The organism is Leptospira bouyouniensis (genome assembly GCF_004769525.1).
GTDB lineage: Bacteria > Spirochaetota > Leptospiria > Leptospirales > Leptospiraceae > Leptospira_A > Leptospira_A bouyouniensis.
In genome coordinates, this window is record NZ_RQFT01000003.1 from 1 (window position 1) to 115,343 (window position 115,343).

The following is a 115,343-nucleotide window of genomic DNA, read 5'->3' on the forward strand; positions in this document are numbered from 1 at the left end:
ATAGCATCTGTTACTTCGATTGGATTTGTTTCCATACAATTGGAAAGATGATATGGCTTTAAACTTGGACAAACACCTGTTAAATGGATTGATGGACTGATATAATCCAACCCATTGTCAGAAGAATAATTGATCCGAAAAACTTCCTTTGTTTCTGTTTGTACAAGTGCTGATCCTTCCAATTGTGCCAAGTGGAGATCCGTCAAACGAAGGAAAACAAGTGCTTGCGAATGGGATTTCCAATGGGATTCATCTTTCCAATATTCACGAGGAAAGGAGACAACATTTGCGTCGACTCTGCCTCGTTTGGGTGGAACAAGTGCCGGAAATGTATATTTTCCCTCTGGTTTGGTTTTTCCTTGGATCCGCACTTCATAATAACCGGTGATCAGTGGGAGATCATTCCCTGTTTTTAATTCCACTTCTTGGAAAAGTTTTCTCATTTCTGTGAGGAGTTTCTCCGTTTCATAGAGGTGGATTTGTTTTTGAATCTTTTGCAGAGGGAGTAAAATTTCATTTGGTGAATATGTTTCCCCATGGATCAAAAACTTTGTATCTTGTGGGAGTTTTTGTAAGTAGTGGATGGACTCTTGGATGGCGATTTGTAAGCTGAAAAGCTTTGGATCCCGCAATTTTTGAGACGGTATGATTTTGTTTGGGTTAGCGCCTATAGATTGGGAGTAAAACAATAGGCCAGGGAAAATCCAAAACAAACCAATCAACAACTGTTTCATTACATCCCCTACCTATGATAAGATCGACAAGGGAAGATGGGAATGCGAGAAGAGTTTTTATCTGAAAGACACGATCAAAAGGGTCTTATGTCACATAAGATCTCTGCTGTCCAATCATTTTTCCCAATTCCCCTTGACTTCCATGGGGGTACCAAAAACCTTTCAAAAGACCTCATATTTTTGCGATCATATATAGATAAATTAGGTGTTTCATGAAACGTACATTCCAACCGAGTAAAATTAAACGCGTGAGAACTCACGGATTCCGAGCCAGAATGGCCACCCCAGGCGGAAGAAATGTGATAGCCTCTAGAAGAAGAAAGGGACGTTATAAATTGACAGTTTCCGACGAAAAAATCGGGAGAAAGTTCTAATTTAGGAGCTTCCTTCGGAGACCCTTCGCGACCAAACTAGGATCCAGGAACTCTTTCGTCAGAATCGAAAAATGGGCAAGCCTCCACTTCGTTGGCTTGTTCGGAAAAACGGCCTACCTTTTGCCAGTTTTTTATTTTGCCCCGATAAAACTCACAAAACTGCCGTTTTACGCAATCGTTCGAAACGAATTCTAAGAGAGTTGGTTCGGAAAAATCTTTCTCTGATCCCAGTAGGATACGATTGTGCGCTACTTGTGCAGGTTGGATTTGCGAAATTATCTAAGGAAGACCGAGAGGTTTTGTTCCTTTCGGCACTAAAACAAATCCCATGAATCGGCTGTTTTTGTTTCTTATTTTCCTCTACAAAAAACTGCTCTCTCCACTATTACCACCATCATGCCGATTCACTCCAAGCTGTTCTGAATACGCCAAACAAGCGTTTGAAACCTATCCATGGTACAAAGCGTTTGTTCTTAGCATCATTCGAATTTCTAAATGCCACCCTTATCATGAAGGTGGACATGATCCTTTACCGAAATCTTATAACAAGAGTTAAACTATGCAAAACGATACCAACAACAGACAAGGTCGCTTATTCCTCGCTTTATTTTTAAGTTTAGCAGTATGGATGGGAATCAATTATATCTTTTTTCCACCACAAACTCCGAAACCAAAAACTGTAACCGAAACTGCAAAAACAGATGGTGCTGATAAAGAAAAAACAGCTACAACTGATCCAAAAGCAGAAATCAAAAAAGCCACAACGGAATCTCCCAAACTAAAACCAGTCAAACCTGAAGAGGAAAAAACATTCTCTCTCAAAACTGATTCCTTCTTGGTTCGTTTCTCAAGTTTAGGCGGACGGATCACAGAATACTATATCAAAGATCATAAAGAACCAGATGGTTCTGAATTTGTGATCGCAAAAGACCCAAAGTTCCAAATTGATTTTGAAGGCCAAACAGAAAAAGCAGTAGAACTCACGAGAGGACAAGGCTTTGACTTTAACATCATTGAAGACAAAGACACCATTCCATTTTCTGCATATAATTTAGTTAACTTTAGCTCTAGTTACAATGCAGAGACAAAAACTATTGTCTTCGAAGCACCTTCGCTCGATGGTAAATTTACAATCCAGAAAAAATTCCAATTTTTCCCTTCTGAAAACTACTTTAAGTTCAACTTAACATTAAAAAATAGAACTTCTGAAACCATTCACATTTCTCCATCGAAATCCGATGTATACTTTCGATCCTTTAGTTCCCTCGGTCCTATCTTAAAGAAAAAAGAAGATTTTAATGACCGCGACAATGCTCATTACTTTCGTTACTACTATTTGGATGGAAGTTTTAAAGACCATGTGGATGGAACAAGCACACAAGGATTCTTTGATAATTTATTTGGATCTAACGAAGGAAAAGACACTCGTTACGAAATCAAAAAAGGTTCTAACGACAAAGTTGACTTTGTAGGGACAGGAAGTCGTTATTTTATCGGCGTGATCGATCCACTAAATGACAAACCAGCAGGTGTTTTACTAGATAATCGAAAAGGAAACGAAACTGGTGTCCTACTTGTATATGACAATTGGAAACTTGGTCCTGGTGAAGAAGTAAACTTAGATTATGCGGCTTATGTAGGTGTTCGTGAGTTAGATGGAACTGCATTCCGTGATAGCAAACTCGATCCAAAAATCAATAAAGACTCAACATTTGCGGGACTTAGTGAATCTCTAGACAAATCTTTCAACCAAGGGATCACCACTCCTCTTCGCAATGGTATTGTTTGGATTTTAAAGAAAATTTATTTAGTAATACCTAACTATGGTTGGGCAATTGTCATCTTTGCAATTTTATTCAAATTAGCATTTTATCCGTTGAACAAAAAACAAGCGGAGTCGATGAAAAAAATGCAAGAGTTATCTCCGCAAATCAAACTCATCAATGAGAAATATGCAGAAGATCCAAAACTCAAACAAGAAAAAACGATCGAACTCTATAAAAAGAATGGAACCAATCCGATGGCAGGATGCCTTCCAATGCTCATCCAAATTCCGATCTTTATCGCGCTTTATACTGCATTTTCAGATACGGTAGACCTTTGGAATTCGCCATTCCTTTGGATCAAAGATTTGAGCGAACCAGACACTGTATTCACAACTCCAAAGTTAGCGTTTATTGGCACTTTAGCTATCAACATACTCCCACTCATCATGGTAGCAACACAAGTGGTCCAATCCAAAATGACAACGGTTTCCACAGATCCAAACCAAAAGATGATGATGTATATGATGCCTGTCATCATGTTATATTTCTTTTGGTCGATGCCAGCAGGAGTAACGATGTATTGGACGATGCAAAACATTTTGTCTATTGCACAACAAGTGTATACAAACAAGTTTGGAAAGTCTGAGGACAAAAAACCAACCAATGGTGGACCCGCACCTGCTAACAACTCCCAAGCGATAGCAAGACCTGGTTTTAGAAACCAGAATAAAAAGAAGAAATGAAATCATTGTTTAACAAGGAAGATCACAGATGAATAATTACATTTTCGAAGCCGAAGGAAAAACGAAAGGGGAAGCAGAAGATTATACTCTCGAAACCCTTCGTCTCCAAACAGGCGATTTACGTTTCGAAGTAGTTGATTCCGGAAAGTCAGGCTTTTTGGGAATCACTCAAAAAAAACCTGCCGTTGTACGCGCGTTTGTTGCAAACAACGATATCCCATCAGAAAAAATCATCCATGGGGTGATCATCACTATTTTGAAAAAGATGGGAATCCCAGCAGAAGTAGTGGGAATGGGTGATGTAGACGGAAAAATTTATGTGGAATTAACTAGTAAAGAATCTGGTCTCATCATTGGAAAACGTGGAGGCACTTTGGATTCACTTCAGTTCCTTCTCAATCTTATGGTGGATCCTAAAATCCGACACAATCGTAAAATTGTATTGGATATTGAATCTTACCGTGACAAACGCGAGTTATCACTTATCCGATTGGCAAAATCCGTAGCTGCTTCAGTGATTAAATCAGGAAGGTCAAAACTACTCGATCCAATGAATCCTTTTGAAAGAAGAATTGTCCATATGGCAATCCAAGAAGATGAAAGAGTGTTCACCAGATCAGAAGGAAACGGAACATTTAAACGTGTTCGCGTGATCTCCGCCAAAGAAAAACATAAATACAAAGACTTAGAAGATCCTTCAAAAAAAGGTCTACCAGTAGAAGACTTTGCCGATGGAGTAGACCAAGAAGATCTTGATTGATACCATTGCGGCATTGTCCACAGCCCAAGGTCCCGGAGCGATTGGTATCCTCCGGGTCTCTGGTTCTTTGGTTTTACCGATCTCCCTTTCTGTTTTAGAAAAAAACAGAACTCCACTTACTGAACCATTCATACAAAACCAAAAACGATCTGCGATTTTCTGCGACTTTGTGGAAAATGGAAAACCTCTCGACCAAATTGTATTTTTTTATTTTCCAGCACCTAACTCATATACAGGTGAAGATCTAGCCGAATTCCATTTACATGGAAATCCTATTTTATTAAAACGAGCACTACATATCCTATTTGAAAAAGGAGCTCGACCTGCGCAGAAAGGTGAGTTTACCAAACGAGCTTATCTCAATGGAAAAATCAATTTGTCTGGGGCTGAAGCTATCAGTCGATTGATTGAAGCAAGGTCCAAATACGAATTGGAACTTGCTCAAAAAAATGTATTTGGTGAAATCACAAAGTTAAGTTCAAAAATCAGAAGTGATTTGATTTCACTCAAAGCGGAATGCGAAGCTGAAATTGATTTTTCCACTGAAGACCTTACTTTTGAGAGTTTAGAGCAAAGAAAACAAAGAATGATTTCTCTTAAAATTTTATGTTCTAAACTTATCAAAGATTCTGAAAGAGCAGAATCATTAATCCTTCAATCCACTGTTGTTCTGTTTGGTGAACCGAATACAGGTAAGTCAAGCCTTATGAATTTACTGATTGGTAAAGATCGTTCGATCATATCAGATGTCCCAGGTACAACAAGAGATTATATCGCAGAAGAATTGAGTTTGGATGGAATTCCAATCCGACTCATTGACACAGCTGGGATCAGAGATACAACTGATTCTATTGAACAAATGGGAATTGAAAGAAGTAAAAGAGAAGCAGATAGTGCGAATGTAAAATTACTTCTTATTGATACATCGCTTCCCTTCGATAAACAATTATTTTTAGAAAAACATAAAGAACGACTCTTTGGTTCTCTCATCGTAGCCAACAAAATCGATGCAAAACATCCTTCTTGGCAAATCGAATCTATCCATGATTTTAAAGAGGAATTCCAACTCACGATTTCAGAAATTTCTTGTAAAACAAAACAAGGTATACCCGAATTATTAGAATTATTAAAATCTAAACTGACTTCCAAAGATAATACAGAAGATTTGGTATTACTCGAAGACCGCCAACGTTATCACATTCAAAAAATTGAATCTTCTTTAGCTGAGGCAATCCAACTGATGGAAGTTGATACCCCCGCCGAAATTTACATCCAAGAAATCAATACAGCTCTAAGCGAAATTGGGCAAGTGAATGGAATTGTAGAAAATGAGGAAATTTTGGGGAGAATTTTTAGCAAATTTTGCGTAGGGAAATAATTCCCTAACTCAAAAAATTTAAGATTGTCTATTCGTCAAAATAGTATCTAATTGGTCGCACATTCGATACGAGGTAAAAAATGAAAAAATTTCTTGTGATTCTAACTCTTTTCTCTTTTAGCAGTTTTGGTTTGTTTGCGCAAACAGAAGCAGACGAAGAACCAACGATGCAAACTGAAGAAGCGTCTGAAACCGTTAAACCTAAAAAAGATAAAATGAACAACAAAGACGGTGAGAAAAAAGAGAAAAAGAATAACAAAAAGGCTAAAAAAGCTAAGAAAGCAAAAAAAGAGAAAAAAGCAAAAAAAGACGCTGAGTAATTCGTTTTCTCTACAATTCCAAAAACCCCTGGTTCCAGGGGTTTTTTTATTCCAAATTTTATTCCACCATCCATTATGAAATCCAATCTATTATTCAAATCGATCTTATTTTATTTAATACTCCTTCTTGATTTTCAATGTAAATCGACTTCGCTTGAAAATTATCCAACCAATCTTCCCTCAAATACTTCCTTTCAATTAAAACTAACATCCATCCCACAAGAGTTAAATGGTGAAATACTATCTTATTCAATACAATTCTATCGTTGTTTCAACCAATCAACAAAGGAATGTTATGTTCCTATTTTAGAAAATACTTATGAATTTGGTAAAATCAAATCAAATGTTGCCAGTTTCAAGATAAACCAAACTCTTCCAAAAGATTGGACTCATCTTTCAATTCGAATCAAAGGTATTGAAAAGGTTCATGGAAAGTTCTCACCTGGTCACAATCCATTTTGGTATTCACCAACTGATATAGCAAAATTAGGTCCAAATATAACAAAAGAATTCCGGTTTGTAAGCCAAGAAAACAAAATACCAAATCGAATCCAAGAAGACATCGCCAAAAAATTCGCACCAATCCTTGTTTTTCACAAAGACAAAAAACATTTACCATCTAATATTGAAAAGTTTGCAGATCATTTTATTACAAAGGAATACCCTCTTCCTGAAAAAGATCTTAGAAGAAAAACAAAGAACCAAACAACTTGGAATTATGTAGAATTTCCAGATTTAAATATCAAAGAAAATCCAACCCATTTATACTATCATGTTCGGTATGCAGAAACAACTGTATCGGGAACACAAAATGAAGCACTACCTGGTTTTCGCGATGATTTTAACTATTGGTATGAAGTTGGGAATGGAGATATTGTAGTATCATATTGGATTTGGTATGATTGGAATGAGGGTCCAACTAAATTCGGAAATATCCACCAAGGAGATTTAGAATCTTATGCGCTTCTCATTTCAAAAGATGGCAAACCGAAACGTATTTTACTAACAGGTCACAACCATATCCTACTTGATACAAAATTTCAAAATATAAATTCAATTAAAAATCATCCCATTTTGTATGTTGCGAAAGGGAATATGGGAGCAGACGGTGGAAACCCAACTTCAGCTTATGGTGGTTATACGGTAAAACTTAATGCAGGAAATTTTATATTCAATTATATATCTGATCCATGGGATGTATTCCCTACATTTGATCCCAAAGAATCCATCTTGATAATTCCAACAGATTTATCGGAAAAAGATTTAATCTCAGTAAAAATTGGTCCTGGAACCATCACTACCGATGGTCACAAACAAACTAGTAATCCAAATGAATCAAATCATTCAGAAATAGAACAAGAACATATGAATCAAAGTCCTACTCTATATGTGGATGCACGTTCAATGGTAAAACAAAAGATTCAAAAACTTGTGATGTGGGAAGAACCTGGTTGGGTGAATCAAAAATCATTCCAGGACCCTGATGGGCATCACAAAGTAGACAAATCAGTTGCCTCTTTTTTCCAATTCCAAGGCAGGCTTGGAAAACACCCAAGGACTGTTTTAAAGACTTCAGAACTCAAACAGTATGGAGAATCACCTGAAAATGCACCGTTCAAAACTAATATCGAACAACACTTTACATTTGAACGCCCACGTAGTGAACGAAATCATACTGACAGAGAAGGGAATTATGGTCCAAAATTTTTTGGGGACATTTCTACACCTCAAAAATAGAAAGTATTGAGTTAAATTAATTCAAATCAAATCAATTAACTTTGCTTTGGCGAGCTCTTCTGGTTTAAAAGGTTTTTCTAATTTGATGTATTGGATCATTTCATTTCTTAGGGGATAAATATCTCCTAAGATTGCTTTTTGGATAACAAAATCCTTCCAAGTTTTGAGGCAATGTCCAAATTTTTCTCGATCAAGTAATCTTGTGATGGATTCTTCATTTTCTCCCCAAACAAAAGGGTTTGCACCTGCATACAGAAGTTCTTTCATGGATTCGACTCCATCAGCATATGCTGACAAAAATAAAGCCGTATTACCAAAGTTATCATTTGACTCTAATTGGAAAATATCATCTTCGAGTAAGATCGAACAAACTTCATCTAAATTTCTCTCTGAAGCCAAGTGTAGTGCATTCTTTCCTTCACTATCAATTTGATCTTTGGCTTTAGTGAAGGTTTTCAATAAAAACGAAAGTATTTCAATTCGATTCTCGACAACAGCTTCTAAAAAAACTGTTCTTCCACTTTCATTTCGTAAAGAAAAAATTTCGTCGTTGATCCATTCATGGATTACTTCCCAGAGAGGTTCGTTGGATTCCATCACTGACAAATGGAAAATTGTATTTCCTTCTTTGTCTCGTGTCAGTAAGTTAGGTGAATTTTTCCAAATAGAAGCTGTTTGGATGATTACTTCTATAAATGGAGTTCTGTTTTGACTGAACGCATCAAAGATTACATTGCCAGGAGTACGGTATGGAGAAGTTGGATCCGCACCAGATTGGATCGCATGTTGGAATAAACCAACATGGTCCATCTTTAACATCCAAGAGAGTGCATTGGTGCCGTAGGAATCCAATTCATTGGGATCGGCCCCTTCCTTTAGAATTTCATCCCACTCTTGTAAACTTCCCAATTTCGCAACTTCAATCAAACCCATTCCTGTTACGATAATTGTTTTTGCTTTGTTGTCGATTTTTTAACAGCACGTTTTGCTTGTTTGTACCCAATTGTTTTATCAAATCCACGCTTCACTTCAAACTTTAAAAATTGTATTTGTGAACTTCCTTTCGGAGGGATTAGGCTCATGGCTCGTTCCGACAATGCAGTGATGGTAAGACTTGGATTTACACCTAAATTCACGGTTAACATCGATGCATCACATACTCGCAAATTCTCATATCCAAATACTTTGTTTTCTAAATCGATAACTCCTTTTTCAGGGGATTCAGCCACAATACAACCACCCATGATATGACCTGTGACAGGCGCTGATAACAATGTTTCATTTAAGGAACTACGTGGGATTCCACCAACAATTTCTGCCAATTTACGCGTGAAAGCATTAGCAATCGGAATGTATGTAGGAGTTGGTTCTCCAGTGGAAAGTGTCGATGTTAATGACCTTTGGAAAGGCCAAATGAATCGCCTCTTTCGAACCAGTCTTACACTATTATCTACAGTTTGCATCACAAGTAAGATGATCGAATTTTTTGCGAACCCAACTGGATTGTGAGCTTTTAAAAAATAAAGAGGGTGGCGTACCATTGTCCAAAAGTATTTTAGAGGTCTTGGAAATTTCCCTCCACCATCTGTCATCACACTTGCCATCACTCCAAAAAAATCTGAACCTTTAGAGTATCTCACTGGTTCAATATGAGTGTTTTCATCTGGGTGTACTGAAGATGTGATCGCAATCCCTCTAGAATAATCTGCATTATGACTTGCAGGAACTGTGACTGGTAAAACAGTTTCGCTATTGGTGCGAACTGTATCACCTAACTTCTCTGACAATCGAATCATTTTATTTTCTTGTTGCATCTTAAGAAGTAAACCAACAGTTCCCATGACCCCAGCCGAAAGTACAACTTGGTTTGATCGAAACTTTTGTTTTGGATATCCGAACCATCCAGTTGTACTCTTTGTTTCTAATTCATATCCAAATTCGCCACTCGCTTCTGGATCAGGAATTCCTTTTGCATTGAGTGGAATGAGTGATGTTACCTTTGTTTCTGGTAAAATTACAGCACCTAACTTTTCTGCTAAGTATAAATAGTTTTTATCCAATGTATTTTTTGCATTGTGGCGGCAACCAACCATACAACCTCCGCAGAAATTGCAAGGATCACGGTCTGGTCCATCTCCTTCAAAAAATGGATCCTTTGGATCTTTTTTATTTCCAAAATAAATGCCAACGGGAGTTCTTCGGAATGTATCTTCTTTACCAAATGTTTTTGCTGTTTCTAATAATAAATGGTCAGGTTCCCATAATTGTGGATTTTCAGTTACACCTAACATATGCTTTGCTACTTCGTAAAATGGTAACAACGCTTTTTCCCCACCCATCTTGGAATACAATGGTGAGTTTAAAACTTTAGAAGTAGGAACATACAATGTACAAGCATATACGAGTGATCCACCACCAACTCCAGATCCGCTCACAAGTAAAAAATCGTTGAGTAAGTTGATCCTTTGGATTCCGTAAAAACCAAGTTTTGGCATCCATAAATACTTACGCAAACTCCAATTGGTTTTGGGAAAGTCAGTAGCTTTCCAACGTTTGCCAGATTCGATGACTAAAACTTTATATCCTTTCTGAGAAAGTCGATAGGCGGATACTGAACCACCAAATCCTGACCCAACGATGATCACGTCGAAATCAAATTTTTGTTCTTTTGGAAAGGTTTGTTCCATGGTTCGTTTTTCCTTGTTTGTGGAGAATTAGCGAATCCGATTCTTGGATTGAATTCATTTTCTGTCAATTCGCTCTTAGGAATTCTGAAAAAACTTCTGGTCGAAAGTTATGATTGGTTTTGAATCGGTTCATGCCTGAGATCAAAAAACAAATCCCATTATTAAACCCAGATGGAACCATTACAGAAGAAGGTTGGGCACGTTCACCGCTTTGGACTTATAACCGAGAAAATATTGCCGCATCGAAACTTCGGATCAAAGAATGGGATTATTATTCAATTCTCTCACCTACAAAAGAATTTGGAATCACATTAACTGCGTCTGACTTGGGTTATGCGGGTCTATTTGCGATTTGTTTTTTGGATTTTAAAAAAGGAATCTTCCAACAAATTGATACTTTATCTGTCTTTCCCTTGGGAAAAACTGGATTTCCAAAAGTGAATGATCTTGGTGTAGTCTCTTTCCAAGACAAAAAATTACACTTACGTTTTGAAACAAAAGATGGTAAACGTACGTTAGAATTCGGATCAGACCAATTCTTAGCACCCGATGGTTCCAAAGGAATCCAAGGAAAAATTGAACTCTGGGAACCGAAAATGGATACGATGAACATCGCAACCTCTTGGAAAGAAAATCGAAAGGCCTTTTATTATAATACCAAAATCAATTGTATGCCTGCCGGGGGCCAAGTTAGCGTTGGAAATACTAAGTACCAGTTCGATGCAAAGACCGACTTTGGTGCGTTAGATTGGGGAAGGGGGGTTTGGACATACAAAAATCGTTGGTATTGGGGTTCTGTATCTGCATGGATTGGCGAAAAACCTTTTGGACTCAACTTGGGGTATGGGTTTTCAGATCGAACACCTGCTTCTGAAAATGTGATTTTATATGATGGAAAAATCCACAAACTCGATGAAGTAAAATTTATCATTAATACAAACGATTATATGGCACCTTGGAAATTCCAATCGAATGACAATCGTTTGGATTTGGATTTTAAACCAATCGTGGATCGAAACTCGTATATGAATTTTCTCATCATTAAAACTATCCAACACCAAGTGTTTGGAACATTTAATGGAACAGTCGTTTTGGATGATGGGAAAAAAATCAAACTTGAGAACGTACTTGGGTTTGCCGAAGACGTCCTCAATCATTATTAGTGCAAATCAATGTCTTTGGATGTATGTTTAGATCCAAAGACATTTAAATCCAAAGAAACTGAATTAAAAATTTAAGCTCTTTTTTTAAGTTTGTAATACGCAGAAAAACTAGCTGGAATAAAGATCAATGACCCAAAGGTTCCAAATCCAAGTCCCCAAGCGAGGGACAATGTCATTGGAATGAGTAGTGGGTCCGAACCTCCAATGGCATATGCCGTTGGAATCATCCCTGCCATAGTTGTCATCGTAGTCACGAGGATGGGACGAAAGCGTTCTGATGAAGCAGTAATGAGAGATTCCAAGAGACCTTCTCCCCTTGATTGGAATTCTTCAATTGTATCAACTAACACAATTGAGGCGTTCACGATCACACCTGCGAGTCCTATGATTCCAATCATTGCAAGAAAACTAAGTGCTTTTCCTGAGATCAAAAATCCAAAAACCACACCAACAAATCCCAATGGAATCGAAAGTAATATCAAAACAGGTTTTTTGATACTGTTAAAGATAATCGCAAGGATGGCAAAAATTCCAAAAAATGCTAATACGCCGGCAACTAACAAAGAAACCATTGATTTTGCTGTTTCTTCTTGTTCCCCACGAAATTTGATTTTGTAACCTGGGTATTTTTTACCAATATTGCCAAACTCATCCACGATTTTTCCATTTACGATGGAAGAACTTGTGATGGCTTCATTCACATCGGCAAGGACTGTGATGGCTTTTTCGTAATCGTTATGGTATAGAGCTTCGATTCCCTGTACTGTTGTTTTTGTTGTGACTGCTGTAATCGGAGTTAGGAGACCAAATTTATTGGAGATCCGAATGGAATCTAAATCTTCAATCCCATCTCGGAATCGATCATCATTTTGGATGATGATCCTAACTTCATCTTTTCCTTTTCGAAGGTTGGATGCTTCCAGTCCTTCCATTGCTGTTCTCACATAATACGCTGTAATTTCTGTATCAATGCCTGTGATAGCAGAAGCAGTATCTTTCACTCGGATTTGGATTTCTTCTCTACCAGGTTTGTAATCATCATTGATATTGATGACACCTTCTTGTTTTCGTAAGAAATCCTGCATTTCATTGGATATTTGTTTTAACGTTTTATAATCACGACCTTCGATGGCAACGGTCACTGCGGCTCCAATCGGAGGACCGTTCACAACCAAATCCACCATAACAGAGATGGCATTTGGCAATTTTTTAAGATCTGGCTCAAGTTCTCCAAAGATTTCTTGGGCCGTTCTTTTTCGTTCCGTTTCAGGTACTAAAATAATCTGAGCCATTCCTAACTGTTCCCCAATCCTTGTGAGTGGATCAGTTGGGTCTGTTTGTTGGATTCCAATTTTTAGAATTACGCTTTGTACTTCAGATTTTGGAATCTTATTCAGAATCGGTTGGAAGTATTGCAGCTGTTTTGCGGTCTCTTGGGCTGAAAAGTCAGGAGGAAATTCAGCTCTCACTAAAACATAATCAATCCCTTCTTTCGGAAACAGATTAAAATTCATGAGCCCAACGAGTCCACAGGAAGATAAAAAGACAATCAGGATACAACCTAGGGCAAGAAAAGGTCTTGCTACCACTTTTGTGATGAAGTTTGTAAATTTTGTTTTTAAAGATTCAAACCCATTTTCTAAGGCAGAACGAAATCGTTCTCTCTGTTTGGATCTTTTTTTAGGTTCATTAGATGTAAACTGAGCATATCTTACTGGTAACAATAAAAAGGATTCAAATAGAGATAATGTGAGTGCCACGATCACCATAAAAGGAATTTGCCAAATGAATTTCCCCATGATTCCAGACATAAATGCCATTGGCAAAAATGCAGCAACAGTTGTTAAATAAGAGCCTATGATAGGAACAAACAGTTCACTCGCACCGAGAACGGCTGCTTCTCTAGAATCATAATTTTTGGACCTATACTTATAGATATTTTCCGATATGATGATACTATTATCAACGAGCATCCCGAGTGAAATGATGATCCCAAGCATTGAAACTAAGTTAAAAGATACATCAAAGATTGGAAATGCAATCGTTGCAGCAAATAAGGTGAGTGGCAAAGAGATACTTGTTAAAAGTGAATCTTTAAAACTAAAAAATAGAATCAAAACCACTACTACCAAAAACAAACCTTGTAATGAGTTCGTGATCACTACATCCAATCGTTTTAGTGCTCGCGCCCCTTCGTTGTTTAGTTCCGTAAATTGAATGTTAGCTGGAATTTGTTTTTTTAATTCTGCAATTCTACCCTGTACAGCTTCCACTGTACGAATGATGTCAGCACTATCTTTTTTGATGATTTGAAGCACATAGGCTGGTTCCCCATTGACGACCGCAAGTACTCTAGGTCTTTCATAGGTATCTTTTACGTTTGCAACTTGGGATAATAATATGGTATTCCCCGTTTCATTCGAACGGATCGGGATATTTTTGATATCATTGATTTCATTGATCTCCCCTGTCACACGAATGTCTTGTGTGATAGGTCTTAAAAATGATCCAGCGGGTACACTAATATTTCGTTTGGAGATGGCATTGATGATATCTGCAAATCCAATGGTGTATCTTTTTTTAAGGTCGGGATCAACACGGATACGCCATTCTTCTTTCCGTTTCCCGAAAGCATCAACACGCGAAACTCCAGAAACCTTGCGCATTTCATCTTCGATGAATCGACCCATCTCTTGTAATTCCATCTCATCCATCGCACCATGGATTGCGATTTCCAAAACAGGGAAGTTGGAACTTTTTTGTTCCGTTACAATAGGTCTGTCTTTTACCTGAGTTGGTAAATTTGTCACTCGGTCTACCGCACGACGGATATCATTCACAACTCCATCGGGATTATTGTGTTCCAAATCAATTTTGATACTGATATCGGATTCCGAGTTTCGAGAAATCGAACGAACAGAATCGAGTCCCTCTACTTCGCGTAACTTCTCTTCAATGGGAATCGTAACTTTTTTTTCCACATCCACAGGACTTGCACCCGGGTAAACCGTGAGAACTCTCACTTGTCGAAAATTCACACGGGGGAAAGCTTCTCGTTTCATCGAAAGCACGGAGATAATGCCGGCGAGAAATAAAAAGATAAAGACTAGGTTTGCAACTAGTGGTTTATAAACAAAAAAATGGATGACTTTTCTCATATTATGACTTCGGTTTTTTAGAATTTAACATCTTGACTAGTGAGTCAAGATGATTCGGAAACTTATTGACCCTTATTTTCGGATTCACGTTCTTTTATGACAGTTTCGATGACTTCTACAAAGACAGAAATCTCCTGCGCACCACTCACAGCATATTTGCCACCAATGATGAAATAAGGAACCCCACTAATTCCATTTTGATGGTAGTATTGGATTTCTTGTTGGATTTCTTTTTTTAAATTGGTATCGGAATATACGGCTTCAAACTTATTTCTATCTTTATAAACAGGTTCTGTTACTCCCCAAACCACTTCCTTATCTGAAAGGTCTAATGCACCTTCAAAATTGGCAGCAAAAAATCTCTCTACTAAGTTTTGTTGTTCTTCCAATGAAGGTAGGGCTGCAACTAGTGCATGTAATACCAAGGTATTGGTAGCTTTTGGAATGTTTTGGAACTGAAAGTTGATTCCAACTTCTTTCCCAATATCACCTAAACGTTTCCAAGCGCCATCCAATCGATCCAAACTTCCAAATTTTTGTGTTAGGTGTAATTTGTAATCAATTCCTTCCTCTGGAATTTCAGGTGAAAGTTGGAATGGTCGCCAACGGACTTCGGGAGTGATGGTATTCCCTACCTGCTCGAGTGCCTTTTCTAATTTTTTTTTGCCAACATAACACCAGGGACAGGCTACATCGGAAACGATATCGATTGGAAAAACTTCAGAGTTGGTTGACATTTTAATTTAGACTCCGATTCATTAGGGGAGTGATTCAATATCCAGGAAAAAGATGAAACTTAACAGAGAAAGTTTTTTAAAAAAAAGTTTGGCATTTGGTAGCCTGATTTCATTCACTTCGATACAAAAAAATCTCTATGCTTTTGGCAGCGAAGAGAACAAAAAGCACAGGGAAAACCCAATCGCTTATGCAGAATCACTGGGTTATAAAAACCCAATCGATCAAATTTTACTCACAGCCATCCTTGCGCCTAATTCACACAATTCACAACCCTGGAAATTCAAAAAAATATCTGATTTTGAGTTTTATCTTTTTGGAGATGAAAAAAAACAATTACCTGAGATTGATCCAATCAATCGTCAATTTTACCATACCCAAGGTTGTTTTTTAGAATTATGCCACCTAACAGCGGATTCACTTATGTTTGATACAATCATCAAACTATTCCCAAATGGGAAACCTTCTCCAAAAACTTTTTCAAAACTACCAATAGCAAAAGTAACCATCCAACCCAAGACTAAATGTGTTCACGATTTTATATTTTCAGGTGTGAGCCAAAGAAGGATGAATCGGTCTGTTTATACAGGTGAACTTTTAACAAATGAAGAATTAGAAAGTTTACATTCCTTTGCAAAACCTTTTAGAAGCCAAATCCAATGGACAAATGATCCAATTAAACTTAGCACCATATTGCCAGTATTAGAAAATGCATTTGCCATGGAAACTAATCGATATGTCTCCAACGAACTCAATCGAAAATGGTTTCGTTTGAGTGAAACATCGATGATAGAGAACCGAGATGGATTGACATTAGAGGCTAATGGACTGTCTGGAATCAAACTTTGGTTTGCAAAAAAGTTTTTTGTGGATCTATCGAAAGAAGTTTGGCATTCGGATGATTCGAAACAGGCAGCGATTGGTATGTTTTCATCGCAAGTACATTCAGCGAAAGCTTTAGTCTTTTTTATCTCAGAAGGAAAGGATGAGGAAACCACTTGGATAGAGACAGGCCGAGACTTCATGCGCTACACTCTTTCCTGTGCAGTGAAACAAATTGCCTTTCATACCATGAACCAAGCTGTTGAAGATTATCAAGAGAGTCGTGTTTTTACAAAACAACTAAAACAAATTTTACAACTGAAACCAAACCAAGAAATCCAATTGATCGCAAGGCTTGGTAGAAGTTCCTACCGATTTGATTCATACAGAAGGGATCTAAAAAGTTTTTTGATTTAGATTCTTTAAAGTTTGTTTAGATTGAAAGGGATTGATTATTTTTTTGAAAGATCAGGAAACTGAAGTTCACCGACGGATTCAAAAGCTGGTTTTGAAAACAAATAACCTTGGTACAAATTGATTCCCATATCGACTAAAACTTTTAGTTCCTCGATAGTTTCTACACCTTCTGCAATGACAGAGATACCAATCTCTCGACAAACACCTGCTATTGCTTTTGTCAACTTTTGTGCCACAGAGTTAATATGTATATTACGTATGAGTTCCATATCCAATTTGATGATATCAGGTTGGAACTTTGCAAGTAAATTGAGTCCTGAATACCCAGATCCAAAATCATCAATCGCTGTTAAAAAACCGTACTTTTGGTAAGCTTTAAATATATTGATAATATGGTTGTGGTCTTGGACTTCTTCACCTTCTGTTAATTCAAAAACCAAGCGGTTCAAAGGAAAATTGTATTCTCTACTTGCTTCCAATGTCGTGCGGATGCATGTTTCTGGTTGGTACACAGCATTTGGTAAAAAGTTAATATTAAGTAAGGCTGGAATTTGGATTTGGCTTGCGAGTTGGATTGCTTTGATCCGACAAGACTGATCAAATTGGTATCGGTTGGTTTGGTTTACCTTTGAAAGAATGGAATACGCCGATTCTCCTTTGGTCCCACGAACCAAAGCTTCATGTGAGTAAATTTTCTTTTGGTTCCAATCAACAATGGGTTGGAACGCCATTGAAAATGAAAAATCCAAACCTGCCCCACTACGGCATTCGGCACAACTATACAACTTTGGTACTTTTCCATTGGGTGTATCTACTAATTGTGCTTCAGGAAAACTTGGCTTCATGTTTTTCGGTTACCCAATTTAGACGATCGGTCAAAGATTGCAACTTAGTTTTCAGAATTAAAATTTTGGTAGTTTAGCGACTAAATACCATACCACAACTAAAAATTGAAAGAAAGAAGTAACAAGTAAAATGGTATATGGTTTTGCTTTCACTGCCTTAAGAGAACCAATCCTTGCACCAAAAATTCCTCCGAAACTTCCAATGAGAGCAAGTTCCCAATGTAATTTTCCTAACAATAGAAATTGAACCGTGGTTCCAAAAGAAGTTAAGAAGATTCCTAAAAACGATGTAGCAACTGCCTCTACAGGACTCATACGAAAATAATAAACAAATAATGGAACTGCTAAAAATCCACCACCGATTCCAAATAGAGAAGAAAACATCCCAAAAAAAACTCCAACGAGTAAAACGATGGAGATAGATTTTTTAGAAAAACGAAACTGATCGTCATGGTTTTTGTCATTTATGATTGATTCATTCGGATTTGGACCAACCAAATTGGTTCGTTTTTCAGAGTTCTGTAGTTTTGTATTCGGTTCTGAATTGAGGATAGGCAATGATTCGTAATATCGTTTGCGTTTTTTTAGTGAGGTGATCAAATTATAAGTCGCAAGGATTCCCAAAAAAATCGTAAACACAAACATATAAACAAATTCAGAAAGTGGAATCCCATAATACAGTTGTTTACCGAGAGCTGTATCTTCAAACCTCCCAAAAGCAAACGCAGTATATTGGGCTGTAGGAATGGAAGTAAGGAGTAAAACAAACCCTTTTTTCCATCGGATTTTGTTGTTCTTATAATACACATAGAGTCCGGACAAAGCTGATACAGGCATTTGAGCGAGTGAGACAGCTACGGCTTGCACTGCAGTTAAATGGAAAAAACTATGAAAGAAGGGAGTATAAATAAAACCTCCCCCGAGGCCGAGGAAGGAAGCTAGATAACCAACAAAAAAACCCACTCCAAAAACAACGAATATGCCGGGCCAAAAACCCCAAACAAATTCATGGAAGATTTGAAAATGCAGATCCAAGGGAATTAAAAATGTTCTTTTGCATCCTCAAAGAATTTTAACGTCATACGCTCAAATACTTCTTTTTCGGTCGCTGTTTCAAAATTATACCATGAAATAGGAATGAACAAAATCCATTGGGCATAATTACGGAAGATATGGTAGTCATAAGTTCCTACTTTTTTTCCGTCTTTGTAAAGTATGTATTGAACATCATACCCATCTTGAGTGGACCAAGCAGGGAGGAAAGTTGCCGTTAGTGTTGATGCTCCTAAAAAGGCAGTGGCAATGGGAGATGGAGATCGGTAGTTTACTTTTACATTCACTAAATAACCAACCTTTGGTACATCAATCCCTTCCATCGTTTTTTTGAATCTGGTTTTAGTATCAAAATAGTTTTTTAAGGCTTCTCTCCCACCTAAATTCAATTGTGGAAAAGTGGGGAGCACATATACAAATGGTGTGTCTAGAGTTTTTTCTTCGGATGGAAGTGGCAAAATCTTTGGATAATCTTTGTAACTAATGATACAATTTGACAACATAAACAATATCAATAGTAAAGTTGCTATAAATGTTAAGTTTGATTTAGTTTTGGCTATGGTCATGTAACCCCTCTTCGTCGTGTCTTCTTTCCAATTCTTCATATAATTCTTCTTGGTCTTCCGTAAAAAATAATTCATATCCAATTCGTAAACACACAGGATCATCTTCGATGGAGACATTACTTGGTAAGATGAGATTCATCACATAAAATGTATTGGATTCTGCTTCTTCCAAAAAACTTTCGGTTGCATCCCATTCATCGAATTCCTCAACTTCTGGCTTTCGAAATTCTTTCAAAATTTCATCAAAGGATTCTGTGATATAATTGAATTCACCAGACTCACTATCAATGATGAATTGAATGTGATGGCAACCAGGTCCCTCTTCTTCCAAAGGACTGAGCACCATACTCCCGCAGGCGGGGCAATGGATAGTAGGGTCGATGGCACCACTTGGCCAATTGATGTTGATGGTTTCGATCATAACTTACGAACCTCGAGTTCCCATCATAATGACTTCGCTTGTTTAGGAAACCGGAATTTGTTTTCATTTGGCTAAAAATGAATCTTCCAAAACCAATCTGGAACAAAAAAAAAGAGATAGAGTTTGCCTAAAATACAGGATTCTAAAATGAATTCAAATTACGAATGGGAATTACCGCCGAATACCAATCTGCTTTCACTTCCAGTTTCCAAGAATTTTTTGGAAACGCAAAAGACATTGGATGGGAATTATACCATTTAAGTTCTGAGCCAGACAATGATTTTCCATCTTGGCTGACTTTCACCATCAGGAATCCGTTAGGTGGTCGCGCATTAGTCTTTCGTTACCATCATTTAGAGCATAAATTTTATGCACATCTAAAGGTCCAAGTAATCCCAGGAGAAGAAAATTGGAGCCTTGACCAATTGTTCCACAAAAAAGGTTACACTGATTTAGATTCCGATGATATCCTTTCCTCAGGTGGAGAATGGTTATTCCATTCTTTAGCGAGACATTATTTTGGAATCATCATCTCGTTTTGTCCAAGGATCTTAGAACCAGATTATTTCTTAGATTGAGATTTTTTTCCTCGGTCATCTGCAAGCACTTGGTTCCACAAAAAACCCCAGATAAAAAATGTGGAGTTGATGTAAGTATACAACATTAACACTACCATTTTCGAAATCAAATCATAGGCTAAAGAATAATTCACACCAACGTTTTTCATCTTTAGATAAAGCTGAAACCCAAAACTCATACCTAAAACCAGAATTGATGCAAATATAGCACCTGGTAAATTTTCTTTCAGAGTTGTTTTGGCTTTGGTAATGTATGCATAATAAAAAGTAAATAATCCTATGCTATATGGTAAAATGATGAGTGATACAGATAGGTATGGGTTGTTACGGAAAAAAGAAAACCGAAACAATTTAAATAACATTCGTTCAATGGAAACGATTCCATATGTTAAATAAAAATATAAAATCAACAACACAAGGGAGATGACAAGCAAACGAAAATTAATCCACTGTGATGCAATGAAACCAACTTTCGTTTCGTCCCTCGAAATGAACCGAAGAGCTTTGGAGATGGTTCCAAAAATGGTTAAACTTGAAAAGAAGGAAATGGCAATGCTTATCGCAATGACATTATAACTTTTTACCTTTGTTAGGTTTTCTACACTTTTGTCGATGGGTTGGAAAATTGGTGCTGGCAAAAATTTGCCAATTTGGTCCGTCATCAAATTGATCGTCCTTGGGTCTTGTAAAAGCCCAAGGAGTGTCACAAACACAACGAGTAAAGGAAATAGGGTCAAAAGGAAAGTAAACGAAAGTTCAGAGGCAAGGCCATGGACATCGTACAAATACACTTCACTGAAAAATCGACGGATCCGTTTCATGCGGTCAATTTGCCACTTGTCCGTATTTTTGTCTTATTTTTCTTGCCGTCTCGCTTCGAGAGGAAACCCTGGAAGAATCTCAGTGACGTACCTAAAAGGGGAAAACTTCCATGTCAGAAGAAAAAGAAAAGAAGAACAAAAAAATCGCGAAAATGACGGTCGAGGAAATTGACTCTGCCATTAAAAAGTCGGTAGAAACCATGAACGGCGAATCCAGCCTTTATGTGAAACACCTTCGCGAAAGAAAGGCGGAACTCCTAGCCAAGAAATAAGGTTAGTCCCTCCTAATTCCCCGCCGAAACGGCGGGTTTTCGCAAACGCCTTGATCCAATTCATCCAAATCCACCAACACTTCGGCCCCAAAGTCCTCTTTGAGGGATTTAGCTGGCATATCAAACCTGGCTGCCGAGTTGCCCTTGTAGGTCCCAACGGTTCTGGAAAAACCACACTCTTCCAAATGGCCGCCGGCAAACTGAAACCCGAATCGGGAGAAGTGATTCGCTCCAAACACACTGTCCTTTCCCTGTTCCAACAGATTCCAGAATTCAATCCAGAGACTTCGGTGATTGAAACCGTACTCGACGAAAACAAATTGTATGCCGAATACGATTCCAAACGAAAGGAAATCGAATCCAAATTTGAAACGACTGACCACGAAGATCCGGCATTTGAATCTTTGTTACATGAACAAAGTGAATTGGAAGAATTTGCCCACTTACACGACTTACACGGTCTCGAAGCTCGGGCAAAAAAAATCCTTTCCGGTTTAGGTTTTTCCACAGCAGATTTCACACGCAAAACAAAAGAATTTTCACCAGGTTACCATCACAGAATCGGACTAGCGATTGCTCTACTCAATCCACATAATTTATTACTTTTAGATGAACCAACAAACCATTTGGATGATAAAACCAAATCTTGGTTAGCTGACTTTTTGGTTTCTCAAAACCAAGCCTTTGTCCTTGTCACACATGATCCTGAATTTTTAAACCAAACAGTAGATACGATCATTGAAATCAATCCTCATGGAACCTTTGAATTCCAAGGAAGTTTGGAAGAGTTTTTTGAAGCCAAAAACGAAATCCAAGAAAAACTAAAAGTCCAATTTGAAAAAGAAGAAACGTATTTAAAAACAAGAATGGAATGGGTAGAACGTTTCCGAGCCCAAGCCACCAAAGCAAGACAAGTTCAATCTGTGATCAAACGCCTGGAAAAACGGGACAAAGTTGAGAATCCAGAAGATAGTTTTTGGAACCAAAAACCAGACTACCAATTCCAATTTGTCCCTTCCAGTAATATCATCTTACGTTTGGAACATGCCTCTTTTTCATACCCTGATCGTAATACCGGAGAGAAAAAAACCATCTTTGAAAATGCAGAGATTGAAATTTCCGCTGGTGACAAAGTTGCGTTAGTTGGTCCTAATGGAGCTGGTAAATCAACCCTCATGCGTTGTTTGTTAGAACAACACAAACTCGATACGGGAAAATTATATTACGGCCCCAAAACCAAACTAGGTTATTTTTCGCAAACCCATGGGGAAGATTTAGATGAATCCTTCAATCTTGTCGAAACAGTATTAAAAAAATACCCAGAACTCAATGAAGAAAAAGCAAGGACCCTGCTTGGGCATTTTGCCTTCCCCGGTGACGGAGTATTTAAATCCGTAAAACATTTGTCAGGTGGAGAACAAAGTAGACTCCGATTGGCTCTTCTTGTAAACCACCCTTCTAATTGTTTGTTCCTAGACGAACCTACAAATCACTTGGACATTGTGATCCGAGAAGCCATCAAACGTGCCCTGATTGATTTTCCAGGAAGCCTACTCATCATCAGCCACGACCCAGACTTTATGAAGGGACTTTGTAACCGTACCTTCCAACTATCTGGTGGCGAATTAAAAAACCTCAATTGTAGCTTTGACGATTACTTGAAATTCCACAAAGAAGACGAATTAGGGACAAATGCGAAGGATCAAACTGTCGCTAAGACAAAATCGGATGAAAAAAAGCCCAATCCCCAAGCGAGTAAAAACAAACGGAAAAAATTAGAAAAAGAAATTTCTGATTTGGAAGTCCAAATAGAGAGACTGGAAAAAAATAAAAAGGACAAAGAGGAACTTTTACAAGACCCAGAGTTCTTTAAAAACAGAAGTTTTCAGTTGGAAATGGACACTTATAACGATATTAAAAGAGAAATCTCACTCCTGACAAAACGTTGGGAAGATGCAACAATAGAACTAGAGGAAATGGGCGGAGTTACATAATGGTACCGGAAATCGATGTAGTCAGTTTTAAAAAACGTCTGGATGCAAGAGCGGAAGGAAAGGATGATTTTTTTGTTTTGGATGTACGAAATCCAAACGAACAACAAATTGCACTCGTACCTGGTACAGACAAACTTATCCCTGTGAGTGAACTTGCTGCTCGAATTGATGAAATTAAAAGCCAAATTGACAAAGAAATTTTAGTCTATTGTCGGTCCGGTGGAAGGTCTGGGATGGCTTGTGGGATTTTGGCACAAGCTGGATTTAAGTCTTACAAAAATGTCGCTGGTGGAACATTAGCATATTCCGACTTAGTAGACCCAAACATGCAAAAGTATTAATTATGAAACCAACAGCAAATTTAAGAATTTTAGAACAACATAGTCTCATTCCACCTTCTGTCATCATTGAAGAGCTTCCACTCACAGACGAAGCCTCTGATATTGTTGTGAGAACAAGAAGCCAAATTTCTGACATCATTCATGGCAAAGACAACAAGCGCATGTTAGTTGTGGTTGGTCCATGTTCTGTTCACGACATTAGTGCCGTGATGGAATACGCCGAAAAATTAAAACCAAAAATCAAAGAGTTTGAAAAAGAACTTCTCATAGTGATGAGAGTGTATTTTGAAAAACCAAGAACCACAGTTGGTTGGAAAGGACTCATCAACGATCCCGATTTAGATGGCTCATTCCATATCAACAAAGGGTTACAGCTTGCAAGAAAACTATTACTCGATCTCAACAAAATGGGAATCCCATGTGGAACCGAATTTTTAGATGTGATTTCACCACAATACATCGCAGATCTCGTTGCATGGGGAGCGATTGGCGCAAGGACCACTGAAAGCCAAGTCCATCGTGAACTTGCTTCCGGACTTTCTGCTCCGATCGGATTTAAAAATGGTACCGATGGAAACGTACAAATTGCTGTGGATGCGATTCGATCGGCAAGTTCTAGCCATCATTTCCTATCTGTGACAAACCAAGGAAGTAGTGCTATTTTTCGAACTGCAGGTAACAAAGATACACATGTGATCCTTCGAGGTGGGAATAAAGGACCTAACTTTGATGAGGCTTCCGTAAACGAAGTGGGTGTGCAAATTGAAAAAGCGGGCCTTCCTCCAAAAGTGATGGTGGACTGTTCCCATGGCAATAGCCAAAAAGACTTTCGTAAACAACCAGGTGTTGTGGACTCTGTGGCAGAACAATTTGCCAAAGGTAGCAAATACATTCTCGGCGTGATGATTGAAAGCCATCTAAAAGAAGGAAACCAATCGATCGATGCCAAACCTTTGACTTATGGACAATCGATTACCGATGCATGTGTTTCTTGGGAAACAACCGTTCCTATGCTCGAAAAACTCGCAGAGGCCGCAAACAAACGCAAATAAATTGAAACAGACTTTTGAAGTTTATGTATCTAAAAATACATGGGCTTCAGAAGGGTACTCTCTCTTTGTCACTTCTTTGTGATAGGCATTCACTGCCTCTTTCACTGCTCCACTTAAGTTCCCAAATTTCTTCAAAAACTTTGGATGAAAGTCTTCATTGAGACCCAAGAGGTCTTGCATCACAAGGACTTGGCCCGAAGTGTATTTGCCTGCACCAATTCCAATTGTGGGGATGCGAATGGATTCCGTGATTTCTTTACCTAAGGATTCTGGAACCATCTCGAGTAACAAAGCAAACGCACCTGCTTCAGAAATTTCCTTGGATTTACGAATCATTTTGTTCCGAGCAGCTTCCGTTTTTCCTTGGACACGGTGTCCACCAAGTGTATGCACCGATTGAGGAGTGAGACCCAAATGGGCAAACACAGGGATTCCTGATTCCGTCATCCGTTTTGTGAGTTCAATGATAAAGTCAGAGTCCCCTTCCAATTTCACACAGGACGCATTCGTTTCTTTTAAAACGCGCCCAGCTGAACGAATCCCTTCTTCGATGGAGGTTTGGTACGATAAAAAAGGTAAATCAGCGATGATCGTTTTGTCAGGAGCCCCTTTGCAAACGGCCTTTGTATGATAGATGATTTCATCCAATGTCACAGGCAAAGTTGAATGGTTTCCTTGGATGACCATTCCAAGTGAATCTCCAACTAGGAGGCAATCTACTTCTGTGCGATTGAATAAAGTTGCAAAGGTGTAATCATAACAAGTGATGACAGAGATAGGTTCCCCGGCATCGTATTTTTTTTTATACTGTAGAATAATGTTTTTCATGATTAAGTTCCGTATAGAGAGCATATACTCCAATTTCACCCATTTCAGTTAACAACTGCTTGATGAAAGGTCTGGAATACATGGAATGGTGTGGTAAATGTAAAAAATCAGTTTTCATGACCACCGCTTCATAGGTAAGGATATCGATATCAATTTCACGTGGTCCTTTCCAAGACCTACGTTTGCGTCCCAATTTATCTTCTATCCCTTGGAGAGAATCCAAAAGGCATGGGAGTGTGAAAGCAGAAGAAACCATCACCTTTAGAATTTGATTTAGAAAATAAGGTTGGTTGGTATTTTCGAGTGGAGCTGTTTCTAATCGTTCTGATTGTTTTAAAATCTGTAACTCAGGTAAGGTGGAGATTTCCCAAATTGCCTGGTCCATAAAATGGTGTCTGTCACCAATGTTGGATCCTAAAGACAAAAAGGCAATATTGGAATACTTCATACTCTTACCTCTTCACAAACTTCGTACGATAATCAGGACATTTTAATTCGATTTCTTTAGTCATTTCCATGAGTCGTGAATATATCCGACCTTGGCCTCTGTCTCTCCATTCAACGAGTGAGTGATTGGAAGTAAGAAGGGTGAGTTTTTCTTGTTCATAACGACTATCGATAAGGTCGTATAACTTACGATTGTTGAATTCCGATTCTTTTTGGACTCCAAAGTCATCAATCACAAGGACATCTACATTTGCAAATTCTCGTTCAATGGAACGTTCTTGTCCATGGGTTTCACTATCAGATTGGTAAGTATCTCGGATGGCAGATAAAAAGTCTTTGTTTACCTTTGCATACTTACAAGTGATCCCATACCGAAAGATAAGTTCATTTAAGATGACACAGGCGAGCAGCGTTTTTCCAGAACCAGTTCCTCCCCAAAGGTAAAACCCTTGTGGTGTAAAATCTGCATTTTTAAATTTATGAACAAGTTCGTTTGCCCAGTCATGAGCAATAATAAAGGACATATCAGGGTCGTTTGCTGTGTCCCCAATGTCAATTGTGGACAAAAATTGGAAACGGTACCTTGCGGGTATATTCGCTTTTTCGACCAAATTTTCTAGATTCCGAAGGGAAAACCGCGCATTATGACAGACACAAGGGAGCATTTTGTCCAATTTTCTGTCGAAGGTCATAAACGGAGCTTGTCCTTTCGACTCACAAGTGTTACAGTCACTGCCTATGCAGTGGCATAAAACAAGGGCTCCTGAACGAGATCCCCTCACATGTTCTGCTAATGTGATTCCCACGCCTCCACACGTTTTACATTGCGGATTACCATCTCGGATCGAAGTAATTTCGGATAAATTCATCTCCAATGAGCAATCTTCTTTACTTCACCAGGCTGTCAAGGATTGAGATTTTTTAAGGATTATCTGACTTATGTCCCTTTAAATCCAAATGTTTTGAAAGAAAAAGTTCACATTTAGGTTTTTTTCCTCTTTAATTCGTTATTATTGACTCTTGCCATTCCGATACTTTCATTGAAGAAATAGATAAACCTATTTGTTCAAAATATTGAAAGAGACAAAAGGGTCACACGACTATGAAGATTATTAAGTATCTCCTTATTCTCCAACTGGTGTCCGGCTTTAGTGTGCTTTTCGCACAAACTCAGCCTGCGAACGCTCAAGACAGCCAAGCGGCTAAAGACCAAGTCGACGAACTTCTCAAAGGCGAACTCGTTCCTGAGAATGACGATGCGGAACTTACCGAAGACCAGAAGAAAAGAAAGAAAGAAATCATGGAACAGGAATCTCTTTGGAAGAATCCTGATTTCAAAGGGTATAACAAAACTTTCCAAGAGTTACACCAACTTTCTAAAACTTTCGCAAACAACCAATTCCGTTTGGCTCTTTCAAACTACCAATCCGGTGTTAACACTATTATGAAAAATAGAGATTGGGTAGAGCAGTACCGCAAAGAAGAAGCTGAGAAAAAACGCTTAGATGAAAAATGGTACTGGCAAAAAGTTGATCGTAAAGCAAGAGAAGAACGTGTTGTTTACCGCGAAAAAATGAAAGCGAAACAAGATGCACTTAACTACTTCTCTAAAGCGATCAATCACTTAGATGAAATTAAAAACCCTGACTTAAGAGAAAGACCTGAGTTCAAAAGACTTCTTTCTGACGTTTATCGTTCTTGGATTATGGCTGAGTATGACTTACAAAATCTTCCTCAGTGTATCCCAATTCTTGAACTTTACATCGAAATCGATGATAACGAGAAAGAATACCCTGCTCACAAGTATCTTGCAAGTGCATATAGTTTTGAAGAAAACATGATCAAAAAGACAAAAGGTCCAGATGACATGCTCTTCAAGTATCGTTACAAAAAGAACGTTCACTTATTACGTGCCACTGAGTTAAAATATGGAAAGGATTCTCCTGAATACAAACATATTGTTAACGTAATCAACCGAGATGAGGTTATTTCGGTAGCACAATAATCCCGAATAAATCTCTTTCAATGAGAAAGCCCGGTTTAAAACCCCGGGCTTTTTTGTTTTTAGATTATTGGATCACAAATTTTACTATCAGTTAATTAAATTGAAGCGAAACAATTTACATTTCAATCGTATCTATTTTCTTCATTTAATCTCTTTCAGCACAGTTTTTGTCGGCATCTGAAAAAAACTAAAAAGTCCTATTGCATATAAACTCACTGTAACCAAACAAATTCCGAGAAACACAATAGTGAGTTGTCCATAAGGATAAACACTTCGTAACTCAAGCACCGATCGGTTCAATACTTCGTTGGAAACGACAGAATACACGAGTCCTAGTAAAAATGAAATCACAGAAACAAGTAAGGCTTCTCTAAGGAAGTGTTTGCCCATAAAACGACTGTTTGCCCCAATCACTCGTAACAAAGCGAATTCACGTTTCCTCTCAGATTGGCTGGCATAGAGAGTGGTAAATACAAGAACAAAAGAAGCAGCTAAGATAAAAGCTGTCATGAGTGCCATCATCTGTGTCACTTTCTCCAAAATCCCCATAAAGGCTTGGATGGTTTTTTCAGTGTCGATGACGGTGATGTTAGGGAATTGGTTTACGATCACCTTTTGTAATTGGTATCTGTTTTCACTAGAATCAATGAGTAAGGATACAATATAAAAGCGAGGAGCTTTCTCCAAAATCCCTCTGGAAAATAAAACCACAAAGTTTGGTTTCATATCCGCCCAGTTCACCGAACGAAGGTTTGTGATTTTACCAGATACTTCCCTACCTTGTACGTTGAAAGTTAACTCGTCACCCACACTTGCTTGTAAATAGGTGGAAAAATCTCTTTCAACAGAGATTTCATTTTGGCTCGACTGGTTCCACCAGCTTCCCTTTGTCACCTCTTCCGTATCATACATCTCATCACGATAGGATAAAAAATATTCCCTGGTTCTTGCGGTAGCTCGCCAATTACGATCCATAGCGTTTTTGATTGTATCTTCTTTTTTGACCGGTTCTCCATTCACCTTGGACAAACGAGCTCCAATCACAGGTGCTACATATTGTTTTTCTACAGGGAACTTTGTGATCGCTGTTAGCAGTTCATTTTTCTGGGTCTCTCGGATGTCGAGAAGGAACATGTTTGGCCTACGTTCGATCTCTCTTGCACCACTTAACTCGAGTAAACTTTCCTGTAAGATAAGAGAAAGTGTTAGGATGAATAACGCCGATCCTAGGCCAATGATCGAAAGCCGAAGGGCTCCCGATTTACGTGTAACTTTTTTTGTAACAAGGCTCCATTCTTTCGACAACCATCCAAGTTTCGAAATTTTTTGCAGCAAGGATCCAAAGAGTATGTACAATCCGTACACAAGGAGTGGCAAGGTTAAGAGTACAAGTGTAAAAAGAATCCCTTTGAAAAAACTTTCTGTTTCTAATATGGCAAGACTTGTGAAAAGGATATAAATCAATACAAAGGAACCAAATTGCCAATAGGATGTTGATATGTTCCCACTGGTTTGTGATTCAACTTCTTTCAATGCAGCAAGTGGTTTGACCGACCTCGTCTCAAGGACAAGTGGGATCGAAATAAGCAGTGGTAAAACGACACCCAACACAAAACTCCAAAGGAGAGACGATACAGATAATCCAAACACACTAGTTCCCGTACCAACTGCCAAGAGCCCAGTGATATCAGGCAATAAGGATTGGATGGCATACCCAAGTCCCAAACCGAAGGTTGTCCCCAAAAGGGAAAGGATGAGTATTTCTGAAAATACTAATAAAAGGATGACATTGGGTTTTGCACCAAGACACATTAGGATGGCAATTTCATTTCGTTTTTCGAGTAACCTTGTGCGGACTGCAGTATAGACAGAAATAGCTCCGAGAAAAAATCCGGCAAGGGCAAGAAGGGCCATATAATCAAAAGTGTTTTTGATGAACTGCTGCGAGCCTGAATTGACTTCTGTATTATGATAAATGGTTAAGTCTTCTTTGATAAATGATGCGAACTCTTTGTCCTTCCAATCCAAACTATCGATGATTTCTGGGAATTGTAAGTAGATTGTATAACGGATGCGACTTCCCCTTTGCACAAGACCAGTTTGCATGGCAGTCTCTTTCCGAATGACAGATCCAGGAGCAGATCCAACAAAAGAACCAACGGCACCTGGTTCTTTCAATACAACTCCTGCAAGAACAAGAAGACTATCCCCCAAACGGACTCGGTCACCAAGTTTTAATTTGAGATTCTCTACAAGGGTGGCATCGAGTAATACTTGATTGGGTTTCAAATTTCGATACGCATTCTCTGGTTCTGTTTTCATTTCTCCATAAAACGGGTAACTTGTTTCGATCCCTTTGATAAAACTGAGGGAATTTTCAGAGCCAGATTCATTGGAAATCATCGATAAAAATTGGATGGAACTACTTGATTTGGCGCCTTCTGGAAGGTGGGTTTTGAGCAATTCCTTTGCAGAATCGGTGATTTCTTGGGGAGATTGGAGGGCTAAATCCGCTCCCATAATCGATTTTGCCTCTTTTTTAATGGCATTTGCCGTATTATCCTTATAGGAATGGATGCCAATCACTGATCCCACACCAAGGGTGATCGAAACAACAATCAGAAGAGAATAGCGAAAGCGAGAAAACAATTCCCGTTTTAAGTAAAAACGAAAGAGGGATGCCTTCATCGACTCACCTTCTTTGATTGTTTTTTCGTATTTCTTTGTTTGGTGGCAGAAATAGAGGGAAGAATTTTGGTTTTTTTTGTTTTGGAAGGAGTTTGGTTGATCCTTTTTTTAAAACCATTCTTCGAATCCGAAATAATTTCACCATCTTTCATTTCCAACACACGATCGGCAAGTTTTGCCACATCTGGATCGTGAGTGACCACAACAAGAGTGGTGCCTTGTTTTTTATTTCGATACAATAGTAAGTCCAAAATGGTTTTACTATTTTTATAATCTAAGTTTGCAGTTGGTTCATCTGCAAAAATAATTTTGGGATCATTCACAAAACTCCGTGCGATGGCAATCCTTTGTTCTTCTCCACCTGACAGTTGTTTTGGGAAGTGAGTAGCACGGTGTGACATTGCTACTGATTCCAAAATGGATTCCGCTTTTGACAAAATTTCTTTTTCAGAAAGCGAAGATTTTAAGTATAATGGGATTCCAACATTTTCAATTGCATTGAGACCAGGTAATAATTGAAAGTTTTGAAAGATAAATCCGATTTGATCTGCTCGTATATCGGCAAGTTTGGATTCATTTTGTTTGGTTAAATCAATTCCATCAAGGGATACAATACCCGTATCAGGTTTGTCAAGACCCGCTGCAACACCAAGTAAAGTGGATTTACCTGATCCGGAAGGGCCGATAATCGCTACAAATTCACCAGTTTCCATACGAAATGAAATATTTTTCAACACATCAATCGTTTCTTCTTCATTGTGAAATGATTTGAACACATTTTTAAATTCTAACACTAGGTTTTTCCCCCAAACTAAATATCACCTAACACATAACGCATGACTAATAACGGGCATTTATTCAATAAAATGCCACCTAACAACGATTTTTCAATTTTTTTTATAACAGTTATCTTTTTTTTAATTATCATTTTCGTTCCAATTCTATTGCACCTCGGCAAAAAAAAACTTAGAAAAAATTCCTTATCTTTTTGTGTGTACTTCCTAATTTTTTTTGACCCCAAAGGGTGGGTTTCATATAAAGTAACTTCATCGTAGTGTTTCCCCTCTCCCGTTTTTTAGGGAATTTGGGAAGTTATGAACAGCACTGTCGATAAGCGGACTCATACAGGTAAATATAGAATGCTCGAATGCAATACAAAGATAAATACTGCAGACTTTATGAATGTGAAAATTAACAATCTTAAACCTTGTGCGGAATGTGGCTCCGTCACTACCCTTTATCAGTACAATCTTTGCAAAGTTTGTTTGTCCAAGAGTTTCAAAAAGCTTGTAAAAATCATCGACTCCGTGAGAAAGTAGAATTAACTACACTTTCTCTACGTTAGTCGATGAATTATCCTTTCCAAGATATTGAACAAAAATGGCAAAAATACTGGGACGACCACCAGACCTTTCGCACAAACGCACACTCATCCAAACCTAAATACTATTGTTTAGACATGTTTCCTTACCCAAGTGGTGCGGGCCTTCACGTAGGCCACCCAGAAGGATACACTGCCACTGACATCATCTCAAGACTCAAACGTATGGAAGGATACGAGGTTTTGCACCCCATGGGTTGGGATGCTTTTGGGCTCCCTGCAGAACGTTATGCCATGACAACGGGCATTCACCCTCGCACTACCACGAAAAACAACATTGATACCTTTCGCCGCCAAATCAAAAGCCTTGGGCTTTCCTATGATTGGGAAAGGGAAATTTCCACAACACACCCAGACTATTACCGTTGGACCCAGTGGATTTTTTTGCAAATCTACAATTCCTATTTTGATCGAAAGACAAACAAAGCCGTCCCTATCACCCAACTTGTCAAAACATTGGAACAAGAAGGTTCTAGTGCTTTTGAAGGGATAGAACTCCCGAAAGGGGTCCAATTCTCTGCTGCCGATTGGAAATCCAAATCTCGTAAAGAAAAAGAGGACATTTTGTCCCATTTCCGATTGGTGTATGAAGCCAATATCCCTGTGAATTGGTGTGAGGCTCTCGGAACCGTTTTAGCTAACGAAGAAGTGGAAGAATGGACTTCCAAAGGGTATTCTGTCGAACGAAAACCCATGCGCCAGTACATGATGCGCATCACATCATACGCCGAACGATTGCTAAATGATCTTTCGCTTTGTGAATGGCCACCATCCACACTGGAGATGCAACGCAATTGGATTGGCAAGTCGGAAGGATTGGAACTCAACTTCCACGTTCCTTCATTAAACAAAGACATCACAGTTTATACCACTCGACCTGATACAATTTTTGGAGCAACATACCTCGTCCTGGCACCGGAACATCCACTTGTCGCAGAACTGACAACGCCAGAACAAAAGTTAGCTGTGGAAACTTACCAAAAAGATTGTTCCTTAAAAAGTGATTTGGAACGAACCGAACTGAATAAAGACAAAACAGGTGTGTTCACTGGTGCCTATGCTCAGTTACCAACAGATCCATCTGTCAAGGTTCCCATTTATATTTCTGATTATGTATTAATCTCTTATGGAACTGGTGCCATAATGGCGGTTCCTGCTCACGATCAAAGAGACTATGATTTTGCGGTGAAGTTCCAACTTCCTATTAAACAAGTGATCGATGGAAATATGGAACCTAACCTTGCCTTTGATTCCAAAGAATCTGTATGTATCAATTCCTATTCCGCCGAAGTGCAGTTAGATGGCAAATCTTACAAAGATGCCTTCCAAACAATGGTTACTTGGGCAGAAAAAAAAGGAATTGGTCGCAAAAAAATCCAATTCAAACTGAGAGATTGGCTTTTTGCAAGACAAAGGTATTGGGGAGAACCTATCCCTCTCGTTCACTTTGAAGATGGATCACCAAAAGCATTATCCGACGCAGAATTACCTTTAGTCCTTCCTGATCTAGAAGAATTCAAACCTTCAGGAACGGGAGAATCTCCACTTGCTCTCGCCAAAGATTGGTTAGTTTACAAAGACCCCGAAACTGGGGAAATAGGAAAACGAGAAACGAATACCATGCCGCAGTGGGCAGGTTCTTGTTATTATTACCTTCGTTACATTGATCCCAGAAACAATGACAAACTCATTGATCCAGAATTAGAAAAGATGTGGATGCCAGTAGAAGTCTATGTTGGTGGTGCAGAACACGCCGTACTACACTTGTTATACTCTAGGTTTTGGCATAAAATCCTGTTTGATTTAGGTCATGTATCTACACCAGAACCATTCCAAAAATTAGTCCACCAAGGTCTTATCCTAGGTGAAGACAAAGGAAAAATGTCCAAGTCTCGGGGTAATGTTGTCAATCCAGATGATGTGGTTTCTGAATTTGGTGCTGATACCCTCCGTTTATTTGAGATGTTTATGGGTCCATTTGAGATGTCAAAACCATGGAGTAAAAACGGAGTTGATGGTGTTTTCCGATTTTTAAACCGTGTTTGGCGCCTCTTTCATTCGGGTGAAAACGAATCCTTCTTTGTAGAAGACATTGAACCTAACGAAGCAGAACTCAAAACCCTACATCGGACGATCAAAAAAGTAAAAGACGACATTGATGGATTTGCATTCAACACAGCTGTTTCGCAAATGATGATCTTTATCAATGAGTTCACAAGTAATCCAAGAAAACCAAAAAAAGTATTAGAACCATTTGTATTAGCGCTAAGTCCGTTTGCTCCCCATCTAGCAGAAGAATTGTGGGCAAAGCTTGGTCATAAAGAATCACTTGCTTACCATCCTTATCCGAAATGGGAAGAAAAGTATTTAATAGATGCCAATATCACCATTGTTGTCCAAGTGAATGGAAAAATGCGTGGAGAATTTTTAGCACCAAGAGACATCGAAGAAAAAGAAGCCTTGTCACTTGCCAAAGAAGTGGAAAAGGCAAAACCTTTCTGGGTGGGAAAAGAAATCAAAAAAGAAATTTATGTCAAAGGCAAACTCGTTAACATTGTTGTGGCGGGTTAAATTTTAGATTCTTTTGGATTTAAATTAATAGACCATTTTATCTTACAAATAATTTTCATATGACATTCGAAATCATGTCAAATGGATGTGTATTTTTTATTCTTCTTCTCCACTAATTCGATAAATTAATTATACTTAACATCTAACTTCTAACAATTTTATACTTGCATTCACTTAATGACCATTTATAAAAAAAAGCACTTAATCAATAATCTATTGGGAGTCATTCATGTTTTTTCGTTTCACTTGTATCACTATCATGATCCTTTTTCAATTTTACTCATGTAATCCTAACTCGAAAAACAATTCCCGCACCTTTTTGGAAGCCTTACTTTTATTAAACGCAGCAAAAACATGTGAAACAAACTCTGAACTATGCACACTTAGCAATTTTACTTTGGCACAAGCTTCTGAGGCAAATGGATGGGCAGGGATATTGTTTGCCGCCAATCAGTTTGTCGCAGTATCGCAAGACGGAACCAATCGCGTTATGACTTCTTCCGATGGAATCTCTTGGACTGCCAGACCCGCATCTGAAGCAGGCCAATGGTTAAGTGTTGCTTACGGAAACAATACGTACGTTGCGGTTTCCAGCGGTGGTAGTGCAAATCGAATTATGAGTTCCTCTGACGGAATCAATTGGACTTCCCGTACAGGTCCCGCCAGTACTTTTGATTGGGTAACTTATGGAAATGGAATCTTTGTTGCTGCAGCTAGTACTGGAAGCTGGGCAACTTCAACGGACGGAATCAATTGGACAACCCAAACAAACCCAGGTGCTGCTGCCTGGCGCAGTGTAACTTTCGGAAACAATCTATTTGTAGCTGTGGCTGGAAGTGGGACCAACCGAGTTGCTACATCAACAGACGGTATCAATTGGACGCTTCGATCTGCAGCGGAAGCCAATGATTGGCGGTCAGTCACATATGGAAAAGGAAAATTTGTTGCTGTTGCAAGGACAGGTAATAACCGCGTGATGACTTCCACTGATGGAATCAATTGGACAGCTAGTTCAGCTTCCGAACAAAACGAATGGTACGAAGTATATTATGGAAACGGAATGTTTCTTGCAGCATCATTTACGGGAACCAATCGAATCATGACATCCACTGATGGGATTACTTGGACGGCCCGTACCAGTGCTGCCAACAACTCTTGGAAAGGAGTTGCCTTTGGAAAAGATACTTGGGTTGTCGTATCATTTGACGGAACAGGCACCAATCGTGTACAATATGCTACCTGGAGAAAAAATTAATTTCTAAAACGATGCCGATGTCAAACTCGCCAAAATTGTTGTGGCGAGTTAAATTTTTGATTCTTTTTTAATAAACAAAGATGCTTAAAGTATCTTTGGGAATTTTTAATACAAATCAGTTATATGATAGTTACAAATCAAAAACGTTCACAAGACAAGACTGAACTTTATTAAAGCTAACTTTAATTATATACGAAACCTATAAATCTAAGAACGTGACTCAAAATCATAATCCTTTTCAGTTTCGAGATGGATTCAAAACCTATTTTGGAGTATTTGATGTTTCGTTCTTTGAATAACCTTTTATTTCGTATTCCCTCAGCTTTTTTTATCACTTTTTTCCTCTTCTATTCTTGTAATCCAAATTCTGATAACAAGACTTCTTCCTTTTTAGAAGCCTTACTTTTATTAAATGCTGCAAAAACCTGTGAAACAAACCCTGAATTATGCACCCTTAGTGATTTTACTTTGGCACAAGCAACTGAGGCAAATGTATGGGGAGACATTTTGTATGCAGGCAATCAGTTTGTAGCAATTTCGCAGAGCGGAACGAATCAAGTGATGACATCACCGGATGGAATCACTTGGACGACTCGATCTGCCTCCGAACCAGGCCAATGGTATAGTGTCGCTTACGGAAACAAGACATACGTCGCGGTTTCCAATGGTAGTAGTACAAATCGAATCATGAGTTCCTATGACGGAATCAATTGGACTTCCCGCACTTCTCCGACAAGTTCGTTTGCTAGCGTTGCGTACGGCAATGGTCTCTTTGTCGCGATTGAAAACTCAGGAATAGGGGACTGGGCAACCTCACCTGATGGTATCAACTGGACTTCAAGAACACAACCTGCTCTTCGGCCGTGGAGGAGCGTGACTTTCGGAAACAATCTATTTGTCGCAGTTGCATCGGGGGGAACTACTAGCGTCGCGACTTCACCTGACGGTATCAATTGGACACTACAAACGCAAGCCGAATCAAACGATTGGCGCTCTGTCACGTACGGGAAAGGAAAATTTGTAGCTGTTGCAAGGACAGGTACCAATCGTGTGATGACTTCCACAGATGGAATCAATTGGACAGCTCGTTCGGCTTCCGAACAAAACGAATGGTATAAAGTTCATTATGCCAATGGTTTGTTTATGGCTGCATCGTTTTCTGGAACCAATCGTATTATGACATCCACTGATGGGATTACTTGGTCTGCAAAATCTACAGCAGCCAATTCCAACCAATGGTATGGTGTTTCTTTTGGAAAGGATACTTGGGTAGTCGTTTCGATTAATGGAACGGGAACAAATCGTGTACAATATGCTACCTGGAGAAAAAATTAATTTCTAAAACGATACGAAAGGGAATCTTGTAAACATCGAAGTTACTTGTGAAACTTTTGCTTAGCAAACCTTTACCATCTTATTTGCGGCAAAAAAGAAAATAATAATATTACGAGACCTAGAATTGCAGTTGATATCCAACTGCGGTTGTGGTTTGGCAATGTCTTGTTTGTATCTGATTTTTTTAAACGGATCACAATTGCAGACACCATGAAAATTCCACACGTCCATTGTAAATAACTTGGGAAGATAGAATTTGAAAAGAAACCATTTCCTAACCAATATAACATGAGTGCAAATGAACATATATATGTTGAATCAATTGCAGCTAACCAGAATCGAAATGAGATGGTTGATAACCAATAAAGGAAAATAAGACCAATCAAATTGGGAAGGAATGCGACCAGTCCATAATAGGCAAATGGGTTCATACCTAAACCAGAAAAGAAAATCCCCGAAGCAAATACAAAGGCAATCAAAATTGACTGCATTAAAGATTGTACCACGAACCTTTTCTCGATTGGCCTAAAATAACCCATTTCAATTTAAATTCACAATGAAATTAATCTTCTCTCTCCATCCTTGCCAAAATCAATTAACTTTCACAAGATCACGGTTAGAAAACCAATAACCTAACAAATTTTATAATATCACCATCACAAAAATCAATACTCCAATCAGAACAATGGTAACAAAGGCACCCATTAACATAAATAAGTTGGCGCCAGAAGATTTTGAATCTTGGGATTGTGCATTCCCACCTTTTTTCTTTTGTGTTTGGCCGGCACCCGCTTTGTTTCCTGATCCAGCCATAGCAGCTGGTTTCGGAACCGCAACTTTTACTGGATGTTCTTCGATGGAATGGAATAAATATTGATTGGGTCCTTCGGCAAAGATATGGTATTCGGTTTTGTTACTCGCAATACCAAGAAATTTACCCACAATAGGTTCTTTTTTAATTTTTCCTTCTTCATCAATCAGACCGAGGATTTGAGCATTCGTCAATCCTTCTGGAGTTTCAGTAGGAACTCGGAATAAAATTTCCATTCCTTCCATAAGGTTATCAAATTCAACACCATTGATGGGAGAGATGACTGTTTTCATATTCAGTTCTTTTGGAAAACCTGTTCGAAACTGAACAATTTGACGTTCTAAGGGAGAAATTTCACCTTTTGTCGGTTCGGTGGAAACTGATGGAACCGATGTATCTTGTGCTGAGGCAGCTTCATCTTCTGGTTTTGGAATGGGAAGGATGACACCTTTCATTGGATTTTCATATCGAAACTTAGCAGTAGAGATTTTATCAACCTCTGCTTGCAGTTTGATATTTCTCCCTTTGGTTGCCATAAGAATTGGATTTTCTAAAATTTCTGCAATATGGGATGGGTCTTTTTTTTGCCAAAGAGGAAGGAGTTCCTCTAACTTCTCTTTGGTGAAAGCTCTATGCACGGCGCGACCAATATTTTCAGACATTGCTGGATCGTATCCAGCTGTTTTCCCAATATCACCTAAGTCAGTTGAAATTTGTACATGGTCGGCAAATGTACGAATGCGCCGAAAAGTAGGAGAGTTTCCCACAACGGCATAGAGTTCCATAATGTGTTTTCGGATGGATGATACCAAAATGAGGACCATTCCGTTCAAACTATCCAAATCGATTTTTACTTTTACAAGATAACCGTCTGTGATTTTCCCTTGTAAAACTTCTTTCGCTTGTTCATCAGTGAACACAGCTTCTCTTGTCAAACCGAGTAGGTCTGCTTGTCTCTTTAATTGGTCTGCTTTTGAGTTTAATTCTGACATTATTCTACGAACAGTTGTTCAGGAATTCCAATTGATTTAGGAATCTCATCCAATGGAACTTCTATACGCGCAACTGTTTCCTTTTTCCTTTCTGATGAATATATTGAAAATAAACGACGATCAAATCCTGATTGAGACAATAGTATTTCTACCATTGTAATTCCCATACCTGCACCTTCTGTACTGTCGCCGTGTTCCATAAAGAACTCAAATAGATTATCATACTTTTTGGCATTAATAAACTTTTCTTTTACTCTTTCGGCTTCAATTGGCAGTAATGGAAAATTATTTCGGATTTCTAAATCAATTTTATTTTTTTGATAAATACAAGTGATTTTAACAAATAATCCTGATTCGCGCATTTTTCGTTTGTAAGTGGGAAACTTTCTTTCGTTCAAACTAGATTTGAAAAGTTTCATTCCTTCTTCGTAATCCTTTAAACTTTGAATATTCAGTCTGAGTTCTTCGAAGATGATCCGTTTGATTGCCGCTTTTGTCGAATTGACGATTAACTCTTTGGCTGCGGTATAAAAAAGCTCCATTAGGTCTTCACGACCAACAGAGCTCAGTATTTTTAATAAAATGTATTTGAGTTTAGCTTCTCCCATATCACCCATCACATATGTGATCATGGAAATTTTTTTCCCAGCCACTACTGCATCATCGACTGCATGACAAAAATCTGGACTGAGAGAAATCTCTTGGGACATACTGGTAAACTTAAAAAAATTGCCAGCAGAATCCAGTTTTGTCTAGCGATTTATGTTTTCTGCAAATGTTTGCCTAGGATTTCCATCACTCCCGAAAGTGTAGGTTTGCATGGTAAGATCACATTCTTCAGAGTTTCATCCACTTTGGGAATCTTACCTTCGTGGAATGCAAGTTTGAATTCAGTAAACTTGAGTCCATTCGCAGTGGAAATGACAACCACCGATTCATTTTGTTGGACCACTCCCGATTGGATCGATTTTAAAAGTGCTGCCAGAGCAACGCCAGTGTGAGGGTCATTATAAAGTCCGTACAAATCCCCTTTTGCACTTGCGTTTGCTAATTCTTCCTCTGTTGCCACTTCGACAACTCCGTTGAATTTTTTAAGAACGCGGATCGCTTTTTTCACAGAGACTGGGTCTCCAATTTGAATGGCAGAGGCTAAAGTTTTTTCGGCCGTAACCGGAGAGAACTCCGCAAAACCTTTCTTAAACGATTTATACAATGGGCTCGCATTTTTTGCCTGCGCAAGGATGATCCTTGGCAATTTATCGATCAGGCCTAGTTCCAACATCATTTCGAAACCCATCCCAAGTGCCGATACATTCCCTAAATTCCCACCTGGGATCACCACCCAATCTGGGACTTTCCAACCAAGTTGTTGGGTAATTTCAATCGAGATTGATTTTTGCCCTTCTATTCGTAGGGAATTCATAGAATTTGCTAAGTAAATCGACTTTTCTTGTGTGAGTTCTTTCACGACAGCCATACAACCATCAAAGTCAGTTTCTAATGCCAGAACAATCGCACCATTTGAAACAGGTTGGATGAGTTGTGCCGTAGATACTTTGTTAGCTGGAAGTAGAATGATAGCAGGGATTCCTGCTTTTGCCGCATAGGAAGCGAGTGCCGCCGAGGTGTCTCCTGTGGACGCACACGCAACCGCTTTGATAGGAACACCATCCGATATCATTTGGTTCACTTGGCTTACAAGGACTGTCATTCCCAAATCTTTAAAGGAACCTGTGTGGGAAACGCCGCACTGTTTTACATGAAGGCTTTTTAGACCAAGGTCTTTGGCAAATCGAGAAGCATCATATAAGTGGGTCGTCCCTTCCCCTGATGTGATGATATTTTGGTCATTGATTTCGGGGAGGACCCATTCCTTTTTGCCCCAAACTCCCGAAGCATAGGGAAATTGACTCGATCGAAAACGAGATTCAAAAGTAGATTTCCATTCTTCAGCTGGGATTTTTTTTAAGCTGTCCAAATCATGTTCTACGTTTAAAAGTTCTCCACAACTTGAACAGGAATAGATGACTTGGTGGAGTGGGTATGTTTTGCGACAGGAGTCATTGGTACAGCGAAACTGTGCTCGGAATTGATATTTTGTAAGTGACATAGACTTCTCTAGGCTTCAGATTTACGGAAACTTCCTTTTCCATACTGGAGAATGGGGAAAAATGCACGAATGATTTTTATCGTTTTTTGATGGATATGGAAACAGAAACTAAAGGCCCCGGTTGGTGGTTCAAAATCAAACGATACATGAGAAGGAGCCTCTTCGTCTTCTTATTTCTCTGTTTCTTACTCTTTGTCCGGGTATTTTTGTTCCAAATTTACTCAGTCCAAGGAAATTCCATGTATCCGACCCTCGAACACGGATCCGTCGTTTTTGTTTGGAAAGGTGGGTATGCCATCTCCGCCAAATTTTTTGGAACAGAACTTTTGTATACAGATCCAAATATCAACAAATTAGACCTTGTGTTATTTGTGAGTCAAGAAGACGAACTAGTCGTCAAACGCGTGATTGGTTTGCCTGGCGAATTTTATTCAATTGAAGCAGGAAGAGTTCTCATCGATTCAATGGAACTTTTGGAAAATTATTTACCAAAAGGATCTTATACAAGTGAACCTTCCACATCAGTTTTCTTAAATCGCCATCATTCCCCATTCCTTGCCATGGACAAACAAGGAAGGATTCCTCCTGGCTATTATTTATTACTCGGTGACAATCGCCAGTATTCAACAGATTCCAGATCTTTTGGCCTTGTCCCTGTAGAAAAAATTAAAGGAAAGGTAATCTTTTATTTTTAACAATGACAGAATACAAACTTCGATTTAAGTACATTTTTTATTTTATCTTATCACTATTTGCAGTTTTGTTTTTTCGCGTGGTGTATCTTACCTACTTCAATGAAAACATCATCAATCTAAAAGCCAATAAATATGTCCAAAGAGGTACGATTTACGATCGCCGAGGCATAGAACTTGCGATCTCAAGAGAATCAGCCACAGTGGGGATCGATCCATCTAATATCTACGATCCAGAACTCACCGCACAAGAGTTAGGTCCTGTTCTTGGAATTCCAACAAACAAACTAATCGAAACCATTCGTGAAAAACAAAACTATTTTTTATTAAAACGAGAAATTGAATTATCCAAATCAGAGAAAATCAAAGCTTTATCATTACCTGGAGTGCGTGTAGAAAAGGAATATAAACGCATTTACCCACAAGGAAGTTTAGCTGCTAGTTTACTTGGTTTCACTGGATATGATGATGACAAAGCTTTGTCTGGAATTGAGATGTTGTATAATTTAGAACTTCTTTCTACTCCTGATGCAGAATCTTCAAAAGGAAATAATGTTCATCTAACAATAGATAGTATAATTCAATATCGATTAGAAAAATCCTTACAAAAAGCTTTCCTTCAAACAGCATCTAAACGTGGGATAGGAATGATCATGGACACGGAAACCGGTAGAATTCTAGCGATGGCATCCTTTCCAAGTTTTGATCCAAACAATTTTCAAAATTTTCCCGTAGAATCACATACCAATTGGTCCATCCGCCATGTGTATGAACCTGGATCCACAATGAAAATTTTCATCGCACTTATGCTCTTAAACGAAGGAAAAATTTTACCAGGAGAACGATTCCATTGTCCAGGTTACATTGAAATTGGTAAAACCATCATCCGTTGCACAGATAATCATGGCCATGTGAATTTGGATGAAATTTTGCAGTATTCTTGTAATGTTGGGATCATCAAAGCTGCACAAAAAATCGACGAGGCAACTTACTATCGTTATCTGGACAATTTTAAATTTGGAAAACGAACAAATTTTTCAATTCATGAAGCAAAAGGATACTTACCACCACAAAACAAGTGGAACAAAAGTACACCCTACTTTATGTCAATTGGACAAGGAGTTTCAGTAACACCTATCCAACTCATAACTGCCGCTGCTGCCGTTGTCAATGGTGGGATTTTATTTGAACCTTCGGTTGTATCTCAAATCACAAATTCGTATGGTGAATTGGTGCATGAATTTTCCATCAAATCGGAGTTACTTGGTATTAAGCCTGGAGCTGCATCAAAAACTTTAAATGCAATGGGAAAGGCTGTTTCGCAAGGAACCGGTAAAAAAGCCTATTTAGAAAACTATTTCATTGCAGGGAAAACAGGTACATCCCAAAAAGCAAAAGCTGGAGCAGGATACCAAGAAGGATTGTTTACAGCTAGTTTTCTTGGTTTTTTTCCTGCCGAAAAACCCAAGTATGTTGGTCTTATTGTGTTTGATGAACCTGGAGGAGAAGCTCATACAGGAGGAGGGATTGCAGCTCCAGTTTTTCGTGAAGTGGTTGAAAGTATCATTCCAATTGTTGAAAGAAGTGAAAAGGCGTTGGTTTATCGTTTACAAAATCAAAAGAACAAATTGTTCAAAGTAGATCCTAAACAGATGCCAGATCTAACAGGTTTAACGGCATCTGAAGTTCTCCAAGTCTTAAAACAGTTAAAAGTAAAATACACACTCGAAGGATCTGGGTTTGTGAAAACACAAGATCCAAAACCAAATACTTCACTGACTCCAATTGTGAATGTAAAAATTATCTTGGAACCTTAAGTGAACGATTCATTCCTTGCCAAAAATTTAGCGAGTTTACCCTCTCATTTATCGTTATTTTTACAGAACGAATCATCGAGTGCAGAAGGGTACAAATACAATCGTGTTTTATCAAAATCAGGTGATGATACTTTAGAAATTGATGGTGTTTGGATTCACAGCCAGTTTGATCCGAAAAAAGAAGCAATTCGATTTGTCGCAGAACTGCCACATGATGGAACCGAGCGTATCTATTTACTGTTTGGTGCCGGTATTGGTTACATCATTCCCTATTTATTAAAACGTAATAAAGTAACAATTCTTTGGATGGAACCTTTTCCTTTTTTAATTCGAGAAGCATTGAGCAAATTTGATTTTTCAGAATTTTTTTTATCGGGTAAACTTGTACTCATCACTGGGGAAAATTTAGAAGACCAACTTTCCGATGCTGTCAAAGGAAAGGGAACCCATCCCATCAGTTTTGTACCACACCGAGGGTCTTGGCAATGGAAAGAATCAGAGTATGTAAGGCTAAAACATATCGCCGAACAAATGTTTCACAAAAAAGATGTGAACCTTGCTACATTAACTCGTTTTGAAAAAATTTGGGCAAAAAACATTTGTTATAATTTGCCAGAACTTTCTCAGTTTCGTCCAGTTTCTGATTTGTTTGGGATAGCCAATGGTATGAAAATTGTCATAGCTTGCGCAGGTCCAAGTTTATCAGAATCAATTCCAGAACTGATTGAATACCGAAACCAATACCTTTTACTTGCTGTCGACACTGCTGTTCCGATATTAACTTCTTTTGGAGTGGACCCTGATTTGATTTATTCAGTAGATCCTCAAGCATTGAACAGCCAATACTTAGAAGATTATAACGGAGAAGGAATCTTAATCTTTGATCCAACTTCTACTTACATCAGTTTACGATTGGAAAAAGGACCAAACAAAGGTTTTGTGACGTCATCTCCCTTTCCTCTCATCCAATTATTAGAAAAAACTTCGTCCGGAGAGATCGGCTCTGTACCATTTGGAGGTTCTGTTTCCACAAATGCCGCTAGCCTTGCAACTCTTATGGGGGCCAAGAAAGTCTATCTAGTAGGACAAGATTTAAGTTTTACAAAGGGTCTTGCACATTCAAAAGGTGCCGTCTTAGAAGAAAGACTCAATTATTTAGAATCAAGAAAGTTTCGGAGAGAAAAACATAACTATAAACAATTGTTTGCCCTACCCCAAAAACAAGTCCTTGGAAATCAGAACGAAACTTACATTACTAATGAAAAAATGTTAATCTTCAAAAAATGGTTTGAGGATCATACAAAAGAAAATCCTTGGATCAATTTAACTAAGTTTGGTGCCAAACTTGAAGGGATGGAATATTCCAACTTTGAAAAAGAATTTTCTTTCGATCAAAATGGTTCACATAATCAAAATGAATTAGTCAACACAACCAAACGATTAATCCATTCGAAGCTCAAAGAAAAGCCAAATTTTTTTGACAAAACACTTCTTACAAAAGACATTCAAAATACAATTTCATCATTAAAAGATTTTGCGATCCTCGTTAAACAAGGATCCACTGTTTCCAAAAGAATTTACCAACAAATCCAAAAGAATCAAATCAATCCAAAAACCTTTTCGGAAGACATCAAACAAATGGATGGAATCGATGAACAGGTATCTCAAAAAAAAGGACTCAATGAAATATTGAGTTTGGGGATTCAAAGGGTGATCTTAACCATTACGGAAGGATATGATGACCATTTGAGTTTAGAAGAAAAAGAAAATGTCCAGTTAGGCGTGGCTAAGAAGTCTTTGTTATTATATGAAGGATTATATGAATCCGTTCAGAGTACCAAACGGATGCTCACAAAATCTTTGTATCGATTACAATCGATTAATTAGGATTCACTGAAAGGACTGTAAAATCAACTCTTCGGTTTTTAATTCGACCTGATTCAGTTTGATTTGAATCTATTTCGGCAGTTTCACCAAACCCTCTGTAGTCGAGTTGATTAACATTCACACCATTTTTAATGAGTTCGTCATAAATAAATTTGGCTCGTTCATCAGACAATATTTTATTTTCATCCATCTCACCAATGAAACAAGTATGGCCTTTAACGCGTACTTTGATCCCTGGATAAGTTTTGAGAGCTTCCGCTAAAGTCACAATTTTGTCTGCAGCTGTATCTTCTGTAGCCATACTTTGTTTGATGAATCGAATTTGTAAGTCATTGATATATCGAATCGCCTTTGCCTGTGAATCAAATTGATTGGAAACTTTCCCTTCTTGTAAAGGAACTCTATCCAATGACCTTTGGTTTGATGTTTGTGTTAGTGAAGATTCAGAGTTGCTTGTAGATACATTGGTTTTTGAATTGCGATTACAACTTCTCACTCCAAAAACTAACAAAAGAATCAAAAAGATTCCAAGAATTCCGTAAATCAAATATTTTCCTAACTGGCTTTGTTTAGGAGTGATTTGAAATTTATTTAGTGCTACTAATTCGTTGTATTCCGGAGTCGGAGCAATTTCATAACTTGATTCTTCTCTAGCATCATAAATCTCCATATAAGAGGATTCAGACTCATCAACAGTGATAGAAGTTTTTTTCGAGCGAGATGACTTTGTTTTAGAAGATGATTCTTTTGAGTTAGAAGATTTGGATTGTGATTTTTTCTTGGCGGCAGGCACGGAAATTTTTGCTGCCCACTTTCTTACTTCGGAACGAAGGTATTCGTCTGCTTCTGGTGAAAATTTAAAGTTATCTCGGATGTATTTGACAGTGCGTTTTTCAACATCAGTGTAATCGCCACCATCTTTGATGGCATCAAATAATGTTTTAGCTACGTTTTTACCAATAGGAGCTTTGCTGCGTTTGGTGGCCTTCTCTGCGATATCTAACAATTCATTGTCATATTGTTTACCACTTATGGTACGGTAATAACTTTCTGCCACTTCGAAGCTCCTTTGTAATACTATCGACCAACCTGGCCGTTCCATCCATTCTTTTCTTGTGATTAGTTGCTGAATCCGTCCAGAAATTGGTTATTTTTGATCTTATATTGTAAGGAACCGCGGCTGATACCAAGGAGTTTTGCGGCTTCCTCTTGGGTACTTGCTCTTTGAAAGGCTTCTCTGATCCAAATTGCTTCTAGCTTTTCGATGGCTAAGTTTAGGGATAAATTATCACTAGGGGAAAGGTTTTCCGTTCCCACACCCACTGCTGTGAGTTTACCACGTGACTCTTCTTCCCGTTTTCCATCTTGCTGGAAAGAATATGGTTCAAGTACTGTTTCTTGCGGAACTATAACAGCATATTGGATGACACTTTGGAGTTGGCGAACATTTCCACTCCATGGCATTCCAGTAAGTGCTTTTAGTGCCTCTGAGGAGAACGATTTGTTTTTCCCATATTGTTTATTATATTGGTATAAATAATGATGGGCGAGTAAAGGGATGTCTCCTCTCCTTTCTCTTAAGGGTGGAGTTCTGAGTGGAACTTCCGCTAGGCGGTAGTATAAATCCATGGAGAAAGTTTCTTTTTGAATGTCTTCCAAAAGATCTCGTTTACTACCCGAAAAAATTCTAATATTTAAAACATCTTCTTTTTTTTTCGTATTTGGATTTGGTATTGTTTTATCACGAAGTGTTTGGAAGAGTTTGGTTTGTAAATTGCTTGGTAAATCTCCAATAGATTCTATGTATAAGGATCCACCATTACTTTGTTCCAATTTTCCAGGATTAAATATTTTACCACTATAACTTCCAAAAAGTTCTGCTTCCAATAATTCATAACTCAAACCAGAGCAATCAACAGTCGAAAATGGACCATTTTTCCTTTGGGAAATATAATGTAATGCCTTTGCTACTAACTTTTTTCCAGAACCTTCTTCTCCAATGATCATGACGGAAATATCAGAGGGGCCCACTTGTCGAATTCTATGTTTTAAAAAAAGAATACTTGGATCATATCCTAAAATTTCTTCGACAGGATCTTCTTCCCGTTTAGATTTTTCAAAAGCTTCTTTTGCAATCCTTTCTTCTAAAATAACAATGGTTAACTGGGAAGCAAAAAGTGTTGCCTGGTTGATGATGTCAGGTGAAAAAAAGTTTACTTTGTCTGATTCTAAATTGAGAACTCCAACGGTAGAATCTCTTGTTAATAATGGAATCGCAAGTTCAGAACGAACTGTTTCAATTAGTTTGACATAGTCTTTATCTAAAGTTACATCGGGAACATAAATGATTTCTCGAGAGGATGCGGCACGGCCTGTCACACCTAAGTTTAACGGAAGTTTGGCTGCGATTTTTTTCTCCCAGTCCATACCTTTGGCCGCAACAATGGTAAGCACCTTTTCCTCTTGGTCCATAATGGAGATACTCCCAGTCGAGGCACCAAATAGAGTCAGTGTCATATCCAAAATGAAATTTAAACGATCCGTAATATTCGGAAGTTGTTGGATTTCCTTTTGGATTTTCCTTAAAGTGCCGGAAATATCCTGTTTTACAGACATCGGATTATACTTTAGCGTTTGCCTTTTGATTTGTCAGGTATTTTAAATATGCAATAATAAAATCTTCGAGGTCACCGTCCATCACTGCGTGTACATTTCCTGTTTCAAAATCAGTGCGATGGTCTTTTACTAAATTGTAAGGATGGAACACATAACTGCGAATCTGTGAACCCCAAGCTATATCTCTTTTTTCCCCGGCTTTTTTAGCATTTTCTTCTTCAGCTTTTTGTTTTTCCATTTCATAAAGCCTTGCTTTTAGCATTTTCATCGCCGTGTCACGGTTTTTGATTTGGGACCTTTCCATCTGACAAGAAACTACGATACCTGTTGGAATGTGTGTGATCCGAACTGCAGAGTCAGTTGTGTTGACATGTTGTCCACCGGCTCCTGACGAACGATATACATCTATACGTAAATCTTTTTCCTCGATGTTCACTTGTATGTCATCATCTACTTCAGGTGTCACATAGACAGATGCAAAAGAAGTATGCCTACGTTTATTTGAATCAAAAGGTGAAATCCTGACAAGTCGGTGAACACCAGATTCACATTTTAAATAACCAAAGGGATGATCGCCTTGGATGTATAAGGTGGCATTTTTAATGCCTGCTGTTTCACCTGGTTGGTAGTCAACAAGTTCAGCACGGTAACCTTTTTGTTCGCAAAACCTTGTGTACATTCGAAGCAACATATCAGCCCAGTCTTGTGATTCCGTTCCGCCAGCTCCTGGGTGGATGTTGATAAAGGCAGCTTTCCCATCATCTTTCCCGGAAAGAGCATCTAACATCTGCAAATTTTCAAATGATTCGAACATACGATCAAAATCATCATTTAACGATTTTAAACCTGCTTCCCCCATCTCTTCGGACGTAAGTTCAATCAAATCAGGAAAATCCAAAAGTTCCTTTTTAAGATCCAACCATGGATCTAATTTTAATTGAAGTTCATTCCTCTTTTGAGTTACATTTTTTGCTTGTTCTGGGGAGTCCCATAATTTGGGATCATTTGCCTTTTCAATCAAAGATAACAATCTATCATAATCTTCTTGGAAATTTTGTGATGTCCAATATGTTTGAAATGATTCTATCATTTCAGTGGTTTGTTTTTTTAATTCTTTAAGTGGTCTATCCATACTATATAAATCCGAAATAACTTTTAAAACAAAGAATCTTTACGCAAACGTTCCACTTCCCATTGGAAAGTAGTTTCACGAAGTTGTGGTGTATTTCCTTCTACCGTTCCAACTAAAGAATAACTGGTTTCTTTTCCATATGTATCAGGTAGTTTTTTTAAGATGAATTTTCCTGATTTGATGAGTTCAATCACATGGAGTAAAAATGGATCTTTTTCTTTTCGACTCATCTCTTCCATTGCATAATAAAAGGTAGATAATCCCTTATAAAACCAATCGATGTATTCATTTTTACCACGTGGCCAAATTTGTTCCAAACGAATCTCTGATTCTTGAACAAGTGATTTACCCAAAAATGGTTTTTGTAATACACGGCATTGGAAATAAATTTCAAAATTTAAATCTCTGTCCCCACCTTTTTCAAAATCCACACCAATCCAACGGATCCATGATTTTTTCTCTTTGATTGGTAAAGCAGGAATAAGGGCAAACAAATACCCTTGGTCTTTAAAGATCCTTTCATGTGCCAAATGTTCTAAAATTTCAAGTGGGATCATATAATGTCCCTTCGACCATTCGATCACATAAGGAATTGATTCCAATTGTAAATACTCTGGTGGTGTTTCCGTACGAGTGATATCACCAAACTGAGTCAAGATGAAGATGAACGATAAAAGTTCTAGGCGACTCAGTCCCGATAAAACACTAACAGATCCACTTAAGTTTTGTAATGATCTTCGAATCATCAAGTGTTGTTGGAGTTGCGTTTGGTTTTCGGATAAAATAATCCCTAGGTGTTTTTCAAAATTGCGAAGTTTGGAACGTTCGCAAGCTTTAAAATTACCCGAGAGACTAAATGGCACTTAAAGAGCTCTCCTACCTATATCTTTTCTGTAAAAAGTATTTGGCGCTTTCAATTTACCTAAGAAAACATAACACTCATCTATTGCTTCTTTCAGACTCTTGCCAAAAGAAGTAATACCAAGGATACGCCCACCATTTGCAAGGGTCGAAGAGTTTACTTTTTTTGTCCCTGCATGATACACTACCACATTCCCTTCGTTTGCTGGTATTTCCAAAACCATTCCCTTCTCAGGAGAATCAGGATACCCTTTTGCGGCAAGTACCACAACAGCAGAAGAACCTTGTTTTAACTTCAGATTCCGTTCCGGTAAACTTCCAGTTGCGGATGCATTGAATATCGGTAAAATATCTTCGTCAATCAGTCGTAACACACATTGTGTTTCAGGATCACCAAACCGACAATTAAATTCAACCACACTAGGTTCCCCTTCCTTGGTGATCATAAGTCCAACATAAAGAAGCCCTTTATAGGGATGCCCAGACCTTCTAAAATCATCTAACATTGGCTCTATGACTTTTGATTTGACTTTTGACAGAACAGAATCAGTTACAATTGGGGCTGGCGCGTAAGCACCCATTCCGCCTGTGTTTGGCCCGATGTCGCCATCGTATGCGCGTTTGTGGTCTTGAGCCGCAGGCAAACACATATATCTTTCACCATCAGTAATGACAAAAAGGGATGCTTCTTCCCCTTCCAAAAATGATTCAATTACAACCTTGTTGCCACTTTGACCAAACTTGGATTCTAAAAAGATTTCATCTAAGGCACGTTTGACTTCTTTTAATTCAAATGCAACGGTAACACCTTTTCCTGCCGCAAGACCATCTGCTTTAACAACTAACGGTAACAGTTCTTTTTGTGCATAACTCCAAGCAGATTCATGATCAGTGAATACCGCAAATGAAGCAGTGGGAACTTTTGCTCGTTTCATCATTTCTTTTGCGAAATGTTTGCTTCCTTCCACTTGCGCACAATAGGCAGAAGGTCCAAAACAAAGGATCCCAATTTCATCACACCAATCTGCAATTCCATTCACAAGAGGATCTTCAGGCCCAACAACCACAAGGTTTGTTTTTGATGTTTTTATATATTCAAAGAACTTTGATTTGTCGGTGATGGAAATCTCATTTGGACTTAATAAAACATCCGAAGAAAATCCTCCATTCCCCGGGAATACTTTAAGAGATTCCAAAACATTTGATTTGGAAATTGCATCCGCTAATGCATGTTCCCTTCCGCCACTTCCTATTAATAAAACTTTATATTTATTTTCCAATTTTTTCCAACGCCCTAACTGTACTTTCTAATTTCTCTTTCCATGTGTTGTATTTTTCTCTTTCTTTTTCTACAACATCTGGTTTTGCTTTTTCTAAAAAGGAAGGATTGTTGATTTTATTTTCTAATTTTTCCATCTCGGATTCGATTTGTTTTTTTTCTTTTTCCAATCTTTGTTTTTCTTTCTCAAAATCAAAAATCCCTTCTAAAGGTAATATAATTTCTCCAATCGAAAACGCTCCAACGGAATCTGTATTTTTTAATTCATACGAATCTAAAAATTCCAATGTTTCAGCTTTGGAAAGTTGGAGGATGGATTTAATCTCCCGTTCCATCATTTCTTTCAAATCTTGATTTGCACACTTCAGAATCACCTTACATTTTTTCTCAGGTTTGACACCGAGTTCTGCGCGCATATTTCGAATTTTCGTGATGATCTCACGAACAAGTTCCATCCGAACGACAGCAGGTGATAACGGAGAAACTCCATAAGCTTTTGGAAATTCTGTTTTTGCTAATTCTTTTGTATCAAGAAGAGAATGGATTTCCTCTGTGATAAATGGCATAAAAGGATGTAAGAGTCCAAGTGATTTTTTTAATACACTTACGAGAACTTGGCGTGCTTTTTCTGCAGACTCTGGTGTGACATTACCATACACTCGAGCTTTTGTTAATTCCAAATACCAATCGCAAAATGATCCCCATACGAAATCGTAAACAGCATTTGCCATTTCAAAAAATAAATAACCAGAGTATGCTTTTTCATACCGTGCAAACATTTGGTCGAATTCATTCAGAATCCAAAGGTCAGTGTCTTCAAGAGAATCTAAATTAAGTTCTTTTGGAGAAAAATCTTCCGGTAAATTCATAAAAATGAAACGACTAGAATTCCAAATTTTATTACAAAAAGACCGATAACCGTCTAACCTAGATTCGTCGAATAGTATATCTTTTCCTTCAGGCAAAACTGCTGCTAAAAAGAATCGAAAGCTATCGGTTCCGTATTTGGACATCATGTCTAATGGATCCACAACGTTACCGAGTGACTTACTGAATTTTTTTCCATCTTTGTCACGAACAAGTCCATGGATGAGAACCTTTTGGAACGGAACATCATCCATAAACTTCAGACCATTCATGATCATCCGAGCGACCCAAAAGAAGATAATATCAAATCCTGTTACTAAGACAGAAGTTGGGTAGTATTGTTTAAGCTCTTCTGTTTTTTCGGGCCAACCAAAAACAGAAAATGGCCAAAGCCCCGAAGAAAACCAAGTATCAAGTACGTCTTCATCTTGTTTGATGGTGTCCTTCGTTATCGAGATTCCTTTTTTCTCAAATAGAGTAATGGCTTCTTCTAATGATTCAGCGACCACCATATCTCCGTTTGGTGCATAATAAGCAGGGATTCGATGCCCCCACCACAATTGACGTGAGATACACCAATCACGGATATTTTCCATCCACTCAAAGTAGGTTTTTTCCCACATTTTTGGTTGGAACTGTACTTTTCCCGATTTCACCACTTCGATCGCAGGTTTGGCAAGGGATTCAATTTTGACAAACCATTGTGTTGATAACAGTGGTTCGATGACAGCTCCACCCCTTTGGTTGTGGCCCACACTATGAATATGGGTTTCAATTTTTTCAATGTAACCTTTGGATTCTAACTCTTCCACAACACGTTTACGCGCTTCAAATCGGTCGAGTCCATTGTATTTCCCTGCAAACGAATTTAGAGTTCCATCCAAATTCATGATGTTGAAAGGAGTTAATTTAAGCCTTAATCCTGCTTCATAGTCATTCGGATCATGAGCTGGAGTGATTTTGACAAGTCCAGATCCAAACTCTTTGTCCACAAAGGAATCAAATAACACAGGAATTTCTTTTTCAGCAATCGGCAAAAATACAAATTTATCTTTTAAACCCGAATAACGTTTGTCATCTGGGTGAGCACAAACGGCAACGTCACCAAACATGGTTTCTGGTCTTGTGGTTGCGACAACGATGTATTCCCCAGGGTTCAATGATTTTGGATCTTTAGATTTAAACTCAGCCTTCGGGTATTTAATATGGTAAAGTTTCCCTTGTTTTTCTTTATACTCCACTTCAATATCGGAAATGGCAGTTTTAGTAACAGGGCACCAATTGATGATTCGTTCCCCACGGTAAATCAAACCTTCATCAAAAAGAGTTCGAAATACTTTGATCACTGCTTTAGAAAGACCTTCATCAAATGTAAATCGTTCTTTAGACCAGTCGACCGATTCACCGAGTAACCGTTGTTGCTTGGCAATCATTCCACCAGAATGTTTTTTCCACTCCCAAACCTTTTCTATGAATTGTTCTCGAGTGAAATCGGTTCTAGATTTACCTTCCTTTGCTAACTCGCGTTCAACGACAACTTGAGTGGCAATTCCGGCATGGTCCATACCTGGAACCCAAACCACATTTTTTCCTTTTTTCCGTTCAATACGAATGATGATATCTTGGATGGTGTGATTGAGTGCGTGCCCAATGTGTAAATTCCCTGTGACATTTGGTGGTGGGATGACAATGGAAAATGTTTCTTTGCGTGAAGTGTCAGGTGCAAAGGATTGTTTTTCTTCCCAGATTTGGTTCCACTTTGGTTCTACAGATTCAGGATCATAACGGTCGGGTAGATGTGATTTCATAGGGTCGATCGATTTCTTGGACTTTACTATGTTTCGCAGAGAGTTTATGGGTCAAGGATGAAACACGATGCTTTAGGTTCGCATTGACAGAAAGCTGGTCTAAAAGAATCTGGTCGGCATGAACGCAAAAACAGCAAAAATCCTCGGCAAATATGCAACCTTCAAAGGTGTTTCAGAGAAACAATTGAAACGTGATTGGTTGTCTCTATCTCACATCGAGAAAGACAAAAAAAGACAAGAAATCCTAAAAGAAATCGCAAAGAAATAATCGAAGCGGAAGGTTCCTTCCGCACTTTTATGGAACGCCGATTCCTATTTTTTCTCTCCTCTCTTTTCTTAAGCTTCTCGCTCATCAGCCTCACACATTGCTCGAAACAAAGTGACATAATTCTATCTCAATACGATGGTTCCCTTTCTCAAGCGAACCAACTCAATCGTAAACTCATCGTGGTCTTTGGAGCGGATTGGTGCCCCGATTGTCGCGCATTAGATGCGATTTTTTCTGAGCCTGAAATCAAATCTATTTTGGAGACACAATTTGTGGTGATGAAAGTAGATGTGGGACAATTTGACAAAAACTTAAGTCTAAACCAAAGATTAGGTGATCCCATTCAAAATGGAATCCCAGCATTGGTTGTTCTATCTCCGAGTGGGGAAATCATCACTTCGACAAAAGGTGGAGAATTTTCTAATGCCAGAAAGATGACAAAAGAACAAGTGTTAGAGTATTTATACAAATTGTGATATCGAAACGCAAATTTTTACGAATTCACCATAACAAATATTTTTACATAAATAAGGACCAAAAATGAATCTTAAAACCAATTCCCTCCTCCGCCCATTGGCTAGTAAACCACAACGATTTGTTTTTCTTTGTTTGGTCTTTTTCGTTTTACTTACCTCTCACCTAACAGCTGAAGAAATCACGCCCCCAACATTGAAAATAGGTGACTTGCTCCCAGAGATCAATTATACCAACCAATGGGAAGAACCAAGTCCCATTCCCACTGATACTAAAAAGGTTTTGTTTATCTCCGATATGGATGCCAGTAAAATCATCCATCCCATCTTGGAGAAAGAAGGAAAAGGGTATTTAGAATCCAAACAAACGGTTCTCATTTCCGACATTCACAGAATGCCTTCCTTGATCACAAAATTTGTGGCACTACCTAAAATGAAATCTTATCCATATACCCTTCGTTTGGTGAGAGAAGAAAAAATAGCTGATTCATTTCCAAGAACAAAAGGATTTGTGACATTAATCCAATTGAAAGAAGGAAAGGTAACAAAAATTATCATTTCTAATCAGGAAGCAGAGGTGAAACAATTTTTGGTAGGGAATGACATAAAGTAATATTTCCGATGGAAAATGTTCGGTATCGAATTGGAAACATACATGATCTTTTCCAACTACAAGAACTATTTATAGAATCCATCACCAATGTTTGTAACAAAGATTATACGGATGCTCAGATAAAAAAATGGGCTTCCGGATCAGAAGATGAAAAACGATGGGAAGAAATTATAAACCAACAATTGGTCATTCTTGCGGAATTCAATCAAACCATCATTGGATTTGGCACATTAGACCGTCAAAACTGTATTGATTTACTCTATGTAAGTTCAAAATACCTTCGATTGGGCATCGCAAAACAAATTTACTACCGATTGGAAGAATTTGCATTGAACAGAAAAGCGAAAAAACTTATCTCCCATGTAAGTATCACAGCAAAACCATTTTTTGAATCCCTTGGCTTTGTTATGATCAGCGAAAATGTAATCAAACGAGATGATGTTAAATTTACGAATTATACAGTTGAAAAGAATATTTAAATTCCTTCTCTTCTCGCTACTAATCCTCTTTTTCAACTCATTCTTTTTCGAGCGTTATTACGTTCGTTTTCCTATCTACGAAATTGAATCCACAAGAATACCAAAGAATTTCGATGGGTATAAAATCGCAGTTGTATCAGACTTACATTATGGTTTTCTAAACCCTGAATTTTGGATTCGGTATGTAATTGGTTCTATCAATGAACAAAATCCTGATCTAATTGTTGGGCTTGGTGACTACGTCAAAAAAAGAAATTTTGTCGAAGAGTTGATTCATGTATGGAAATTACTTCCTCTTCTAAAAGCCAAAGATAGAGAAGTCTTCGTGAATGGAAATCATGATCATTGGGCAAATCATTCGCTTTCTCTTCGTTTATTAGAAGAAAGTAAAAAATCGATACGCAATCGAATTTTTGAAATCAAACTCGGCAATGAGAAAATCATCCTTGGTGGTCTTGGGGATTTTTGGGAAGACCACATTCCAATTGATCAAATCTTCCAACACACAGATCCAAAACAATTTCGAATTGCCATTGCGCACAATCCGGAATCAGCGGATACACCACATACAGTATCGATAGATCTTTTCATTACTGGTCATACCCATGGCGGGCAAGTTCGAATTCCCTTTCTTCAACATTCTCCTATCCTTCCTGTCCAAAATAAAAACTATGATTTAGGGATTCGAAATTCTATTTTCAACGAAATGGTTTTTATTTCTGCTGGGATTGGGTGGTCTATTTTACCTCTTCGATTCAATTGTCCTTCCGAAGTTCCCATCCTTATTTTAAAACACAAAGCAAACTGATGAATCTGATCGATCCAACAACAGACGCAAATTCTAAGTCATAGTGAATGATATTAAGGTAAGGATTCTCCAGGTTGCAACTGGTGCGCTGAGACTAAAGAATAAACAAGAAACAATTGTTTTAAGAGATTTAAGGGTGAATGCGATTTCTCATTTTGTTTCTCCTTTAAGCATCCTAACATCTCATTGAATCAATCAAAAAGAAGACAAAGTATAAACTTTGAAATCGCTACATCGCAAACAACCTTCCAAATCCCAAAAAGGTTAGATATCATACTTTTTTTCAAAATGGTACCAAAATCTACTTGATAACGATGTTCTTTATTTTATAAATCTTTCCCAAACGTTCATCGAATCTTTAGTAAGAGAGAAACCCATTATGGCACTTCCAAAAGTCTGTGTAGTTGGAGCTGGTTCGTCTGGAATCACCGTCATTAAATCCTTAAAAGAACATGGCATCCCCTTTGATTGTTATGAAAAAGGTAGTGATGTTGGTGGCAACTGGCGTTACAAAAATGACAACGGTCTTAGTAATATTTATAAATCCTTACACATCAACACACATAGAGACCGCATGGAATACCGTGACTTTCCCATGCCAACTAACTACCCCGACTACCCTAATCACGAACCAATCCAACAATACTTTCTATCATATGTTGACCACTTTGGACTTCGCAAACACATCCAATTCAAAAACGGAGTGAAAAAAGCAGAACGCACAGAAGATGGACTTTGGAAAATTACTCCAGAAAAAGGACCAACTCAAATTTATGATGTCTTAGTCGTTGCAAATGGCCACCATTGGAGTGAACGATGGCCAGACCCACCATTCCCTGGAAAATTTTCAGGCCAAACCATTCACTCACATTCTTATGTAGACCCAAAAACACCTGTTAACTGTGAAGGGAAAAACGTTGTCATCCTTGGTATGGGAAATAGTGCCATGGATATCTCTGTTGAATTATCAAGACCTGGTGTTGCCAAAAAAGTATTTTTATCGGCAAGGAGAGGTGCATACGTCATCCCCAATTATTTGTTTGGAAAACCATTAGACAAACTCACGGAATACACACCACATTGGGTTCCTTTTTTCATCCAACAAACACTCGCTCACCTACTGATTCGATTCGGTGTGGGAAAAATGGAAGACTTCGGATTACCAAAACCAGATCATAAATTTGGTTCTGCTCATCCCACCATTTCCCAAGACTTACTCGTAAGACTTGGCCGAGGTGATATCAAACCAAAACCCGTGATCACAGAACTCCGTGGCAAAAAAATTGCCTTTGCTGATGGAACAGAGGAAGAGGCAGATGTTCTAATTTATTGCACAGGTTATAATATTAGGTTCCCTTTCTTTGATGAAGATTTTCTCTCAGCACCCAATAATTACATCCCACTTTATTATAAAATGATGAAACCTGGGATCAATAATTTGTTTTTTGTTGGCCTCATGCAACCATTAGGTGCCATTATGCCACTCGCAGAATGCCAAGGCAAATGGATCGCACAGTATTTAACAGGCAATTATGTTCTACCATCTAAGGATGAAATGGAAACCTCCATCCTAAAAGATGAGAAAGCGATGAAAAAACGGTATGTGAGTAGCACAAGGCACACCATCCAAGTGGATTATGATAGCTTTTTGTATGAGATGAAAAAGGAAATGGAACGTGGCAAAAAAAAGGCAATGAAGGAAGGAAACCATTTGCCAATTGAAGCACGCGCGATGTACCATTCAGAGAGCCGTAATGTTTCTCCTTCTCGTAAACAAAAACAATTGGTTTCGAAATAAGACAATTGGATTCTTAATTGCCACAATTTGTCTCCATCTACTCGGAACAGGTTGTGTTTCCAAAGGGTATTCTTACCAAGGGAATCCACTCTTTGGATGGATGGAGTCTTCCGGAGAAGTTCGTATAACAGATCCTTTCCCCATCCTCAAACGTTACCCCTCATTCCATGCGACAGACTTTGAATTTCCTGTTGGCGGGAAATATGCCGATGGATATTACTTAGCCCAAAAATTTGGATCCGAAAATGCAAAGTTTGGTGGTCGAAAACATTTAGGAGAAGACTGGAATGCTCTTACAGGTGGGGACTCAGATTTTGCAGCCCCAGTGTATTCATTTGGGAACGGAGTGGTTTCAGAAATTGCCGATTATGGGGGAGGATGGGGGAAAGTGGTTCGCGTAGTCCACCATCAGAACTTGGCCAATGGGAATTTTTATTATTTAGAAACTGTCTATGCCCACCTCCACACTATCGATGTGGAACCAGGCCAACTGGTCAAAAAAACAGAATGGATTGGAACCATTGGTGATGCGGGAGGAAGTTACCCGGCTCACCTCCACTTTGAACTTAGATCCAAAGTAGGTGCTCCGTTAGGTGGTGGTTATGCACTGACAACAGATGGATTTTTACCTCCAACTCGTTGGCTTATGACATACGGTCCCAAAGAAAAGACCTTTAGTGAAGAAACCTTCCAATGGATTGGCGAAAAAAACGGAACTTTGTAGTTTTTATCTAATCCGTTTCGATACAAAAAGTTGAACCTTTGCGTAACGGGATTTGTGTTTCCCAACACGAAACCAACGTTAAAAACGATTAAAAACTTTTGATAAACTCCAACACTTCGTCTTCTTTTTCAGCATTTGTGTCATAAAAATTACAATGAATTTCGTATAGGTCTTCCTTATCCACCCTATCAGACTTTAATGTCTTCACGAGGAAGTCGATCGATCCTGTCATTGAAATCATTTTTAAAGAAATTTTTAAAATCGAAGGCACTTCAATGTCATAAGGATGGAAAAATTTGATCCCTCTGGCACTGATATGTTTTTTCGAATCATAATCATTCAGTTGTTCCAATTGAACTTCAAAGGTAGCAGGGATTTCGGTATAATGATTTGGTTTCATGGTCTTTGCGTATACTGTTACAAACATAGAATTGAGAATACTCATATTCAATTACTATTTTATTACGGTTGTATAAATCTTTACGCAAAAACGATATTAAAACCTGCAAGTAGGACAATTAAAATCACACCCCAGGCAAGAATCCTTGGATCCCAAAATTCATTGGTCCTGTCTCTATCTTCATACACTAACCCATGTAAGTCTCGATTTGGATCTTCTGATTCTATCAAACTCACTACTACCATCACCAAAAAACAAAACAGACCAGAGTAAATGGCACCGTAAAAATTGGAAACCATATCCGATTTATAATACAAATATCCATTCGCATAAAAAAAATAATGGATTAGGCCACTCGCAGTCCCCACTAACATCCCGTAGAATGCGCTCCACTTCGATGCTTTTTTCCAAAACATACCAAGTAAAAAAATTGAGATTAAGGGTGCATTAAAAAAGGAAAATAGTAACTGGATGTAATTCATAATGTTTTCAAATTGCATCGCAATGTAGGATGCAAAAATCGCAAACACAACTGCTACCATCGTACTTTGTTTTCCAATCTTTAAATAGGTTTTATCATCCTCATTGTGATTGATATAGGTTTGGTAAATATCATAAGTAAATATCGTATTCATAGCTGTGATGGAACTTGACATCCCCGCCATAAAAGCTGCAAGTAAAGCTGTTGTGCCAAGACCTAACATCCCTGATGGATAAAAGTTTTTTAATAAAATCAAAAAGCTTTTGTTATACTCTCCATTCATTTCAGAGGAATACTCAGCCAGTGCAATGAGTCCAGGAATGACAGTGAGGAAAGGCAAAAATAATTTGAACATGGCTCCAATGAGTGGAGTCCTTCTAGCAGCTCGAAAATCTTTGGCTGCCATTGCTCTTTGCACTTCCGCAAATCCACAGGTCCAATACGAAAACGACAAAACAAAACCAAGCCCAACAGTCACACTGAGTACATCCCAACCAAGTTCATTTTGTCCACCTGGAAGTCCCACCCACATATGTTTGTGAGACTCAGGGATTTTTTGCATGAGACCATCCCATCCACCTAACCTAGTTAAGCCGACTATGACCAATGGAAAAAGACCTAGCACTGTCAGAAAAAATTGCATCACTTCCGTATATATGGAAGAACTAAGTCCACCAAAGTAAGTATAAATCAGAACAATGAGTGCACTGAATAGAATGGATAAGTGTGGATTCCAACCAAATAAAGTTTCAAACACAAGGGACAAGGAATACAAATAAATTCCAGAACCAAGGGATAGTGACAACAAGGTGATGAGAGAATTGACTAAATGGGCTTGTCTGTTGAATCGGTACCGCAAATATTCAGGTACACTTCGTATCTTGGAAGAATAATAAAACGGCATCATAAAGATCCCAAGAAAGATCATACCGGGAATGGCACCCAAATAATAAAAATGAAAGGTCAAAAAACCATATTCAGCCCCACTGGCACTCATCCCTAACAATTCTAAGGCGGAAATATTTGCCGAGATAAAGGCAATCCCTGTGATCCAACTGGGGATTTTCCTCCCTACCAGTAAAAAATCAGAAGAATGGTTCATGGATCGTTTCAAAAGCACCCCTATCACCACCATAAAAACGACGAAAACAAGGATGATGAGATAATCAATGGGGCTTAAGGCAACAAACATAGGTTTGTAAGGGAAACCGAGAAAAAAAGTTTGTAAAGTGGAAATCGATGGAGAAGGACCGGTCACCTTGCTTAATATTTTCCTTAAAATTTTTCCAAACTCGCCGACATACTGAGTAACACTTTCTTTGAAAAAGACTTTTCGAATTATGTCGCATTGATAGATTCGGAACCACCAGGAGGATCTATGTTCTACCTTCTCTTAGCCCTTCTCCATGAAGATTATGCTTCTGGGAGAATTGATTTTGCGACCTATTTTGAAAATACGGTCCTCCTTGCCCTCGACCACGAACGCATCAAATCCAATTTAGAACAAAGCAAAGCAGCCTAAACGGTCAGTTTGTTTCCAAATCCTGGGAGGTTTCGCCAGTCCTTCCAGGAATTTTCTCCTTGTTCTGAGAAGTCCTATCTGTACGGTAACAGAAAAATCATTTCTCAGGAAGATATAATGACTTCGGCAAAACTCCTTTCCGGTACCCTCCAAAATTCACAAAAATTTTTCCTTCAATTCGGAGGACAGGGTTCCCCTTACCTCAAAGAACTCGTAAAATTGTATGCAGAACCAGAATTAAAAGAATTTTTCGAAACGAGTTTCAAAACTCTTGGTGAAATCGCGGCTCGTGATGGAAAAAATCCTCTCCTCAGCGAAGGAATCGATTTTAAATCTTGGATTGAAAATCCAGATGCAGCACCAAACGAAGATTATCTAGCCCGTGCACCCATCTCTGTTCCTGGGATTTTTATGACCCAAATGGCAAACTATGTTTTGGTTTCCAAACGTGGTTACCCAACAGCAGAACTCATCAAAGCAACGGGCGCTGTTAGTGGACATAGCCAAGGGGTGATTGCGTCTGCACTTGTCGGTCTTGGAAAAGAAGGCGCAGATTTCTTAAAGGCCTATTCAGACTTTTTAAAATTTATTTTTTATCTTGGGTTTAACGGACAAAAAGTGTACCCGAACTTCCAAGTTTCGGAAGACATCGTCAAAGAAAACGAAGCTAACGGTGACAAAAACCCAGCTCCGATGGTGGCAGTAATCGGTTACTCAAAAGATGAACTCGAAGACCGAGTGAAAAAAACAAACGATTCTCTTGGATTCAAAGGCCAAGACACAGTGTTTATCTCCTTGTACAACACTCCTGATTCGATGATTTTATCTGCTCTTCCTTCTTCCCTATTATCATTCCGTAAACAATGGAAAGCAGAGATGGATGAAAAGAAATTTAAGTTCGTATATTTAAAAACTACAGCTCCTTTCCATTGCCCGTTTATGGAAACTTCTCTTGATCAGTTCATTGCAGAAGATGCTTCAGTGGTTCCATTCCCATATACTGGTGCTGATTTAAAAGTACCTGTATACAGTATCTTTGATGGTCATAACTTACAAAAAGATGGAAACCTTCGTGATATTCTTTTCAAAATGGTCCTCATTGAACCACTTTACTGGGATTTGGCGATTGCTCCTATTTTTAACGACAGTGCCATCACGACAATCATTGACTTTGGACCAAGTGTTGTGAGCCAAAGATTAACCGGTGGCCACCTCAAAGCAAAAAACATCGAAAAACAATCTTTATGCGCATCTAACGCAAAAGAATTAAAGGTGATTCTCGAAGTTTAATGAACCCTTCTACAGCCCGGGCCGCTTCTAAACTCAATTTAATCCGCCTTCTGGCTTCACACCCAGAAGGTTTAACATTAGAAGAAATCCAAGGAGTAACCGGGCACAAATCCATCTCCTCTCTCAAAAAAGACTTGGGAGAGTTGTATATGATTGAGATGTACCCGTATTCTCCGACTGATGCTGTGGATTTAGATTTTGATGGAGATAAGGTAAAAATTAGACTCCCCATTGCAGTTGACTCAGCGTTACCCTTATCTCCCAAAGAATGGGCCGCATTACGTTCGTTATTACTGACAAATCAAAACAAAAAAGAAGATTCTATAAAACAATCCATCTTAAAAAAAATAGATTCTGTTTTGCCTTCAGGGGATTGGTCACCTCACCAAAAAACGAAAGAAATGGTGCAAGAAGCCATTCACTCTAAAAAAATACTAACTATTGTTTATTGGAAACGAAATACAAAGGAAAAAGAAACACGAACTCTTGCCCCTTGGTTATTACTCGAAGAAAATGAATCCTACCTCCTTGCCTATGACGTAATCAAAGAGGGTTTTCGTTCCTTTCGATTGGACTATATCTTAGAGGTCACGATCACTGATATGGATTACCCAAAGATTCCAGAAACAGCTTCTGAGTTTTTGGAAGGGTTCAAACAAAAATTTGAAATCGAATCCAATCCCGAATCCAAAGTAACATTATGGGTAACAGACTCTGCCTCCTACCATTTGGGTTTGAAACTCCCTCTAAAAGAAACTGGAAACGTAAAACAAATCCAAAACACAACTTACCGCGAATTCCAAACTCCCATGCAGGATAAAAATTGGCTCATCCAAACCATACTTGGTTATGGTACTTCCATCCTCGTAGCAGAACCAAAAGAAATCAAAGAATCCATACGACTTCATTTACAATCTATTTCTCTTTCCAAACAAAACCAGTCTTTAGAAACATAAGTTGGTCCCTTTGCAAACAATTGCACACGCAAAGATTAACATTGGTTTAGTGATCCCTTACAAAAGGGATGATGGTTTACATGAAATTAGAAGTGTTTTTGTTCCAATTGACTTTGGTGATCCAATGGAAATCCAAATACATCCCTTACCCCAAGGGAATGAATCCACTTTGGAAATCCATTCTGAAAACCACTTAAAAGGGTACCGCCACTCTTTATTTGAAGCCGTTTCGGAACGAGGGGACCTTACCAAAAACATCCTTACCAAAACATTTGTTTCTTTAAAACCAAACTTACTCAAACCTTTAGAAATCAAAGTCCACCTGAAAAAATTCCTCCCCCCCGAAGGTGGGATTGGAGGGGGGAGTAGCAATGCAGGTGTATTTTTACGACAAATTTTGACGTTCTCGAAATTGACTGGGCCAGAACAGATCCTTTTTGCCAAATCCATTGGTGCCGATGTTCCTTTTTTCCTCCAAGACTCAGCTTGTTTTGTCAGTGGGATTGGAGAAATCTTAGAGCCGATTTCCATTGCCAAAGGATTTGGAATCCTTGCCATCCCTCCATTTGGATTATCCACAGGATCTATGTACGCAGGACTTCAAAAAAGTTTACAAAAACCCTATGGTTCCGAAGTATGGAAATCTCTGGCAGAGGATTTAATTCGAAGTCTTCACGTCGGGGATTGGGCTTACCTGCAAAACAGGTTAGAGAACGAGTTTGAAAAAATCGCTTTCCAGACCCAACCCTTACTAAAGGAATTGAAATTAGGGTTCTTTGAGTCGGGAGCAGATTTTGCTTCTCTTTCAGGTTCTGGTTCTTGTCTTTATGGCATTTATCCGACAGAAGGGAAACGAAACGAGGCCCTTCCCAATGTTTCTCTCAAATTCCCCGAAATGGAATTTCGAACGTTCTCTTTTTAGAAACTGGCCTGTAGCCAAGCGGTAAGGCAGCGGTTTTTGGTATCGCCATTCCCTAGGTTCGAATCCTAGCAGGCCAGCCAGTTTTAAAAGATCCGATAGAACGAACGATGAACCTACATAATACTGTAACTGCTGTTATTTTGGCGGCGGGGAAAGGAACTCGAATGAAGAGTGAGCTTCCCAAGGTTGCGGTTGTACTGAACGAATCCCCACTTTTACTCCACGTTCTTCGTAATATCGAATCAGCCGGCATAACCCGTAAAGTTGTGGTTGTCGGTTACCGCAAAGACATTGTCACAGACATTGCAAAATCCTTTCCTGGTGTTGAGTTTGCCGAGCAAACAGAACAACTGGGAACTGGACATGCAGTGATTTCGGCAGAGAAACAACTCGCACCATACACTGGCTATACGATCGTTGCCTGCGGAGATGCACCTCTAATTTCTCCATCATCATTTTCTAATCTCATCGAACACCATAAATCCAATGGTTATGTGGCAACAGTCCTTTCTGCAAAAATAGAAAATCCTACTGGATATGGACGTATCATTCGTTCTTCTGATGATGGGAGCCTTCTTCGTATTGTGGAAGAAAAAGATGCGAATCCCGAAGAAAAAGCCGTAAACGAAGTGAATACGGGAACCTATTGTTTTAATACGGAAGATCTTTTTGGTGCCCTCAAACAAATTGGCAATAACAACGCACAAAAAGAATATTACCTGACTGATGTGATTAAAATTTTCAGAAATGAAGGGAAAAAGGTTGGAGCACAAACTTTAACCAATGCTTTAGAAAGTCACGGTATCAATTCTCCTGATGATTTGGCGCTTGCGAAACAATATATAGATAACGGGTTGGTTGGAGTATGAATCCTAGTGAAGTCGTAGTATTTTCTGGAAATGCAAATAGACCTTTAGCGGAAGAAATCTGCAAAAATTTAGGCATTCCCAATGGCCAAATCTCAGTCAAAAGATTTTCGGATGGAGAAAGTTCTGTCAAAATCGAAGAGAATGTTCGGGGCCGCGACGTATTTGTTGTCCAATCCATTAGTTACCCTGCTAACGACAGTTTAATGGAACTTCTACTCATCATCGATGCAGCTAGAAGGGCTTCTGCTCGTCGCATTACTGCTGTTATTCCTTATTATGGATATGGTCGCCAAGACAGAAAGGTAGAACCAAGGGTTCCCATTTCTGCTCGTATGGTTGCTGACTTAATTGAAACCGTTGGCCCTGACCGAGTTCTCACAATGGACCTCCATGCGGACCAAATCCAAGGTTTCTTTCGCATTCCTGTGGACCATTTGTATTTTTCACCAGTACTTGCGGAATACATCAATTCACTTGGCATGCAAGACCTAGTCATTGTTTCCCCTGATTCTGGTGGAGCGGAACGCGCTCGAAATTTCGGTAAAAAAGTAAACGGATCCCTTGCTATCATCGACAAACGTAGACCTAAAGCAAACGAGTCAGTTGTCATGCATGTGATCGGTGAGATCAAAGACAAAAACTGTTTATTACTCGATGATATGATTGATACAGGTGGAACGATTGCCAAAGCCGCGATGGCACTGTATGAAAATGGAGCAAAATCAGTTTTATGTTGTGCCTCCCATGGAGTACTTTCCGGGGAAGCACCAGCGAAACTCAATGAGGCAAAATTCAACCAAATTGTCCTCTCTAATTCCATTGCCATTCCCGAGAGCAAAAAAATAAATCACTTGAAAACGCTCTCTATCGCCCCACTCTTTGCTAAAGCCATCGAACGGATTCATAACGAAGAATCAATCTCTAGTCTGTTTTCATAACTTTAAGGAACATAATCATGGAAAAAATCAGTATCAAAGCACAACCAAGAACTTCAACAGGAAAAGGTCCTGCCAGAAGAATGCGTGTGGAAGGTTTAGTACCGGCTAACATCATCGGAAGCGGTGAAGCAAAATCGGCAAGTGTTGTCGAAAAAGAAATCCAAAAACTCATCGACTCTGGAATTCGTAAGGCAACTCTTATTGACCTTGAACTCGACGGTAAATCGGAAAGAGTTTTCGTAAAAGAAATCCAAAGATTTCCTCATACTGGACAAATTCGTCATATCGACTTTTACAAAGTGACTCCAGGGAAAAAGATCCAAACTACAGTTGCCATCAAAACAACTGGTGTAGCAAAAGGATCAAAAGCTGGTGGTCAATTCGAGCACTTAGTTCACGAAATTAAAGTAAAGTCAACTCCTGAAGATCTTACTGACGTCATCACAATTGACGTAACTGGTCTTGATATCGGAATGATGATTAAAGTTTCCGAACTGCCTCACCCTAAATCATGGGAAATCTTAGTGAACGGCGATCCAATTGTTGCATCATGTAACAAAACGAAAGCGATCCTAGCGGCAGAACGTGCTGAAAAAGCAGAAGCTGATGCAGCAAAAGGGAAACCAGCTGCTAAAAAAGCGGCTAAGAAGTAAGAACTACTTTTAAGAACCAATGAAGTTAATTGTAGGGCTAGGAAATCCTGGCGATAGATATAACAACAATCGATCTAACATTGGTTTTAAGATTCTCGATGTCATTGCCAATAACATTGGCATCGAAATCAAAACTAAAAAGAAAAAATCGCTCATCGGGCGTGGTGACTTTGAAGGAGACGAAGTGGTTTTACTCAAACCACAAACCTTCAGCGAACTCTCTGGTGAGTCTGTACTTTACATTGCCTCCTTTCTCAAAATCCAAGTCAAAGACATCGTAGTCATCCATGAAGATGTGGGATTGGAACTTGGCCAAATCGTTGTCACAAAAGGTGGAGAAAATGACACAAATCAAGGGGTAAACTCGATTTCTGTCTCATTACGATCCCCCAACTTCATCCGAATTCGGATCGGAATTCTCAATTCCAGCTACAATCCGAAAAAAAGAGAAGATTTTTTACGTGAAGATTTTGAGCCATTAGAGAATCTGAGTTTGATACAGATCATCAATGACGCCGAAGCGGCGATTCGTTCCATATCCATGGGGGATATTGACGAAGTGATTCAGAAATATCACCTTTGATTTCAGTCTAATCATCGGAAGTCTTACATGAATAAAAACATCAAAACCGTATTTCTATTTTTACTCGTATTCCTTGTCATTTTGGCAACGGTATATAAGGGCCAAGACTTTGCCGGTAAACCCGACGAAATCAGTTATTCCGATTTTTTGAATATGGTAGAACCAATTGAGGGAAAAAAACCCATTGGGAAAATCACTTCTAAAGATGGAAAAGATATTTCTTCTAAACAACAGATCATTATCGATAAAGAACTAATTGAAGGTTGGTACATTCCTGAAAATAGTAAGGACAACAAACCAAAACCTTTCAAAACCAATGTAGCACAAGTTAACGATGATTTGGTGACAAAACTTCGTAAATCACGTCTTAGTTTTACTGCAAAATCCACAGAAGAAAATAAATTCTGGAGTGTCGTTTCTGGCATCATACCTTGGTTATTTGCACTTGGAATCATTTGGTTCATCATGATGCGCCAACTCCAAGCATCTGGAAACAAAGCTTTTACCTTTGGTAAATCACGTGCCAAGATGAATGTTGATCCAAAAGTAAAAGTGACATTTAACGATGTAGCTGGTTGTGAAGAAGCAAAAGTAGAACTTCTTGAAATCATTGAATTTTTAAAAGATCCAAAAAAATTCCAAGCGATCGGAGCAAGGATTCCTAAAGGAGTCCTTCTTGTTGGTCCTCCTGGAACCGGTAAAACCTTACTTGCGAAAGCAGTTGCTGGAGAAGCAGGTGTTCCGTTTTTCTCAATCTCTGGATCAGACTTCGTAGAAATGTTTGTGGGTGTGGGTGCATCTCGTGTCAGAGATCTTTTTGACCAAGGGAAAAAGAATGCACCTTGTATCATCTTCATTGATGAGATTGATGCAGTGGGTCGCCTTCGTGGTGCAGGCCTAGGTGGTGGGCATGACGAAAGGGAACAGACCCTCAATCAGATGTTAGTCGAGATGGACGGATTTGAAATGAACGAAGGTGTCATTGTAATGGCAGCAACAAACCGCGCTGATGTCCTTGACCCTGCCCTGCTCCGACCTGGTCGTTTTGATAGACAAGTGATTGTTGATCTTCCAGACCTAAAGGGACGCGAAGAGATTTTAGCGGTTCATGCCAAAAAAGTTCCTCTCGTGTCTGATATTTCTTTGAACTCGATTGCTCGAGGAACCCCAGGTTTTACAGGTGCTGATCTTGCCAACCTTATCAATGAAGCAGCACTCCTTGCCGCACGTCGTAATAAAAAACGAGTCACCCAAGAAGAACTAGAAGAAGCTCGTGATAAAGTGATGATGGGGCCGGAACGTAAGTCTATGTTTATCTCTGACAAAGAGAAAGAAATGACTGCTTACCATGAAGCTGGCCACGCTCTCCTTGGCACCTTACTGCCGTATACCGAACCAGTTCATAAAGTGACGATTATCCCACGTGGTCGTGCCTTAGGTCTTACCCAATCACTTCCAGTGGAAGACAGACATTCTTACCGTAAAAACTATTGTTTGGATCGGATTGTCATGTCAATGGGTGGGTACATTGCAGAAGAACTCATCTTTGGTGACCCTTCGAACGGATCTTCCAACGATATCCAACAAGCAACGAACATTGCTCGTCGAATGGTCTGTGAATGGGGTATGTCTGAAAAACTCGGAACCATCCACTACGGATCCGGTGAAACTTCGCCTTTTATGGGAAGGGACTATGGCCACACAAGTAAACCTTACTCAGAAGAATTTGCAGCGATGATTGACCAGGAAGTGAAACGCATTATCCAAACTTGTCTCGACAAGGGTCGTGATTTGGTGAAGAAAAACCAGAAGAAATTGGATGCCATTGCAAAAGCGCTTTTAGCAAAGGAAACTATCGATGCACAGGAATTAATGGACATCGTACAACCTTCTTTTGATAAATACTCTGACTCAAAACCAGGAGTTGGTTCCAAAAAAGGAAAAGGTGCTTCTGCAGCGAAACCAGCTTACTCGGCTTAATGAAGTATTGGTTATTTAAAACAGAACCAGATGTATTTTCCATCGATGACCTAATACGAGAAAAACTCTCGTATTGGGAAGGTGTTAGAAATTACCAAGCTCGGAACTACCTTCGTGACGAAGTGAAGTTAGGTGATCTGGTTCTTTTTTACCACAGCCGTTTAGAACCACCAGGTGTTGTGGGCATTGCAGAAATTGCCAAAGAAGCAAGCCCCGATCCCTACCAATTTGATCCTAATCATAAATACTTTGATCCTAAACTCAAAAGTACTGAACCAAGATGGTTTGGTGTCCATCTCAAACCTCATACCAAGTTCAAGGAACTGATTCCACTTGATCTTTTGAAAAAAACGAAAGGATTAGAAACGATGGTGGTGACACAAAAAGGATCGAGGTTATCGATCCAACCGGTCACCAAAAAGGAATTTGAAATTGTGACAAAACTAGCAGGCGTTACAGTAAAGTAAACCGCTTACGGTTTTCCAGTAAACACTTGGACCGCTTTCACTTTGTCGACGTCGAAGAACTTTTTATCTTTATAAAAGAAAGCTCCTGCTCCCATATAATTAAATTCTGGATTGAGAATGTTTTTTCGATGCCCTGGCGAATTGAACCAAACTTCAACCACAGCCTTTGCTAAACTTAAATAGGTATGGTTTGGAATGGGTGTTCCTGCTTTTGTATAACTAAAAAATGGACCACCATTTTGCGCAGGAGTAAATACTGGTTTTCCGCTTTGGTATTGGATTCCAAAAGTATTGATGATGTTTTCAGCAGAATAAGTTTCCGAAATTCCAACTAAATCCAATCGGTCACGGAGAGTTTCCTTTCCATTGACCGTACTGTTATGGGAATAAAAATCATATGTTACCATATCTTGTGCATGTCCAAACGCAGCTTGTTCACAACGCTCCGAATACTTAAAAGGTCTCATGCCCAATTGTTTTCTTTCCTTGGAAGTTACATAGAAGATGGCTGCATTTAACAAAGGATAATCGACCTTATTAAAATCAATGGTAGCATTTGCAGGACCATAAGAAGGAAACGTATCTTCATTAAAGGCCTCGTATTGTTCAACTTTCCATTTATCTGAGTCAGGGAGTTCACGACCGTCTTCTATACTTTCTAAAAAGGCCAAGTTTGGATCTTGTTTTTCGACTACCTGTTCTACTTTTTTAGGTTCTTCAACAACGACGACTGGAGCTTTTTTGACTTCTGGAGTTTTGCAGAGTGTGAACGAAAAAAGAAGCAAGATACTAAGAGCCATCAAAACATTTTTGACACCGTATACATCTGGTGTTTGGTTTCGCTTCGTATTTTGCGTTTGGTTTTGGTTTGTTTTTAAATTCATGGCAACTCCTATAAATAACGGTTATAATCCTGCACAACATTGTGAATTAAATTTTTTTCTTTGTTGTATTGGATGGTTTTCGCTTCTTTGATTCCTGTTTCCCATATGAACATAAAGGGAACTCCGAATAAGGTAGAGTGTTTTTGTCTGTATTTTTCTCGGCCAATTAATTTATCATTCAAATAAAAATCAGCATGTAACACTCGTTCTTTTGAATAAATGGATGGTAACAATCCAGCGGTTCCAATCATAAAAATGGTGGAGATGGAAGATACCCAAAAGTGTTCGTACTCGTTTACTTCACTAGTATAAAAATCTATATGGTGGTTTGCACGAACACCATCTGATAAAACCCTTCCAAAGTATCCTGTCTCCGATAAGTATTTTGTATAAAGAGCAGTAATTTCTCTTTTGTTTTTATTGTTTTCGGGAGTGGAAACTTTGATTGAAAGCAGGGGAATTTGTTGTCTAAATTCGGGTCTTGTGATGATCGGAACATCTTCACTCATATAATTATAACAGGATTGAAGGAAAAAAAAGGAACATAAACAGAAAAGAGAGAATTTTCGAAATCGAATCATAATCCGAGAGAAAGCTATCGGATGAGAAAAGAAGGAAAAGCCTTTTTTTTAAAAGTTAGAAAAATCGACAATCTGCAATTGGTTCAAAATCAGTCCACCGACAACTGTAAAGACAATCCAGGATAAAATGGAAATAGCACCACCAATTTTTACCATTTCAAGACTTCGGATGCCCCCATAACTAAATGCCAACGCATTGGGTGGTGTGGAAACGGGAAGAGGCATCGCAAGGGAAGCGCCGATCGTTGCACCTATTGCGGCTGGTAAAATCAACTCTGCGGGTAAACCCATTGTGATTGGTAAAACCAAATTGGCAACACTGGTATTACTTAGAAAACAAGATAAAACCAAAGATAAAATGGAAAAAAATAAAAACAAACTAAACTGACTCGATTCACCTAACATAAACATCGTTACAAAATGTTTAGCTAGTCCAGTTTCCTCAAAAGCTTTACCAAGAGCAATTCCCCCACCCATTAAAATGAGAACGTCCCAGGACAGATTCCGAAACTCTTTTAAATCCAATAATGAAAAACCAAAAAACACAATGACAGGGAAAAGAGCGACTGTTCCATTCGAAACTCCATGCCAATCGGAGCTAATCCAACCTAAGATGGTGATAAAAATCACAACAATCGATACCATACGTTTTTTGGAAGATACAAATTGTTTTTCTTCTTGGACTTGGAGTAATCGAATCGATTGAATGGACCTTTCTTTTTTTAAGTACACAATGTACAAAATTCCCGCAAGGATCAATACAGAGAATATAAATACGGGAAATGCAAAAGTCATCCAATCCAAAAATCCTATTTGGAATCCTTTTTCCTGTAAATAGGCAATCCCGATCACATTGGGGAGTGTCCCGACTGGTGTTCCAATCCCTCCCAAGTTAGCAGAAAACGGAACCATAAACAAAATCGATTTACGCAGTGGACTCGATTCATCCAATGATTTCATCATAGAGGAAACAAGACCGAGCATCATAGCGGCAGTGGCGGTATTGTTCATAAAACAGGACAAAAAGGCAGTGGCAAATCCCATTGAGAGAACGAGTAAAAATGCTGAACCTTTCGTATTTTTGATCACAAACCGAGCAATGGTTGCATCCAATCCGTAGAATCGAATGGCACTTGAGATAACAAAACCACCTAAGAATAGTAAGATGGTCTCCGAAAAATAACAAGATAAAAAAGTAATCGTTTTTGGAGCTCCTGGACCCCATCCTGGTAGCAGCCAAATGAGCTCTAAAAAGAGAACCAAAAATCCTGTGACATATAAAGGGATGAGTTCCGTTACCCAAAGAAACGAAACGAGGAGAGCGATCGCCAAATTGATCTCCTGGGCAGGAGTTAGTCCAAACCATAGTTGGTACCATCCGAGAAAAGCGGGAAAAATGGAAAGTATTGAAAATAGAAGGCCTGCTCGAATCATTGTGACTTGACGATTTACACTCACCGTATACTTTTTCGATAGACTCAATTCGTTTCAAGCAAACAAATACAATGAGACTTTTCCAATTTTTCTAAATGTTAATTTTTTATGCAAATAACCTATAACGACTTAAAACAAGCAGTTTTGGGTAGTGGCCCAATGGGTATCATTATCGCTTCCTTGCTGGCAGAAAAGTATGATTCGATCACTTTGTGGATCCCCGACAAAGAATTCGTAGAGCTTCTAAAGAAACGTCGCCAAACAGAAATTATGGGAAAGACAATTGAACTTCCCGATCATATTGAAATTGTTTCAAGTTTGGACTCTTTTGGAAGAGACGATTGGGCTTTTCATGTTGCAGTTCCTTCACGATCCTTTTTAGATAGTGTTCACGGATTAATTGATGTTTTAGAACCATTTAACAATTATGTTTTTTCATTTTTGACAAAAGGTATTTTGGATTCCAAAAACCGAAAAAAAACAGGATTTATCACCTACTCACAATACCTTCAAAATTATCTCGCTGAACGAAATTTTAATAATGCTTCTGTTGCAGTAGTCAATGGTCCATCTTTACTCGGTGAAATCTTAGAAGAAAAATTTAGTTTTTTTAATATTGGATCTACTGAAAAAACAACTGCTGAGTATTTATCAGATGTTTATACATCTCATTTCATCAATACCTCAATCACGGATGATGTGATCGGTATGGAAATTGTAGGTGTTGCTAAAAATCCAATGGCAATTGCAAGTGGGATCGTGTCCTTACTACCTAGGTATGGGGCTAATTTACTTGGAGAAATTTTATCAGTAGGTTTTCAGGAAGTTAGAGATCTTTCGATGCGTTATGGTGCAAGGCCTGACACTGTTATGGGTAGGTCTGGACTTGCTGATTTTATCACAACTGCAACCAGTAACAAAAGCAGAAACCGTGGTTTTGGACAAAAGATTGTCGGTGAACTATTGTCAGGTGGAGAAAAATTAAGCATTAAAGACAGAATTGAAATCTTTTTTGCACCACGTTCTTTCATTGAAAGAGAATCTACCAAATGGCATGACAATGTTGAAGGAACTTATGCCCTTAGTATCCTTATTGAACTTGCCAATGAAATTCGTCTCCCTTTTACTTTACACAGAACTTTATTTGATGTACTAACAAGGAAACAACCACCTGGTGCCCTCATCGATCTCATCTGTGGTAAAAAAACCGAATCAAAAAATATACCTCTTGTTGTGCAGAAAAAAGTTGGTCTCAACTTAACATCTGGTATTGATTTTCAAAACTTACTCGTCGATCGAATTTTAAAACAAATCAGTAATGTTCCTGGTACAATCTCTAGAGTCAAAAAACAATCATCAGCAGTTATCGAATCCACACAAAAGAGACTTTCGAAAGCAAAACGAAAAAAACAAAAATTAGAAGAAGCAAAGTTTGAATCGGAAGTGGAAATTTGGCAACGTTTTCATAATTGCCAAAAGGATGACGAACTAACTTCAATCAAAGAATTAGTCCGATTTTATGTGAACGAAATCGCTGACAATTATAGTCCTACTGTTCGTGAGTCTGTGCTACGATTTGTGGCGCCAATCCGTTTGTTTTCAGGTGGATTTTTAAAGGGCTCAATGATTCCTCACATTGGCGGAAAAACGGAAGTAGTCAAAGCTCTGTCTTCGAAATACAATTTATTATATGCACCTACTCACAGATCCCATCTTGATTCAGTGGAAGTCGCTTATTCATTATTCCATTTAGGATTACCTGTGCCTCGTTATGCGGCAGGAATCAATTTAATGTCTAACCCATTTTGGGAATGGATGTTAAAGTCACTAGGTGCGTATGCGGTGGATCGAGAAAGGACTAGGAACAGTTTGTATTTGGAATGCCTCACTTTATACTCACAAGTCATGTTGGAACAAGGTATCCCATCGCTTGTGTATCCAGAAGGTACAAGATCAAGGACTGGTGGCATCGTTCCAGTAAAAACAGGACTTCTCACAACAGCTGTTAATGCATTTCGAAGTTCAGGAACGGAGATTGTGATTGTTCCTATATCTGTCTCTTATGAAACCGTACCCGAAGACAATCAGTTTTGTAATATGCCAGAAGAGTTAGGAATGGCAGGATTTTTAGCAAAACGATCCAATGTATATGTTGAATTTTGTGACCCGATTCCAATATCTGAGTATGCTCATACTGAAGATCCAACTATTGAATTGAGTTACCGGATTACAAAAGGTTGGAAACAATATCATAAAATATTACCAAACCAAATTGTATCAAAAATTTTAGTCGAAAACGATTATTCTATCGAAGTTTCGCAAAGCACTATGTTAGTTGAGGATTTTATTTCTCGCCATGAAGGCAATTATCTCACTCGTGACCCAGAAGAAATTTGGGAAAAGGGAAAGAAGATTTTAGAAAAACGAAAGATGATTGAAGAAGCCAATCGAATGATTCATTCTAAAAATGATGCTTTGATTCTCTATTATGCGAGTATGATCCCTGAGGACGAAGACAAAAAATATTGATAGGAATTTTGTAATTCGATTAGATTCAAAAAATAAGCTTCTAGTAGAAATATCCTATCCGTTTTGTACGGGGAGCCTTCCCCGTTTTCGTATGTAAATCGTTTTGTCTAAGGTAGCCACGATATCATTGGTTTCATCTACAACATTTGTACTGAAATGAAATTCGCCTTTCCGTTTGGATTCAATTTCACTTTTGATCCTTTGAATGTCTTCTAATGGTATCGAAAATTTTGCTGTCACCTTTCCTTTGCCTGGTTTGACAAATACCATCGATCCCACTTTGTCCCAAACAATAAAATCAGATCCTAATTGTTCCAAGAGAATTAACATAAAAAATGGATCACACATAGAATACAAAGATCCACCAAAATGAACACCAACATAGTTTTTGTTATAAAACTTTAGTTTCATTTCCACTTGGAAAAAAGATAAATCTTTTGCAATTTTTTTGATCCGTATTCCAGCACCAATATATGGTGGATAAAAATTATACAACCAAATCTTAAATCGTTTTTTCCAAGAGATGTTTTTCATCAATCCAACTTATCCTTTTTTTTATATTTGGAATTGATAAGATAAACAGCTAACATCGCTAAACTTCCTCCTATGATGACAGGGATTTGGATTACTTCGTCTAATATCAAATAACTACTTAAGTAAGCGGAAAGTGGAACTATAAAGATAAAACTACTTGCGATTTCGGATCCAAGTTTTGTGGCCGCATAAAAATATACCGTTGTTCCAAAGGTAGTGGAAATCACCGATAGATAAAAAATGGCAAACCAAAATTTATACCCAAATTCAGATACCTTCCAAAAACTTGGATCATTCCAACAAAACAAAAGTTCTAAAACAGAACCAATTCCATAAACGTAAAAACTATAAGTGATGGGAGACATCGATTTGCCTGTTTTTTGGCTATTGAGCGAAAGAATTGCCCATACAAAAGAACAGAGAAGAAAAAACAAATTACCAGATAACAATAGATAATTGATACTGATTTTCCAAACTTGTAAGATTACAAGTCCACCAATAAATCCAAAAAATAATCCCAAAACTTGACGTTTGGTAATCGTTTTTTTCTGAACTAAAACAACGATAAAGAAGGTTACAATCGGATTCAAGGTTGTTACCAATACTCCACCAGCACCAGGTAATCCATTCTTTAAACCTAGGAAAAAAAATTGATTATAAAGTGTATATATGATTCCTCCGATCAAAACATTCCAATAATCCTTTCCTGTTTTTAATCTCATCGGTAAACGCATGATGTAGAGAAGAGGAATCACTGAAAAGAAGGTAACAAGGAATCTCCAGAAGACAAGAACTGGGATTGGAATCATTCCTGCGACCATTTTTCCAAATGGCCATGCAATCCCCCAGGAAACCATTGCAAGGATCAAAAGTAATAAAAATTTTAAGTTCAAATGAAGTTTCCTTTAATCAAATAATTCAAACAATAAGTTGTTACAAAAGAAACAGGAATCCCAATTCCTAACATAAGGCTTGCTAGATGAGGAGATATATTTTTTTCAATTGTGATAACCGTCGAAGTAACCATTGGTGCCATTGCCGATTCAAAAAGTATTGTTTGGAAGAGTAATTGGTCTTCTTTAATGGGAGCATAAACAAAATAAACGAGAATTGGAGCTAAAACCAATTTAAATCCCAAACCTAAGAGCAAATACTTTCCATGACCGGCGATGGTTCTCAAATCCAACATAAATCCTACTGAAACTAATGCAAGTGGAGTCAAGGTATCACCTAAACGCAATAATACGATCTTGAATGAGTTGGGATATTCCCATTGTCTTGTAAGAATTGCAAACAACAAAGCATAAATAGGTGCAAATCCAAGAACTCGTTTCACCAAAGTTAAAAAATCCCATTTTCCATCCATGGCAATGGATGCGAGGATGATTCCAGGAAAACTCAATACCATAAAAGTTCCAAGTTGGTCTGAAAGAATTCCATACCCTAGCGATTCCTTTCCTAAGTAAGTTTCTAGTAAGGGGAATCCAACAAATGAAGTATTACCAAGTCCAGCGGTTAACACCAAACAAACCGTTGTTGGGAAGGACATCACTTTGAGTTTGTATAATCCTAAAAAAAACAAAAGTGCAAAACCAAATACCAGCCATGGCATCGATGTTGGTAAAACGGATGATACGCCAATTTTTAATTCATGCACATGGTATAACACAAGTGAAGGTAAGGAGACAAATAAAATAAAACCATTCAGTACTTTCGGAGTTGTCTCTGGAAACTGAGGTAACCTACGAAAGAGTAAACCTAATCCAAAACAGATTCCAAGTAATAAAAAATTTTCCATTTCTAAAAGGACAGGAAGGTCTCAAGTGCCTTAGAATCGAAAAACACGCCATCCTTTTGCCTTGGTGCCTCTAAACCATCACAAACCATTTCAGCATACCCTTTCGCAAAATATAAATACTTGGTTGGAAGTTTTTCCTTGATATCGTGAACTGTTTGTTCAAGAAATTCTGCCAACACCAATACATTGTATGTGACATCGGCGATATAAACTCGATTCATATCTTTCCAGTCTTTAGATTCCTCCTTCAAACACTGTTCCAACTCTTTTCGTTTTAATTGAAAAAGACTATACACATTTTGTAATTCAGTAATGCCACTTACCTCGGAAGTAAGTTGGTCTAATAAAGTTTGGAATGCAGCATAAACCTTTGGTTTTTGTAAGGCATGTAGACAGTGGTCTGTGATGATCAAATGGGTTCCTTCCCAAGTTTCATTGATAATAGAGTCATTGTGTAATCTTGGGAGTGGCGAGAAGTCTCCGATGATCCCATTTCCACCTAACGAAAGAATTGCTTTTTGTGTAATATAACTTGCTTGTGAAGAAGATTTGTATTTTAAAAGTGGAACTGTAATCTCCGCAGCATCATCACCTGTTTCTGCTAGAGCAACTGATCGAAAATTAACAAAACAATTTGCTGTTTGTAAGATTTGCATCTCTGCTAATGTTTTCACGAAGGAAGGGAATTCTAAGATTTTTTTACCATAAGCAGTACGAAACTTTGCATATTCAGAAGCTTCCATCACAGACCTTCTTGCGTTTCCACAAGCCCCAAGGCCAACATGTAACCTTGAAGTTTTGATGATATAACGAATTAAATTCACAAGGCCATGACCGGGGCGACCAAACTCTTCCGCTTCAACTTTGTCATAAATGATCTCAACGGTTATCTTACCACGAGAACCGATGATGTCTTTTTTACGAAGGATGTGGTGGCCATTCAGTTCTCCATTGTCTTTGATCCTTGGAACTAAAAACATCCCCACTGTATTCGTTCCTTCCATTTTCGCTGTGGTTACCCATAAATCACCTGGATTGGAACAAAACCATTTTTCACCAGTTAACTCCCATTTGCCGTTCGGTAGTTTTTTAGCGATGGTTCTATTCGCTGAAACATTACTTCCGCCTACTCGTTCGGTTACATATTGACCTGCCATAAAATGAGAACGACTCCCTTTGCCTGCAACAAGTGGGAGATATTTATTTTTTTGTTCTTCAGTTCCAATTTTTTTTAAGGCAAGGATCATTCCATCTGTCATTGCCAAAGGACAAGCAACTCCACCTTCTCCATTCAAATTCATCAAATACGTAAGTGCATAACGATGGATATGTGTGAATTCAAATTTCCATTCTGGATGGAAATCCAAATTGACCACACCATGATCATAAGAAATTTTTCGTGCCAGTTTTTGTTCTTCTGAATACTTTATAAAATCAATTCGTTTGCCAGTGCGGTCATATTTGACCACTTCGCCGTATTTCCCTTCTTTATGGCACTCTTCAGTGAGTTCATCCAAAATCCCACCCACGAGTTCCCCATACTTTCTGATATGATCAACCATCGCTTGTTTGTGTGTGGGTTCGTATGTTACCGAATAACGATCCACCATTCTCTGTAAGGCAGGATCCATATCGTAAAAATTTTTACCTCGTAAGCCTTTGTATTCGGAAATATCAAACGGTTGTAAAGATGGATGTTCAGAAATATGGTGACTCATATCTCCAGTTCAAAAAATGGAATAGGATTCACTAGCAAAAAAGTCACCCCGATTTGAAATTGGTTTAAGAGATAGTTTATGGTCCAAAAAACGGAAACAAAAAAGGCCAAACAGATTTTGCATGATGTCATTTTTGAACTGCAAAACGTTTCCGAATCCATGCAATGGTTTCTGCCATACGACCGTCTTTCGGAACTTCTAGAAATACGAAAAGAAGAGTGCCTACGTAAAGTTTATCAATTCAAAGCTGCCAAACCACAGATGACATTGTCCGGTGGATTCCATGAAGTTGATGGTGACCTACTTGTAGATTTTTTGGCTTGGATTCTAGAATTAGATGAAGTTGCAGAAGAATTTTTAAAAGGTGGGATATTTTTTAGCGAACGTCCGTTATATGAACTGAGAGAATCCTACAAATCACTTATCCAAAAAACGATCGCTAACCATAAATTGGATCAAGAATTAATCCTCCTCCTGACAGCTGCTACGATTGATTTTGATGATGCTGTGGATTCTTATCTAATGGATAAATTTGAAATCGATTTTTTTGTGAGAAGGTCCATCCACCAATTTTTGGAAAAATTCGATATCCACCCTGAATACGGTGCAGAAGAATTTTTATATGAATATTTAAAAAGTTTAATCCCTACAAAAATACTAAATTTCAGAGACATCACAAGGGAATTTCGAGATCGCACCTATTATGAGTTATATGGTAGATTTAGAGAGGCAAAAAAGAAAAAGAAGAAAAAACTTGTGCAAACTGTCACAGACGAAGTAAAGGACTTACTTGCTTTTTTTGATTTGGAACCAGGTGCTAACATCAGCGATGTTAAAAAGAAATTCAAAGAACTATTGAAAAAATACCATCCTGATATCAATAAAAAAGGGGAAGAGATGACAAAACGTATCATCTTAAAATATAATCGTTTGGTGGAATTGATCGGGACATAAATTCCACCATTCCATTTTTTCACAGAGTATTTAATATATAAAAATTCAAATCATTTCATTCGTAAGTCAAATTGGTATTTCACTTGAATTACATCTTTTGCTTTCATAAATAGCAATGTTGGATTTTCCAATTCAAAATCCGAAAATTTAACACCCAAAGTTCCATTAACATGTAATAAACCAGATTCTAAAACTTGCACGTTGGCATCTGTCACAAACTCTTTACTTTTTCCTCGAATTGTCAATTTCCCTTTGATCGCATAAATTTGAAGATTTGTTTTGGATTGGTTGATCGATTCTACTTTGACGTGTATCACTTGGAACTCTGGTGAACCTAAAATTTCATGCATATGGGAATCACGGCCAGAATCACCAGACGTAATTTTTAAGATTGGGATTTTGATTTCGAAAGGAGATCGTAAACGATACTGTCCGCCAAAGGATTGTAAGTTTGGATTTTCAATTTGAATTTCATTACAAATTCCAGTTACATTTTGAGCTGTATGATCTACAAAAAATTCAATTTGTTTATGGGATACTTCAATTGCCTGTAATTGGATTGCAGACAACAAAATAATGATTGTAATTATAAACTTTTTCATTCTAAAACCATTCCCTTCACATCAAAATTTAATCATAATCAATACAATTAACTTCAATTTCTCGGCCAGTTTATTTCTAATTTCAACGAAATCTTACAAAAAATTGAGAAATTAAATTATATGTCTAAGCAACTCATGACAACTCTTTAAAGTAAATAAATAATCCTTCCATCCCATTTATAAAATAGAGGGTACAAACTGCAAATCAATGGAGAAAGAATCGTCAATAAAATCCAACCACGTTGTATCAGAACAGAAGAGGATTTCCAATTTTCAATTGAAAATAAAATGAGAATAGGTGTAGAAAGTATCGCAAATACACGTCCCGTATCATATGTTAACATCGAAATCAAATAACAAACAAAAAAAACCAATATTGAAATTGGCATTCGAATGAATAAAAGAATCACAACAGGCCATAAACCATGAAATAGACCAAGAGTTCCCAGAGATGGTTCTGAGGTATTCATACGAACAAATTCATTGCCCCACATCTGAGAAAAAGTAGAAACTCGTGAATGATTCCAAATGATCAGTGTGTGATTAAAAATAAAAACCAAGAATAATGCATACAAAATGAAAGCGAAAAAGATAGCTCCGATCAATATCTTTAATTTTTCTTTATAAAAGATTAGAAAAGATACATTCAAAAGGAAAACGATTACTAAGAATTGGAAAAAATGATTTGTCATTCCTAAAAATAAGACTAGTGATAACAATACAACTTTTACTTTGGTTTGCAGTTCACAATATAAAAGAATTAGATATAAGGTGATTAAAAAAAATGTGATTGAATCTGAAAAACCAATCCATGTTTGAAAAATTAAATAAAGTGGAGACGAGGCAAGTAAGAATGAAAGTCCAATCGCAAAAGACCAATGAATACGTTTGGAAAAATAGGCAACATACAAAACACCAGATACAATTGTAATCCAATGTAAGATCATCACTATATCTTCCGGGCTCGTGACAAGACCGGAAATCCAAAGAAACCATGGTGTAAAAAACTGATCTAGAGGAGTATTTTTTGACCAAGGGTTCAGACTCAAATGATAAAATCCAAAATTGAACACCTTAGATTCAACTTTAGAAGAAAACAAAGTTTTAGGAATCCAAACAAAAATTTCCAATGAAACAATACTAATAAAAATGGAAACTATCGAAGAAACATTCCGATGAATGAATACTTTCATTTTGGAATCGTAACAGGAATTGATCCTTTCCAAGTGCTCATCCCACTACCTTCAATCGGATATGGTTTTCCTAAATACTTAGGAGGAGTATCCCATTGGATGTCCCACCAAGCAAGCATCCTTGCAGATAATTCTCGAAATAAATAATAAGTTTCTTTTTTATACGTTCTTAAATTGCATTCGTAACCGTATAACTCTAGTTCAAGTTCCTTTCCTAAATAAATCGCTCTTGGTAAAAAAAAGGATTGGCTAACAAATATTGCTTTTTTTACCAAAAACACTTCTTTTGCGCGAATCAATGTATCCAGTGTTCGAAAACCTGCATGGTCGACAAAGATATCATCTGGTTTTACTTGGTGTGACAACATGTACTCAAGCATAGGACGAAGTTCATTGTAATCGGTTTTCCCATTGTCACCAGAGAGTAAAATCTTTTTGACCTTTCCTTGTTTGTACAATTCCAAACCGCAAACCAATCGGTCCATTAGGATGGGAGATGGAGTTTTTCCATATACTGCGGCACCGGGAACAATAGCAACTTCCGCTTCAGGGATTTCCGAGGAATTGTTAGTGTGAATGGAGTTCTGATAGACAAGCCAAAAACCTAAATTGGAAGCCAATGTGACAAAACCAAGAATTCCAAAAATGATCGCGAAACCCAGAAACAGGGATTTCCACTTGACCCTGGAAAGGAATCGGAGCGTCTTATTTATGTAGGAATCGCGGTTCGTCATGAAGAAAAAAATTAAAGAGATTACGTCTGTTTTTTCACAAGACAATCCGAAAATCAAGAAACAGATTGATAAGGTGAAAGAAAAAGGTCACCAGCGGATGACCATTCTTGTCATACCTCATGGATATGATAGTTCTTTCCACTTTCAAATTTCTCACTTTACCATCCTATTTTTTTTAGGCCTCACTTTAGGTCTATTGAGTTTAGCGATTTTTGGAATTGTTCGCTCCAATAATACGCAAACACAAATTAACCAACTCTCCAAAATTTATGGAACTTATTTTGATACTTATATCACTCATGCCAACCAATTAGAAGAAATGAAAGAAGAGTATTCCAAACTGAATGAAAGTATGTTGGAACTTTTCACTCTGATTGATGGACAAGATGATGAACTTTTAAAAATTCCTGCAGAAGATTTTATCGAAACTGCTGCAATTGAATCACTCCAAAAAGAAGAAAAAGAAGACAAACAATTGGATGTAGGTCGAAAATATCTAAGCGAAATCTATGAACTTAGACAACTAAAACACCGAATGGACAATTACCAACGTTTGGTGGAAACGAATTTTCAATTTTTATACCAACGCTCAGATATTTTATCTAGATCACCATTATTCAACCCTATGTATTCATACAATTTAACTTCTCCATTTGGTATGCGGAAGTCACCTACCACTGGTTATTGGGAATATCATGATGGATTGGATATGGCAAATGCCACAGGGACACCTATTTATGCTGCTGCACCTGGCCGTGTGGTCCGAGTAACCTATTCCAATGTTGGGTACGGACACCATGTAATCATCCAACATGACTTCGGCTTTAGTACGTTATACGGTCATTGTTCTAGAATTTATGTAAGATCAGGCCAAGAAGTAAAAGCTGGAGAACAAATTGCAGAGGTAGGAGCCACTGGAAACGTAACCGGACCTCACTTACACTATGAAATCTTTATTTCGGAAGAAGGAAAAACCGATCCTGAACAGTACATGCAAGCTGGAGTTTACTGATTGCCTAAAAAATCAAAAGCAGATGATCCTAAAAAACGAATTTTAGAACTTCGTAAAGAAATCAATCGTCATAATGATTTGTATTACAAGGATAACTCACCGGTCATCACTGACAAAGAATTTGATTTACTCGTCAAAGAACTACAAAAACTAGAAAAAGAAAATCCAAATCTAACAGATGTATCTTCTCCAACAGCACAAGTAGGATCGGATTTAAGCCCACAATTTAGTAAATTTAAACACAAAGTTCCGGTATTATCCTTAGAAAATACCTATAATGAAACCGAACTCTCCGAATGGTTAGAGAAAACGGGGATCGAGGAAAACTATTCTTTAGAATGGAAAATTGATGGCGCCTCTATCTTGTTATACTACGAAAACGGGAAACTCACCCATTGTGTAACAAGAGGTTCTGGTGGAATTGGAGATATTGTCACAGAAAATGTAAAAACCATTTCTACCATCCCTCATTCTTTATCAGAACCTTTGAACCTAACAGTCCGTGGTGAAATATTTATGACCTTCGCTGATTTTGAAGAATTCAACGAAGAGTATGGTGGAAAGTTTGCCAATCCAAGAAACTTAGCTGCAGGTTCCATCAAACAAAAAGACCCAATGGATGTCGCCAAACGTCCGTTACGAATTTATGTTTATGATGTATATTTTTCAAGTTCTAGAAAAGGAATCAATTCTCATAAAGATATCTTAAGTTTATTAAAAAAAGAAAAGTTTCCACTCGCACCTGATACAACGATTTTGACAGGAGCCAAGTTACTCAAAGAAATCGAATCCTATCGCAAAAAAAAAGACAAAATGCCATTTCCAGTGGATGGACTTGTGATCAAACTGGATTCTTTAAACTTACGAGAAAATTTAGGTGAAACTAGTCATTCCCCACGTTGGGCAAGGGCCTTTAAGTTTGATGCACTCCTCAAAGAAACCACAATTGAAGAAATTGATTTTGCCATTGGACGTACAGGAAAAGTCACACCCCGTGCCAAAGTAACACCCATCTCTCTTGCAGGAACCACTGTCACATATGCCACCTTACACAATCAAGACTACATCAATCAACTTGGTGCAGGCATTGGTGCAAAAGTTTTAATCTCCAAACGTGGGGAAATCATTCCTGCTGTGGAAAAAGTGACCTTCCCTCCAAAATCGATTTTTGTCCTACCGAATCATTGTCCATCGTGTAACACAAAATTAACGAAGGTTGACGATTCTGTCGATTTCTTCTGCACAAATAGGAATTGCCCTGAGCGAAAACTAAACCAACTCATCTTTTTTTGCAGCAAAAAACAGATGAACATTGAAGGTTTAGGTGAACGACAAATTCAGATTTTTTTTGAAAAAGGTTGGGTGAAAGACATACCCGATTTGTATACATTAGAAAAATACAAATCAACCTTAATCGAGTTAGATGGATTTGGTGAAAAATCTGTGAAAATTATCTTTGATGCAATAGCGAAATCTAAAGAAAAAGATTTTCGATTCACACTCCCTTCCATCGGTTTAAATGAAGTGGGTCCAAAGGTCACAGAAATTCTCATCGAAAACGGATATGATTCCTGGGACAAACTCCTCACCCTTTCCAAATCCAAAACAGCTAGTGAAGAATTAAAAGCCATTCATGGTATCGGACCACGAACCATCGATGCATTGCTTGGCCATTTAAAAGACAAAGAAACTCTAAAATTGGTAAGTACCTTAATCAAACTAGGACTTAAGTTCCAAGCAGACGAAACCGAAAAAAGCGATTTACAACCGTTTGTTGGTCAAAGTTGGTGTGTGACAGGTAGTTTTGAAAATTTCCAACCGCGTGACTTAGCGATGGACCTCATCACGAGACACGGCGGAAAAAAAGTAACAGGTGTTTCGTCAAAGACAACACACCTTCTCTATGGACCAGGTGCCGGCTCTAAACTCGACAAGGCCACTGAACTTGGTGTGAAACTTGTTTCCGAATCAGAATTTTTAGATCTTTTGAAAAAAGAAGGGATTCAGATCCAACCATGAGAAATCGAAATTCAGATTGATACATTTTTTTTCGATAGATTATTTTGATCATCAAAACTAACGAAATTTTTTCCAAAATTATCAGCGATACAGTTTGATTGGTTTTCCAGTGATACAGTTAAGATATTGAAAAACTCGATTCAATTTCTTACCACCGATATCATTCGAAACGTAATTCTGAAATTTATTGAAAACCAAAATATGATTTTGGTAATACCAAATACCTGAAATAAATAGGGTTTGTACTAATTGTATTTTTTGGGAAGATTCAGTCTTAAAAATTATATTCTAAATGCAAATCAGGAGATGACACAATCATTGAATTTTGTTCACAAGAAAGAATCATATATTGAGAAAATATTTACTCCAAAGATTTGTTTTTATCCTATTCACTAAAATATTCATTGAAATTTAATGAGTTCAATCCAATCTCAACCGCACTACTTATAGTGACGGTATTAAAATAATGGATAATTCAACAGAAAACGTAACCTTATTGGCAGGTTTTGCTCACGATTTACTTTCTGCTTACAAAGAATATGAATCAGGTCTTGCAAAAGATCTTTTTACCTTAGGAAAAGAATTACCTTCGGATCCCACATCCCTCATTCCAATACAGAAATACAATGAGATGTGCGATTGGATCGAAAAAAAACTTGGTTCAGCGAATTTGAAAAAAGCAGGTAGAACCATTGGCGAACGAGTTTATGGTATCATAAAACAATATGGAATGATTGATGATTCTGCAACTCCTAATAAATGCCTCGAAGCTTTAAAAATTGTTGCTGACCAAGCGATTCAAGATCCCAAAAAAAGAGGTTGGGAGATACTTGTCAATGAAGACAAAAGAGTTGTTATGCGACGTACTCAAACATTTAATAGCATATTACAAGAAGGATTATTAGCTGGACTTGTAGAAAAAGCAGGTGGTGGAATGACAAAGGTTGTATTATTGAAATCAATTGCAAATAAAGATGAGTTCGATGAATACGAAGTGACTTGGAAATAATTACATCAAATTGACTAGTTAATACAATGTTGGGCAATCGTTTAAATACCAATTCATATTTTCATTGAATAAAGTTCATGTAACATTGCCCAGCACTATCACAATATCTAACTGAATAAAAACTATCATAAAATCTTTTATAAATTATCTACGAAATCCCACTTAAATAACGAATCTATCGTAGGATAAAAATCAAATGTACAATATCCAAAATTCATTTTTTTTCTTGACATGCAGGTATTTACCTGCATAATATTTCCAATGCCCAAAGAAGGAAAAGATACAGATCTGGTTTTCAAAGCAATGGCCGACCCAAATCGGCGAAAGGTTCTAGATCTACTCTTTTCTAAAAATGGACAAACACTCAGCCAATTATGTGAAGAACTGGATATGCAAAGACAATCGGCAACCCAACACATTGATATCTTGATCAATGCCAATCTCATTTCCTTTGTTTGGAAAGGGCGTGAAAAACTACATTTCATCAACCCAGTTCCGATTTACGAAGTGTACGAACGTTGGGTACGTAAATTTGAAGAAAATCGATTAAGTTTTTTGCATGATTTAAAAACCCAGCTTGAAGGAGACACTCATGGAGCAACATAACTTTGTTTATGTGACATTTATTCTAAGTACACCTGAGAAGGTTTGGAATGCAATCATCGATCCCGAAGTGACGAAAAAATATTGGTCGGATCCATTGTCAAAAAATCCAGCTCATATCAATGTTTCCGAATGGAAAGTTGGTTCTGAATGGAAACATGTAAAGATGGATGATGATAAAACGGTTGATATTTTAGGAAAAGTTTTGGAAGTGAACCCACCAAACAAACTTGTCATCTCTTGGTCTAGACCTAACGAAATCAAAGATCCTACCAAACATTCTCGTGTTACGTTTGAGATCGTAGACTACGCAAATGGACTTGTTCGTTTGGCTGTCACTCACGAAGACCTAGACTCTCAAATGTATAATGGAATTTCTTCTGGTTGGCCAAGTGTTCTCTCCAATCTAAAAACATATTTAGAATCTGGATTGCCATTAGCAGGTCATATCAACTAATTCAGAGGAAGTTAATTTCAATAGATCACCTTAGTAAGTTGATTCCTTAACCAAAAGAGATAGAGTTATCTTGAATGTTGCATTAAAATTCCATAAAATGGATTCGACGATTCTCTATCATTTTATTTTTATCAGATGACAAATTGAGTATCGATAGTATTGAAATAGATTTCCGATTTACAATAGAATCGATCTGTCGCCATTACAAACACTTAAAATTTGTATTTTTGAACAAATGACTTGGTTTCAATCCGTTTAGACCAAATGAATCAAGTAACGATTTCCTCATTCTGTTTTGAAAAACTAACGTCTGATTCAACAAACGTTAGTTTCATTTTCTAAATTCCTACTTACCTACCTACCAAGGAACAGACACATTATTCCAAGTGGTAAAAGTTCCCGATGGTTCATCTGGTCCATACATAGCAACCCTTATCACCTCCCTTGCACCATCCTCAAGGCTTTCAATCCCTTCAAAATTGGTAAGGACTGATTTAGTAAAACCAGGTGATACTAAGTTTACCTTAATTGCCGTGTCTTTCAATTCCAACATCATTGATAATGTAATCCCATTGAGTGCAGTTTTTGAAGCAGCATATACAGGATTATAAAAGGCACTGGAACTAGAGTTAGAGTCTGAATTCAAAGTGAGTGAACCAAGAGTACTCGATACATTCACAATTCGAGCATCTTTGGATTCTCGTAAAAGTGGAAACATAGCCTGGTAAACAGCAAGGACTCCAAACACGTTGGTATCCCAAACAACACGCATTTCATCAATTGATGCTAAACTCGCGCGAGCAGAGGACATATACTCATACATCGATAAACCTAGTTTTTGCATCCTTGTATTGGAAATTCCTGCATTATTAATGAGTAAATCTAATCGGCCAAATTGTTTTTGAATGGTTTCTTTCGCATCTGCAATCGATTGACGGTCTGTGACATCCAATTGAATGGCAACACATCCATTCTCAATTTCTTTTGCCGCAATTTCCCCTCGTTTTTTGTCTCGTGAACCCAGAAGGACTTTTATCCCATTCCTCGCCAATTCTTTAGCTACCTGAAAACCAATCCCTTGGTTCGCTCCAGTGATAAGAGCAATTCGTTTATTCTCTGATTCCATCTTTCTCTTCTCCTCATCGAATCTAGCCTTTAGCCCCAACTCCGTCTGGTTCACTGTATTTACGGAACCATAGAGTTTCGGAACTTATCAGTATCGTATTTGGACATTGAAAAGATGTAATTCTTCGGTCAATTAAAAATTTTTCTAAAAAGATAGTTCCCTTTCCTTCTGAAATGATTTTGTATGTTATAATCAAATTCGAATGGATAAGAAGAAAAAAGGCCTAATACCAAAAAAATCCTCACCTCCTACTGTCATGGGCAGAAAACGTGACGCTTCCCTTGATATTTCAATTTTAAAAGCTACCTTAGAGATGTTAGCGGAAGAAGGTTTTGATGGAATGACGATGGATCAAATTGCAACCAAGGTTGGTACTGGAAAGGCTGCATGTTACCGCCGTTGGCCATCGAAAGTCAAACTTGTAAAAGATGCATTGATTTGGATGAATCGAAATCAGTTAGAACTCGAAAAAATTCCAGACACAGGTTCTCTCAGAAATGATTTTTTAGCTGTTCTCAAACCACATTCGATGGAAGAGGCAAATGCAAAACTTAGAGTACTTGGAGGGCTCGGCACATTTTGGTTAGATGATGAAATTGAAAAAAAAGGAATCACTGAAATTTTTGGACCATGGACTGAAGTTAACCGAACATTGATCCAAAGAGCCATGGAGCGTGGGGAAATATCAAAAAAAGCAAATGTTGAACTTGTTTGTAAGGTTTTGAATTCTATGGCAACTTACCGTGCTCTAATCGAAAGAAAACCCCCTGATAAAAATCTTTTTATTGCGATGATTGACCAAGTGGTGATGCCTGCTTTAAAGAATCCCGGTTAGATGATTGCATTTCACTCGCCAAGTGGATAATAAAAATGCACCACATCTTCTGCTCTACCACCAGTTGATTTATAAAAATCCAATGCATAATCATCAACCAAATCAGCTTGGACAAACACCTCTTCCATCCCTTTTTCTTTGCAATACGAATTAATTGAAGTGATAAGTGATTTACCAATTCCTTTCCTCTGCAAATGAGTTTGTACAGCCAGATCGTAAATGTACACAAGTGGTCTTTCTGAGTAGTACTGCCGTAAAAGGTAAGAAGTAAGTCCGCCTACTACCTTTCCATCCAAAATGGAAACAAACACGAAAAAATCATCACGTTCTAAAAGGGATTGTAGGTAATTTGGATTTGGCATTTGAAACTGTTTCATCTCAAAAACATCTTCAAAGACTCGAATGAGTTCGATGAATTGTTCCAAATCAGTTGACGACAATTTTTTAATCTCTGTGTTAATCATTTTGATTCCTGAGCCTTGAACTTTTTTAAGCAAAGTTTCTCCAAAGACTGAATGATAAAAATATATGGTATTATTTGATTCGTTCCAAGACACCTTTTCGTTTGACGATATTTTTATAATCCCATTGGATATTCTTCGCTTTCGATAACCAAAGTTTTAAGTCCTTTTTTTTGATTTGTTTTACATCTGTATAACGTACTTCGGCTGCTTTAAAACTACCTTCAGGGACAAGACCTTCTACCCCAAAACTTTGCCCACTCCAAAAAAGAAGTCGAACACTTGCCTTTAACTTACTATAACCCACTATAGGATTTCCATCCAAAAACCAAACAGGATGGGCATGCCAAATTTTTCTCTCTGCTTTCGGCAGATTTTCACAGATCACTTTATACAACAAATTACAGATCTCAAAATCTGCCGGTGATAATGAATCATGATAGTTTTTAATATCTTGTTCCATTTTTAATCTACCGTAAGCAAAAATATAAACTAATCAAAATTAAGTGAATATTCAGTTCTGAACTCTTAGTTTATTTGCAAACTTTTTTTACCGTTGATACAACTTTTACATCAACAGTCGGCCAAAGTTTACTCACACCATCAGCACCTTTGTGTAAGTCATTGCACTCTGCATTCAATTTATTCAAACCTTGTGATAAACCAAGTGTTACCACGTCCACTGTTCCATTCACTTCTACAGTATTTTCTTTCCATACAAAGTTTACGGGAATGATTGTTTTGGATTTTCCAAATTGAAGGTTTAATTTTGCGGTTCCTGTTTCTCCCACTGAAATCTCAGAAAAATTTCCAATTAACTTTTGGTTACCTTTTACCGAACCAAAGAACAACTTTTTAATTTTGGAATCTCGGTCTGGATTTGAGGAATTGACGGACAAACTGTCTATTTGGAATCGAATTTTTTCCGCAACACCAAACTTTGATTTGTCTTTGGTATTACCTATAACACGAATTGTATCAAATTTACCTTTAACACCTGTTTTTTCTGTAAATTTGAACGCTGTCCATTCAAGGTTGGTTTGGGTTGGATCGTATTCATAAACGCAATTTTCTTTTGCATCAATTGACCCCAAGTTGCCGACAAGGAATAGTGCCAAAATAGTATAAAAAATTTTCATAGAAACCTCTGCACAATGATGGAAAATCAAAAACAAAGTTTTGTCAAGAGGAGTCTAAAGCACGAATTGAAATTCACATGTTAAAATTATTACAATCGTTGGTACTCCATTTCCGAAACCAACTCTTCAAAACAAAGGAGACGGAACTCCCCATACGACTTTCAACGGGAGAATCGTTCGCCCAGTCCATTTTGGACTTTTTATCAGAATCGTTAAGCATCCAATCTGTCCCAAGTCAAATTTTGGAAGGATTTCGCTCCCTCCGAAGTAAATTCCCACATGAATCTAAATTAGAATTTCTCGATTATTTAATAGCAGCTTCACACCAATACCAAATCAAACTTAACTTTGTCCAAAAATCCATTTTGGATATTAGAAGTTATATCACCAAAGATGCTCCGTTTTTATTCCAAATCAAAAGCAAAGACCTTGGCCTACCAGATTTTTATGCAGTGGTAGGTTACCATGCTTCCTCTTATCTCATTCGACCACTTCACAATTACATTGGAGAAGAAGAATGGGTTTCGGAAAAGGAGCTTCTCAAATTATTTGGAATCAAATCAACAAAAGATGTTGTCGATTGGATTGTTGCAGAACCAACATTTCCTTTTTCAGCTCCTCAAGTAATTCAATCTTCTACTTCAGCACTAAAGAATGCGATCAAACAAATTTACCATTTGATTCGTATTGAGTCAAAAGATGTTTGGATTGTTTTCATTTATGGAATTGGTATTGGAATACTTTCCCTGGTTGTTCCTGTTGCTACTTCTTCTTTAGTTAATATTGTTGCGTTCGGTGTTTTATTACAACCAGTCATCATATTAACTTTGTTGGTTGTGTTTTTTTTGGGATTTGCTGGTGCCATGCAAACCATTCAGATTTATGTCGTGGAAATTTTGCAACGTAGAGTTTTTGTTCGGATCGCAACCGAATTTGCCGTTCGGTTTCCAAGGATACGTCAAGATGCCCTAGACAAACACCACAACCCAGAACTTGTAAATCGATTCTTTGATACTATGACGATCCAAAAATCCATTCACTCTTTGTTAGTTGATGGATTGGCAGTTGTTTTAACCACTGTTATTGGATTTGTTTTAATTTCATTTTATCATCCAATTTTTATTGTATTCTCTTTGTTTATACTTGTTGTCGGTGGTTACCTCGTGATTTACCAACTCGGTAGACCAGCTTCCGAAAATTATATCAAAATATCAAAAGAAAAATACAAAGTAGCGGCATGGCTTGAAGAAGTTTCTCGCCATTCGGCTTTATTCCACTCAACATTTGGATCGCATTTTGCCATTGAACGAGCAGATTCCCTAATTCGAGATTATCTCTTTGCTCGCAAAAAATATTTTTCAGTTTATATCAAACAAATCATTGGTCTTGTCGGCATACAAGCGTTAGCTAGTGCGATCGTACTTGGGATTGGAGGTTATTTAGTCATCCATAGACAATTAACTATTGGACAGTTGGTAGCCGCAGAGCTTGTTATTGCAAAAGTACTCAATGATATTTCAAAATTTGGAAAACAACTCGATAGTTTTTATAGTTTAATTGCGGCAGTTGATAAAATCAATTCGGTCTTCCATCTACCAACATTAAAAACTAAAACAGTTCCTTTTGAAATTCCAAAAGGACCGATCCAAGTACAACTTTCAGGGATAGATTATTCCCTGACCAATGGACATAAAATTTTTTCACAGTTCAATTTAAAAGTCCAAGCAGGTAAAGCAATCGGTGTTTCATCTAACACACCTTATGACGCACACATCCTACTTGATTTGTTAAGTGGTCTCAGAGAACCAAATTCTGGTATTGTTGAATACAATCACCAAAACATCCACGAAGTTTCCAAAGAACAAATCCAGTCTTATACAGTCCTTGTAAGAGGAAATGAAATCTTTGAGGGGACGATCCTCGAAAACATACGTGTGGGTAGAGAAGAAATTTCACTTATCACAATCCGCGATTTATTAGACCAACTGGGACTTTGGAAAACAATCCAATCGCTACCATATGGAATCCACACACAACTGTTAACCTTTGGACATCCATTTGATAATGTCCAGTCTGCCTTACTTGCTTTGACAAGAGCTCTGATTGGAAATCCAAAACTGATTCTGATAGATGGAATCCTTGACCAACTCCCACCGGTATTGTTAACTTCTTGTTTAAAAGTTTTACTCCAAAAAAATCGGGATTGGACTGTGTTCATTGTGTCCAAATCTCCGACCATCCTTGGACAAATGGACCAAATCCTAAAACTGGAAGATGATTCTCATTCATTAAAGGTTAATTCATAAAAAACTATGAACACGAATATGTCACCAAAATGGAAACTTCGTAAAAACCTACCTTCGTATCGGTTAGTACAAACAGCTCTTCCAGCGCAAAGTTTAGCATACATTCTCACTGTAATTTTTTTCTTAAGTGTACTCATTTTACTCTATGTTCCTTGGCAACAAACCACAATGGGTTTTGGCCGAGTGGTTGCCTACGCTCCACTAGACCGCCAACAAGTCATTGAATCTCCTATTAGTGGAAGGGTTGTGAAATGGCATGTCCATGAAGGTACTCGTGTCAAAAAAGGAGATCCCATCATTGATATCTCCGATAATGATCCGAATTTTATAAGTCGAATTCGAGAAGAAAAAAATGCCCTCTTACAACGATTAGAGGCCGCAAGATCAAGAGAAGACAACATTCGATCTAGGATTTTAAGTTTGCGTTCTTCTATGGGAAGTGCGGTAAATGCTGCTGACTCTCGTAGGATGATGGCAAAAGATCGAGTCCGAGCCAGCGAACAAGCAGTAGATGCTGCAAAGGCTGCATTAAAAACTGCAAATCTCAATTTGGACCGACAAAAACAATTATGGGAAAAAGGACTTACTTCCAAAAGGACTTTAGAACTTGCTGAACTTGACCATACAAACGCAGAAACAGGACTTGACCGAGCAAAGGCAGCTTATGATGCGGCAGTCAAAGAAGAACGTGCATTAAATAGTGATACTGGAAGAGTCCAACAAGATGCAGAAGCGTCGATTAATGATGCGAAAGCATCACTCGCTTCCGCACAATCCGAAGTGGCAAGGGTTTTAGAAGACTTACCTAAATTAGAAGCAAGGTTATCTAGACAAGAAAACCAAGAAATTTTTGCACCAAGAGATGGGATCATCATGCGAATCCTAGTGAACCCTGATACACAACAGGTAAAAGAAGGGGACGGAGTTGCCATCTTAGTGCCAGATGCTGAAGACAAAGCGGTTGAACTTTTTATATCGGGGAACGATATCCCACTTGTTGGGGAAGGGAGAAAGGTCCGATTACAATTCCAAGGATATCCTGTATTACAAATTAGTGGGTGGCCAGAGACTGCTGTAGGAACATTTGGCGGTGTTGTCAAACTTGTTGATATCACTGATAATGGATCGGGAAATTTCCGTGTGCTTGTCATCCCTGACCGAGATGACCGCCAGTGGCCGTCCAGTCGATACTTACGACAAGGAGTTCGCGCCAAAGGTTGGATCTTTCTCAATCGTGTAAGTGTTGGATATGAATTATGGAGAAGGTTCAATGACTTCCCACCAAATTTACCAATGGATGATCCAGAAATGAAATCATTGTTAGATGAGAATGGTGGAGGAGACCAAGGAAAATGAAATCGCATCTAAATTCACTTTTATTTGCATTGATATGCCCTTTTGGTATGTTATTTTCCTTTTTGTTAGAAGCGGATCCTACAAAAGATCCTTTCGAGTCGTTACATGGTCCAAATATTTATTCACAAGACTATATCAACCAACAGCCGGGAGTCCTCACACTCGCGGAACTTTTAAAGTCTGTTGAAAAATCGTATCCGCTTGTCCTTGCTGCCGAAAAACTTTTAACTGAAACAGAATACAATTATTTGGCCGCAGAAGGTGCGTTTGATTTACAATTTAAATCCATGGGAACAACAAAACCCATTGGATACTATACAAATAACGCAGCAGATACAGTGTTTGAAAAACCAACTCCACTTGGAGGTACATCTTTTTTTGCGGGGTATCGTATTGGACGTGGTAAATTTCCAGCCTATGATGGAAGGCGAGAAACAAATGATTATGGGGAAGTAAGAGCTGGTGCCATCGTTCCCCTCATGCGAAACCGTGAGATCGATAAAAACAGAGCCGACCTTCGTAAGGCAGACATTGATCGTAAACTTGCGGAGTTATCCATCCAAAAATTAAAAATTGAAGTCATCAAAGAAGCAACCAAACGGTATTGGAAATGGGTAGCCAGTGGACAGGAGTATCTTGTCAACAAAGACCTGTTAGAGATTGCAAAGAATAGACAACAACAAATCTCACAACGAATCAAATTAGGTGACATTCCCAAAATGGAAGGCACAGAAAATGACCGTGCCATTTTACAAAGAGAATCACAATTTGTGTCAGCTGAACGAGAGATGCAAAAAGCAGCGATTGACTTATCATTATTTTTACGAGCTGCCGATGGTAACTTAATCCTTCCTTCAACAGACAGGTTGCCCATTGGGTTTCCCAAACCAATCGATTACAAAGGTTTGGAATTAGACAAAAGTATCAAAATCGCATGGAAGTTTCGACCTGAAATCCAAGATTATGAATTCAAAAGGGAAAAAGCCCGAGTCGACCAAGATATGGGTTACAACTCTTTGAAACCACAAGTGGATTTGGTAGTTGCTGGTTCACAAGACTTTGGTCCTGGTTCCGTGACGAGGGCAAAACCCGAACTAGAAGCATCCCTTGTTCTCAATGTTCCCATCCAAACAAGGCGTCCTCGAGGGATGATTGGAGCAGCAGAAGCAAAAATCGCTCAACTAGACCAAGAACTCCAATTCTCAAAAGACAAAATCAAAACAGAAGTACAAGATGCTATCTCAGAAGTGATCGCATCTGCAAAACGTGTAACTGTCACTCAAAGTGAAGTCGAACTTGCGCGAAAATTGGAAGAGATGGAAAGAGAGCGATTTGCATTAGGGGATTCTACTCTGTTGTTTGTGAATATTCGGGAACAAACAAGTGCTGAAGCGGCAGTGCGTGAAATTAAGGCATTGTACGATCATCATGTCGCTGTTGCCAACTTCCAAGCATCGACTGCTAGCTTCTTACAAAATTCTCCGACTCCATAGTCGTAATTCTTCTGTAGAAAAAAAAACGACTTTCACATCTCAAGGAATTCCTAAACTTTTCCCTAAAGAAGGTATCTATGCACGGGGAAGAGTCACTTTTACAAGACATTGGTCTGAGTATTATATTTGCTACTGTTTTGAGCCATATTGCAAGGGTTCTCAAACAGCCGTTAATCTTAGGTTATATCATCGGTGGTGCGATGCTTGGTAAAGAAATGGGTTTTGAGCTTGTGACAAATGAAGCAAGTATTGAACTGATTTCAGAAATTGGACTCATCCTTTTACTCTTTATCATTGGACTCGAAATCAATCTCGCAGAACTCGCAAAAATGGGAAAGGCGATGTTCACTCTTGGTATTTTACAATTCACACTTTCCGTAGCATTTGTTTATTCTGTGTTTCCATTTTTTGGACTTTCTATTGGTTCCGAAAAATTTGACTTACTTTATATTGCCGTGGCCTTATCACTTAGTTCCACTTTAATCGTTGTTAAATTATTGCAAGACAAAGTAGAGATCAATACTCTCTCAGGAAAATTAACTGTTGGGGTATTGGTATTTCAAGATATCTGGGCCATTTTGTTTATGGGAGTTCAACCCAACCTAAACAACCCAGAAATCTTAAAAATCCTCAAATCTGTTGGGATTATTGTATTACTCATTGCCTTTAGTTTTAGCGTCAGTCGTTATGTTCTCGCCAAATTATACAAAGCATGCGCAAGTAGTCCTGAACTAATTCTATTAACATCGATTATGTGGTGTTTTTTGGTTTGTGGAATTGCAGGAGAAGCTGGGCTTTCCAAAGAAATGGGTGCTCTCGTTGCCGGTATGAGTATTGCCGCCTTCCCTTATGGTGCTGATGTGATTTCAAAACTGATTGGAATTCGAGACTTCTTTGTCACTCTCTTCTTTGTGGCACTTGGTCTAAAAGTCCCACTCCCTAGTTTGGAGGTTATCGGTCTATCTTCAGCCATCATTGCCCTTATGTTATTTGTGCGGATGATTACAATTGCCCCTGTCATCATCAAATTGAACAAAGGTGTTCGAAATGGATTCCTCACTGCACTAAACCTTGCTCAAATCTCTGAATTTTCTCTCGTTATTCTCGCATTAGGTGCTGGATTTGAACATATCACTCCCAAATTGCAAGCCGTGATCTTAACCTCCACGATCATCGCATCTGTATTATCGACATACATCATTATGTTCAATCATAACATCGCGGCTACATTAGAACGTCTCTTGGCTAAAGTGGGGATCACTGACCAAGCGGAAGAAACAAGTAATGACGAGAAAGGTGGGCATGGAGGCCATGGTGATGGAATGGTGCGAGATATCATCGTGCTTGGTTATTTCCGAATTGCGCGAGCCTTTGTGGAATACTTGGAAGATTTGTCTCCATCTCTTATCAAACGAATCATCATTGCCGATTACAACCCTGCCTTCAAAGAGGAACTTACAAACAAAGGTTTCCAATGGGCCTACGCTGACCTTGCCCACCCAGACTCGCTTTCCCACATTGGTCTTCATGATGCATCGATGGTCATTTGTACGATTTCCGATTCTTTTCTGAAAGGAACCAATAACAACCGTTTGCTTTCCACTCTTAGCAAATTGGCTCCAAATGCAAAAATCATTCTGACAAGTGACGAACCAGGTGAGGCTAAAAAATTAGTAGCAGATGGAGCTCAAAAAGTGATCATCCCAGGTGTTATCACAGGTGAATTTTTATATGAATACATTTCACGTGGTATGAGAAATAACGAAAGGGAAGTTTCGTAATTGAAAGTTATTTTAGAAATGAAACAAAGACAGAATCAAACTATCTAAAACGAATTTGAAATAAAAATACATAGAATTATTGTAACTTTCTTTTAAAAAGCTGGTAACAAATTACTGGCTTGTCTCTTTTTTCAAAACTGGTCAAAAACTATATTTTTTCCAGACCGATCACATACCGGTATCCAATATCTCTTGTGTTTCTTTAATGGAATTGATCACTAATCCCGCAACGGATCCAACATTACAATGATTAGCTTTGAAAAATTAATGAGTAATTTCTTTGTAGTAAAATGATATTTAAGCTTTATTTCATTTTACTACGAATTTCTGTCAAAATTTCAATTTGAATTTCTTGTATTTTCATCATTTTTGACCATTGATCAAGCAAAAGATGATCCACTTTTTCATGTAAGGTCCTAATTTCAATTTCAGATTTTAAATTAATTTTATAATCATTTTCAGATCGAATGCGGTCTTTCACTTCTTGCCTATTTTGACTCATCATGATTATAGGTGCTTGTATCGCTGCAATGCATGATAAAATTAAATTTAATAAAATAAATGGATAAGGATCAAAAGGTATTAAATAAAAATAAAAACTATTGCCAAAAATCCAAAAAAACAAGATTGTAAAAAATACGATTATAAATTTCCAACTTCCTCCAAAAGAAGCAACCTTATCAGAAACTTTATCTCCAAAATTTAATGATTCATTATTTAATGATGTATCAAGAGTCAAAATTTCATTTTCTTTGATACTTTTAATTACTTCTCTTTCTAATTTTTCAATATTCCCTTTTTCTTCTTCCACTAACTTTGTGATATATTTTGTTCGAAAAATGTTAAAATCATTTTTACAAATTTTACTGTCTGCATTCCATCTTGGATAATCAACATTGATCATTTCTGTAATTTCATTCCCAATGCCAAGTGCACTAATTAATTGATCTTCTCGAAACGACTTATTACAAACAAAACATTTGTTATTTTCCATATCATCCTCAAGCAAACTCTATTTTTTGTATAATCTCTTTCGATTTAAATCAGAAAACCAATCTTTGGCTTTGAAATCAATAGGAGTAATGATTCAGAATTAGAGCAAAAATACTTGCTACTCTGATTTCCAAAGTTTAGGAGAGAATGAAAGAGATAAAAATATCTAAATCAAACCCTTCTTTTTAAATTCTGTAATCACCACTTCCAAGTCTGCAGGGGAATCCACACCTAAGTTGGCTTTGTCGGAAAGGAAAACACCAATGGTTGATCCATTTTGAAGTGCACGCAGTTGTTCTAAAGATTCCACTGATTCCCAATCGGAAGCTGGTAGTTGGTTATAAGACATTAAAAAATCCCGTTCATAAGCATAAATGCCAAGATGACGGTGATACTTCGCATCACCTTTAAAGGAAGCCGGAATCATAGAACGAGAAAAATAATTAGCACGACCAGTTCGATCAAAAACCACCTTAACTTTGTTAGGGTCTTTTGGGTCTTCTGAGGGGGAAAAGGGTACTGCAGCCGTTGTCATTTCCCAATTTCGATGTTTTGTTTTTAAACCCACGACTCCATCGATAAGAGAAGTTTCCATGCCAGGTTCGTCGCCTTGGATGTTGACTATGATTCCATAGTTAGGGTACTTGTTTGCGACTTCAATGATACGATCGGTGCCTGTGGGATGGTCGGGGCTTGTGAGAATTGACTCTCCTCCAAAACCTAATACCACATCATGGATTCGTTTGTCATCAGTTGCGACCACCAAACGGTGGAAAGACTTCGAAAGGGAAGCGTGGTGGTAAGTCCACTGGATCATTGGTTTTGTGCCAATGAGGGCCAGTGGTTTTCCAGGAAATCTTGTGCTCGGGTACCGCGCCGGGATTACACCAAGGATTTGGTCGGACATAGTCCTAGTTTACCAAGAACTCGGTAAAGTAAACCTCTTTGATTTTTCCATTTGTCAAAATGTGATTTAAGTGGGCTTTGATTTCCTCACGCAAATCCAATTGGTTGGTAATGGATTTTAGATCATCTTTTGTTTTTCGAGCAATCACCAAGTTAATGATGTTTTGCATTTGAGCGACACGGGCTGCAAGTTCCGCTGAAAGTGCAGGTTGACCCGATTCAAATCCTAAAGACATCTTTAACTTCACAAAGTGTGATTCACCAACATCTGAAGTATTCACTCTAAACTCTTCTTGGAATGTGTAAACTTCCAAAGGAGGTGGAGCTTTCACAAGTGAAATATTCTTTTGTTGTTTGAAAACACTTGTTGCTGTTTTTTGAGCAACAAACATCGATATTACGGTTACAATGATAATTCCAAAAATGGCCGCAGCGATGTACAATAACCATTTGACAATGGGGGACATCCCAGCAGAGGCGGAACTACCTTCGGCTAACCCACCTTCTTCTTCATCTACTTCACGGTCGCCCATGTTAAAATTCTCCTTCTACATTTGTTTCAGTGTTCGGCAAACGAGTGTCAGGTAATCCATATTTACTTTCACCTGGTGCTCGTTTAGTAGACTTCTCTGTTAAAATGATGATATCCACTCTTCTGTTAAAAGCCTTTGCTTCCGGAGTACCTTCATTTTCCAACACAAGAGGTCTGTAGGATCCAAAACTAACCGCTTGGAACCAACTTGGTTCAATTTCTTCTGAGTTGATCATAAATACAGTGGCATTAACTGCCCTTGCTCCCGCCAAATCCCAGTTATTGATATATTCTCTTTCTTCACGTCCAGGACGACTCACTGGATTTACAGCATCATCATCACTATGCCCTTCTACTCTAACAAATCGTTCAAGCCCTTTGATAAGTCCTGCTGCTTTTCGTAGTGTTTCTCGAATAGCAGGTGTTAGGATTGCTGAACCTGGGTAAAAATAGTCTGCTCCTACAAGAGAAATCACAAGACCTCTTTCGTTTTCGGAGATTCTAACTTTCCCTGCTTCTACTTCAGGTTTGAATACTTCCTGGGCATCTTTTTTCGATTTGGATAAGTTACGCCCCACTACTTGGGAAGGAAGAGATTCAATTTGCATCCCCATCTCTTCCAAAGATCCTTTAGAAAGAGTTTGTCCACCAGTGAAAAAACCGGTGGTGGATTTAAATGCCGAGAGAATGATCTGCATCTCTTTTGCATCCGTTTTCCCTGTGGTATACAAAAGGATAAAGAAACAAAGGAGAAGTGTCACCATGTCCCCGTAAGTTGCCATGAACTCAGGAACTTTTTGGATACACTCAGGGCATTTTTCTTTTTTAGACGCCATGATTAAAGATTAATCTCCATCATCCTTCAATGCAACTCGTTCAGCAGGAGTTAAGAAACTCGCCAATTTCTCTTTTACAATCCTTGGGTTATCTCCCGATTGAATTGATAAAGTCCCTTCCACCATCACTTGTTTGATCACAAGTTCATCTTCTGATCTACGTGTTAGTTTTCTTACGACAGGTGCCGCAAATAAGTTCTGGGCAAGTGATCCGTATAATGTGGTAATTAGGGCCGTTGCCATACCTTGTCCAATGGCACTCGCATCCCCACCACCTAAGTTCTTTAACATCCCCACAAGACCCACAAGGGTCCCAAGCATCCCGAAACCTGGCGCAAAACCAGCGTAAGCATCCCACCAACCGCGACCATACGCATGTCGCGCAGCAGTGTTACCAATTTCGGTTTCCATAATGTTACGTACAAGTTCAGGGTCTGTTCCATCCACAACGAGTTGGATTCCCTTCTTTAAAAATTCTTCCGGTAATTCATTAATATCATCTTCTAAGGCAAGTAATCCTTCACGACGTGCTTTTTCAGAGAAACTAACTAAGGTAGTAATCAGTCCTGGTAAATCTGAGGGAGGATTTTGGAATGCTTTTTTTGTAACCGCACCCACGCCGATAGTAGATGTCCATGGGAAAGAGATGATGGTCGCGGCTGCCGCACCACCGAATGTGATCATGACGGATGGAATATCAATGAGGTCAGTGAGCGCAAGACCCCCCGAGACAACCCCAAGTAACATCAAGGCCAATCCTAAGGCCAAACCAATGACTGTAGCTATATCCATTTCTTATGTTTCCTCAGGCCTTTTTTCACCCACTCGAGGTAGGTTGTGGATTCTTGTTTGGTAAGCGATTACCTTTTCCACAACGTCCGTTACCGTCTCTTGTACAATGAATTTCTTCTCATTCACAAGAGTGATGATCGTATCTGGATTTGCTTCGATGGTCTCAATCAAATCTGCATTGAGAACAAATTCCGCACCTTTGAGTCGATGTAAAATGACCAAGAGATCCCCCTTCAGAGATTTCTATTTATGTCTATCGACTACCTTTCGAATTTCGCTTACGAATTTTTCTTCCGTGAATCGATTGATGGAATTTTGGAAATCCCAACGTTTGAATTGGATTTTTTCTGACCGTTTGATGGCATCATTTAAGGATTTTACCGTTTGTTCTTCGAAAAATACCCCTGTTTTGCCCTCTTTTACCGACTCTAAGGCACCACCTTTCCCATATGCGATGACAGGAGTGGCATAGGCTTGGGATTCCACAGGAGTGATCCCAAAGTCTTCCATCCCTGGGAAAATAAACCCACGAGCCTTTTTATACAATTCGATCACTTCGGTGCGGGGAAGTCCTTTTTTCCAAAGGATATTTTTTGGGAGATTTTTGACGAGTTTTCCTTCTTCCTGGCCCCCACCCACAAGGATAAGTGGTTTTCCATTCTCTCGAAAGGCTTCGATGGCAAGGTCAATTTTTTTATAAGGTGCAAAGGCAGATACCATCAAATAATAATCATCTTTTGAGTTATCATGCACACGAAAGTCTTGGGGCAAACATGGTGGATAAATGATTTTATAATCACGGCGGTAGTACTTTTGGATTCGCCTTCCCACAAAATGTGAGTTACATGTAAAATAATCCACACGGTTTGCAGAAGCAGCATCCCAAGTGCGAAGGTAATTGGCAATAGATTGTAAAAGAAAAAATTTAAAACCCTTTCGGTTTGGAAAATAATCATAATACATATCCCAAACATAACGCATTGGGCTATGCACATAACTTAGATGAAATGTATCAGGATGAGGGATGACACCTTTGGCGACACAGTGGGAAGAGCTGATGACAACATCGTATCCTTTAAGATCCAAGGATTCGATTGCCGTAGGGAATAAAGGAAGATAATAACGATAGTATTTCTCTTTAAACGGAAGGTTGTTTGTAAAGGCTGTTGTAATCTTTCTGTTTTCAATTCGTGCGTTTAGTTTCCCTTTTAAATAAAACAAACTAAACAAATCAGCCTCTGGGTATGCTTTTAACATACTATCAAGAACAACTTCTCCACCCCGCATACCGGTGAGCCAATCATGTATAATTGCAACTTTCATTAATTCTGTGGTCCAATCCTTCTTCCAGTTATCGGCGTAGTACGGCCGTAATACGATGCTGTTATTAAAAAAGGAATTGGCATGGTATTTTCTAAATTTCTAGAACTTTCCATATACCTTCTTCCTTCCTTTCCTATGGCTTCTGCGTCTTTGATGGTCGCAAGAAGTTCATCATACATCTCGGTACTCCCTATAATTTTAGGAATCGTACCTTGTGTTTGATTTAATTTATCGGTGATGGAACGAAAATCCAATGTGATTTGTCTTAGATCTGCTCTATTTTCTTCCATGGTTGCAGAAGTAGCTTTAAAAAAATCATCAAAATACCTTGCCGATGGTAAGTAATCTGGAGTTTTTTCCCCTTCTCGAAAGGTAGGTTTGAAAAAGGGTCGTTTTCCATCAGAACTCCCAGGGTTAATATTGATGATCCTACCCGAGAATAAAGTAACGGTTTGAAAATCCACCTCATAATTATCCCATAATGTCAATGGATCTTCCAAAGCAATATGGAGTTCGATCGCATGATCCATGTTATGGTCGAGAAATCTTCGATCTGGGACATCGATAAGTGGTCTGGAATCAATATGAGCTACGTATCCCTTTTGGATTCCAAGGATTCGAACTTCGGTCCCTTCTTTGATCCCATCAATTCGTGAATAAAACAATGAAAGTCGATAAGGATATTTTTTGGTAGGTCTATCTGGTTGGATAACAGTTGTAAAAAATGCAAAAACCAAAATCGAAAAAAAAATGATACCGGTGATGGTTTCGTTGTTTAATTTTTTTGATTTCACAGGGGACTCAAAGTAGTTTCTTTCAAAAGAAAGAGTTGGCAAGCAGATTTTACATGAGTGAATGGAATGAGATGAAAGCAGTCACCATCCTCAAATACGATGAAACCGAACCACAATTGGAACTCCGTGAAAAAGAAATTCCAACACCAAAAGAGAATGAAGTCAGGATCAAAATCCACCTTTCTCCCATCAATCCATCTGATCTGATGTTCATTCGTGGACTGTATGGATTCAAAAAAAAAGCTCCTGTCTCTGCTGGTTTTGAAGCCAGTGGTACTGTCGATGCAGTTGGCAGTGAAATCAAAACCCTGAAAGTAGGAATGTCTGTTTCTTGTGTGGCCCCTCAAAATGATGGGTCTTGGGCAGAGTATATGATCACTACTGAAGACAACTGTTTGCCGTTAGTAGATGGTGTTACACTTGATGAAGGTTCTAGTTTTTTTGTGAATCCGATGACAGCTTGGGCAATGGTCTCACGATGCCAAAAAGAAGGACACCAGGCGATGGTCCAAACAGCAGCTGCCAGTGCCCTTGGTAAAATGGTAGTTCGCCTTTGTAAAGAAAAAGGTATTCCTTTAATCAATGTTGTGCGAAAGAAAGAACAAGAAGATAGTTTAGCAGAAATTGGTGCTGAAAACATTCTCAATTCCACTTCACCCAATTACCAAAAAGAATTATTCAAACTTTCAAAAAAACTAAATGCTACCTATGCAATTGATGCAGTTGCGGGGGATACGGCTCAGTCTCTTGTGGAATGTATGCCTTATGGGTCCAAACTGATTTGTTATGGAGCGCTATCAGAAAAACCATTTGCTGTGAATTCAGGGATCATCCTTTTCCAAAATAAAAAAATCGAAGGATTTTGGTTATCCTCTTGGATTTATGAAATTGGATTGGAAGAATTTCAAAAACAAGCAAAGGAAGCACAAAAATATTTGAAGACAGTTTTCCAAACCAAAATCAATAAACGATTTAAATTTGAGGAATACAAAGAAGGTTTAGAATTTTATAAACAACATATGACGGAAGGGAAGGTCGTTTTTGGTCCGTAATTTAATTTCTACCTTTGGGATTTGTTTGCTGGTAACATTTGTTTTTTCAAATTGTATCAGCGATACAAAAAAAAATCTCGATAGCCTCAAAGCGTGTAAGTTTGATTTGGTGGATGTTCGCGTTGACCTAAAACCAAATCCAAGTTTTCCTCTCATACCTTTACTTGATTTATATCCACAAATTTCTGTCACCAATCCAAATCCTACCAAAGTCAACATTTACCAATTTGATTTGGACATTGAACTTGTTACTTCGCAAGGGAAGGAATACATTGGAAAACTCCAAAACGAGAGCCCCGTTGAAGTAGAACCAAATTCTGAAACTTTAGTTGTATTAAAACTAGTGCCTGAACAAAAGGGATCCATCCTTCCAAAACTTTTAATGTTAGCCAAACAACTTGGTGAAGCAGCGAGAAAAGGGGGAGAAGCAGAATTTGAAATCTACGGAACAGTGCAAGTGGATAGTGTTTTTGGAAAACTTCCAATACCAATCAGGGAAGTTTCTCGGATCAAATTAAAAAAATGAATTCAAATTCTTTGATTCGTTTCCTGCTGATCATTGTTAGTTGCATCGCATTGCAGTGCATACAAAATCGAGATGACTTGTTTTACTCTGCCGTCGAAGGAAACCAAAAAATATTCGAAAATTATGCACTCAAAAACTCAGCATGTGGCTCCAATAAACTACCAGGATCACTTGCCCTTGGAAGAGTCAAAATTGACGACGCAAAACTTTGTTTTAGAGCTATAGAACTCACAAGTTGTCCTGCATGGAATACTGAGGGTTTTATTCCTGATTCTTGTAAAGTGATTGGAACAAGTTTGCGATAGATATGTTGCGTTATTTATTTGATTTATCAAACGCTGAAATTTTTTTATTCGCAGCACTTGGACTCGCCGGTGTATTTTTAATCTTGTTTGGAAAATTACGGAAAAAAGAATCATCATCCAACTCAAAAACCAAACCAAGTTCTAGTGCAGATGATTCGAATCGAAATACGGATGGAAAAACCAAAAAAGATTCTAAATCTTCAAAAGATAATAATCTTAAGGTGATGGAGATATTTGACTATAATGGAACAAAAATCTTACACCAAGACGGAGCATATACGGTAAACGATCAAGGTGTTGTTACCAATTATATGAATTGGAATTTACTTCCAAACAAATACCAAAAAATGGTAAAAGAACTCGATAATCGTTCGTTAGGTGAAAAAGGAGAAGATTATTTTTTAGAAATGATCAATGGTTTTTATTATGTATCTCTGCCAGGTGGAAAAAAAAAGAGATACGATTCTATCCAAAGTATCCCGGCAGACATACGAAAACGACTAGGGGTTTAAAAAGACTAAGTAGATAATACTTCCACTTTCTTTTTAGATTTTACCTCTGATCTGTTCTTCCGATTTTCTAACTTCTCTTGTTTTTTCGCAAGGTCTCGATTAATTCCTTCTTCCAATACTTTTTTAGGAGGTTTTTTTAGATCCCAAACGATACCAAACCAACTGAGAACTTTAAGGATATAATACGTAACATCAATTTCATACCAATAAAAACCCTGGTTTACCGACGAACAGTAGTAATGGTGGTTATTGTGCCATCCTTCTCCCATCGTGAGTAGCGCTAACCAAACATTATTTTTACTTGTATCCCTTGAATCATAACGAACAGAACCATATACATGGGAAAGTGAATTGATGGTCCATGTAGCATGGCCTAAAATAAAAGTTGATACTGCATAACCATACACGAGCCAACCCCACCCACCAACGGCATAAAGTAAAATTGCATACGTTAATGGTGGGATCCAATGGTTCCGATCAAGCCATCTGAGCTCCGGGAATTTGTAAAAGTCAGGTATGAGTTTTGCTTCATAGTCATTATAATCGTCTCGCAAAAACCAAAACATATGCGAATACCAAAATCCTTTTCTACTTGGAGAGTGGATGTCTTTTTCTGTATCCGAATACTTGTGATGGTTTCTATGATGTGCCGCCCACCATAATGCACCCTTTTGCATAGACATCGAACCAATCCATGCCAATACAAATTGGAAGACCCTGGATGTTTTAAAGGAAGCATGAGAAAAATAACGGTGGTAAGCGCCCGTAATTCCAAACATACGGAGGAAATAAGAACCAACTGCAACCCAGACCAAAGTCCAGGAAAAGGGGACAGTAAAAACCGTTAAGACAGTCGCTTGTACAAGGAAAAATAAAACTAAAAAAAGGAGAGGTGCCTGTTCTTTGACAACAGGTTCCACGGAGGAAGATGCAGAATTCATTCAATAACCTATACCTATTGGAGTCTTTCCAACTCGATTGGTTGCAAAAAAATTCATTCTACTTGATTCCCGATTTGCCTCTCCTACCCTGTCCATAAACCCATGTCATCGAAAATCGTTGTCCAAAAATACGGTGGAACCTCAGTTGGTGACACCACCAAAATTAAAAATGTGGCGAAACGTATCAAACGTTACCACGACGAAGGCCAAAAAGTTGCCGTTGTAGTTTCTGCAATGGGACATACTACCGACGAACTTGTCGATCTTGCCGACCAAATTTCTCAAAATCCACCAAAACGTGAAATGGATATGTTACTCTCCACAGGAGAACAAGTTTCCATCGCATTACTCGCAATAGCTCTCAATGAGTTAGGAGTCCCTGCTCAATCTTTTACAGGTTCTCAGTTAAAGATTTTAACAGATGGAAACTTTTCTAATGGAAAAATCGAAATGATCGACAGGTCAAGAATCGACGAAGCCTTTAACAAAGGGAAGGTGGTGATTGTTGCTGGATTCCAAGGAATCGACAAAGATGAAAACATTGTCACATTGGGCAGAGGTGGAAGTGATACTTCTGCTGTGGCTCTTGCGGCGGCACTTGGTGCAGACGAATGTGAAATTTATACAGATGTAGATGGTGTATATACAGCTGACCCAAGAAAAATCCCGACAGCAAAAATGCACAAACAAATCACGTATGAAGAGATGTTAGAACTCGCAAGTCTTGGGGCCGGAGTTCTCCATTCTCGAAGCGTAGAATTAGGAATGAATTACAACGTGGTGATCCACGTGCGATCTAGTTTCCATGATAAACCGGGAACATTAGTTATGAGTGAGGATAAAATAATGGAAAAAATGAAAGTAAGCGGAGTAACAGCAAAAGGGGACCAAGCACGTGTTACCATCGCTGATGTAAAAGACAAACCAGGGATTGCAGCCGATCTTTTCACTCAATTATCCAACAAAGATGTCATTGTTGACGTGATCGTTCAATCTTCTCCAAGGGACGGTATCAATACTATTTCTTTTACCATTGCTAAAAAAGATATCAATGCAGCGAAACCAATTATTGAAGCATATGCAAAGGAACATGGAAATGGAAAAGCAGAAATTGACGAAAACATTTCGATAGTTTCGGCTGTGGGAGTTGGTATGAAATCACATGTTGGTGTGGCGGCAAAAATGTTCCAATCGCTTGCTGAAAAAAATATCAATATCGAGATGATTTCGACATCTGAGATCAAAATTTCTTGTGTCATCAAACAAAACCAAGCGGAAGACGCAGTAAAAGCTTTACATACTACCTTCATCGGGTAGATTTATGACCGTATGCAAAAAAGACCACGACTCCCTCGTCATCTAGTTTTCATTTTTGCTGCGGTTGTTAGTTTTTCACTCACCGTCCCTACCAATCCTCTCGGCTCCTACGAGTCTTTGAATGCGGTCCTTGCGATTGTTGGACCCAAATCTATTTCCACATTGGATTACGAAGAAGGAGTAGAACGGTATAAAAACCTTTCTCGTTTTTTTCCGAACTACCGAAAAAAAGGATCTCTCCATTCGCAAGTCATCGACTTTCTCATTGACAGAGCAGTCGTAGACAATGTTGCCGATGAAGAATCTATCCAAGTCAACGAAAAACGAATCGAAGCCGAAATCCAAAAAAGGATGGAAGCCCAAGGAATCAGTGATTTGGAACAATTTAAAAAATCGGTTCAAAACCAATTTAATCTCCCGTACGATGTTTGGTTAGACGATCTTCCTTACCAAATCAAAAAAGGACAACTTTTACAGATTAAAGTAAGTCCACCTCTTCCTTCAGAACAAGAAGTTCAAGCTTGGTATAACAAAAATAAGGCGAAAGTGGGAAATGAATTTAAATTCCGTGAACTCGTTTTTTCCCCTGCCAATTCGTCTATAGAAGAAGAGTCTCGATTGTTCAATGAACTCACCGAAATCCGAAACAAATCCTTACAAGACCCTTCCTTTTTTAAACTTGTTGCATCTGGACCAAGAAATGAATCTCGTTATCGATTGAATGGTGGACTTGTAAATTATGTTCCTACGTTTGAATTATACAAAACGCAACCCACGACTGCTTCTGTCCTAGCACAGGTTGGAGGTCAGGGAAAATTTTCAGAAGTATTCCGTGACGACAGAAAAAGATATTGTTTGGTATATATTGAAGGTATGAGACCAACCCCACTTGATGCAGTGAGAAAAGGTATCCAAGGATTTTTGTTTCGTGAAAAGGAACAAACTTCCTTTGAGGAATGGGTAGTAACCACACGAAAAAATACATCCATCACGATCTTTGATCCAATATATATCAAAGAACACAATATCAGTAATCCAGAAGAAAAGTACAATTCAGATTAATGATTAATCGTAAGGAATATAACCCTAGCTTTGCGGTTGTTTATTTAGACAACCAATCACTTACCTTTTTAGAATCCAATTTTGATCTAGGTGCCTTCGATTCATTCGTTAAAAAACTTCATAAAGTTTTTCCAAACTTAAACATTCATATGAATGTCTCCAAACTCATTAAAACGAAGTTAGAGAAAGAATCCTTATCAAAATTTTTTGTGTTTTATGAAACAATTCCCTCTGAAATCGATTTTATCAAAGAAATTGGAAGTTTACTTCCAGAATCTCAGTTCAAGGATCCGGAATGGGATGAAGTATGTTTTTTGTATTTCACAGGTATTTCACCGATCCTAAACTCAACACTGACGGAAAAAATTTGGAACCGACATAAAAACTTTTTCAGCCAATATTCCTATTCGGAAAACATTCCTCCTGGTCTCATTCCTACAGTCATTACTCGAGAGTTTTTAAGCTCCATACCAGAGCAACTAACAAGCGATATTCACTCGTTCTTTTTAAAGAACATCAACCAATATGATGTTGATATTTTTTTTCAATCTCCAGATTTACGCCAATTAAGATTGGATTTTCGTTATAACTCTCCTCGCTCAAAAATTCTCATCCAAGGTTTGCAAAAAATCTCTGATGACATTCCATATGAAAATTTACATGTTATCTTAAAACAAAATCCAGAATTGTTCCGAAGTGCTCCATCTTATTTAGAATGGGAAATTTATAAAGGATGTGAACTCTCTTGTATATTTTGTCCACGTGAGTTTACAGACAAAACCAATGATGGTAGTTTTGTTTCATTTGATTCCGTTAAAAAAACAATCAAACAATTTGAGGATCAGTTATTTTCACCAATCACTATCAGTTTGACAGGAAATGGAGAACCTCTTTTACACCCAGAATTTGTTTCAATTGTAAAAGAAATTCTTGGTTTATCCCAACTTAAAGAACTCATCATTGAAACTGCATTGTATAAGAACTTTGACCTTTTACATTCCCTAATCAGTGGATTGGACACGAAATACAAAGAAAAACTTTGTATCATAGCCAATATCACAACACTCAAGGAAGATACTTACCAATCGTTGTATGGTAAAAAAGGTCTATCACAAGTATTAGAATCAATTGACTCATTATCGAAAATACTACCTCAAAACTCACTTTATGTTCAAATGATCAAAATGAAGGAAGTAGAAGAAGAGATTGATCCTTACTTCACTTTTTTTGAAAAAAAAGGAATTCATATCATTTTACAAAAGTATAACAGTTTTGCTAAGCAACTACCAGAACGTAGGGTGAGTGATCTCACACCAATTCATCGAGATTTCTGTTGGCATTTAACTCGCGATATTTACCTTTCTGTCACTGGAGATGTATCTATTTGCAAACAAAACCAAACAAAAATAATTGGAAACATTTTCACCGAATCTTTGTTAGATGTTTGGATGAAAGGTCTTGATTCATTTACTAAAAGTTTTAACGGTGAACATGATAAAATTCCAGCTCCATGTCTGAATTGTGATGAGTGGTATACATTCAACGCATAATAGTTTTGCCTTTATTCAGGCAAGACTAGGCTCAACACGATTTCCAAAAAAAATTTTAAAACAAATTCCCGAAGGATCAGATTCAACTTTTTTGGACCATATACATCGTCGTCTGAAAACTGTTTTTGATTCAAACCAAATCGTATTTTTAATCCCAGAATCTGATATAGAATCCATCCAATATTTAAAAACAAAAGGGTATCTATATTTTTGTGGATCCGAATTAGATGTAAGAGATAGATTTCGGAAGGCGGCAAAACATTTTGGTGCAAAACATATTTTTCGCCTAACAGCTGACAATCCATTCATTGATATTGATTCCATTCGTTATTTATACGAAGCTATATTGGAAATGACGGAGAAATACTATAGTTTGTCTATGGAAGGTTTACCTTTGGGAATGGGAGTCGAATGTTTTTCCACAGATTCATTATTTTACCATTCTGAGGAAACAGAATTAGAAAGACATAAAGAACATGTCTCGTTACATATCAAAGAATTTCCAGAAATACACAGACAATATCGTCTTTCACCTCCTCATTTACAACGCGTAGATGCATTCCAACAATTAAGCAAAAATGAAATTTCAAAACTTAGAATCACTGTGGACGAATGGAAAGATTATGAATTGATATGTGAGATTTGGAAAACTTTGGGCGACAAAAACCCAAATTTTGGTGCTGAAGAAGTACTCCAACTGTACCAAAACAATCCTCATATGTTTTCACTTAATGCTTCAGTTGAACAAATCGTTTTTGAATTGCCCAAAAATGAAAAAACAAAAAAACAAGTGAACATACTGTATGGAAAGCCAGACGAATATGGATATGGACACTTTGAACGATGTAAATCATTATCGATATATTTGCAATTGTATGGATATGATGTAAAACTAACCAGCTCGTTTGACAATTCAGAAATAAATGTTCCTCACATCTTTGATATCCGAGAAAACGAGTTTTCCGTAAGAAATTCTTTTTTTATAGACAATGTAAACCATCCACCTAATAATACTAATGCGTGTTATTTTCTGCCTCATCCCTCCTATCCAATTTTGAATACAACGTTAGAGAAAGACAGTTTCACAAAACTTTCGTATTATAGTTCTCCCATTTCAGAAGTTGATCGAGGGTTGGGAACCAGTCCAGGCAAATTATTAGTGTATGCCGGCCAATTAGATGAAACCCAATCCGAACAAATCGATAATTTTTTATTACAGTTTCATCAATCAAAGATGAATTCACAAACTCCAATCTTTCAATCCATACTTCGTATTGGAGGAACCAAACCGAAAGATAATAATATTCAGTTTGTTCAGAGGATTCCTTATACTGAATTTTTAAAAGAAATGGAATCTTCTGAATGGATCTTTACTTATTTTGGCCAAACGATGATGGAGTGTGTAGCGAAAGGCAAAAAGGTGTGCTTATTTGGAATATCTGAAATCCACGAAACACTTGGTAAATTTGCAGAAAAAGAACTTAATATTCCTTATATTGGAACATTAACAGAGTTATCCAATTTACGCCATTTCCCGAAGAAAACAATACCTAAAAAAATCAAATATGTTCGCGATGCCCATATTCAAATTTTAAACTGGTTAAATTCCATTAATTCAGAAATATATGAAAATTAAAAAAGCTCTACTCCTTTCCATTCTAATCTTTTTTATGTCCTTCCTTTCATTATCGGCTGATGCAGAGGATCAAGAATCAATTGAGCTCAACGCAAAAATCGAAATTGAAAAGGTAAGTCGCAATATTATCAATGCACTTCGTTATGGCCGTTTTGTTTTGGCAGACTCAGAATGGAAAAAAATCCAATCGGACGTGTATAAAACTTTTGCTGAATATGATTATCTTAATGGAAGTTTGTTGTATTCACGAATGGAATGGCAAGAAGCCAAAGAAAGTTTAAATCGAACTTTAAAGAAAGAACCAAATCACGAAGCTGCAAGTTTCCTTCTTGGTATGATTTATGCTCAAGAAGATAGTTGGTCAGAAGCAAAAGAAACTTGGCTGGAAACCAATCAAATCTCTCCTTATAATCCTTTTTACCATTATAATTTAGGACTCGCTTATTATATTTTAAAAGATTATCCAAATGCGATTTCGTCCTTAAACAAATCATTAGAATACAAATCAAATTACAATGAAGCCAAATTGATTTTAGCGAAAACCTATTTGGAACTAAATCAAGTCGATAAAGCAAAAATCGAACTTTTGTCTATTTTGGAACAAGATCCTAAACATATGCAAGCATCTCATTTGATGGGTCGTGTCATTTACCTTATGGACAAAGATCCAAAAAAATCACTTACCTATTTAAAAAATCCAAGAGCGCTCGGTTGGAGAGAAAAGAAAGTATATGCTCGTTGTTATTTTGAAATGAGAAAATGGCGAGAAGCAGAGAATTTATTAAGACCGATCGCCTATTCTCCGTTTGCCGACGAGTACGACCAAAGTTTTTATCTAAACTTACTTCTCAATTTAGGATTTGATGAAAGAGCGAATGACTTTTTTCATTTTATCCAAAAACAATCGCAAAATGAATCAAAAATTGCAGAAGCTTATAGAATGTTACTTTCTTCGCGTGAAGGAAAAGATTTATTATATCACTACTTTAAATTGAGATACTAATGGAAGCCATTTTGCATTGTAAAATGTATGAATGGCCGCAAAAAACTTCTGAATGATAATACATCATTTCACTTCTATTTTAGATTTTAGAGAAATCGGATGCGGAAATAAGATAAACGGTTAAAAAACCAATTTAAAATAGAACATAAGCGATCAAATTTATGTTCTAAATCAAATTGGATTCATTTTACGAAACTACGATATCAGTTTTGGCTTGGGTATACTTCCATTCAACAGCTACACGGATTAATTTTTCGTTTTCTGTGATGCTGAGTTTAGACTTAATACGAGATCTTAAAGTTTCAATGGTAGATGGAGCAAGGCCCATATTGGCTGCGATTTCTTTTACAGGCATCCCTTCT

At 38.0% G+C, this 115,343-nt stretch carries 110 protein-coding genes, 1 tRNA gene and 1 pseudogene (1 of these 112 running past the window's edge); 61 read left to right on the forward strand and 51 right to left on the reverse strand.

From position 1 onward, the window contains the following. Positions 1 to 734, reverse strand: a 734-nt coding sequence (locus tag EHQ43_RS01565; protein ID WP_208730841.1) for an MltA domain-containing protein, incomplete at its 3' end; no start/stop codon positions are given. Between the two features lie 212 nt (positions 735 to 946). On the opposite strand from EHQ43_RS01565, the gene rpmH reads away from it, so the two are divergent. The 8 genes and pseudogenes from rpmH to EHQ43_RS01610 all read left to right on the forward strand — a co-directional run bounded on the left by rpmH (position 947) and on the right by EHQ43_RS01610 (position 7,812). Next, positions 947 to 1,108 carry a 50S ribosomal protein L34 gene (gene rpmH / locus EHQ43_RS01575; protein ID WP_004785725.1) on the forward strand — a complete coding sequence of 54 codons (162 nt, stop codon included), beginning with the start codon at positions 947 to 949 and terminating at the stop codon, positions 1,106 to 1,108. 26 nt (positions 1,109 to 1,134) lie between these two features. Beyond that, a pseudogene (locus tag EHQ43_RS01580) lies at positions 1,135 to 1,440 on the forward strand (ribonuclease P protein component); the annotation flags it as partial. Then, on the forward strand, positions 1,437 to 1,664 hold the full coding sequence (yidD, locus tag EHQ43_RS01585) for a membrane protein insertion efficiency factor YidD (protein WP_015676762.1): 228 nt from the start codon (positions 1,437 to 1,439) through the stop codon (positions 1,662 to 1,664). The pseudogene EHQ43_RS01580 and the gene yidD, both read left to right, overlap by 4 nt. Before the next feature lie 3 nt (positions 1,665 to 1,667). Beyond that, the gene (gene yidC, locus EHQ43_RS01590; protein ID WP_208730843.1) at positions 1,668 to 3,617 is read left to right on the forward strand and encodes a membrane protein insertase YidC; all 1,950 of its coding nucleotides are present in this window, start codon (positions 1,668 to 1,670) and stop codon (positions 3,615 to 3,617) included. 28 nt (positions 3,618 to 3,645) lie between these two features. Continuing rightward, a complete protein-coding gene (gene jag, locus EHQ43_RS01595; RefSeq protein WP_135753618.1) occupies positions 3,646 to 4,377 on the forward strand; it encodes an RNA-binding cell elongation regulator Jag/EloR in 732 nt (243 codons plus the stop codon). Next, entirely contained in the window at positions 4,370 to 5,755 is a 1,386-nt protein-coding gene (mnmE, locus tag EHQ43_RS01600; protein ID WP_135740434.1) for a tRNA uridine-5-carboxymethylaminomethyl(34) synthesis GTPase MnmE, read from the forward strand. The genes jag and mnmE overlap by 8 nt, the downstream gene beginning before the upstream one ends. Before the next feature lie 80 nt (positions 5,756 to 5,835). Continuing rightward, positions 5,836 to 6,075 (forward strand): hypothetical protein, encoded by a 240-nt coding sequence (locus tag EHQ43_RS01605; RefSeq protein WP_135740433.1) that lies wholly within the window; start codon positions 5,836 to 5,838, stop codon positions 6,073 to 6,075. A gap of 75 nt (positions 6,076 to 6,150) precedes the next feature. Beyond that, entirely contained in the window at positions 6,151 to 7,812 is a 1,662-nt protein-coding gene (locus tag EHQ43_RS01610; protein WP_208730845.1) for a hypothetical protein, read from the forward strand. Between the two features lie 21 nt (positions 7,813 to 7,833). On the opposite strand, the gene EHQ43_RS01615 is transcribed toward EHQ43_RS01610, so the two are convergent. Both EHQ43_RS01615 and EHQ43_RS01620 read right to left on the reverse strand, forming a co-directional pair. Further along, on the reverse strand, positions 7,834 to 8,745 hold the full coding sequence (locus EHQ43_RS01615) for an ankyrin repeat domain-containing protein (protein ID WP_135769985.1): 912 nt from the start codon (positions 8,743 to 8,745) through the stop codon (positions 7,834 to 7,836). A 5-nt stretch (positions 8,746 to 8,750) separates the two neighbouring features. Beyond that, complete coding sequence (locus EHQ43_RS01620) at positions 8,751 to 10,499, reverse strand: GMC oxidoreductase (RefSeq protein WP_135769986.1); 1,749 nt, start codon at positions 10,497 to 10,499, stop codon at positions 8,751 to 8,753. Between the two features lie 131 nt (positions 10,500 to 10,630). Between EHQ43_RS01620 and EHQ43_RS01625 the strand changes: the two genes are divergently transcribed. Continuing rightward, positions 10,631 to 11,662, forward strand: a complete 1,032-nt coding sequence (locus EHQ43_RS01625; RefSeq protein WP_135740430.1) for a DUF2804 domain-containing protein — start codon at positions 10,631 to 10,633, stop codon at positions 11,660 to 11,662. Positions 11,663 to 11,733: 71 nt separating this feature from the next. On the opposite strand, the gene EHQ43_RS01630 is transcribed toward EHQ43_RS01625, so the two are convergent. Both EHQ43_RS01630 and EHQ43_RS01635 read right to left on the reverse strand, forming a co-directional pair. Beyond that, positions 11,734 to 14,820: an efflux RND transporter permease subunit gene (locus EHQ43_RS01630; RefSeq protein WP_135769987.1), complete on the reverse strand. Its 3,087-nt coding sequence runs from the start codon at positions 14,818 to 14,820 to the stop codon at positions 11,734 to 11,736. Between the two features lie 62 nt (positions 14,821 to 14,882). Then, the gene (locus EHQ43_RS01635; protein ID WP_135769988.1) at positions 14,883 to 15,557 is read right to left on the reverse strand and encodes a DsbA family oxidoreductase; all 675 of its coding nucleotides are present in this window, start codon (positions 15,555 to 15,557) and stop codon (positions 14,883 to 14,885) included. Between the two features lie 52 nt (positions 15,558 to 15,609). On the opposite strand from EHQ43_RS01635, the gene EHQ43_RS01640 reads away from it, so the two are divergent. Next, positions 15,610 to 16,794: an Acg family FMN-binding oxidoreductase gene (locus EHQ43_RS01640; RefSeq protein ID WP_135769989.1), complete on the forward strand. Its 1,185-nt coding sequence runs from the start codon at positions 15,610 to 15,612 to the stop codon at positions 16,792 to 16,794. Between the two features lie 35 nt (positions 16,795 to 16,829). Here the strand turns inward: EHQ43_RS01640 and EHQ43_RS01645 are convergent, their stop codons facing one another. The 4 genes from EHQ43_RS01645 to EHQ43_RS01660 are packed head-to-tail and all read right to left on the reverse strand — an operon-like array spanning position 16,830 to position 19,679. Then, positions 16,830 to 17,639 carry an EAL domain-containing protein gene (locus EHQ43_RS01645; protein WP_208730847.1) on the reverse strand — a complete coding sequence of 270 codons (810 nt, stop codon included), beginning with the start codon at positions 17,637 to 17,639 and terminating at the stop codon, positions 16,830 to 16,832. Between the two features lie 57 nt (positions 17,640 to 17,696). Next, entirely contained in the window at positions 17,697 to 18,674 is a 978-nt protein-coding gene (locus EHQ43_RS01650) for a sulfite exporter TauE/SafE family protein (protein ID WP_135769990.1), read from the reverse strand. Positions 18,675 to 18,679: 5 nt separating this feature from the next. Continuing rightward, positions 18,680 to 19,258, reverse strand: coding sequence for an LIC12231 family lipoprotein (locus tag EHQ43_RS01655; protein WP_135769991.1), 579 nt, complete (start codon positions 19,256 to 19,258; stop codon positions 18,680 to 18,682). Next, complete coding sequence (locus EHQ43_RS01660; RefSeq protein WP_135740424.1) at positions 19,239 to 19,679, reverse strand: hypothetical protein; 441 nt, start codon at positions 19,677 to 19,679, stop codon at positions 19,239 to 19,241. The genes EHQ43_RS01655 and EHQ43_RS01660 overlap by 20 nt, the downstream gene beginning before the upstream one ends. A gap of 164 nt (positions 19,680 to 19,843) precedes the next feature. Between EHQ43_RS01660 and EHQ43_RS01665 the strand changes: the two genes are divergently transcribed. Beyond that, a complete protein-coding gene (locus tag EHQ43_RS01665; RefSeq protein ID WP_135740423.1) occupies positions 19,844 to 20,257 on the forward strand; it encodes a hypothetical protein in 414 nt (137 codons plus the stop codon). On the opposite strand, the gene EHQ43_RS01670 is transcribed toward EHQ43_RS01665, so the two are convergent. Further along, a complete protein-coding gene (locus EHQ43_RS01670) occupies positions 20,242 to 21,078 on the reverse strand; it encodes a YihY/virulence factor BrkB family protein (RefSeq protein ID WP_135769992.1) in 837 nt (278 codons plus the stop codon). The genes EHQ43_RS01665 and EHQ43_RS01670 overlap by 16 nt on opposite strands. A gap of 110 nt (positions 21,079 to 21,188) precedes the next feature. Here EHQ43_RS01670 and EHQ43_RS19530 point away from each other — a divergent pair, with 110 nt between their 5' ends. The 4 genes from EHQ43_RS19530 to EHQ43_RS01685 are packed head-to-tail and all read left to right on the forward strand — an operon-like array spanning position 21,189 to position 24,737. Further along, positions 21,189 to 21,350, forward strand: a complete 162-nt coding sequence (locus EHQ43_RS19530; protein ID WP_012387307.1) for a hypothetical protein — start codon at positions 21,189 to 21,191, stop codon at positions 21,348 to 21,350. A gap of 50 nt (positions 21,351 to 21,400) precedes the next feature. Next, a complete protein-coding gene (locus EHQ43_RS01675) occupies positions 21,401 to 23,344 on the forward strand; it encodes an ABC-F family ATP-binding cassette domain-containing protein (RefSeq protein WP_135769993.1) in 1,944 nt (647 codons plus the stop codon). After that, entirely contained in the window at positions 23,344 to 23,685 is a 342-nt protein-coding gene (locus EHQ43_RS01680) for a rhodanese-like domain-containing protein (protein ID WP_015677413.1), read from the forward strand. The genes EHQ43_RS01675 and EHQ43_RS01680 overlap by 1 nt, the downstream gene beginning before the upstream one ends. A gap of 2 nt (positions 23,686 to 23,687) precedes the next feature. Then, complete coding sequence (locus EHQ43_RS01685; protein ID WP_135769994.1) at positions 23,688 to 24,737, forward strand: 3-deoxy-7-phosphoheptulonate synthase; 1,050 nt, start codon at positions 23,688 to 23,690, stop codon at positions 24,735 to 24,737. A gap of 21 nt (positions 24,738 to 24,758) precedes the next feature. Here EHQ43_RS01685 and panB read toward each other — a convergent pair whose 3' ends face one another. The 3 genes from panB to EHQ43_RS01700 are packed head-to-tail and all read right to left on the reverse strand — an operon-like array spanning position 24,759 to position 26,881. After that, the gene (panB, locus tag EHQ43_RS01690; RefSeq protein WP_135740419.1) at positions 24,759 to 25,565 is read right to left on the reverse strand and encodes a 3-methyl-2-oxobutanoate hydroxymethyltransferase; all 807 of its coding nucleotides are present in this window, start codon (positions 25,563 to 25,565) and stop codon (positions 24,759 to 24,761) included. After that, positions 25,540 to 26,013, reverse strand: coding sequence for a 2-amino-4-hydroxy-6-hydroxymethyldihydropteridine diphosphokinase (folK, locus tag EHQ43_RS01695; RefSeq protein ID WP_135740418.1), 474 nt, complete (start codon positions 26,011 to 26,013; stop codon positions 25,540 to 25,542). The genes panB and folK overlap by 26 nt, the downstream gene beginning before the upstream one ends. 4 nt (positions 26,014 to 26,017) lie before the next feature. Beyond that, complete coding sequence (locus EHQ43_RS01700; RefSeq protein WP_167481743.1) at positions 26,018 to 26,881, reverse strand: ATP-binding protein; 864 nt, start codon at positions 26,879 to 26,881, stop codon at positions 26,018 to 26,020. Positions 26,882 to 27,114: 233 nt separating this feature from the next. Between EHQ43_RS01700 and fcpA the strand changes: the two genes are divergently transcribed. After that, on the forward strand, positions 27,115 to 28,017 hold the full coding sequence (gene fcpA / locus EHQ43_RS01705) for a flagellar coiling protein FcpA (protein ID WP_135740416.1): 903 nt from the start codon (positions 27,115 to 27,117) through the stop codon (positions 28,015 to 28,017). Positions 28,018 to 28,158: 141 nt separating this feature from the next. Here the strand turns inward: fcpA and EHQ43_RS01710 are convergent, their stop codons facing one another. Both EHQ43_RS01710 and EHQ43_RS01715 read right to left on the reverse strand, forming a co-directional pair. Continuing rightward, complete coding sequence (locus EHQ43_RS01710) at positions 28,159 to 30,705, reverse strand: ABC transporter permease (protein WP_135769995.1); 2,547 nt, start codon at positions 30,703 to 30,705, stop codon at positions 28,159 to 28,161. Further along, complete coding sequence (locus tag EHQ43_RS01715) at positions 30,702 to 31,499, reverse strand: ABC transporter ATP-binding protein (protein WP_135740414.1); 798 nt, start codon at positions 31,497 to 31,499, stop codon at positions 30,702 to 30,704. The genes EHQ43_RS01710 and EHQ43_RS01715 overlap by 4 nt, the downstream gene beginning before the upstream one ends. Positions 31,500 to 32,053: 554 nt before the next feature. Between EHQ43_RS01715 and leuS the strand changes: the two genes are divergently transcribed. The 3 genes from leuS (at position 32,054) to EHQ43_RS01730 (ending at position 37,247) form a co-directional block, all read left to right on the forward strand. Beyond that, positions 32,054 to 34,657 carry a leucine--tRNA ligase gene (gene leuS / locus EHQ43_RS01720; protein ID WP_135769996.1) on the forward strand — a complete coding sequence of 868 codons (2,604 nt, stop codon included), beginning with the start codon at positions 32,054 to 32,056 and terminating at the stop codon, positions 34,655 to 34,657. 229 nt (positions 34,658 to 34,886) lie between these two features. Next, on the forward strand, positions 34,887 to 35,912 hold the full coding sequence (locus EHQ43_RS01725; RefSeq protein WP_135769997.1) for a hypothetical protein: 1,026 nt from the start codon (positions 34,887 to 34,889) through the stop codon (positions 35,910 to 35,912). Between the two features lie 279 nt (positions 35,913 to 36,191). Next, positions 36,192 to 37,247, forward strand: a complete 1,056-nt coding sequence (locus tag EHQ43_RS01730) for a DUF6242 domain-containing protein (protein WP_244242592.1) — start codon at positions 36,192 to 36,194, stop codon at positions 37,245 to 37,247. Positions 37,248 to 37,318: 71 nt separating this feature from the next. On the opposite strand, the gene EHQ43_RS01735 is transcribed toward EHQ43_RS01730, so the two are convergent. The 4 genes from EHQ43_RS01735 to thrC all read right to left on the reverse strand — a co-directional run bounded on the left by EHQ43_RS01735 (position 37,319) and on the right by thrC (position 41,160). Beyond that, positions 37,319 to 37,753 (reverse strand): hypothetical protein, encoded by a 435-nt coding sequence (locus tag EHQ43_RS01735; protein WP_135769998.1) that lies wholly within the window; start codon positions 37,751 to 37,753, stop codon positions 37,319 to 37,321. A gap of 136 nt (positions 37,754 to 37,889) precedes the next feature. Then, positions 37,890 to 39,050, reverse strand: a complete 1,161-nt coding sequence (locus EHQ43_RS01740; protein ID WP_135769999.1) for an LIC10486 family protein — start codon at positions 39,048 to 39,050, stop codon at positions 37,890 to 37,892. Next, complete coding sequence (locus EHQ43_RS01745; RefSeq protein ID WP_135770000.1) at positions 39,050 to 39,760, reverse strand: hypothetical protein; 711 nt, start codon at positions 39,758 to 39,760, stop codon at positions 39,050 to 39,052. The genes EHQ43_RS01740 and EHQ43_RS01745 overlap by 1 nt, the downstream gene beginning before the upstream one ends. A gap of 50 nt (positions 39,761 to 39,810) precedes the next feature. Beyond that, positions 39,811 to 41,160 carry a threonine synthase gene (gene thrC / locus EHQ43_RS01750; protein WP_135770001.1) on the reverse strand — a complete coding sequence of 450 codons (1,350 nt, stop codon included), beginning with the start codon at positions 41,158 to 41,160 and terminating at the stop codon, positions 39,811 to 39,813. A 146-nt stretch (positions 41,161 to 41,306) separates the two neighbouring features. On the opposite strand from thrC, the gene lepB reads away from it, so the two are divergent. From lepB to EHQ43_RS01765, 3 genes are read left to right on the forward strand one after another with little or no spacing between them, the layout of a single operon-like run. Beyond that, complete coding sequence (gene lepB / locus EHQ43_RS01755) at positions 41,307 to 41,855, forward strand: signal peptidase I (protein WP_244242659.1); 549 nt, start codon at positions 41,307 to 41,309, stop codon at positions 41,853 to 41,855. Positions 41,856 to 41,857: 2 nt separating this feature from the next. Beyond that, positions 41,858 to 43,669, forward strand: coding sequence for a penicillin-binding protein (locus EHQ43_RS01760; protein WP_135770002.1), 1,812 nt, complete (start codon positions 41,858 to 41,860; stop codon positions 43,667 to 43,669). Beyond that, positions 43,670 to 45,556, forward strand: a complete 1,887-nt coding sequence (locus EHQ43_RS01765; protein ID WP_135770003.1) for a motility associated factor glycosyltransferase family protein — start codon at positions 43,670 to 43,672, stop codon at positions 45,554 to 45,556. On the opposite strand, the gene EHQ43_RS01770 is transcribed toward EHQ43_RS01765, so the two are convergent. The 6 genes from EHQ43_RS01770 to EHQ43_RS01795 all read right to left on the reverse strand — a co-directional run bounded on the left by EHQ43_RS01770 (position 45,549) and on the right by EHQ43_RS01795 (position 54,119). Continuing rightward, positions 45,549 to 46,613: an OmpA family protein gene (locus tag EHQ43_RS01770; RefSeq protein ID WP_135770374.1), complete on the reverse strand. Its 1,065-nt coding sequence runs from the start codon at positions 46,611 to 46,613 to the stop codon at positions 45,549 to 45,551. The two genes, EHQ43_RS01765 and EHQ43_RS01770, sit on opposite strands and share 8 nt — an antisense overlap. 62 nt (positions 46,614 to 46,675) lie before the next feature. Further along, positions 46,676 to 48,172 carry a sigma 54-interacting transcriptional regulator gene (locus EHQ43_RS01775; RefSeq protein WP_135770004.1) on the reverse strand — a complete coding sequence of 499 codons (1,497 nt, stop codon included), beginning with the start codon at positions 48,170 to 48,172 and terminating at the stop codon, positions 46,676 to 46,678. 4 nt (positions 48,173 to 48,176) lie between these two features. Then, entirely contained in the window at positions 48,177 to 49,304 is a 1,128-nt protein-coding gene (gene prfB, locus EHQ43_RS01780) for a peptide chain release factor 2 (RefSeq protein ID WP_135753639.1), read from the reverse strand. 23 nt (positions 49,305 to 49,327) lie between these two features. After that, positions 49,328 to 50,167 carry a hypothetical protein gene (locus EHQ43_RS01785; RefSeq protein WP_135770005.1) on the reverse strand — a complete coding sequence of 280 codons (840 nt, stop codon included), beginning with the start codon at positions 50,165 to 50,167 and terminating at the stop codon, positions 49,328 to 49,330. Continuing rightward, positions 50,168 to 51,445 carry a phosphoribosylamine--glycine ligase gene (gene purD / locus EHQ43_RS01790; protein ID WP_135770006.1) on the reverse strand — a complete coding sequence of 426 codons (1,278 nt, stop codon included), beginning with the start codon at positions 51,443 to 51,445 and terminating at the stop codon, positions 50,168 to 50,170. It abuts the gene before it with no gap. Then, a complete protein-coding gene (locus EHQ43_RS01795) occupies positions 51,435 to 54,119 on the reverse strand; it encodes a valine--tRNA ligase (protein ID WP_135770007.1) in 2,685 nt (894 codons plus the stop codon). The genes purD and EHQ43_RS01795 overlap by 11 nt, the downstream gene beginning before the upstream one ends. A 118-nt stretch (positions 54,120 to 54,237) precedes the next feature. Between EHQ43_RS01795 and EHQ43_RS19535 the strand changes: the two genes are divergently transcribed. The 7 genes from EHQ43_RS19535 (at position 54,238) to EHQ43_RS01825 (ending at position 59,282) form a co-directional block, all read left to right on the forward strand. Beyond that, the gene (locus tag EHQ43_RS19535) at positions 54,238 to 54,387 is read left to right on the forward strand and encodes a hypothetical protein (RefSeq protein ID WP_012387282.1); all 150 of its coding nucleotides are present in this window, start codon (positions 54,238 to 54,240) and stop codon (positions 54,385 to 54,387) included. 29 nt (positions 54,388 to 54,416) lie between these two features. Then, complete coding sequence (locus EHQ43_RS01800) at positions 54,417 to 54,863, forward strand: thioredoxin family protein (RefSeq protein ID WP_135770008.1); 447 nt, start codon at positions 54,417 to 54,419, stop codon at positions 54,861 to 54,863. A 64-nt stretch (positions 54,864 to 54,927) separates the two neighbouring features. Then, positions 54,928 to 55,473 carry a hypothetical protein gene (locus EHQ43_RS01805; RefSeq protein WP_135753643.1) on the forward strand — a complete coding sequence of 182 codons (546 nt, stop codon included), beginning with the start codon at positions 54,928 to 54,930 and terminating at the stop codon, positions 55,471 to 55,473. 8 nt (positions 55,474 to 55,481) lie between these two features. Then, complete coding sequence (locus tag EHQ43_RS01810) at positions 55,482 to 55,952, forward strand: GNAT family N-acetyltransferase (protein ID WP_135740398.1); 471 nt, start codon at positions 55,482 to 55,484, stop codon at positions 55,950 to 55,952. Then, the gene (locus EHQ43_RS01815) at positions 55,912 to 56,760 is read left to right on the forward strand and encodes a metallophosphoesterase (protein ID WP_135770375.1); all 849 of its coding nucleotides are present in this window, start codon (positions 55,912 to 55,914) and stop codon (positions 56,758 to 56,760) included. Before EHQ43_RS01810 ends, EHQ43_RS01815 begins: the two co-directional genes overlap by 41 nt. Positions 56,761 to 57,139: 379 nt before the next feature. After that, the gene (locus EHQ43_RS01820) at positions 57,140 to 58,558 is read left to right on the forward strand and encodes a flavin-containing monooxygenase (protein ID WP_135740397.1); all 1,419 of its coding nucleotides are present in this window, start codon (positions 57,140 to 57,142) and stop codon (positions 58,556 to 58,558) included. Beyond that, complete coding sequence (locus EHQ43_RS01825; protein ID WP_135740396.1) at positions 58,515 to 59,282, forward strand: M23 family metallopeptidase; 768 nt, start codon at positions 58,515 to 58,517, stop codon at positions 59,280 to 59,282. The genes EHQ43_RS01820 and EHQ43_RS01825 overlap by 44 nt, the downstream gene beginning before the upstream one ends. 88 nt (positions 59,283 to 59,370) lie before the next feature. Here EHQ43_RS01825 and EHQ43_RS01830 read toward each other — a convergent pair whose 3' ends face one another. Together EHQ43_RS01830 and EHQ43_RS01835 are read right to left on the reverse strand one after the other, a co-directional pair. Then, a complete protein-coding gene (locus tag EHQ43_RS01830) occupies positions 59,371 to 59,682 on the reverse strand; it encodes a hypothetical protein (RefSeq protein ID WP_135770376.1) in 312 nt (103 codons plus the stop codon). Between the two features lie 80 nt (positions 59,683 to 59,762). Continuing rightward, positions 59,763 to 61,421 carry a sodium:solute symporter family protein gene (locus EHQ43_RS01835; RefSeq protein WP_244242595.1) on the reverse strand — a complete coding sequence of 553 codons (1,659 nt, stop codon included), beginning with the start codon at positions 61,419 to 61,421 and terminating at the stop codon, positions 59,763 to 59,765. 120 nt (positions 61,422 to 61,541) lie between these two features. On the opposite strand from EHQ43_RS01835, the gene EHQ43_RS19540 reads away from it, so the two are divergent. The 11 genes from EHQ43_RS19540 to EHQ43_RS01885 all read left to right on the forward strand — a co-directional run bounded on the left by EHQ43_RS19540 (position 61,542) and on the right by EHQ43_RS01885 (position 70,343). After that, positions 61,542 to 61,685, forward strand: coding sequence for a hypothetical protein (locus EHQ43_RS19540; protein WP_015677411.1), 144 nt, complete (start codon positions 61,542 to 61,544; stop codon positions 61,683 to 61,685). 117 nt (positions 61,686 to 61,802) lie between these two features. Then, positions 61,803 to 62,975, forward strand: coding sequence for an ACP S-malonyltransferase (locus tag EHQ43_RS01840; protein ID WP_135770009.1), 1,173 nt, complete (start codon positions 61,803 to 61,805; stop codon positions 62,973 to 62,975). Beyond that, on the forward strand, positions 62,975 to 63,931 hold the full coding sequence (locus EHQ43_RS01845) for a helix-turn-helix transcriptional regulator (RefSeq protein WP_135740394.1): 957 nt from the start codon (positions 62,975 to 62,977) through the stop codon (positions 63,929 to 63,931). Before EHQ43_RS01840 ends, EHQ43_RS01845 begins: the two co-directional genes overlap by 1 nt. 1 nt (position 63,932) lies before the next feature. After that, the gene (locus EHQ43_RS01850; RefSeq protein ID WP_208730851.1) at positions 63,933 to 64,853 is read left to right on the forward strand and encodes a 4-(cytidine 5'-diphospho)-2-C-methyl-D-erythritol kinase; all 921 of its coding nucleotides are present in this window, start codon (positions 63,933 to 63,935) and stop codon (positions 64,851 to 64,853) included. A 4-nt stretch (positions 64,854 to 64,857) separates the two neighbouring features. Further along, a tRNA-Gln gene (locus EHQ43_RS01855) sits at positions 64,858 to 64,933 on the forward strand. A 27-nt stretch (positions 64,934 to 64,960) separates the two neighbouring features. After that, complete coding sequence (locus tag EHQ43_RS01860; RefSeq protein WP_135770010.1) at positions 64,961 to 65,722, forward strand: sugar phosphate nucleotidyltransferase; 762 nt, start codon at positions 64,961 to 64,963, stop codon at positions 65,720 to 65,722. Beyond that, positions 65,719 to 66,660, forward strand: coding sequence for a ribose-phosphate pyrophosphokinase (locus EHQ43_RS01865; protein ID WP_135740391.1), 942 nt, complete (start codon positions 65,719 to 65,721; stop codon positions 66,658 to 66,660). The genes EHQ43_RS01860 and EHQ43_RS01865 overlap by 4 nt, the downstream gene beginning before the upstream one ends. A 17-nt stretch (positions 66,661 to 66,677) precedes the next feature. Beyond that, positions 66,678 to 67,313: a 50S ribosomal protein L25/general stress protein Ctc gene (locus EHQ43_RS01870; RefSeq protein WP_135740390.1), complete on the forward strand. Its 636-nt coding sequence runs from the start codon at positions 66,678 to 66,680 to the stop codon at positions 67,311 to 67,313. A 19-nt stretch (positions 67,314 to 67,332) separates the two neighbouring features. Beyond that, positions 67,333 to 67,896: an aminoacyl-tRNA hydrolase gene (gene pth / locus EHQ43_RS01875; RefSeq protein ID WP_015676796.1), complete on the forward strand. Its 564-nt coding sequence runs from the start codon at positions 67,333 to 67,335 to the stop codon at positions 67,894 to 67,896. A 27-nt stretch (positions 67,897 to 67,923) separates the two neighbouring features. Then, positions 67,924 to 69,876: an ATP-dependent zinc metalloprotease FtsH gene (ftsH, locus tag EHQ43_RS01880; RefSeq protein ID WP_135740389.1), complete on the forward strand. Its 1,953-nt coding sequence runs from the start codon at positions 67,924 to 67,926 to the stop codon at positions 69,874 to 69,876. Beyond that, a complete protein-coding gene (locus EHQ43_RS01885) occupies positions 69,876 to 70,343 on the forward strand; it encodes an EVE domain-containing protein (RefSeq protein WP_135740388.1) in 468 nt (155 codons plus the stop codon). Before ftsH ends, EHQ43_RS01885 begins: the two co-directional genes overlap by 1 nt. Before the next feature lie 5 nt (positions 70,344 to 70,348). Here the strand turns inward: EHQ43_RS01885 and EHQ43_RS01890 are convergent, their stop codons facing one another. From EHQ43_RS01890 to EHQ43_RS01900, 3 genes are all read right to left on the reverse strand, one after another. Then, on the reverse strand, positions 70,349 to 71,143 hold the full coding sequence (locus tag EHQ43_RS01890; protein ID WP_135740484.1) for a CAP domain-containing protein: 795 nt from the start codon (positions 71,141 to 71,143) through the stop codon (positions 70,349 to 70,351). Between the two features lie 92 nt (positions 71,144 to 71,235). Further along, positions 71,236 to 71,736, reverse strand: a complete 501-nt coding sequence (locus EHQ43_RS01895; RefSeq protein ID WP_135740387.1) for a hypothetical protein — start codon at positions 71,734 to 71,736, stop codon at positions 71,236 to 71,238. A gap of 120 nt (positions 71,737 to 71,856) precedes the next feature. Next, on the reverse strand, positions 71,857 to 73,242 hold the full coding sequence (locus tag EHQ43_RS01900; protein WP_135770378.1) for an SLC13 family permease: 1,386 nt from the start codon (positions 73,240 to 73,242) through the stop codon (positions 71,857 to 71,859). 108 nt (positions 73,243 to 73,350) lie between these two features. Here EHQ43_RS01900 and EHQ43_RS01905 point away from each other — a divergent pair, with 108 nt between their 5' ends. Further along, entirely contained in the window at positions 73,351 to 75,771 is a 2,421-nt protein-coding gene (locus EHQ43_RS01905) for a 1-acyl-sn-glycerol-3-phosphate acyltransferase (protein WP_135740386.1), read from the forward strand. Between the two features lie 54 nt (positions 75,772 to 75,825). Here EHQ43_RS01905 and EHQ43_RS01910 read toward each other — a convergent pair whose 3' ends face one another. From EHQ43_RS01910 to EHQ43_RS01925, 4 genes are read right to left on the reverse strand one after another with little or no spacing between them, the layout of a single operon-like run. Beyond that, the gene (locus EHQ43_RS01910; protein WP_135740385.1) at positions 75,826 to 76,305 is read right to left on the reverse strand and encodes a DUF4442 domain-containing protein; all 480 of its coding nucleotides are present in this window, start codon (positions 76,303 to 76,305) and stop codon (positions 75,826 to 75,828) included. After that, positions 76,305 to 77,198 carry a DMT family transporter gene (locus tag EHQ43_RS01915; RefSeq protein ID WP_135740384.1) on the reverse strand — a complete coding sequence of 298 codons (894 nt, stop codon included), beginning with the start codon at positions 77,196 to 77,198 and terminating at the stop codon, positions 76,305 to 76,307. Before EHQ43_RS01915 ends, EHQ43_RS01910 begins: the two co-directional genes overlap by 1 nt. Further along, positions 77,195 to 78,103, reverse strand: a complete 909-nt coding sequence (locus EHQ43_RS01920; RefSeq protein ID WP_135740383.1) for an AEC family transporter — start codon at positions 78,101 to 78,103, stop codon at positions 77,195 to 77,197. Before EHQ43_RS01920 ends, EHQ43_RS01915 begins: the two co-directional genes overlap by 4 nt. Positions 78,104 to 78,105: 2 nt before the next feature. Beyond that, positions 78,106 to 79,821 (reverse strand): acyl-CoA dehydrogenase family protein, encoded by a 1,716-nt coding sequence (locus EHQ43_RS01925; protein WP_135770011.1) that lies wholly within the window; start codon positions 79,819 to 79,821, stop codon positions 78,106 to 78,108. Positions 79,822 to 79,899: 78 nt separating this feature from the next. Between EHQ43_RS01925 and EHQ43_RS01930 the strand changes: the two genes are divergently transcribed. Beyond that, positions 79,900 to 80,775 (forward strand): molecular chaperone DnaJ, encoded by an 876-nt coding sequence (locus EHQ43_RS01930; RefSeq protein ID WP_135770012.1) that lies wholly within the window; start codon positions 79,900 to 79,902, stop codon positions 80,773 to 80,775. 50 nt (positions 80,776 to 80,825) lie between these two features. On the opposite strand, the gene EHQ43_RS01935 is transcribed toward EHQ43_RS01930, so the two are convergent. The 3 genes from EHQ43_RS01935 to EHQ43_RS01945 form a co-directional block, all read right to left on the reverse strand. Next, positions 80,826 to 81,377: a YceI family protein gene (locus tag EHQ43_RS01935; RefSeq protein ID WP_135770013.1), complete on the reverse strand. Its 552-nt coding sequence runs from the start codon at positions 81,375 to 81,377 to the stop codon at positions 80,826 to 80,828. Positions 81,378 to 81,523: 146 nt separating this feature from the next. Next, positions 81,524 to 82,570: a hypothetical protein gene (locus EHQ43_RS01940; protein WP_135770014.1), complete on the reverse strand. Its 1,047-nt coding sequence runs from the start codon at positions 82,568 to 82,570 to the stop codon at positions 81,524 to 81,526. Beyond that, entirely contained in the window at positions 82,567 to 83,304 is a 738-nt protein-coding gene (locus EHQ43_RS01945; protein ID WP_135740378.1) for a SanA/YdcF family protein, read from the reverse strand. Before EHQ43_RS01945 ends, EHQ43_RS01940 begins: the two co-directional genes overlap by 4 nt. Between EHQ43_RS01945 and EHQ43_RS01950 the strand changes: the two genes are divergently transcribed. From EHQ43_RS01950 to EHQ43_RS01970, 5 genes are all read left to right on the forward strand, one after another. After that, positions 83,303 to 84,316 (forward strand): M23 family metallopeptidase, encoded by a 1,014-nt coding sequence (locus EHQ43_RS01950; protein ID WP_135740377.1) that lies wholly within the window; start codon positions 83,303 to 83,305, stop codon positions 84,314 to 84,316. The genes EHQ43_RS01945 and EHQ43_RS01950 overlap by 2 nt on opposite strands. Beyond that, a complete protein-coding gene (gene ligA, locus EHQ43_RS01955) occupies positions 84,317 to 86,335 on the forward strand; it encodes an NAD-dependent DNA ligase LigA (protein ID WP_135770015.1) in 2,019 nt (672 codons plus the stop codon). A gap of 466 nt (positions 86,336 to 86,801) precedes the next feature. Further along, the gene (locus EHQ43_RS01960) at positions 86,802 to 87,344 is read left to right on the forward strand and encodes a hypothetical protein (RefSeq protein ID WP_135740375.1); all 543 of its coding nucleotides are present in this window, start codon (positions 86,802 to 86,804) and stop codon (positions 87,342 to 87,344) included. Positions 87,345 to 87,605: 261 nt separating this feature from the next. After that, positions 87,606 to 87,950: an ArsR/SmtB family transcription factor gene (locus EHQ43_RS01965; protein ID WP_135753654.1), complete on the forward strand. Its 345-nt coding sequence runs from the start codon at positions 87,606 to 87,608 to the stop codon at positions 87,948 to 87,950. After that, entirely contained in the window at positions 87,937 to 88,404 is a 468-nt protein-coding gene (locus EHQ43_RS01970) for an SRPBCC family protein (RefSeq protein ID WP_135740373.1), read from the forward strand. Before EHQ43_RS01965 ends, EHQ43_RS01970 begins: the two co-directional genes overlap by 14 nt. Before the next feature lie 358 nt (positions 88,405 to 88,762). On the opposite strand, the gene EHQ43_RS01975 is transcribed toward EHQ43_RS01970, so the two are convergent. Continuing rightward, the gene (locus tag EHQ43_RS01975; RefSeq protein ID WP_135753655.1) at positions 88,763 to 89,530 is read right to left on the reverse strand and encodes an SDR family NAD(P)-dependent oxidoreductase; all 768 of its coding nucleotides are present in this window, start codon (positions 89,528 to 89,530) and stop codon (positions 88,763 to 88,765) included. A 202-nt stretch (positions 89,531 to 89,732) separates the two neighbouring features. Here EHQ43_RS01975 and EHQ43_RS01980 point away from each other — a divergent pair, with 202 nt between their 5' ends. Next, positions 89,733 to 90,365, forward strand: a complete 633-nt coding sequence (locus tag EHQ43_RS01980; protein WP_135740371.1) for a TetR/AcrR family transcriptional regulator — start codon at positions 89,733 to 89,735, stop codon at positions 90,363 to 90,365. Between the two features lie 11 nt (positions 90,366 to 90,376). Here EHQ43_RS01980 and EHQ43_RS01985 read toward each other — a convergent pair whose 3' ends face one another. The 3 genes from EHQ43_RS01985 to EHQ43_RS01995 all read right to left on the reverse strand — a co-directional run bounded on the left by EHQ43_RS01985 (position 90,377) and on the right by EHQ43_RS01995 (position 91,965). Beyond that, the gene (locus tag EHQ43_RS01985; protein WP_135753716.1) at positions 90,377 to 90,829 is read right to left on the reverse strand and encodes a GNAT family N-acetyltransferase; all 453 of its coding nucleotides are present in this window, start codon (positions 90,827 to 90,829) and stop codon (positions 90,377 to 90,379) included. Between the two features lie 70 nt (positions 90,830 to 90,899). Then, the gene (locus tag EHQ43_RS01990) at positions 90,900 to 91,289 is read right to left on the reverse strand and encodes a DUF1801 domain-containing protein (protein ID WP_135770016.1); all 390 of its coding nucleotides are present in this window, start codon (positions 91,287 to 91,289) and stop codon (positions 90,900 to 90,902) included. Positions 91,290 to 91,359: 70 nt separating this feature from the next. Next, positions 91,360 to 91,965, reverse strand: coding sequence for a YceI family protein (locus tag EHQ43_RS01995; protein ID WP_135740368.1), 606 nt, complete (start codon positions 91,963 to 91,965; stop codon positions 91,360 to 91,362). A gap of 77 nt (positions 91,966 to 92,042) precedes the next feature. Here EHQ43_RS01995 and EHQ43_RS02000 point away from each other — a divergent pair, with 77 nt between their 5' ends. From EHQ43_RS02000 to EHQ43_RS02015, 4 genes are all read left to right on the forward strand, one after another. Beyond that, positions 92,043 to 94,271, forward strand: a complete 2,229-nt coding sequence (locus EHQ43_RS02000) for an ABC transporter transmembrane domain-containing protein (RefSeq protein ID WP_135753658.1) — start codon at positions 92,043 to 92,045, stop codon at positions 94,269 to 94,271. A gap of 18 nt (positions 94,272 to 94,289) precedes the next feature. Beyond that, positions 94,290 to 95,627: an HlyD family secretion protein gene (locus EHQ43_RS02005; RefSeq protein WP_208730855.1), complete on the forward strand. Its 1,338-nt coding sequence runs from the start codon at positions 94,290 to 94,292 to the stop codon at positions 95,625 to 95,627. Next, positions 95,624 to 97,120: a TolC family protein gene (locus EHQ43_RS02010; protein ID WP_135740365.1), complete on the forward strand. Its 1,497-nt coding sequence runs from the start codon at positions 95,624 to 95,626 to the stop codon at positions 97,118 to 97,120. The genes EHQ43_RS02005 and EHQ43_RS02010 overlap by 4 nt, the downstream gene beginning before the upstream one ends. Before the next feature lie 77 nt (positions 97,121 to 97,197). Further along, the gene (locus EHQ43_RS02015; protein ID WP_135740364.1) at positions 97,198 to 98,901 is read left to right on the forward strand and encodes a cation:proton antiporter; all 1,704 of its coding nucleotides are present in this window, start codon (positions 97,198 to 97,200) and stop codon (positions 98,899 to 98,901) included. Between the two features lie 304 nt (positions 98,902 to 99,205). On the opposite strand, the gene EHQ43_RS02020 is transcribed toward EHQ43_RS02015, so the two are convergent. From EHQ43_RS02020 to EHQ43_RS02055, 8 genes are all read right to left on the reverse strand, one after another. Beyond that, positions 99,206 to 99,805 (reverse strand): DUF1003 domain-containing protein, encoded by a 600-nt coding sequence (locus tag EHQ43_RS02020; RefSeq protein WP_244242597.1) that lies wholly within the window; start codon positions 99,803 to 99,805, stop codon positions 99,206 to 99,208. A 255-nt stretch (positions 99,806 to 100,060) separates the two neighbouring features. Then, the gene (gene kdsB, locus EHQ43_RS02025) at positions 100,061 to 100,801 is read right to left on the reverse strand and encodes a 3-deoxy-manno-octulosonate cytidylyltransferase (RefSeq protein ID WP_135770018.1); all 741 of its coding nucleotides are present in this window, start codon (positions 100,799 to 100,801) and stop codon (positions 100,061 to 100,063) included. 4 nt (positions 100,802 to 100,805) lie between these two features. Next, positions 100,806 to 101,333, reverse strand: coding sequence for a flagellar basal body-associated FliL family protein (locus EHQ43_RS02030; RefSeq protein ID WP_002972703.1), 528 nt, complete (start codon positions 101,331 to 101,333; stop codon positions 100,806 to 100,808). A 1-nt stretch (position 101,334) separates the two neighbouring features. Next, complete coding sequence (gene motB, locus EHQ43_RS02035; protein ID WP_135740361.1) at positions 101,335 to 102,168, reverse strand: flagellar motor protein MotB; 834 nt, start codon at positions 102,166 to 102,168, stop codon at positions 101,335 to 101,337. Positions 102,169 to 102,177: 9 nt separating this feature from the next. Further along, entirely contained in the window at positions 102,178 to 102,960 is a 783-nt protein-coding gene (locus EHQ43_RS02040; protein ID WP_015676774.1) for a motility protein A, read from the reverse strand. A gap of 3 nt (positions 102,961 to 102,963) precedes the next feature. After that, positions 102,964 to 103,182, reverse strand: a complete 219-nt coding sequence (locus tag EHQ43_RS02045) for a flagellar FlbD family protein (RefSeq protein WP_135740360.1) — start codon at positions 103,180 to 103,182, stop codon at positions 102,964 to 102,966. A 21-nt stretch (positions 103,183 to 103,203) separates the two neighbouring features. Continuing rightward, positions 103,204 to 104,283 (reverse strand): glycosyltransferase, encoded by a 1,080-nt coding sequence (locus tag EHQ43_RS02050; RefSeq protein WP_135740359.1) that lies wholly within the window; start codon positions 104,281 to 104,283, stop codon positions 103,204 to 103,206. Further along, positions 104,283 to 105,077, reverse strand: a complete 795-nt coding sequence (locus tag EHQ43_RS02055; protein WP_135740358.1) for an MlaD family protein — start codon at positions 105,075 to 105,077, stop codon at positions 104,283 to 104,285. Before EHQ43_RS02055 ends, EHQ43_RS02050 begins: the two co-directional genes overlap by 1 nt. 53 nt (positions 105,078 to 105,130) lie before the next feature. Here EHQ43_RS02055 and EHQ43_RS02060 point away from each other — a divergent pair, with 53 nt between their 5' ends. From EHQ43_RS02060 to EHQ43_RS02075, 4 genes are read left to right on the forward strand one after another with little or no spacing between them, the layout of a single operon-like run. Then, entirely contained in the window at positions 105,131 to 106,129 is a 999-nt protein-coding gene (locus tag EHQ43_RS02060) for a zinc-binding dehydrogenase (RefSeq protein ID WP_135770019.1), read from the forward strand. A 25-nt stretch (positions 106,130 to 106,154) separates the two neighbouring features. Then, a complete protein-coding gene (locus EHQ43_RS02065) occupies positions 106,155 to 106,655 on the forward strand; it encodes an LEA/WHy family protein (RefSeq protein WP_244242598.1) in 501 nt (166 codons plus the stop codon). Then, positions 106,652 to 106,960 (forward strand): LIC13255 family lipoprotein, encoded by a 309-nt coding sequence (locus tag EHQ43_RS02070; RefSeq protein ID WP_135753662.1) that lies wholly within the window; start codon positions 106,652 to 106,654, stop codon positions 106,958 to 106,960. The genes EHQ43_RS02065 and EHQ43_RS02070 overlap by 4 nt, the downstream gene beginning before the upstream one ends. Before the next feature lie 2 nt (positions 106,961 to 106,962). After that, positions 106,963 to 107,472, forward strand: a complete 510-nt coding sequence (locus tag EHQ43_RS02075) for a hypothetical protein (RefSeq protein ID WP_135770020.1) — start codon at positions 106,963 to 106,965, stop codon at positions 107,470 to 107,472. A 5-nt stretch (positions 107,473 to 107,477) separates the two neighbouring features. Here EHQ43_RS02075 and EHQ43_RS02080 read toward each other — a convergent pair whose 3' ends face one another. Continuing rightward, complete coding sequence (locus EHQ43_RS02080; protein WP_135753664.1) at positions 107,478 to 108,413, reverse strand: acyl-CoA desaturase; 936 nt, start codon at positions 108,411 to 108,413, stop codon at positions 107,478 to 107,480. Positions 108,414 to 108,515: 102 nt separating this feature from the next. Here EHQ43_RS02080 and EHQ43_RS02085 point away from each other — a divergent pair, with 102 nt between their 5' ends. Genes EHQ43_RS02085 through EHQ43_RS02105 form a run of 5 tightly spaced genes read left to right on the forward strand, consistent with a single transcriptional unit; the run spans position 108,516 to position 114,981 of the window. After that, positions 108,516 to 109,730 carry an aspartate kinase gene (locus tag EHQ43_RS02085; RefSeq protein WP_135740353.1) on the forward strand — a complete coding sequence of 405 codons (1,215 nt, stop codon included), beginning with the start codon at positions 108,516 to 108,518 and terminating at the stop codon, positions 109,728 to 109,730. A 12-nt stretch (positions 109,731 to 109,742) separates the two neighbouring features. Further along, entirely contained in the window at positions 109,743 to 110,792 is a 1,050-nt protein-coding gene (locus EHQ43_RS02090; protein WP_135740352.1) for a putative peptidyl-prolyl cis-trans isomerase, read from the forward strand. Further along, positions 110,792 to 112,342 carry a spiro-SPASM protein gene (locus EHQ43_RS02095; protein WP_135770021.1) on the forward strand — a complete coding sequence of 517 codons (1,551 nt, stop codon included), beginning with the start codon at positions 110,792 to 110,794 and terminating at the stop codon, positions 112,340 to 112,342. Before EHQ43_RS02090 ends, EHQ43_RS02095 begins: the two co-directional genes overlap by 1 nt. Beyond that, positions 112,317 to 113,978, forward strand: a complete 1,662-nt coding sequence (locus EHQ43_RS02100; RefSeq protein WP_135770022.1) for a cytidylyltransferase domain-containing protein — start codon at positions 112,317 to 112,319, stop codon at positions 113,976 to 113,978. The genes EHQ43_RS02095 and EHQ43_RS02100 overlap by 26 nt, the downstream gene beginning before the upstream one ends. Positions 113,979 to 114,012: 34 nt before the next feature. After that, complete coding sequence (locus tag EHQ43_RS02105; protein ID WP_341867034.1) at positions 114,013 to 114,981, forward strand: tetratricopeptide repeat protein; 969 nt, start codon at positions 114,013 to 114,015, stop codon at positions 114,979 to 114,981. A gap of 187 nt (positions 114,982 to 115,168) precedes the next feature. Here EHQ43_RS02105 and EHQ43_RS02110 read toward each other — a convergent pair whose 3' ends face one another. Next, a protein-coding gene (locus EHQ43_RS02110; RefSeq protein ID WP_135740348.1) for a response regulator transcription factor crosses the window boundary here: on the reverse strand, positions 115,169 to 115,343 show its final stretch. Its footprint extends 497 nt past the window's final position; 175 of the gene's 672 nt are visible here — the last part of the coding sequence; the start codon falls outside the window, past its right edge; it ends in the stop codon at positions 115,169 to 115,171.

Coding starts and splice junctions, on each gene's coding strand:
- EHQ43_RS02075 (WP_135770020.1), top strand. CDS start 106,963: ATGTTGCGTTATTTATTTGATTTATCAAACGCTGAAATTTTTTTATTC.
- EHQ43_RS02015 (WP_135740364.1), top strand. CDS start 97,198: ATGCACGGGGAAGAGTCACTTTTACAAGACATTGGTCTGAGTATTATA.
- EHQ43_RS01700 (WP_167481743.1), bottom strand. CDS start 26,881: ATGAATTTATCCGAAATTACTTCGATCCGAGATGGTAATCCGCAATGT.
- fcpA (WP_135740416.1), top strand. CDS start 27,115: ATGAAGATTATTAAGTATCTCCTTATTCTCCAACTGGTGTCCGGCTTT.
- EHQ43_RS02020 (WP_244242597.1), bottom strand. CDS start 99,805: ATGATCAATGTTGATTATCCAAGATGGAATGCAGACAGTAAAATTTGT.
- EHQ43_RS02100 (WP_135770022.1), top strand. CDS start 112,317: ATGAGTGGTATACATTCAACGCATAATAGTTTTGCCTTTATTCAGGCA.
- EHQ43_RS01895 (WP_135740387.1), bottom strand. CDS start 71,736: ATGAGTGAAGATGTTCCGATCATCACAAGACCCGAATTTAGACAACAA.
- EHQ43_RS02005 (WP_208730855.1), top strand. CDS start 94,290: ATGTCACCAAAATGGAAACTTCGTAAAAACCTACCTTCGTATCGGTTA.
- EHQ43_RS01945 (WP_135740378.1), bottom strand. CDS start 83,304: ATGACGAACCGCGATTCCTACATAAATAAGACGCTCCGATTCCTTTCC.
- EHQ43_RS02010 (WP_135740365.1), top strand. CDS start 95,624: ATGAAATCGCATCTAAATTCACTTTTATTTGCATTGATATGCCCTTTT.
- EHQ43_RS01760 (WP_135770002.1), top strand. CDS start 41,858: ATGACAGAATACAAACTTCGATTTAAGTACATTTTTTATTTTATCTTA.
- EHQ43_RS01625 (WP_135740430.1), top strand. CDS start 10,631: ATGCCTGAGATCAAAAAACAAATCCCATTATTAAACCCAGATGGAACC.
- EHQ43_RS01970 (WP_135740373.1), top strand. CDS start 87,937: ATGGAGCAACATAACTTTGTTTATGTGACATTTATTCTAAGTACACCT.
- EHQ43_RS01825 (WP_135740396.1), top strand. CDS start 58,515: ATGTTTCTCCTTCTCGTAAACAAAAACAATTGGTTTCGAAATAAGACA.
- EHQ43_RS19540 (WP_015677411.1), top strand. CDS start 61,542: ATGTTCTACCTTCTCTTAGCCCTTCTCCATGAAGATTATGCTTCTGGG.
- pth (WP_015676796.1), top strand. CDS start 67,333: ATGAAGTTAATTGTAGGGCTAGGAAATCCTGGCGATAGATATAACAAC.
- EHQ43_RS01810 (WP_135740398.1), top strand. CDS start 55,482: ATGGAAAATGTTCGGTATCGAATTGGAAACATACATGATCTTTTCCAA.
- EHQ43_RS01670 (WP_135769992.1), bottom strand. CDS start 21,078: ATGAAACGGATCCGTCGATTTTTCAGTGAAGTGTATTTGTACGATGTC.
- EHQ43_RS01620 (WP_135769986.1), bottom strand. CDS start 10,499: ATGGAACAAACCTTTCCAAAAGAACAAAAATTTGATTTCGACGTGATC.
- motB (WP_135740361.1), bottom strand. CDS start 102,168: ATGGCGTCTAAAAAAGAAAAATGCCCTGAGTGTATCCAAAAAGTTCCT.
- EHQ43_RS01615 (WP_135769985.1), bottom strand. CDS start 8,745: ATGGGTTTGATTGAAGTTGCGAAATTGGGAAGTTTACAAGAGTGGGAT.
- EHQ43_RS01995 (WP_135740368.1), bottom strand. CDS start 91,965: ATGAAAATTTTTTATACTATTTTGGCACTATTCCTTGTCGGCAACTTG.
- EHQ43_RS01745 (WP_135770000.1), bottom strand. CDS start 39,760: ATGTCCCAAGAGATTTCTCTCAGTCCAGATTTTTGTCATGCAGTCGAT.
- EHQ43_RS01985 (WP_135753716.1), bottom strand. CDS start 90,829: ATGATTAACACAGAGATTAAAAAATTGTCGTCAACTGATTTGGAACAA.
- EHQ43_RS02000 (WP_135753658.1), top strand. CDS start 92,043: ATGTTAAAATTATTACAATCGTTGGTACTCCATTTCCGAAACCAACTC.
- EHQ43_RS01730 (WP_244242592.1), top strand. CDS start 36,192: ATGTTTCGTTCTTTGAATAACCTTTTATTTCGTATTCCCTCAGCTTTT.
- EHQ43_RS01740 (WP_135769999.1), bottom strand. CDS start 39,050: ATGTCAGAATTAAACTCAAAAGCAGACCAATTAAAGAGACAAGCAGAC.
- EHQ43_RS01800 (WP_135770008.1), top strand. CDS start 54,417: ATGGAACGCCGATTCCTATTTTTTCTCTCCTCTCTTTTCTTAAGCTTC.
- EHQ43_RS19530 (WP_012387307.1), top strand. CDS start 21,189: ATGTCAGAAGAAAAAGAAAAGAAGAACAAAAAAATCGCGAAAATGACG.
- EHQ43_RS01910 (WP_135740385.1), bottom strand. CDS start 76,305: ATGAAAAACATCTCTTGGAAAAAACGATTTAAGATTTGGTTGTATAAT.
- EHQ43_RS01630 (WP_135769987.1), bottom strand. CDS start 14,820: ATGAGAAAAGTCATCCATTTTTTTGTTTATAAACCACTAGTTGCAAAC.
- EHQ43_RS01990 (WP_135770016.1), bottom strand. CDS start 91,289: ATGGAACAAGATATTAAAAACTATCATGATTCATTATCACCGGCAGAT.
- EHQ43_RS01870 (WP_135740390.1), top strand. CDS start 66,678: ATGGAAAAAATCAGTATCAAAGCACAACCAAGAACTTCAACAGGAAAA.
- EHQ43_RS01920 (WP_135740383.1), bottom strand. CDS start 78,103: ATGGAAAATTTTTTATTACTTGGAATCTGTTTTGGATTAGGTTTACTC.
- yidD (WP_015676762.1), top strand. CDS start 1,437: ATGAATCGGCTGTTTTTGTTTCTTATTTTCCTCTACAAAAAACTGCTC.
- EHQ43_RS01965 (WP_135753654.1), top strand. CDS start 87,606: ATGCCCAAAGAAGGAAAAGATACAGATCTGGTTTTCAAAGCAATGGCC.
- EHQ43_RS01975 (WP_135753655.1), bottom strand. CDS start 89,530: ATGGAATCAGAGAATAAACGAATTGCTCTTATCACTGGAGCGAACCAA.
- leuS (WP_135769996.1), top strand. CDS start 32,054: ATGAATTATCCTTTCCAAGATATTGAACAAAAATGGCAAAAATACTGG.
- EHQ43_RS01845 (WP_135740394.1), top strand. CDS start 62,975: ATGAACCCTTCTACAGCCCGGGCCGCTTCTAAACTCAATTTAATCCGC.
- EHQ43_RS01905 (WP_135740386.1), top strand. CDS start 73,351: ATGCAAATAACCTATAACGACTTAAAACAAGCAGTTTTGGGTAGTGGC.
- lepB (WP_244242659.1), top strand. CDS start 41,307: ATGAGAAGGAGCCTCTTCGTCTTCTTATTTCTCTGTTTCTTACTCTTT.
- EHQ43_RS02090 (WP_135740352.1), top strand. CDS start 109,743: ATGCAAAAAAGACCACGACTCCCTCGTCATCTAGTTTTCATTTTTGCT.
- jag (WP_135753618.1), top strand. CDS start 3,646: ATGAATAATTACATTTTCGAAGCCGAAGGAAAAACGAAAGGGGAAGCA.
- thrC (WP_135770001.1), bottom strand. CDS start 41,160: ATGTCACTTACAAAATATCAATTCCGAGCACAGTTTCGCTGTACCAAT.
- EHQ43_RS01660 (WP_135740424.1), bottom strand. CDS start 19,679: ATGATCGAAACCATCAACATCAATTGGCCAAGTGGTGCCATCGACCCT.
- EHQ43_RS01900 (WP_135770378.1), bottom strand. CDS start 73,242: ATGATTCGAGCAGGCCTTCTATTTTCAATACTTTCCATTTTTCCCGCT.
- EHQ43_RS01940 (WP_135770014.1), bottom strand. CDS start 82,570: ATGAAAGTATTCATTCATCGGAATGTTTCTTCGATAGTTTCCATTTTT.
- EHQ43_RS01725 (WP_135769997.1), top strand. CDS start 34,887: ATGTTTTTTCGTTTCACTTGTATCACTATCATGATCCTTTTTCAATTT.
- ftsH (WP_135740389.1), top strand. CDS start 67,924: ATGAATAAAAACATCAAAACCGTATTTCTATTTTTACTCGTATTCCTT.
- EHQ43_RS01890 (WP_135740484.1), bottom strand. CDS start 71,143: ATGGCTCTTAGTATCTTGCTTCTTTTTTCGTTCACACTCTGCAAAACT.
- EHQ43_RS02085 (WP_135740353.1), top strand. CDS start 108,516: ATGTCATCGAAAATCGTTGTCCAAAAATACGGTGGAACCTCAGTTGGT.
- EHQ43_RS01815 (WP_135770375.1), top strand. CDS start 55,912: ATGTTAAATTTACGAATTATACAGTTGAAAAGAATATTTAAATTCCTT.
- EHQ43_RS02060 (WP_135770019.1), top strand. CDS start 105,131: ATGAGTGAATGGAATGAGATGAAAGCAGTCACCATCCTCAAATACGAT.
- EHQ43_RS19535 (WP_012387282.1), top strand. CDS start 54,238: ATGAACGCAAAAACAGCAAAAATCCTCGGCAAATATGCAACCTTCAAA.
- EHQ43_RS01840 (WP_135770009.1), top strand. CDS start 61,803: ATGACTTCGGCAAAACTCCTTTCCGGTACCCTCCAAAATTCACAAAAA.
- EHQ43_RS02080 (WP_135753664.1), bottom strand. CDS start 108,413: ATGAATTCTGCATCTTCCTCCGTGGAACCTGTTGTCAAAGAACAGGCA.
- EHQ43_RS01930 (WP_135770012.1), top strand. CDS start 79,900: ATGGTCCAAAAAACGGAAACAAAAAAGGCCAAACAGATTTTGCATGAT.
- EHQ43_RS01860 (WP_135770010.1), top strand. CDS start 64,961: ATGAACCTACATAATACTGTAACTGCTGTTATTTTGGCGGCGGGGAAA.
- EHQ43_RS01775 (WP_135770004.1), bottom strand. CDS start 48,172: ATGTCTGTAAAACAGGATATTTCCGGCACTTTAAGGAAAATCCAAAAG.
- EHQ43_RS01820 (WP_135740397.1), top strand. CDS start 57,140: ATGGCACTTCCAAAAGTCTGTGTAGTTGGAGCTGGTTCGTCTGGAATC.
- EHQ43_RS01865 (WP_135740391.1), top strand. CDS start 65,719: ATGAATCCTAGTGAAGTCGTAGTATTTTCTGGAAATGCAAATAGACCT.
- folK (WP_135740418.1), bottom strand. CDS start 26,013: ATGAAGTATTCCAATATTGCCTTTTTGTCTTTAGGATCCAACATTGGT.
- EHQ43_RS01610 (WP_208730845.1), top strand. CDS start 6,151: ATGAAATCCAATCTATTATTCAAATCGATCTTATTTTATTTAATACTC.
- EHQ43_RS01830 (WP_135770376.1), bottom strand. CDS start 59,682: ATGAAACCAAATCATTATACCGAAATCCCTGCTACCTTTGAAGTTCAA.
- EHQ43_RS02050 (WP_135740359.1), bottom strand. CDS start 104,283: ATGAAAGTTGCAATTATACATGATTGGCTCACCGGTATGCGGGGTGGA.
- prfB (WP_135753639.1), bottom strand. CDS start 49,304: ATGGATAGACCACTTAAAGAATTAAAAAAACAAACCACTGAAATGATA.
- EHQ43_RS02095 (WP_135770021.1), top strand. CDS start 110,792: ATGATTAATCGTAAGGAATATAACCCTAGCTTTGCGGTTGTTTATTTA.
- EHQ43_RS02105 (WP_341867034.1), top strand. CDS start 114,013: ATGTCCTTCCTTTCATTATCGGCTGATGCAGAGGATCAAGAATCAATT.
- EHQ43_RS01960 (WP_135740375.1), top strand. CDS start 86,802: ATGGATAATTCAACAGAAAACGTAACCTTATTGGCAGGTTTTGCTCAC.
- EHQ43_RS01655 (WP_135769991.1), bottom strand. CDS start 19,258: ATGACCATAGCCAAAACTAAATCAAACTTAACATTTATAGCAACTTTA.
- EHQ43_RS01645 (WP_208730847.1), bottom strand. CDS start 17,639: ATGAAGCCAAGTTTTCCTGAAGCACAATTAGTAGATACACCCAATGGA.
- EHQ43_RS01685 (WP_135769994.1), top strand. CDS start 23,688: ATGAAACCAACAGCAAATTTAAGAATTTTAGAACAACATAGTCTCATT.
- EHQ43_RS01935 (WP_135770013.1), bottom strand. CDS start 81,377: ATGAAAAAGTTTATAATTACAATCATTATTTTGTTGTCTGCAATCCAA.
- rpmH (WP_004785725.1), top strand. CDS start 947: ATGAAACGTACATTCCAACCGAGTAAAATTAAACGCGTGAGAACTCAC.
- EHQ43_RS01710 (WP_135769995.1), bottom strand. CDS start 30,705: ATGAAGGCATCCCTCTTTCGTTTTTACTTAAAACGGGAATTGTTTTCT.
- EHQ43_RS01885 (WP_135740388.1), top strand. CDS start 69,876: ATGAAGTATTGGTTATTTAAAACAGAACCAGATGTATTTTCCATCGAT.
- EHQ43_RS01980 (WP_135740371.1), top strand. CDS start 89,733: ATGGATAAGAAGAAAAAAGGCCTAATACCAAAAAAATCCTCACCTCCT.
- EHQ43_RS01680 (WP_015677413.1), top strand. CDS start 23,344: ATGGTACCGGAAATCGATGTAGTCAGTTTTAAAAAACGTCTGGATGCA.
- EHQ43_RS01635 (WP_135769988.1), bottom strand. CDS start 15,557: ATGTCAACCAACTCTGAAGTTTTTCCAATCGATATCGTTTCCGATGTA.
- EHQ43_RS01605 (WP_135740433.1), top strand. CDS start 5,836: ATGAAAAAATTTCTTGTGATTCTAACTCTTTTCTCTTTTAGCAGTTTT.
- EHQ43_RS02070 (WP_135753662.1), top strand. CDS start 106,652: ATGAATTCAAATTCTTTGATTCGTTTCCTGCTGATCATTGTTAGTTGC.
- EHQ43_RS01805 (WP_135753643.1), top strand. CDS start 54,928: ATGAATCTTAAAACCAATTCCCTCCTCCGCCCATTGGCTAGTAAACCA.
- panB (WP_135740419.1), bottom strand. CDS start 25,565: ATGAAAAACATTATTCTACAGTATAAAAAAAAATACGATGCCGGGGAA.
- EHQ43_RS01640 (WP_135769989.1), top strand. CDS start 15,610: ATGAAACTTAACAGAGAAAGTTTTTTAAAAAAAAGTTTGGCATTTGGT.
- EHQ43_RS02040 (WP_015676774.1), bottom strand. CDS start 102,960: ATGGATATAGCTACAGTCATTGGTTTGGCCTTAGGATTGGCCTTGATG.
- EHQ43_RS01665 (WP_135740423.1), top strand. CDS start 19,844: ATGGGAATTACCGCCGAATACCAATCTGCTTTCACTTCCAGTTTCCAA.
- EHQ43_RS02030 (WP_002972703.1), bottom strand. CDS start 101,333: ATGGGCGACCGTGAAGTAGATGAAGAAGAAGGTGGGTTAGCCGAAGGT.
- EHQ43_RS01925 (WP_135770011.1), bottom strand. CDS start 79,821: ATGAGTCACCATATTTCTGAACATCCATCTTTACAACCGTTTGATATT.
- EHQ43_RS01795 (WP_135770007.1), bottom strand. CDS start 54,119: ATGAAATCACATCTACCCGACCGTTATGATCCTGAATCTGTAGAACCA.
- EHQ43_RS01950 (WP_135740377.1), top strand. CDS start 83,303: ATGAAGAAAAAAATTAAAGAGATTACGTCTGTTTTTTCACAAGACAAT.
- kdsB (WP_135770018.1), bottom strand. CDS start 100,801: ATGTCCGACCAAATCCTTGGTGTAATCCCGGCGCGGTACCCGAGCACA.
- yidC (WP_208730843.1), top strand. CDS start 1,668: ATGCAAAACGATACCAACAACAGACAAGGTCGCTTATTCCTCGCTTTA.